Origin of the sequence: Mycobacterium sp. HUMS_12744610 (assembly GCF_041206865.1) — a bacterium.
GTDB lineage: Bacteria > Actinomycetota > Actinomycetes > Mycobacteriales > Mycobacteriaceae > Mycobacterium > Mycobacterium servetii.
On record NZ_JBGEDP010000001.1, the window covers coordinates 288,358 to 400,648 of the forward strand.

The 112,291-nt window shown below is 70.6% G+C and carries 112 protein-coding genes, 3 tRNA genes, 1 other RNA gene and 7 pseudogenes (2 of these 123 running past the window's edge); 66 read left to right on the plus strand and 57 right to left on the minus strand.

The window, feature by feature from the left end; all coding sequences use genetic code 11:
• The 5 genes in view from AB8998_RS01370 to AB8998_RS01390 are tightly spaced (at most 16 nt apart) and all read right to left on the minus strand, a layout consistent with a single transcriptional unit that may run on beyond the window.
• A protein-coding gene (locus AB8998_RS01370) for an NADPH:quinone oxidoreductase family protein (RefSeq protein WP_369736458.1) crosses the window boundary here: on the minus strand, positions 1-840 show its 5' portion. It extends 135 nt beyond the left edge of the window; the window shows 840 of its 975 coding nt (coding positions 1-840); it begins with the start codon at positions 838-840; the stop codon falls past the left edge of the window.
• Positions 840-1,496 (minus strand): TetR/AcrR family transcriptional regulator, encoded by a 657-nt coding sequence (locus AB8998_RS01375; RefSeq protein WP_369736459.1) that lies wholly within the window; start codon positions 1,494-1,496, stop codon positions 840-842. The genes AB8998_RS01370 and AB8998_RS01375 overlap by 1 nt, the downstream gene beginning before the upstream one ends.
• Positions 1,444-2,727 (minus strand): acyl-CoA dehydrogenase family protein, encoded by a 1,284-nt coding sequence (locus AB8998_RS01380; RefSeq protein WP_369736460.1) that lies wholly within the window; start codon positions 2,725-2,727, stop codon positions 1,444-1,446. Before AB8998_RS01380 ends, AB8998_RS01375 begins: the two co-directional genes overlap by 53 nt.
• Before the next feature lie 16 nt (positions 2,728-2,743).
• The gene (locus AB8998_RS01385) at positions 2,744-3,502 is read right to left on the minus strand and encodes an SDR family NAD(P)-dependent oxidoreductase (RefSeq protein ID WP_369736461.1); all 759 of its coding nucleotides are present in this window, start codon (positions 3,500-3,502) and stop codon (positions 2,744-2,746) included.
• A 1-nt stretch (position 3,503) separates the two neighbouring features.
• A complete protein-coding gene (locus AB8998_RS01390) occupies positions 3,504-4,544 on the minus strand; it encodes a phosphotransferase family protein (protein ID WP_369736462.1) in 1,041 nt (346 codons plus the stop codon).
• Between the two features lie 82 nt (positions 4,545-4,626).
• Here AB8998_RS01390 and AB8998_RS01395 point away from each other — a divergent pair, with 82 nt between their 5' ends.
• Both AB8998_RS01395 and AB8998_RS01400 read left to right on the plus strand, forming a co-directional pair.
• Positions 4,627-5,262 carry a histidine phosphatase family protein gene (locus AB8998_RS01395; RefSeq protein WP_369736463.1) on the plus strand — a complete coding sequence of 212 codons (636 nt, stop codon included), beginning with the start codon at positions 4,627-4,629 and terminating at the stop codon, positions 5,260-5,262.
• On the plus strand, positions 5,259-6,305 hold the full coding sequence (locus AB8998_RS01400; protein WP_369736464.1) for a phosphotransferase family protein: 1,047 nt from the start codon (positions 5,259-5,261) through the stop codon (positions 6,303-6,305). Before AB8998_RS01395 ends, AB8998_RS01400 begins: the two co-directional genes overlap by 4 nt.
• Here the strand turns inward: AB8998_RS01400 and AB8998_RS01405 are convergent.
• Positions 6,302-6,664: a LapA family protein gene (locus AB8998_RS01405; RefSeq protein ID WP_369736465.1), complete on the minus strand. Its 363-nt coding sequence runs from the start codon at positions 6,662-6,664 to the stop codon at positions 6,302-6,304. The two genes, AB8998_RS01400 and AB8998_RS01405, sit on opposite strands and share 4 nt — an antisense overlap.
• A gap of 29 nt (positions 6,665-6,693) precedes the next feature.
• On the opposite strand from AB8998_RS01405, the pseudogene AB8998_RS01410 reads away from it, so the two are divergent.
• The 3 genes and pseudogenes from AB8998_RS01410 to AB8998_RS01420 all read left to right on the plus strand — a co-directional run.
• A pseudogene (locus AB8998_RS01410) lies at positions 6,694-7,241 on the plus strand (ABC transporter permease); the annotation flags it as partial.
• A pseudogene (locus AB8998_RS01415) lies at positions 7,236-7,837 on the plus strand (ABC transporter permease). The pseudogenes AB8998_RS01410 and AB8998_RS01415, both read left to right, overlap by 6 nt.
• Positions 7,838-7,841: 4 nt before the next feature.
• Complete coding sequence (locus AB8998_RS01420; RefSeq protein ID WP_369736466.1) at positions 7,842-8,441, plus strand: putative glycolipid-binding domain-containing protein; 600 nt, start codon at positions 7,842-7,844, stop codon at positions 8,439-8,441.
• Here the strand turns inward: AB8998_RS01420 and AB8998_RS01425 are convergent.
• The gene (locus AB8998_RS01425; protein WP_369741380.1) at positions 8,404-9,348 is read right to left on the minus strand and encodes a prephenate dehydrogenase; all 945 of its coding nucleotides are present in this window, start codon (positions 9,346-9,348) and stop codon (positions 8,404-8,406) included. The genes AB8998_RS01420 and AB8998_RS01425 overlap by 38 nt on opposite strands.
• Positions 9,349-9,467: 119 nt before the next feature.
• Between AB8998_RS01425 and AB8998_RS01430 the strand changes: the two genes are divergently transcribed.
• The 3 genes from AB8998_RS01430 (at position 9,468) to AB8998_RS01440 (ending at position 10,575) form a co-directional block, all read left to right on the plus strand.
• Positions 9,468-9,989 carry a tRNA adenosine deaminase-associated protein gene (locus AB8998_RS01430; RefSeq protein WP_369736467.1) on the plus strand — a complete coding sequence of 174 codons (522 nt, stop codon included), beginning with the start codon at positions 9,468-9,470 and terminating at the stop codon, positions 9,987-9,989.
• Positions 9,986-10,456 (plus strand): nucleoside deaminase, encoded by a 471-nt coding sequence (locus tag AB8998_RS01435; protein ID WP_369736468.1) that lies wholly within the window; start codon positions 9,986-9,988, stop codon positions 10,454-10,456. Before AB8998_RS01430 ends, AB8998_RS01435 begins: the two co-directional genes overlap by 4 nt.
• A gap of 29 nt (positions 10,457-10,485) precedes the next feature.
• Positions 10,486-10,575, plus strand: a tRNA-Ser gene (locus AB8998_RS01440).
• A 317-nt stretch (positions 10,576-10,892) separates the two neighbouring features.
• On the opposite strand, the gene AB8998_RS01445 is transcribed toward AB8998_RS01440, so the two are convergent.
• Positions 10,893-12,152: an ISL3 family transposase gene (locus AB8998_RS01445; RefSeq protein ID WP_369736469.1), complete on the minus strand. Its 1,260-nt coding sequence runs from the start codon at positions 12,150-12,152 to the stop codon at positions 10,893-10,895.
• Between the two features lie 345 nt (positions 12,153-12,497).
• Between AB8998_RS01445 and AB8998_RS01450 the strand changes: the two genes are divergently transcribed.
• Positions 12,498-13,724 carry a PPE family protein gene (locus tag AB8998_RS01450; protein ID WP_369741381.1) on the plus strand — a complete coding sequence of 409 codons (1,227 nt, stop codon included), beginning with the start codon at positions 12,498-12,500 and terminating at the stop codon, positions 13,722-13,724.
• Between the two features lie 48 nt (positions 13,725-13,772).
• The gene (locus AB8998_RS01455) at positions 13,773-15,170 is read left to right on the plus strand and encodes a PPE family protein (RefSeq protein WP_369736470.1); all 1,398 of its coding nucleotides are present in this window, start codon (positions 13,773-13,775) and stop codon (positions 15,168-15,170) included.
• Positions 15,171-15,191: 21 nt separating this feature from the next.
• Here the strand turns inward: AB8998_RS01455 and AB8998_RS01460 are convergent, their stop codons facing one another.
• Positions 15,192-15,359, minus strand: a complete 168-nt coding sequence (locus tag AB8998_RS01460; RefSeq protein ID WP_369736471.1) for a hypothetical protein — start codon at positions 15,357-15,359, stop codon at positions 15,192-15,194.
• 226 nt (positions 15,360-15,585) lie between these two features.
• A complete protein-coding gene (locus tag AB8998_RS01465) occupies positions 15,586-15,978 on the minus strand; it encodes a hypothetical protein (RefSeq protein ID WP_369736472.1) in 393 nt (130 codons plus the stop codon).
• 85 nt (positions 15,979-16,063) lie between these two features.
• On the opposite strand from AB8998_RS01465, the gene AB8998_RS01470 reads away from it, so the two are divergent.
• Complete coding sequence (locus tag AB8998_RS01470; RefSeq protein ID WP_369736473.1) at positions 16,064-16,450, plus strand: DUF2237 family protein; 387 nt, start codon at positions 16,064-16,066, stop codon at positions 16,448-16,450.
• Here AB8998_RS01470 and AB8998_RS01475 read toward each other — a convergent pair.
• Positions 16,447-17,337 (minus strand): helix-turn-helix domain-containing protein, encoded by an 891-nt coding sequence (locus AB8998_RS01475; protein WP_369736474.1) that lies wholly within the window; start codon positions 17,335-17,337, stop codon positions 16,447-16,449. The genes AB8998_RS01470 and AB8998_RS01475 overlap by 4 nt on opposite strands.
• Positions 17,338-17,387: 50 nt before the next feature.
• On the opposite strand from AB8998_RS01475, the gene AB8998_RS01480 reads away from it, so the two are divergent.
• Genes AB8998_RS01480 through AB8998_RS01495 form a run of 4 tightly spaced genes read left to right on the plus strand, consistent with a single transcriptional unit; the run spans position 17,388 to position 21,352 of the window.
• The gene (locus tag AB8998_RS01480) at positions 17,388-18,659 is read left to right on the plus strand and encodes a sulfotransferase family protein (RefSeq protein ID WP_369736476.1); all 1,272 of its coding nucleotides are present in this window, start codon (positions 17,388-17,390) and stop codon (positions 18,657-18,659) included.
• Positions 18,652-19,896 (plus strand): MBL fold metallo-hydrolase, encoded by a 1,245-nt coding sequence (locus AB8998_RS01485; RefSeq protein ID WP_369736477.1) that lies wholly within the window; start codon positions 18,652-18,654, stop codon positions 19,894-19,896. Before AB8998_RS01480 ends, AB8998_RS01485 begins: the two co-directional genes overlap by 8 nt.
• Entirely contained in the window at positions 19,890-20,372 is a 483-nt protein-coding gene (locus AB8998_RS01490; protein WP_369741382.1) for a VOC family protein, read from the plus strand. Before AB8998_RS01485 ends, AB8998_RS01490 begins: the two co-directional genes overlap by 7 nt.
• An 8-nt stretch (positions 20,373-20,380) precedes the next feature.
• Complete coding sequence (locus AB8998_RS01495) at positions 20,381-21,352, plus strand: LLM class flavin-dependent oxidoreductase (protein WP_369736478.1); 972 nt, start codon at positions 20,381-20,383, stop codon at positions 21,350-21,352.
• 252 nt (positions 21,353-21,604) lie between these two features.
• Here AB8998_RS01495 and AB8998_RS01500 read toward each other — a convergent pair.
• The 5 genes and pseudogenes from AB8998_RS01500 to AB8998_RS01520 form a co-directional block, all read right to left on the minus strand.
• Positions 21,605-22,901 (minus strand): annotated as a pseudogene (locus tag AB8998_RS01500) (M1 family metallopeptidase).
• 11 nt (positions 22,902-22,912) lie between these two features.
• Entirely contained in the window at positions 22,913-26,836 is a 3,924-nt protein-coding gene (locus AB8998_RS01505) for a Pls/PosA family non-ribosomal peptide synthetase (protein ID WP_369736479.1), read from the minus strand.
• Between the two features lie 83 nt (positions 26,837-26,919).
• The gene (locus AB8998_RS01510; RefSeq protein WP_369736480.1) at positions 26,920-27,510 is read right to left on the minus strand and encodes a TetR/AcrR family transcriptional regulator; all 591 of its coding nucleotides are present in this window, start codon (positions 27,508-27,510) and stop codon (positions 26,920-26,922) included.
• On the minus strand, positions 27,507-28,280 hold the full coding sequence (locus AB8998_RS01515; protein WP_369736481.1) for an SDR family NAD(P)-dependent oxidoreductase: 774 nt from the start codon (positions 28,278-28,280) through the stop codon (positions 27,507-27,509). The genes AB8998_RS01510 and AB8998_RS01515 overlap by 4 nt, the downstream gene beginning before the upstream one ends.
• 108 nt (positions 28,281-28,388) lie before the next feature.
• Entirely contained in the window at positions 28,389-29,465 is a 1,077-nt protein-coding gene (locus AB8998_RS01520) for an NAD(P)H-dependent amine dehydrogenase family protein (protein ID WP_369736482.1), read from the minus strand.
• Positions 29,466-29,808: 343 nt separating this feature from the next.
• Here AB8998_RS01520 and AB8998_RS01525 point away from each other — a divergent pair, with 343 nt between their 5' ends.
• A complete protein-coding gene (locus AB8998_RS01525) occupies positions 29,809-31,611 on the plus strand; it encodes an AMP-dependent synthetase/ligase (protein WP_369736483.1) in 1,803 nt (600 codons plus the stop codon).
• Between the two features lie 4 nt (positions 31,612-31,615).
• Here AB8998_RS01525 and AB8998_RS01530 read toward each other — a convergent pair whose 3' ends face one another.
• On the minus strand, positions 31,616-32,098 hold the full coding sequence (locus AB8998_RS01530) for an adenosine-specific kinase (protein WP_369741383.1): 483 nt from the start codon (positions 32,096-32,098) through the stop codon (positions 31,616-31,618).
• Positions 32,099-32,116: 18 nt separating this feature from the next.
• On the opposite strand from AB8998_RS01530, the pseudogene AB8998_RS01535 reads away from it, so the two are divergent.
• The 5 genes and pseudogenes from AB8998_RS01535 to AB8998_RS01555 form a co-directional block, all read left to right on the plus strand.
• Positions 32,117-32,377 (plus strand): annotated as a pseudogene (locus AB8998_RS01535) (nitroreductase family protein); the annotation flags it as partial.
• A 120-nt stretch (positions 32,378-32,497) separates the two neighbouring features.
• Positions 32,498-33,853, plus strand: coding sequence for a WS/DGAT/MGAT family O-acyltransferase (locus AB8998_RS01540; protein ID WP_369741384.1), 1,356 nt, complete (start codon positions 32,498-32,500; stop codon positions 33,851-33,853).
• 6 nt (positions 33,854-33,859) lie between these two features.
• The gene (locus AB8998_RS01545) at positions 33,860-34,345 is read left to right on the plus strand and encodes an NUDIX hydrolase (protein ID WP_369736484.1); all 486 of its coding nucleotides are present in this window, start codon (positions 33,860-33,862) and stop codon (positions 34,343-34,345) included.
• Between the two features lies 1 nt (position 34,346).
• Positions 34,347-35,252: a haloalkane dehalogenase gene (locus AB8998_RS01550; protein ID WP_369736485.1), complete on the plus strand. Its 906-nt coding sequence runs from the start codon at positions 34,347-34,349 to the stop codon at positions 35,250-35,252.
• Between the two features lie 19 nt (positions 35,253-35,271).
• Positions 35,272-36,064: pseudogene (locus tag AB8998_RS01555) on the plus strand (cytochrome P450).
• A gap of 16 nt (positions 36,065-36,080) precedes the next feature.
• Here AB8998_RS01555 and AB8998_RS01560 read toward each other — a convergent pair.
• Positions 36,081-36,650 carry a DUF4352 domain-containing protein gene (locus AB8998_RS01560; protein ID WP_369736487.1) on the minus strand — a complete coding sequence of 190 codons (570 nt, stop codon included), beginning with the start codon at positions 36,648-36,650 and terminating at the stop codon, positions 36,081-36,083.
• Between the two features lie 45 nt (positions 36,651-36,695).
• The gene (locus AB8998_RS01565) at positions 36,696-37,766 is read right to left on the minus strand and encodes an ATP-dependent DNA ligase (protein WP_369736488.1); all 1,071 of its coding nucleotides are present in this window, start codon (positions 37,764-37,766) and stop codon (positions 36,696-36,698) included.
• Positions 37,767-37,777: 11 nt separating this feature from the next.
• On the opposite strand from AB8998_RS01565, the gene ligD reads away from it, so the two are divergent.
• The 12 genes from ligD (at position 37,778) to AB8998_RS01625 (ending at position 45,561) form a co-directional block, all read left to right on the plus strand.
• Positions 37,778-38,818: a non-homologous end-joining DNA ligase gene (gene ligD, locus AB8998_RS01570; RefSeq protein ID WP_369736489.1), complete on the plus strand. Its 1,041-nt coding sequence runs from the start codon at positions 37,778-37,780 to the stop codon at positions 38,816-38,818.
• A 50-nt stretch (positions 38,819-38,868) separates the two neighbouring features.
• Positions 38,869-39,771, plus strand: coding sequence for a tyrosine-type recombinase/integrase (locus AB8998_RS01575; protein ID WP_369736490.1), 903 nt, complete (start codon positions 38,869-38,871; stop codon positions 39,769-39,771).
• A complete protein-coding gene (locus tag AB8998_RS01580; RefSeq protein WP_369736491.1) occupies positions 39,768-40,274 on the plus strand; it encodes a hypothetical protein in 507 nt (168 codons plus the stop codon). Before AB8998_RS01575 ends, AB8998_RS01580 begins: the two co-directional genes overlap by 4 nt.
• Positions 40,275-40,503: 229 nt before the next feature.
• Complete coding sequence (locus tag AB8998_RS01585) at positions 40,504-40,659, plus strand: hypothetical protein (protein WP_369736492.1); 156 nt, start codon at positions 40,504-40,506, stop codon at positions 40,657-40,659.
• Positions 40,656-41,546 carry a helix-turn-helix domain-containing protein gene (locus AB8998_RS01590; protein WP_369736493.1) on the plus strand — a complete coding sequence of 297 codons (891 nt, stop codon included), beginning with the start codon at positions 40,656-40,658 and terminating at the stop codon, positions 41,544-41,546. Before AB8998_RS01585 ends, AB8998_RS01590 begins: the two co-directional genes overlap by 4 nt.
• On the plus strand, positions 41,543-41,863 hold the full coding sequence (locus tag AB8998_RS01595) for a DUF2742 domain-containing protein (RefSeq protein ID WP_369736494.1): 321 nt from the start codon (positions 41,543-41,545) through the stop codon (positions 41,861-41,863). The genes AB8998_RS01590 and AB8998_RS01595 overlap by 4 nt, the downstream gene beginning before the upstream one ends.
• Entirely contained in the window at positions 41,860-42,738 is an 879-nt protein-coding gene (locus AB8998_RS01600) for an AAA family ATPase (protein ID WP_369736496.1), read from the plus strand. Before AB8998_RS01595 ends, AB8998_RS01600 begins: the two co-directional genes overlap by 4 nt.
• Before the next feature lie 410 nt (positions 42,739-43,148).
• On the plus strand, positions 43,149-43,517 hold the full coding sequence (locus AB8998_RS01605; protein ID WP_369736497.1) for a hypothetical protein: 369 nt from the start codon (positions 43,149-43,151) through the stop codon (positions 43,515-43,517).
• On the plus strand, positions 43,514-43,882 hold the full coding sequence (locus tag AB8998_RS01610) for a transcriptional regulator (RefSeq protein ID WP_369736498.1): 369 nt from the start codon (positions 43,514-43,516) through the stop codon (positions 43,880-43,882). Before AB8998_RS01605 ends, AB8998_RS01610 begins: the two co-directional genes overlap by 4 nt.
• Before the next feature lie 75 nt (positions 43,883-43,957).
• Positions 43,958-44,401 (plus strand): helix-turn-helix domain-containing protein, encoded by a 444-nt coding sequence (locus AB8998_RS01615; protein WP_369736499.1) that lies wholly within the window; start codon positions 43,958-43,960, stop codon positions 44,399-44,401.
• 2 nt (positions 44,402-44,403) lie between these two features.
• A complete protein-coding gene (locus AB8998_RS01620; RefSeq protein ID WP_369736500.1) occupies positions 44,404-45,132 on the plus strand; it encodes a hypothetical protein in 729 nt (242 codons plus the stop codon).
• Positions 45,133-45,144: 12 nt separating this feature from the next.
• The gene (locus tag AB8998_RS01625; RefSeq protein ID WP_369736501.1) at positions 45,145-45,561 is read left to right on the plus strand and encodes a hypothetical protein; all 417 of its coding nucleotides are present in this window, start codon (positions 45,145-45,147) and stop codon (positions 45,559-45,561) included.
• An 816-nt stretch (positions 45,562-46,377) separates the two neighbouring features.
• Here AB8998_RS01625 and AB8998_RS01630 read toward each other — a convergent pair.
• The 4 genes from AB8998_RS01630 to AB8998_RS01645 all read right to left on the minus strand — a co-directional run bounded on the left by AB8998_RS01630 (position 46,378) and on the right by AB8998_RS01645 (position 48,702).
• The gene (locus AB8998_RS01630) at positions 46,378-47,178 is read right to left on the minus strand and encodes a tyrosine-type recombinase/integrase (RefSeq protein ID WP_369736502.1); all 801 of its coding nucleotides are present in this window, start codon (positions 47,176-47,178) and stop codon (positions 46,378-46,380) included.
• Positions 47,175-47,657 (minus strand): hypothetical protein, encoded by a 483-nt coding sequence (locus AB8998_RS01635; protein ID WP_369736503.1) that lies wholly within the window; start codon positions 47,655-47,657, stop codon positions 47,175-47,177. Before AB8998_RS01635 ends, AB8998_RS01630 begins: the two co-directional genes overlap by 4 nt.
• Complete coding sequence (locus tag AB8998_RS01640; protein ID WP_369736504.1) at positions 47,654-47,989, minus strand: hypothetical protein; 336 nt, start codon at positions 47,987-47,989, stop codon at positions 47,654-47,656. Before AB8998_RS01640 ends, AB8998_RS01635 begins: the two co-directional genes overlap by 4 nt.
• A gap of 323 nt (positions 47,990-48,312) precedes the next feature.
• Complete coding sequence (locus tag AB8998_RS01645; protein WP_369736506.1) at positions 48,313-48,702, minus strand: hemophore-related protein; 390 nt, start codon at positions 48,700-48,702, stop codon at positions 48,313-48,315.
• A 267-nt stretch (positions 48,703-48,969) separates the two neighbouring features.
• Between AB8998_RS01645 and AB8998_RS31655 the strand changes: the two are divergent.
• Positions 48,970-49,206: pseudogene (locus tag AB8998_RS31655) on the plus strand (peptidase); the annotation flags it as partial.
• 360 nt (positions 49,207-49,566) lie between these two features.
• Here AB8998_RS31655 and AB8998_RS01650 read toward each other — a convergent pair.
• The 3 genes from AB8998_RS01650 to AB8998_RS01660 all read right to left on the minus strand — a co-directional run bounded on the left by AB8998_RS01650 (position 49,567) and on the right by AB8998_RS01660 (position 52,879).
• Entirely contained in the window at positions 49,567-49,998 is a 432-nt protein-coding gene (locus AB8998_RS01650; protein WP_369736507.1) for a hypothetical protein, read from the minus strand.
• 61 nt (positions 49,999-50,059) lie between these two features.
• Positions 50,060-52,045 carry a putative alpha/beta hydrolase gene (locus AB8998_RS01655; RefSeq protein WP_369741385.1) on the minus strand — a complete coding sequence of 662 codons (1,986 nt, stop codon included), beginning with the start codon at positions 52,043-52,045 and terminating at the stop codon, positions 50,060-50,062.
• A 39-nt stretch (positions 52,046-52,084) separates the two neighbouring features.
• A complete protein-coding gene (locus AB8998_RS01660; RefSeq protein ID WP_369736508.1) occupies positions 52,085-52,879 on the minus strand; it encodes a rhomboid-like protein in 795 nt (264 codons plus the stop codon).
• A gap of 154 nt (positions 52,880-53,033) precedes the next feature.
• Between AB8998_RS01660 and AB8998_RS01665 the strand changes: the two genes are divergently transcribed.
• Positions 53,034-54,245 (plus strand): cytochrome P450, encoded by a 1,212-nt coding sequence (locus AB8998_RS01665; protein ID WP_369736509.1) that lies wholly within the window; start codon positions 53,034-53,036, stop codon positions 54,243-54,245.
• Here the strand turns inward: AB8998_RS01665 and AB8998_RS01670 are convergent.
• A complete protein-coding gene (locus AB8998_RS01670) occupies positions 54,242-54,802 on the minus strand; it encodes a TetR/AcrR family transcriptional regulator (RefSeq protein ID WP_369736510.1) in 561 nt (186 codons plus the stop codon). The two genes, AB8998_RS01665 and AB8998_RS01670, sit on opposite strands and share 4 nt — an antisense overlap.
• A 64-nt stretch (positions 54,803-54,866) precedes the next feature.
• Between AB8998_RS01670 and AB8998_RS01675 the strand changes: the two genes are divergently transcribed.
• A complete protein-coding gene (locus AB8998_RS01675; RefSeq protein ID WP_369736511.1) occupies positions 54,867-55,253 on the plus strand; it encodes a PPOX class F420-dependent oxidoreductase in 387 nt (128 codons plus the stop codon).
• On the opposite strand, the gene AB8998_RS01680 is transcribed toward AB8998_RS01675, so the two are convergent.
• From AB8998_RS01680 to AB8998_RS01695, 4 genes are all read right to left on the minus strand, one after another.
• A complete protein-coding gene (locus AB8998_RS01680; RefSeq protein WP_369736512.1) occupies positions 55,250-55,786 on the minus strand; it encodes a WS/DGAT domain-containing protein in 537 nt (178 codons plus the stop codon). The two genes, AB8998_RS01675 and AB8998_RS01680, sit on opposite strands and share 4 nt — an antisense overlap.
• 113 nt (positions 55,787-55,899) lie before the next feature.
• Positions 55,900-56,871: an SDR family NAD(P)-dependent oxidoreductase gene (locus AB8998_RS01685; RefSeq protein WP_369736514.1), complete on the minus strand. Its 972-nt coding sequence runs from the start codon at positions 56,869-56,871 to the stop codon at positions 55,900-55,902.
• Between the two features lie 4 nt (positions 56,872-56,875).
• Positions 56,876-57,559 (minus strand): cutinase family protein, encoded by a 684-nt coding sequence (locus AB8998_RS01690; protein ID WP_369736515.1) that lies wholly within the window; start codon positions 57,557-57,559, stop codon positions 56,876-56,878.
• On the minus strand, positions 57,543-57,716 hold the full coding sequence (locus tag AB8998_RS01695; RefSeq protein ID WP_369736516.1) for a CsbD family protein: 174 nt from the start codon (positions 57,714-57,716) through the stop codon (positions 57,543-57,545). Before AB8998_RS01695 ends, AB8998_RS01690 begins: the two co-directional genes overlap by 17 nt.
• A gap of 64 nt (positions 57,717-57,780) precedes the next feature.
• Here AB8998_RS01695 and AB8998_RS01700 point away from each other — a divergent pair, with 64 nt between their 5' ends.
• Together AB8998_RS01700 and AB8998_RS01705 are read left to right on the plus strand one after the other, a co-directional pair.
• Complete coding sequence (locus AB8998_RS01700) at positions 57,781-57,933, plus strand: hypothetical protein (protein WP_369741825.1); 153 nt, start codon at positions 57,781-57,783, stop codon at positions 57,931-57,933.
• Positions 57,930-58,348, plus strand: a pseudogene (locus AB8998_RS01705) (serine hydrolase domain-containing protein); the annotation flags it as partial. The gene AB8998_RS01700 and the pseudogene AB8998_RS01705, both read left to right, overlap by 4 nt.
• A 117-nt stretch (positions 58,349-58,465) precedes the next feature.
• Here the strand turns inward: AB8998_RS01705 and AB8998_RS01710 are convergent.
• Positions 58,466-59,530 carry an NAD(P)H-dependent amine dehydrogenase family protein gene (locus AB8998_RS01710; protein ID WP_369736517.1) on the minus strand — a complete coding sequence of 355 codons (1,065 nt, stop codon included), beginning with the start codon at positions 59,528-59,530 and terminating at the stop codon, positions 58,466-58,468.
• Positions 59,531-59,601: 71 nt separating this feature from the next.
• Here AB8998_RS01710 and AB8998_RS01715 point away from each other — a divergent pair, with 71 nt between their 5' ends.
• Complete coding sequence (locus tag AB8998_RS01715; RefSeq protein ID WP_369736518.1) at positions 59,602-59,985, plus strand: hypothetical protein; 384 nt, start codon at positions 59,602-59,604, stop codon at positions 59,983-59,985.
• Positions 59,986-60,741 (plus strand): enoyl-CoA hydratase/isomerase family protein, encoded by a 756-nt coding sequence (locus AB8998_RS01720; RefSeq protein ID WP_369736519.1) that lies wholly within the window; start codon positions 59,986-59,988, stop codon positions 60,739-60,741.
• 17 nt (positions 60,742-60,758) lie between these two features.
• Here AB8998_RS01720 and lucA read toward each other — a convergent pair whose 3' ends face one another.
• Positions 60,759-61,496, minus strand: a complete 738-nt coding sequence (gene lucA, locus AB8998_RS01725) for a lipid uptake coordinator LucA (protein WP_369736520.1) — start codon at positions 61,494-61,496, stop codon at positions 60,759-60,761.
• A 92-nt stretch (positions 61,497-61,588) separates the two neighbouring features.
• Positions 61,589-61,677, minus strand: a tRNA-Ser gene (locus AB8998_RS01730).
• Between the two features lie 79 nt (positions 61,678-61,756).
• Here AB8998_RS01730 and ffs point away from each other — a divergent pair.
• The 3 genes from ffs to AB8998_RS01745 all read left to right on the plus strand — a co-directional run bounded on the left by ffs (position 61,757) and on the right by AB8998_RS01745 (position 65,018).
• Positions 61,757-61,853: signal recognition particle sRNA small type (gene ffs / locus AB8998_RS01735), an RNA gene on the plus strand.
• A gap of 36 nt (positions 61,854-61,889) precedes the next feature.
• Entirely contained in the window at positions 61,890-63,179 is a 1,290-nt protein-coding gene (locus AB8998_RS01740) for an aspartate aminotransferase type Ic (protein WP_369736522.1), read from the plus strand.
• A gap of 63 nt (positions 63,180-63,242) precedes the next feature.
• Positions 63,243-65,018, plus strand: coding sequence for a DNA polymerase III subunits gamma/tau (locus AB8998_RS01745; RefSeq protein WP_369736523.1), 1,776 nt, complete (start codon positions 63,243-63,245; stop codon positions 65,016-65,018).
• On the opposite strand, the gene AB8998_RS01750 is transcribed toward AB8998_RS01745, so the two are convergent.
• On the minus strand, positions 65,015-66,325 hold the full coding sequence (locus tag AB8998_RS01750; RefSeq protein ID WP_369736525.1) for a class I SAM-dependent methyltransferase: 1,311 nt from the start codon (positions 66,323-66,325) through the stop codon (positions 65,015-65,017). The two genes, AB8998_RS01745 and AB8998_RS01750, sit on opposite strands and share 4 nt — an antisense overlap.
• A complete protein-coding gene (locus AB8998_RS01755) occupies positions 66,322-67,725 on the minus strand; it encodes an FAD-binding protein (protein ID WP_369736526.1) in 1,404 nt (467 codons plus the stop codon). Before AB8998_RS01755 ends, AB8998_RS01750 begins: the two co-directional genes overlap by 4 nt.
• 81 nt (positions 67,726-67,806) lie before the next feature.
• Here AB8998_RS01755 and AB8998_RS01760 point away from each other — a divergent pair, with 81 nt between their 5' ends.
• Positions 67,807-68,244, plus strand: coding sequence for an SRPBCC family protein (locus AB8998_RS01760; protein WP_369736527.1), 438 nt, complete (start codon positions 67,807-67,809; stop codon positions 68,242-68,244).
• A gap of 54 nt (positions 68,245-68,298) precedes the next feature.
• Here AB8998_RS01760 and AB8998_RS01765 read toward each other — a convergent pair whose 3' ends face one another.
• Positions 68,299-69,078 (minus strand): Rv3717 family N-acetylmuramoyl-L-alanine amidase, encoded by a 780-nt coding sequence (locus AB8998_RS01765; protein ID WP_369736528.1) that lies wholly within the window; start codon positions 69,076-69,078, stop codon positions 68,299-68,301.
• A gap of 97 nt (positions 69,079-69,175) precedes the next feature.
• On the opposite strand from AB8998_RS01765, the gene AB8998_RS01770 reads away from it, so the two are divergent.
• On the plus strand, positions 69,176-69,571 hold the full coding sequence (locus tag AB8998_RS01770) for a YbaB/EbfC family nucleoid-associated protein (protein ID WP_369736529.1): 396 nt from the start codon (positions 69,176-69,178) through the stop codon (positions 69,569-69,571).
• Between the two features lie 13 nt (positions 69,572-69,584).
• Positions 69,585-70,196, plus strand: coding sequence for a recombination mediator RecR (gene recR / locus AB8998_RS01775; protein WP_369736531.1), 612 nt, complete (start codon positions 69,585-69,587; stop codon positions 70,194-70,196).
• Positions 70,197-70,287: 91 nt separating this feature from the next.
• Here recR and AB8998_RS01780 read toward each other — a convergent pair whose 3' ends face one another.
• Positions 70,288-70,995 carry a type 1 glutamine amidotransferase gene (locus AB8998_RS01780; protein ID WP_369736532.1) on the minus strand — a complete coding sequence of 236 codons (708 nt, stop codon included), beginning with the start codon at positions 70,993-70,995 and terminating at the stop codon, positions 70,288-70,290.
• The gene (locus AB8998_RS01785) at positions 70,988-72,217 is read right to left on the minus strand and encodes a Mur ligase family protein (RefSeq protein WP_369736533.1); all 1,230 of its coding nucleotides are present in this window, start codon (positions 72,215-72,217) and stop codon (positions 70,988-70,990) included. The genes AB8998_RS01780 and AB8998_RS01785 overlap by 8 nt, the downstream gene beginning before the upstream one ends.
• Positions 72,218-72,347: 130 nt before the next feature.
• Here AB8998_RS01785 and AB8998_RS01790 point away from each other — a divergent pair, with 130 nt between their 5' ends.
• Positions 72,348-73,340 carry a DEDDh family exonuclease gene (locus AB8998_RS01790; RefSeq protein ID WP_369736535.1) on the plus strand — a complete coding sequence of 331 codons (993 nt, stop codon included), beginning with the start codon at positions 72,348-72,350 and terminating at the stop codon, positions 73,338-73,340.
• 6 nt (positions 73,341-73,346) lie between these two features.
• Here the strand turns inward: AB8998_RS01790 and AB8998_RS01795 are convergent, their stop codons facing one another.
• Positions 73,347-73,730 carry an SHOCT domain-containing protein gene (locus AB8998_RS01795; RefSeq protein ID WP_369736536.1) on the minus strand — a complete coding sequence of 128 codons (384 nt, stop codon included), beginning with the start codon at positions 73,728-73,730 and terminating at the stop codon, positions 73,347-73,349.
• A gap of 29 nt (positions 73,731-73,759) precedes the next feature.
• The gene (leuA, locus tag AB8998_RS01800; RefSeq protein WP_369736537.1) at positions 73,760-75,559 is read right to left on the minus strand and encodes a 2-isopropylmalate synthase; all 1,800 of its coding nucleotides are present in this window, start codon (positions 75,557-75,559) and stop codon (positions 73,760-73,762) included.
• Positions 75,560-75,807: 248 nt separating this feature from the next.
• On the opposite strand from leuA, the gene AB8998_RS01805 reads away from it, so the two are divergent.
• From AB8998_RS01805 to AB8998_RS01830, 6 genes are all read left to right on the plus strand, one after another.
• Positions 75,808-77,073, plus strand: a complete 1,266-nt coding sequence (locus AB8998_RS01805; protein WP_369736538.1) for an aspartate kinase — start codon at positions 75,808-75,810, stop codon at positions 77,071-77,073.
• Positions 77,074-78,123: an aspartate-semialdehyde dehydrogenase gene (locus AB8998_RS01810; RefSeq protein ID WP_369736539.1), complete on the plus strand. Its 1,050-nt coding sequence runs from the start codon at positions 77,074-77,076 to the stop codon at positions 78,121-78,123.
• A gap of 44 nt (positions 78,124-78,167) precedes the next feature.
• Positions 78,168-79,265, plus strand: coding sequence for a DUF4185 domain-containing protein (locus AB8998_RS01815; protein ID WP_369741386.1), 1,098 nt, complete (start codon positions 78,168-78,170; stop codon positions 79,263-79,265).
• Positions 79,266-79,498: 233 nt separating this feature from the next.
• Positions 79,499-79,741: a DNA-binding protein gene (locus tag AB8998_RS01820; RefSeq protein ID WP_369736540.1), complete on the plus strand. Its 243-nt coding sequence runs from the start codon at positions 79,499-79,501 to the stop codon at positions 79,739-79,741.
• Between the two features lie 422 nt (positions 79,742-80,163).
• Positions 80,164-80,388 carry a hypothetical protein gene (locus AB8998_RS01825; RefSeq protein WP_369736541.1) on the plus strand — a complete coding sequence of 75 codons (225 nt, stop codon included), beginning with the start codon at positions 80,164-80,166 and terminating at the stop codon, positions 80,386-80,388.
• A gap of 98 nt (positions 80,389-80,486) precedes the next feature.
• The gene (locus tag AB8998_RS01830; protein WP_369741387.1) at positions 80,487-80,846 is read left to right on the plus strand and encodes a hypothetical protein; all 360 of its coding nucleotides are present in this window, start codon (positions 80,487-80,489) and stop codon (positions 80,844-80,846) included.
• 48 nt (positions 80,847-80,894) lie between these two features.
• Here the strand turns inward: AB8998_RS01830 and AB8998_RS01835 are convergent, their stop codons facing one another.
• A complete protein-coding gene (locus tag AB8998_RS01835; RefSeq protein ID WP_369736542.1) occupies positions 80,895-81,224 on the minus strand; it encodes a WhiB family transcriptional regulator in 330 nt (109 codons plus the stop codon).
• Between the two features lie 275 nt (positions 81,225-81,499).
• On the opposite strand from AB8998_RS01835, the gene AB8998_RS01840 reads away from it, so the two are divergent.
• From AB8998_RS01840 to egtE, 9 genes are all read left to right on the plus strand, one after another.
• Positions 81,500-82,741 (plus strand): sensor histidine kinase, encoded by a 1,242-nt coding sequence (locus AB8998_RS01840; protein ID WP_369736543.1) that lies wholly within the window; start codon positions 81,500-81,502, stop codon positions 82,739-82,741.
• A 118-nt stretch (positions 82,742-82,859) separates the two neighbouring features.
• Entirely contained in the window at positions 82,860-83,354 is a 495-nt protein-coding gene (locus tag AB8998_RS01845; protein WP_369736544.1) for a hypothetical protein, read from the plus strand.
• A gap of 79 nt (positions 83,355-83,433) precedes the next feature.
• Positions 83,434-84,882, plus strand: coding sequence for a catalase (locus AB8998_RS01850; RefSeq protein WP_369736545.1), 1,449 nt, complete (start codon positions 83,434-83,436; stop codon positions 84,880-84,882).
• Positions 84,883-84,914: 32 nt separating this feature from the next.
• Positions 84,915-85,559, plus strand: a complete 645-nt coding sequence (locus tag AB8998_RS01855) for a sensor domain-containing protein (RefSeq protein WP_369741388.1) — start codon at positions 84,915-84,917, stop codon at positions 85,557-85,559.
• A gap of 151 nt (positions 85,560-85,710) precedes the next feature.
• Positions 85,711-87,000 carry an ergothioneine biosynthesis glutamate--cysteine ligase EgtA gene (gene egtA / locus AB8998_RS01860; protein ID WP_369736547.1) on the plus strand — a complete coding sequence of 430 codons (1,290 nt, stop codon included), beginning with the start codon at positions 85,711-85,713 and terminating at the stop codon, positions 86,998-87,000.
• Positions 86,997-88,286 carry an ergothioneine biosynthesis protein EgtB gene (egtB, locus tag AB8998_RS01865; RefSeq protein ID WP_369736548.1) on the plus strand — a complete coding sequence of 430 codons (1,290 nt, stop codon included), beginning with the start codon at positions 86,997-86,999 and terminating at the stop codon, positions 88,284-88,286. The genes egtA and egtB overlap by 4 nt, the downstream gene beginning before the upstream one ends.
• Positions 88,286-88,993 carry an ergothioneine biosynthesis protein EgtC gene (gene egtC, locus AB8998_RS01870; RefSeq protein WP_369736549.1) on the plus strand — a complete coding sequence of 236 codons (708 nt, stop codon included), beginning with the start codon at positions 88,286-88,288 and terminating at the stop codon, positions 88,991-88,993. Before egtB ends, egtC begins: the two co-directional genes overlap by 1 nt.
• Positions 88,993-89,958: an L-histidine N(alpha)-methyltransferase gene (gene egtD / locus AB8998_RS01875; protein WP_369736550.1), complete on the plus strand. Its 966-nt coding sequence runs from the start codon at positions 88,993-88,995 to the stop codon at positions 89,956-89,958. Before egtC ends, egtD begins: the two co-directional genes overlap by 1 nt.
• Entirely contained in the window at positions 89,955-91,094 is a 1,140-nt protein-coding gene (gene egtE / locus AB8998_RS01880; RefSeq protein WP_369736552.1) for an ergothioneine biosynthesis PLP-dependent enzyme EgtE, read from the plus strand. The genes egtD and egtE overlap by 4 nt, the downstream gene beginning before the upstream one ends.
• Before the next feature lies 1 nt (position 91,095).
• Here the strand turns inward: egtE and AB8998_RS01885 are convergent, their stop codons facing one another.
• Positions 91,096-91,788: a class I SAM-dependent methyltransferase gene (locus AB8998_RS01885; protein WP_369736553.1), complete on the minus strand. Its 693-nt coding sequence runs from the start codon at positions 91,786-91,788 to the stop codon at positions 91,096-91,098.
• Positions 91,789-91,801: 13 nt separating this feature from the next.
• A complete protein-coding gene (locus tag AB8998_RS01890; RefSeq protein WP_369736554.1) occupies positions 91,802-93,286 on the minus strand; it encodes a glutamate-cysteine ligase family protein in 1,485 nt (494 codons plus the stop codon).
• A gap of 97 nt (positions 93,287-93,383) precedes the next feature.
• On the opposite strand from AB8998_RS01890, the gene glpK reads away from it, so the two are divergent.
• The gene (gene glpK / locus AB8998_RS01895; protein ID WP_369736555.1) at positions 93,384-94,940 is read left to right on the plus strand and encodes a glycerol kinase GlpK; all 1,557 of its coding nucleotides are present in this window, start codon (positions 93,384-93,386) and stop codon (positions 94,938-94,940) included.
• Positions 94,941-95,021: 81 nt separating this feature from the next.
• Here glpK and AB8998_RS01900 read toward each other — a convergent pair whose 3' ends face one another.
• Positions 95,022-95,768 carry a PadR family transcriptional regulator gene (locus AB8998_RS01900; protein ID WP_369736556.1) on the minus strand — a complete coding sequence of 249 codons (747 nt, stop codon included), beginning with the start codon at positions 95,766-95,768 and terminating at the stop codon, positions 95,022-95,024.
• 157 nt (positions 95,769-95,925) lie between these two features.
• Complete coding sequence (locus AB8998_RS01905) at positions 95,926-96,753, minus strand: RDD family protein (protein WP_369736557.1); 828 nt, start codon at positions 96,751-96,753, stop codon at positions 95,926-95,928.
• Positions 96,754-96,778: 25 nt separating this feature from the next.
• Here AB8998_RS01905 and AB8998_RS01910 point away from each other — a divergent pair, with 25 nt between their 5' ends.
• On the plus strand, positions 96,779-97,771 hold the full coding sequence (locus AB8998_RS01910) for a stage II sporulation protein M (protein ID WP_369736558.1): 993 nt from the start codon (positions 96,779-96,781) through the stop codon (positions 97,769-97,771).
• Here the strand turns inward: AB8998_RS01910 and AB8998_RS01915 are convergent.
• From AB8998_RS01915 to AB8998_RS01935, 5 genes are read right to left on the minus strand one after another with little or no spacing between them, the layout of a single operon-like run.
• Entirely contained in the window at positions 97,768-99,102 is a 1,335-nt protein-coding gene (locus tag AB8998_RS01915) for a DUF58 domain-containing protein (RefSeq protein WP_369736559.1), read from the minus strand. The two genes, AB8998_RS01910 and AB8998_RS01915, sit on opposite strands and share 4 nt — an antisense overlap.
• Positions 99,102-100,079 carry an AAA family ATPase gene (locus AB8998_RS01920; RefSeq protein ID WP_369736560.1) on the minus strand — a complete coding sequence of 326 codons (978 nt, stop codon included), beginning with the start codon at positions 100,077-100,079 and terminating at the stop codon, positions 99,102-99,104. The genes AB8998_RS01915 and AB8998_RS01920 overlap by 1 nt, the downstream gene beginning before the upstream one ends.
• Positions 100,076-101,221 carry a DUF4350 domain-containing protein gene (locus tag AB8998_RS01925; protein WP_369741389.1) on the minus strand — a complete coding sequence of 382 codons (1,146 nt, stop codon included), beginning with the start codon at positions 101,219-101,221 and terminating at the stop codon, positions 100,076-100,078. Before AB8998_RS01925 ends, AB8998_RS01920 begins: the two co-directional genes overlap by 4 nt.
• Positions 101,203-101,853, minus strand: coding sequence for a DUF4129 domain-containing protein (locus AB8998_RS01930; protein ID WP_369736561.1), 651 nt, complete (start codon positions 101,851-101,853; stop codon positions 101,203-101,205). Before AB8998_RS01930 ends, AB8998_RS01925 begins: the two co-directional genes overlap by 19 nt.
• 24 nt (positions 101,854-101,877) lie before the next feature.
• Positions 101,878-103,038, minus strand: coding sequence for a DUF7847 domain-containing protein (locus AB8998_RS01935; protein WP_369736562.1), 1,161 nt, complete (start codon positions 103,036-103,038; stop codon positions 101,878-101,880).
• A 99-nt stretch (positions 103,039-103,137) separates the two neighbouring features.
• Here AB8998_RS01935 and AB8998_RS01940 point away from each other — a divergent pair, with 99 nt between their 5' ends.
• A complete protein-coding gene (locus tag AB8998_RS01940) occupies positions 103,138-103,602 on the plus strand; it encodes a GatB/YqeY domain-containing protein (protein WP_369736563.1) in 465 nt (154 codons plus the stop codon).
• On the opposite strand, the gene nrfD is transcribed toward AB8998_RS01940, so the two are convergent.
• The 6 genes from nrfD to AB8998_RS01970 all read right to left on the minus strand — a co-directional run bounded on the left by nrfD (position 103,586) and on the right by AB8998_RS01970 (position 112,098).
• On the minus strand, positions 103,586-104,599 hold the full coding sequence (gene nrfD, locus AB8998_RS01945) for an NrfD/PsrC family molybdoenzyme membrane anchor subunit (protein ID WP_369741390.1): 1,014 nt from the start codon (positions 104,597-104,599) through the stop codon (positions 103,586-103,588). The two genes, AB8998_RS01940 and nrfD, sit on opposite strands and share 17 nt — an antisense overlap.
• Before the next feature lie 92 nt (positions 104,600-104,691).
• The gene (locus AB8998_RS01950) at positions 104,692-105,711 is read right to left on the minus strand and encodes a 4Fe-4S dicluster domain-containing protein (protein WP_369736564.1); all 1,020 of its coding nucleotides are present in this window, start codon (positions 105,709-105,711) and stop codon (positions 104,692-104,694) included.
• Positions 105,708-109,004, minus strand: coding sequence for a formate dehydrogenase (fdh, locus tag AB8998_RS01955; RefSeq protein ID WP_369736565.1), 3,297 nt, complete (start codon positions 109,002-109,004; stop codon positions 105,708-105,710). Before fdh ends, AB8998_RS01950 begins: the two co-directional genes overlap by 4 nt.
• 7 nt (positions 109,005-109,011) lie before the next feature.
• The gene (locus AB8998_RS01960) at positions 109,012-110,706 is read right to left on the minus strand and encodes a SelB domain-containing protein (RefSeq protein WP_369741391.1); all 1,695 of its coding nucleotides are present in this window, start codon (positions 110,704-110,706) and stop codon (positions 109,012-109,014) included.
• Positions 110,694-111,989 carry an L-seryl-tRNA(Sec) selenium transferase gene (gene selA, locus AB8998_RS01965; RefSeq protein ID WP_369736567.1) on the minus strand — a complete coding sequence of 432 codons (1,296 nt, stop codon included), beginning with the start codon at positions 111,987-111,989 and terminating at the stop codon, positions 110,694-110,696. Before selA ends, AB8998_RS01960 begins: the two co-directional genes overlap by 13 nt.
• A 14-nt stretch (positions 111,990-112,003) precedes the next feature.
• Positions 112,004-112,098, minus strand: a tRNA-Sec gene (locus AB8998_RS01970).
• A gap of 19 nt (positions 112,099-112,117) precedes the next feature.
• Between AB8998_RS01970 and selD the strand changes: the two genes are divergently transcribed.
• Positions 112,118-112,291, plus strand: the start of a protein-coding gene (selD, locus tag AB8998_RS01975; RefSeq protein ID WP_369736568.1) for a selenide, water dikinase SelD. The gene runs 828 nt beyond the window's last position; only the first 174 of its 1,002 coding nucleotides appear in the window; the start codon lies at positions 112,118-112,120; its stop codon lies beyond the right edge, outside the window.

Sequence of the window (112,291 nt, forward strand, 5' to 3'; positions counted from 1 at the left end):
GAGCTCGGCCATGTCGCGCGCGGCGTCGTCGGGCCGGTCGGCCATGAAGGTGCGGATCTCCATGCCGCGCACCGTGATGCCTTTGAGCAGAACAAGGTTCAAGGGGATCGACGGTATGGTCCCCGCGGCGTAGCCGAGGGTGACGAACGTCCCGCCGCGGGCCAGGGCGCGCAGCGCCGGCTCGGCGTAGGGCCCGCCCACGGGATCGAGGACCACGCGGGCGCCGTCGCCGGTCAGCTCGCGGATGCGCGACTTGAGGTCCTCGGTGGCGTAGTCGACGACCGCCGCGGCGCCCCGCTGCCGGCACAGCGCGAGCTTGTCCGGGCTGGACGCGGCCGCCAGCACCCGGGCGCCCATCGCCACGGCCAGGTCGACGGCCGCCAGCCCCACGCCGCCGGCGGCGCCCAGCACCACCACCCAGTCGCCTTGGCGGACAACGGCGATCGAGCGCAGGGCGTGGTAGGCGGTGCGGTAGGTGACGCCGAACGCGGCCGCCGAGGCGAAGTCGGCGCCGTCGGGGATGGGCGTCACCGACGCCGCGTCGAGCAGGGCCTGCTCGGCGAAGGCCCCGGTGGGCGTCGTCGCCGCGACCCGCTGGCCCGGCCGGAACGGCGCGCCCGCGCCGACCGCCACGACCTCGCCGGCCAGCTCGCTGCCCGGGACGAACGGCACCGGGATCTTGACCTGATACCTGCCCGCGATCAGCAGCACGTCGGGGAAGTTGACCGCGGCGGCGTGGATCCGCACCACGACCTGGCCGGGGCCCGGGACCGGGTCGGCCAGCTCGTCGACGACCAGGTCCTCCGGTGCGCCGTAGGAACGACAGACGACCGCGCGCATCAACCGACCCCCAACCCGTGCAGGCAGAACCGCACCACGTGCGCGATGTCGTCGGGGCCGGGCCGGTCGGCCGACCCGACGTAGCGGCGCATGGTGGCGGCCGTGCAGTCGAACACGGCGTCGACGTCGCGGTCCACGTCGGTGCTGCCCAGCGCGGCAACGGGTGCCAGGAGCAGGTCCCGCAACGGGCGCATCATCTCCTGGTCGGCCGCCCGCCAGTTCGTGGCCGCCGACAGCTGCCCGGCGGCCGCGCGGCTCATGCTGATCAGGTGCGGATCGGCGACCTGCGCCAGCGTGCCCTCGATCCAGCGGGCGACCTGGTCGGCCGGTCGCGACTCCTTGGCCATCTGGTGCTCGAGATAGGAGACCACGATCGCCACGCCCCGTTCCATGACGGCCAGGATGAGGTCGTCCTTGCCGGCGAAATACCGGTAGAACGCCTTGTTCGACGAGCCGGCCTCGGTGACGATGTCGCTGACGCGCGGCGGCTCGGGCGCGACGCGTTCCATCACCCGCACCGCGGCGGCCAGGATGCGTTCGACCTCCTCGGTGGCCTCCCGCTGCCGCTCGTCGAGCGCCCGCTCGACGGCCGCGGTGACCCGGTCACCGGTCAACGAGATCCCCGTATTTGGCGCGGGCGGCCTCGCGGCGGACATCCAGCATCTCGCTGGGCCACTCGGCGTCTTCGGCCTCGTACCCCTTGAGCAGCATCTTGGCCAGGTTGACCTTGTGGGCCTCGGTGGGGCCGTCCGCCAGCCCGAGCACCACGCCGCCGAGCAGGACGTTGACCAGCGGCAGCTGGTCGGTGGTGCCCAGCGCGCCGTGCACCTGGATCGCGCGCATGCCGATCGATTTCAGCACCTGCGACGCCAGGATCTTGCAGGCGGCGATCTCCTGGCGGGCCGCGTGCTCGCCGGCGGTGTCGATGAGCCAGGCGGCGTGCAGCACGGCCAGCCGGAAGGGCATCAGCTCGGTGTAGGAGTCGGCGACGAACGCCTGCACCAGCTGCTTGTCGGCCAGCGAACTACCTTGGGTGAAACGGCTTTTCGCGCGCCGCGACATCATCTCGACGGCGCGCTGGGCCACGCCGATCGAGCGCATCGCGTGGTGCAGCCGCCCACCGGCCAGCCGCGCCTGCAGGATCATGAAGCCCTGACCGGGCTCCCCGAGCAACGCGTCGGCGGGCACCCGCACCCCGTCGTAGTGCACCAGGGAATGCCCGGCCTCGTGGGGCAGCGCACCGACCAGGTGGTGGGTGGCCTCGACCTTCAGCCCCTCGGTGCCGGCCGGGATCAGGAACGTCGAGGCCCCGCGGTGGACCGGGACGTCGGGGTCGGTGATCGCGACGACGATGAAGAACGAGGCGACAGATGCGTTGGAGGAGAAGTACTTCCGCCCGGTGATCACCCAGCCGTCCCCGTCGGGCACGGCGCGGGTGGTGAACACGCGGGGGTCGGAGCCGCCCTGCGGTTCGGTCATCGAGAAGCACGAGAAGATCTCGCCGGAGAGTAGCCCGGACAGGTATCGGTCCTTCTGCTCCCGGGTGCCGAAGCGGGCGATGATCTCGGCGTTGCCGGTGTCGGGCGCCTGCGTGCCGAACACGATCGGCGCCCACGGGCTGCGGCCCAGGATCTCGTTGATCAGCGTGAGCTTGACCGCCCCGAATCCCTGCCCGCCCAGTTCGGGGCCCAGATGCGGTGCCCACAAGCCGTTGTCGCGGACCTGCTGCTTGAGCGGATCGACGATCCGGCGGCGTTCGTCGTTCAGTGGCAGGAACTCGCAACCGGGGAACACCACCTCGAGGGGTTCGACCTCCTCGCGCACGAACTCGCGGATCCAGTCGAGTTTCTTCTCGAACTCCGGCTCGGTGGAGAAGTCCCAAGGCATCGAAGGCTCCTATCGGTTAGGGGATTCCGCCGTCGGCCCGCACGATGGAGCCGGTGGTGAAGCTGGATGCGTCGGAGGCCAGGAACAGCGCGGCGCCGACGATCTCGGGTGGGTCGCCGGCGCGTTTGAGTGCGAGGTGGCCGAAGTTGTTGTCGCCGGACAGATCCCACGCCTTGCTGACGTCGGTGAGAAACGGGCCGGCCATCAGGGTGTTCACGCGGACGGTCGGCCCGAACGCCTGCGCCAGGCCTTCGGTCATCGCGTTGAGGCCGGCCTTGGCGGCGGCATAGGGGATGATGCCGCCGTTGGGGCGCAGCGAGCCGGTGGAGCTGACGTTGATGATCGAGCCGCGCCCGGCCGCCACCATGCGCTCGCCGACCAGCGCCGACAACCGGAACGGCCCCTTGAGGTTGAGGTTGACCACCGCGTCGAACAGCTTCTCGGTGACGTCGGTCAGCTTGTCGTAGAGCGGCGACATGCCGGCGTTGTTGATCAGGGTGTCGACCTTGCCGAACCGGTCGTAGGCCGCCTCGACCAGCCCGTCGAGCTGATCCCAGCGGCCCACGTGCACCTGGTATGGCATTGCTGTGCGGCCGGTTTGGGATTCGATCTCCGCGGCGGTCGCGACGCAGTTGTCCATGTTGCGACTGGCGATCACCACGTCGGCGCCGCAGCGGGCCGCGGCGAACGCCATCTCCCGGCCCAGGCCCCGGCTGCCGCCGGTGATCAGCACCACCCGATCGGTGAGGTCGAAAAGCCCGTCGGCATAACCCATTTCAGCGTCCCTTGCTCGTGCGGGCCAGTTCGGCGGCGGTGGCGATCAGCCTGGGGATCATCGCCCCGAAGGCGTCCTGCACCTTGGGGTCCACCTTGCCGGTGCGCACCCCGGCGGCGTAGGTCTTCTCCAGCACGATGCCCAGTTTCCAGTTGGCCAGCACCAGGTAGTAGTCGATGTTCTCGGTGGACAGCCCGCTGAGCTTCTCGTAATGGTCGAGCAGCTCGCTGCGGGCCGGCATCCCCGTCATGTCCAGATAAAACCCGTCTTCGCTGGGGTTTTCGCCGTCGTAGCCCAGCAGCGCCCAGGCCAGGTCGAGCAGTGGGTCGCCGACCGTGGTCATCTCCCAGTCCACGATCGCGGCCAGCCGGGCCGGCTCCGCGTGCGCGAACATCACGTTGGCGAACTGGTAGTCGCCGTGCATGATGCCCGCCTGATACGACGCGGGGCGGTTGCGGCGCAGCCAGTCGGCGGCCACGTCCAGGCCGGGAAGCTCGCGCACCCGGTAGGCGTCGAGGAAGGCCAGCCAGCGGTCGACCTGCCGCTCGTGGAACCCGTCGGGGCGGCCGAAGCCCTCGAGGCCCTGCGCGCGCCAGTCCACCCGGCCCAGCTTGGCGGCGCCCCCGACCAACTCGAACGCCAACCCGCGGCGGGCGGCCAGGTCGACGTCGAACGGCGGCTGCCAGCCGCCGTCCATCGGGCTCCAGCCGTCGATCGCGCGCATTACGTAGAAGGGCATGCCCAGCACGGCGCCGGTGTCGTCGGCGGCGATCAGTTCCGCGTGCGGGACGTCGGTGCCCGACAGCGCCCGCACCAGGCGGATCTCGCGCAGCAATCCGGCGATGCGGGCGGCGTCGGCGCGGGCGCCGGGCATCCGCAGCACCATGCGCTCCCCGCCGCGCTCGAGAAGGTAGAGCGTGTTCTGCGAACCGCCCTTCAGCTGTTGCAGCGACGGTTGCTCGCCGCCGCCCGGGGCGCCGTTGGCGTCCAGCCAGCGGCCGAGGACGCCCGCATCGAGTCCGGTCTCACCGGCAACACTCATCGCACACCCCAATCTCCGCGCAGAGAATAGCATTCTCCACCGGCCGGGAAGGGCGCCGCCGCTGCATGCGAGGCTTGGTGGCATGCAAGTGCTTCTGGTCCGGCATGCCCTTCCGCTGCGCAGCGAACCCGGTGAGGGCTCCGATCCCGAGCTTTCGGAAGAAGGGCTGGCGCAGGTCGGGCGCCTGCCCACCGCACTGGCCAGGTTCGGCGTCGGCCGCGTGGTGAGCAGCCCCCAGCGCCGCGCCGTCCAGACCGCCGAACCGGTCGCGGCGGCCCGCGAACTGCCGATCGAGATCGACGACCGGTTCGCCGAATACGACCGCGACCTTCCCCTCTACATCCCCGTCGAACAGATCCGCGCGGAGCGGCCCGAGGAGTGGGCGCGCATGGCCTCCGGGCACCTGCCCAGCGCGGTCGACGAGGAGGCGTTTCGCGCGCGGGTGCGCGCCGGGCTCGACGACGTCGTCGCGGCGGCCGACCACGAGGACACGGTGGCGGTGTTCAGCCACGGCGGGGTGATCAATGTGTTGCTGCACGAGATCCTGGGTACGGCGCGGCTGCTGTCCTTTCCCATCGACTACGCCTCGGTCACCCGCCTGTTGTTCTCGCGGTCGGGCCAGGTGACGGTCGCCACGGTCAACGCCACCGACCACGTCTGGGACCTGCTGCCCCGAAATCAACGGCGGGTGACCGGCGGTGGTAAACAAGTCCGGTGACTTCAGCTGACCAACCCGAGGGCCTCGACCTGGCCGGGCTGGACCGGTATCTGCGTTCGCTCGGCATCGAACGCGACGGCGAGCTGCGGGCGGAGTTCATCTCCGGCGGCCGTTCCAACCTGACGTTCCGGGTCTACGACGACAAGGCCGACTGGCTGGTGCGGCGCCCGCCGCTGCACGGGCTCACCCCGTCGGCGCACGACATGGCCCGCGAGTACCGGGTGGTCGCCGCCCTGCGGGACACGCCCGTACCGGTGGCGCGCGCGATCGCGCTGTGCGAGGACGAGTCGGTGCTGGGGGCGCCGTTCCAGGTCGTGGAGTTCGTCGCCGGGCAGGTGGTGCGCCGGCGCGCCCAACTGGAGTCCCTCAGTCACACCGTGATCGACGGTTGCGTGGACTCGTTGATCCGGGTGTTGGTCGACCTGCACCGCGTCGACCCCGACGCCGTCGGTCTGGGCGACTTCGGCAAGCCCAGCGGATACCTGGAGCGCCAGGTGCGCCGCTGGGGAGCGCAGTGGGAGCTGGTGCGCCTGCCCGACGACCACCGCGACGCCGAGGTGCAGCGGCTGCACGCCGGCTTGCGCGATTGGATCCCGGACCAGAGCCGGACCTCGATCGTGCACGGGGACTACCGCATCGACAACACGATCCTGGACGCCGACGACCCGACCCGGGTGCTGGCCGTCGTGGACTGGGAGCTCTCGACGCTGGGGGACCCGCTGTCCGACGCGGCGCTGATGTGCGTGTACCGCGACCCCGCGCTGAACCTGATCGTCAACGCGCAGGCCGCCTGGACCTCACCGCTGTTGCCGACGGCCGACGAGCTGGCCGACCGGTACTCGCTGGCCTCCGGGTGGCCGCTGGCGCATTGGGAGTTCTACATGGCGTTGGCGTACTTCAAGCTGGCCATCATCGCCGCCGGCATCGACTTCCGCAGGCGGTTATCCGACCAGGCCCAGGGGAAGGCTTCCGAGGACGCGCCCGAGGTGGTGGCGCCGCTCATCTCGCGCGGGCTGGCCGAGCTCGCCAAGCTGCCCGGTTAGCGTCCCTGGCGGGCGATCGTCGCGTGCTGTTTCTTCGCCGTGCGGCGCAACTGCAGGATCCGGGCGGTGCCGACGGCGACGGTGATCAGCCCGCCGACGACCGCCGCCAGCAGGATGGCCACCCCCAGCGGCAGGTGCCAGTGCCAGCCCAGGAACGTGAACGCCGTCGTTTCTGTGTTCTGGGTGATGAAGACCAGCAACAGGATCAGGATCAGGAAACCGGCGATCAGCGACGACCACAACGCGCCGGCGCGAGTGAACGCGATGGCCGGCTCCCCGGGTTTGGCGCCGGACTTGGGCGGCGGGGCGGGCTTCTTGGTGGGCGGCTGGTCGGGGGAGGCAGGGATGTTGCTGCTCATGGTGACATCTTTGTCCCATCCGGCACGGAATGAAACCGAACGCCGGAGGCGGGCACGCTAGGCTGACCGTGGTCCATCTGCGGCCGTCGCTGGTGCCGGTGTCGATCGGTGCCGCGGTCGCGGCGTGGTGTTCACCATCTCGTCGCTGGCGCTGTTCGTGGCGCTGCCGACGGTCATCGGCACCCGGATCCTCGATGAGGCCAACGTGGTCGTCGCGCTGACGGCCTACACGGCCGCTTTGCTGGTGCGCGCGGTGTCCGAGGCGCTGCACGCGGTGCCCGCCGCGGTGCGCGACATTGCCCCCGCCGTCGGCTACCCGGGGTTGCGGCGGATGCTCGCGGTGGAGCCGGCGCTGTCACTGCCGGTAGCGGTCGTCGGGGTGCGCGTGGTGGTGGCCACCAACATCGCCATGGTCGCCGTGGGTGCGGTGGTCGGCATCGGGGGGCTGGGCGGCTGGTTCGCCCAGGGCTACCAGACCGACAAGAGCGATCAGATCGTGGCCGGCATCGTCGCGTTCCTGGCGCCGGCCCTGGCGCTCGTCGTCGACGCGCTGATCGTGGTGGCCGGCCGGCTGTCCCCGGTGGTGGGCTGCTACCTGCTGACCGCAGACAACTGGACCGGTCCGGCCGGCCTCGGGGCGCGGAGCCTCGAGTATCTGGAGTACATCGTCGTGGCGGTGGGCGCGGTCAACGGGCTGCGCTTGCTGCCGACGCTGGGTGTGTTGCAGCTCGGGGTGCTGCTGTTCGGGCTGGGCCTGGGCCCGCCGCTGTTCGCGCTGCGGGGCGGCACCTACGCCGGCGTGGCGGGCGTCGAGCCGGCGGTGGTGGACGCCGCCCGCATGATGGGTATGACCGAGGCGCAGGTGGTGCTGCGCGTCGAGGTGCCCAACGCACTTGCCGCTGATCCTGGGCGGTGTGCGCAACGCGACCCTGCAGGTGGTCACCACCGCGACGGTGGCCGCCTACGCCAGCCTCGGCGGGCTGGGCCGGTAAGTGATCGACGGCATCAAGGATGCGTGAGTTTCATCTCGCGTTGGTGGGTGCGCTGCTGGTGGCGGCAGCGGTGTGGGCGTCGGCGCCAGGCACCGGGCGGCTGAGCGGGCCGCTGCACCGGCTCCCGGCGCACGCAGTTGCCGACTCCCCCGCCGCGGACCGAGACCACGATTTACGGTAGACGGGTGAACGCAGACCCCGCAGATTCGACCCGGCGCGTGTGGCAGGCGATGCTGACCTGGCGCGCGCAGGATGTTTCCCGCATGGAATCGGTGCGAATCCAGGTGTCCGGCAAGCGGCTCCGGGCCAACGGGCGCATCGTGGCCGCGGCCACCGACACCAACCCGGCCTTCGGAGCCTATTACGACGTGCAGACCGATGAGACCGGCGCCACCAGGCGCCTCGGCATGACCGTCACGCTGGCGGAGCGGGAACGCGTGCTCTCCGTCGCCCGCGACGAGGAGAACATGTGGCTGATCACCGACCACCAGGGGGACCGGCGCGCGGCCTACGACGGCGCCCTCGACGTCGACGTGGTGTTCAGCCCGTTCTTCAACGCGTTGCCGATCCGGCGCCTCGGCCTGCACGAACGCGCGGAGTCGGCGACGTTGCCGGTGGTGTACGTCAACGTCCCGGACATGTCCGTCGCCGCGGCCAGCGTCAGCTACACCAGCACGGGGAGGCTGGACGGCATCAAGTTGCGTTCCCCGGTCGCCGACACCGTCGTGAGCGCCGACGACGAGGGTTTCATCGTGAACTATCCCGGGTTGGCAGAGCGGATCTGATCACTCCGCCCGCCCGACCGGCGGCGGCCAGTTCCTCGCGCCAGTCCTCGGCGCCGACGACGACCGCGATGATGTCGTGGCGCGGGAAGCTGTCATAGCGCGTACGCGCCGCGTGGCCGGCCTCGACGAGCTCGGCCACCGAGCCGTGGCCCGCCAGCGACTCGCGGGTGCGGCCGAGCAGCTCGATGGCGTGGTCGAGGACGGGCAGCAGCTGACCGGCGTTGCCCTCGCACATGGCCCGCACCAGGTCCGGGGCGGTGCCCGCGACCCGGGTGCCGTCGCGGAAGGAGCCGGCCGCCAGCGCGAAGGCCAGTGGGACCTCCCCGGCGGTGACGGCGAGCGCCTCGGCGAGCAGGTGCGGCAGGTGCGAGATGGCCGCCGCGGCCGCGTCGTGCTCGTCGGACCGGGCCGGCACCACCAGGGCGCCGCAGTCCAGCGCCAGGGCCGTGACCGTCGACCACACCCCGGGGTCGACGTGGTCGTCGACGCTGACCACCCACGGCGCCCTGGTGAACAACCCGGCATAGCCGGCGGCCCACCCCGAGTCCGCGGTGCCCGTCATCGGGTGGCCGCCGACGAAACGCCGGAGCAGCCCGGCGGCGGCGACCTCGTCGTGCACCGCGCCCTTGACGCTGGTGACGTCGGTCAGCGGGCAGTCCGGCGCCAGCTCGGCGACGTGGGCCAGCATGCCCGGCAGCGCCGGCATCGGGACCGCGAGCACGATCAACGCGCCGGTGTCCGCGGCGCGGGTCAGCGTCTCGGCGAGGTCGGTGCTGGCGGCGAAGCCGTCGGTGACGGCCGCGTGCGCGCCCTCCACCGACCGGTTGTAGCCGAACACTTCGCGGCCGGCCGCCGAGGCCGCCCGCATGATCGAGCCGCCGATCAGCCCCAGGCCGAGCACGCACACCGGTGGTTTCAAAACAGGGCTCGCCACAGTCCAAGGTTTGCATAGACCCGTGAGGCGGTGCCGTGGGTGGCCGGGTTCGTCTGGTCAAGAGGCCAGGTCAACGACTAGCGTAGGCGCCCATGGAAGCACAACGGGCCTCGGCCCAGGGCCCGTCCGCGGACACACCGGACGGGTTCGGGGTCGCCGTCGTGCGTGAAGAGGGCCAGTGGCGGTGTTACTCCCTGTCGGCCACGGCGCTGACGAGCCTGAAGACCGCGGAGACCGAGCTGCGCGAACTGCGCAGCGCGGGAGCGGTGTTCGGGCTCCTCGACGTCGACGACGAATTCTTCGTCATCCTTCGGCCGGGCCCGTCGGGGACCCGGCTGCTGCTGTCGGACGCCACCGCAGCGCTGGACTATGACATCGCCGCGGAGGTCCTGGACAAGCTGGACGCCGACCTGGATCCTGACGACCTCGAGGACGCCGAGCCCTTCGAGGAGGGCGACCTGGCGTTGCTGGCCGACATCGGACTGCCCGAGGCGGTGCTGGGCGTCATCCTCGACGAGTCCGACCTGTACGCCGACGAGCAACTGGGCCGCATCGCCCGGGAGATGGGCTTCGCCGACCAGCTGTCGTCGGTGATCGACCGCCTCGGTCGGTGACTTCGGAGCCAGGCGCCGACGAGGACCTGATCCGCGCCGCGCTGGCGGCTTCGGCGACCGCCGGTCCCCGCGACGTGCCGATCGGCGCGGTGGTCGTGGGCGCCGACGGCACCGAACTCGCCCGCGCGGTGAACGCCAGGGAGGCCCTGGGCGATCCGACCGCCCACGCGGAGATTCTGGCGCTGCGGGCGGCGGCCCGCGTGCTCGGCGACGGGTGGCGCCTGGAGGGCGCCACGCTGGCGGTCACCGTGGAGCCGTGCACGATGTGTGCGGGTGCGCTGGTACTGGCCCGCGTCGCGCGGCTGGTGTTCGGCGCGTGGGAACCCAAGACGGGGGCGGTCGGGTCGCTGTGGGACGTCGTTCGCGACCGCCGGCTCAACCATCGCCCGGAAGTGCGCGGCGGTGTGCTCGCCGACGAGTGCGCCGCGCCGCTCGAGGAGTTCTTCGCCCGGCAGCGATTGGGTTGAGCGGCCACCGGTTCGGTAAGCTGCTCGACGGTGGCGTGTCCGAGCGGCCTAAGGAGCACGCCTCGAAAGCGTGTGACGGCTAACACCGTCCGAGGGTTCAAATCCCTCCGCCACCGCCAAAGCATCAACGCCGGCCGTCAGTGGCAGGGCTGGTACATCTGCACGTAGGTGACGGTCCACAGTCGTAGGCGTCGTAGGGTCAGTCGACCACCCGCCCGCCGCAGCGCTCGCCGTACAGGTTGTAGTCGCCGTACAGGTTGTAGTCGAAGGTCTTCTGGTCGAACGCCACCATGGGTGGTGTCTGCTGCACTAGGAGCGTGGTTCAGTATTGGGATTTGAGGAAACCCGCAAAATCGCGAGGCCCTGAGATCGCCGCTGACGAACGAAAACAGGCCGGTCCATCAAATCTAGGCAGCGCGGATCCCGAAGTTTGGCTCTATTGACATGAATGTGGGTGGCCCCTGGTGTGGTATGGGAGTTCGAGGGTGACCGGTCCGCAAGCCAGGAGGATGAGAGCGAGGGCAGCTTGAGCGCTGTGGAAGCCGTAGGCACGGCGCACGAGGAGACGCACCTTGGTGTTGAGCCCTTCGTGGCGTCCGTTCGACAGGTTCCTCTCGATGGCGGCGTTGATGCCGGCGCGGTGTTTGCGGATGGTGCGCCCGGCCTTGACGAACTCCGGGATGCGGCTGCGTTGGGCTCGCGAGCACCAACGATCCAGCAGTTCGGCGACGGTGGCGGCGTCGAGGTCGCCGGCGAAGACCTCGCGCAACGCTTCTTTGAGTTGATAGGCGCGCCAAAGGATCCCGCCGCTGCGTTTCATTTCCCGCAGGGTTTCGGCTTGGGTGTCGGTGAGGTCGGCGGGGTTCTTCAGCAGCGCCCAGCGCGCACCCTTGAACGTGCGAGCGATGCGCTGATCGGGCAGCGTGCGGGCGGCCTGCCACACCTGGCGGCGCACCGCATCGAGCGCGTCGGTGACGAGCTTGACAACGTGGAACGGGTCGACGCAGATCACCGCCGCCGGCACCCGCTGGCGCACCGCTTTGGCGTAGGCGGGTCCCATGTCCATCGACACCGCTTCGATGGACGCACCTTCGTCGGGCAGTTCATCGAAGAAGGCGTCCAAGGTGTCGCTGTCCTTGCCGGGTTTGCCCCACACGATGGTGCCGCTGTCGTGGTCGGAGACCAGCGTCAAATACCGGTGGTGTTTGCACCAGGAGATCTCGTCGACGCCGATGTCGACCAGCCCGCACAGCCGGTTGGGGTCGAGCACGTCGGGGGCGAGGCGTTCGCAGATTGCGCCTACGGTGCGCCAGGCCACCCTGGCGAAGGTGCTGACGGTGGTTTTGTCGGTCTTGGTGACCAGCCAGGCCACCAGGTCCTCGAAGTCGCGGGTGTGGCGGGAGCCGGGGCGGGCGAACGGCACCGCTTCGGCCAGCACACCATGTGTCGGGCAGCGCAGCCGCCTGCGCCGCAACAGGATCCGGCATATCCGCCCGGCGGTGTCCAGATGCCGCCACGACGAGTCCACCTCCCGGGTGTCATAGCGATGCCGGGTCGTAAACGAGCAGTGCGGGCAGCCAAGCCGGCGCCGGCGCAAGCTAACCGTGACGCGCAGCTCACCACCGTGCACAGCGGCCGCGCCGACGCGCACGCCAAGCAGATCGAGCAGGGAATTGAGTAGGGTTGATGCGCGCACGGACGGCTCCAGGATCGATCGGGGTTAAGGCCATCGAACCTAGATCACCGTCCGTGCGCCCCGCTCACCATCCCCGCCGCCATACCACACGCTCCCTGATCCACATGAACGTCAGGAGAGCCCGAAGTTTCACCTGCAGAACTCGTGATTGGTATTACTGACCCACGCTCCTAGGTCGTCGCGCGACTGAATCGGACTTGAAACCCTGCTTCACTTGGCATGGTCATCGGGCCTCGGCAGGCAAACCTTCGAAGGTGAACCTGTAGCGCCGGGCTCGGCTACCGTCAAATTGTGAGTTAGACTATCGCAACAATTCGAATGGTCTTGGGGGGGAGGTGATTTCAAATCGATTTTGCGATATTGCCGCCAGAGGTCAATTCTGGTCTTTTGTATACGGGTCCCGGGTCAGCCCCAATGTTGGCTGCCGCTGCCGCGTGGGACGGTGTGGCCGCAGATTTGGAGATCATGGCGGCCGCCTACTCGTCGATGACTTCTGGGCTGGCTAGCAGATGGCATGGCCCGTCGTTCGCGGCGATGGCCGCCGCGGCGCGGTCGTATACGACATGGCTCGACACCAGCGCCGTCCGCGCGCGCCAAACCGCAGCCCAAGCCCGTGCCGCGGTGGCCGCCTACGAGGCTGCATTTGCCGCTACCGTGCCGCCGTCGGCCGTCGCGGCCAATCGCAGCTTATTGGCATCGCTGGTGGCAACCAATATTTTCGGGCAGAACACCCCAGCTATCGCGGCTACCGAACTCGATTACGCCGAGATGTGGGAGCAAGACGCCGCGGCCATGTACGGTTACGCCAGTTCTGCTTCGGCGGCATCCGCGGTGACTCCGTTCGACGAGCCGCCGCCGACCACCAACCCCAGCGGTCTGGTTGCGCAGGCCGCAGCAGTAACCCGCGCCGCCCAGACACCGGCACAAACATTGCCGGCTCTGTTGTCCTCGGTTCCCCAGTTACTGCACACCATGGCGGCCCCGGCGGGCGCCGCGCCGGCGGCGGCCTCCCCGCCTTCGCTCGTTGACGTGCTGGTAAATGTCACCATCGGGTCGCTATCGCCAATCGATTTGTTTTCCGGGCTTCCGGAAGGCGAGCTTGTAAGCCTGTTGCTCTACTCGGTAACCCAAACCGGAGTCAACTTTGCGAACGTAGCCAGCAAGTTCGACAAGGTCGTGCTAGGTCTCCCGCCGGGCGTGTTTGGTTCCGGAGGTGTGCTGGCCAGCTCGGCGACGCCGGCGCAAGTGTCAGTCAGTGTGGGCCGCGCGGCTTTGGTCAGTAACATGTCGGTACCGCACAGTTGGGTGCTGGCGGCCCCGGAAATCAAGCCGGCTGCCGTGCTTGTGCCGGTGTCGGACCCGGCTGCGGCCGTGGCAGCGGTCACTGCCGCCGAAGAAGGAAACCTATTCGGTGGCATGGCGCTCTCCGGCCTGGCCGGACGGGCGATCGTCGGCACCGGCACCGGCACCGGCACCGGCACCGGCACCGCCGGCAAAGTGCGCACCGCGGATGCTGTGGCGGCAGACGATGCGACCATCAACATCATCCTGATAACCGAAGACGACGAATAACCCTTGACCGCACGGTGCAACGGGACACCCTAGACCGAAGGGGTAGGGATGGATTACGGGATGTTGCCGCCGGAAATCAATTCCGGCCGAATCTACGCCGGCGCCGGGTCCGGATCAATGTCGCAGGCCGCGGCGGCGTGGGATATTCTCGCCGCCGAGCTGCGCTCTGCGGCGAATTCTTACGCGTCCACATTGTCGACACTGTCAGCGCAATGGCGCGGCCCTTCGGCGGTGCGGATGGCGGCCGCGGCCAGTCAGTATACAACGTGGCTGCGTGACACCGCTGCGCGAGCCGAGCAAGTCGCCGTCCAGGCCAGGATGGCCGCCCACGCCTACCAGACAGCCTTCGCTGCGACGGTGCCCCCGGCGGTCATCGCAGCTAACCGCAGCGAGTTGGCGGCATTGATCGCGACGAACGTTTTCGGCCAAAACGCGCAGGCGATCACGGCTGCCGAGGCGCAGTACGCGCAGATGTGGGCTCAGGACACCGCTGCGATGTACGACTATGCGGCGTCGTCCGCGGTTGCCACCCGTTTGGCGCCGTTCACTGCCGCGCCCCCCACGACAAATCCGGGCGGCGCCGCGGCTCCAGCCATCTCGGCCGCTCAGGAGATCGGCGCGTCAGCGGGTGGGGTGCAGCCGATCCTCTCACAGCTGGCCGACCTGATGTCCACGACACCGCCAGCGCTGAGCAACGCCGCGACTTCGGCGCAGACGTTCTCGCCGGCGATAACGTCGCTGCTCGATCTATTGAGTTCGTCGTCGCCGTTGTCGATCGCCGCGGATCTCCTGGATACGGGCGGGCGAGCTGTACTAGTGGGAGCCTCCGGCCTGGTCAACACCATGTTCGGCATGAACCTCGACATTTTGTGGATGCAAGGCGCGATATCCTCAGTTGGGTTGTCTACGGCGTCGGGGCCACAATTGGCTGCATCGATGACGGCGCTGAATACGGATCTGACGGCAGCCACCCCGGTGGTCTCAGCGCAGCTGGGCAGCGCTGGTCTGACGGGTGGGTTGTCAGTACCGCCAAGCTGGGCGGCGGCCACGCCCACCGTCAAGCTGGTGGCCTCCGGATTGCAGGGTACCGGTGCAGCCCCTGCGGTCGCGGCAAAGGCCATCGAAGACCTGACTGGTCAGATGATCCTGGCAAGCGCGGTCGGCGGCGCACTCGGCAAGGCAATGCCGCCCGCGGTCAACGTGACAACGGTGCACCGATCAGAGACGGCCCGCGACAAGGACGGTTCGAAACCCAGCAAATTCGAACGCGTCCTCGCCGAACTCTCCCAGAAGCCCGAGTCGGTTCAGCACTGGCACTCCGACAAGGCTCAACTTGAGAGTCTGCTGGACCAACTGTCGAAGAAACCGGGTACCCATGCGGTACACATCCACACCGGCGACAAGAAGAAAAGGGGCTCTTGTGACAACCCCGTGGGTGGGTTGTGATTTGAGGGGGGGCACGTCCAATCAGCCGACATCCCCGATCCAAGGGGGTGGATCGAGGTAGCCGCGCCAGATCGTCGCCCCCATGGGTTCCAGCCCGTGGTCGGTCGTCGGCGCCGCGGGGGTGTGCGTGTCGACGAGTGCGGCCGCCCCACAAACGGTCGACACCACGAGCTGCAGGACCGGCCACACCAGGTCAATGTGCCCGCCCCGCCGCCATCACCGCAGCCGAAAAGCGCGCCAACGCAGCATCATGCGGCCATACCGGCTGGCTGAAAGACGTTGATTACGACCATCTCGTGCCAGCCGAACTTGGCGGGGACCCGAACGATCCCCGGAATCTGGCAAAACCTTGGCTGCCAAGCTTTTTGACGCAAGCCCGGGCGTGCGGCGGGGGAGTCCCGCCGTGCGTCGTCGGTCAGGCGAAAGCGGCGGGCGGCGGGGCTCCCCAGCTACTCACTGCCAGCGGCAGCGAAATGGTTTCGCCACCGCCGGTCACCTCGACGACCCAGCGCCCGTCGAAAGGCAGCGTGACGGCGATGTCGAAGAAGGCGAATCCCGGGAATTCGCCGACCGCGGCTTCGGGGGCCTCGAACGACATGCGCAGCGGTTCGTCGAGCGTCGGCGGGACGATCTTGACCTCGACGCGGCGATCGCCGTCCTCGCCGTCGGCCCGCGTCAGCACCACGAGCACGAAACGGGCCGTGCGGTCCGGGCCGAGCGCGAACCGCGCCAGCACGCCGCCCGACACATCCAGTTTGTTGTTGACCGTCCTGGCGCCCTCGGCCAGGAAAGCTCCGGTGAGAATCACAGGTCAAAACCTATCGTGCGGTGGGTACGGTGCAGCGCCGAAATTTACCTTCGAAGTTCGTCGCCGGGAGCGCAATACTGAGGGGGTGCCTGATCGTAACGTGCTGGGCGGTCCGCTCGAACCCTGTGGTACCGAGCCGCTCACCGGCTTCTACCGCGACGGGTGTTGCGCGACCGGCCCCGAGGACCGGGGCCGGCACACGATCTGCGCGGTGATGACCACCGAGTTTCTGGAGCACCAGCGTTCCATCGGTAACGACCTGTTGACGCCGGTCCCCGAATACCGGTTCCCGGGACTGCTGCCCGGCGATCGCTGGTGCGTGACCGCGGTGAACTGGCTGCGGGCCCACCACGACGGTCATGCCGCCCCCGTGGTGCTCGCGTCCACACATGAGCGGACGCTCGAGGTGGTGCCGCTCGAGACGCTGATGGAGCACAAGGTCGACGTTCCCGACGACCTGGCTAACCTCTAGGCCCCGCCAGTGAGCGCCCGGATCCGGGCGGCGGCGGCGCGGACCTGCCCGCCCAGCCGCTCGACGCCGGCCGCGGAGAGCTCGGCGAACGGCGCGGCGCTGACCGACATCGTGACCAACCCGTCCTCGTCGGTGATCGGTGCGGACACCGTGGCGATGCTGTGCGTGCCGGCCGCGGCGAGCTCCGAGCGCAGCACGTCGATCACTGTGAGGTCGGCGAACGCCCGCGCGAGGCGCTGGGTGATGGCGTCGGGTTCGCCGTCCGCGCCGAGCGCTCGCAGCGCGGCGTACACCCGCAGGTATTCGCGGCCGAGCCGCTCCACCGCGTAGCCGCGCTCGCGAATTTCGTCGAGGACGGCGGCGATTCGTCGCGACAGGGCAGGGGAGGGTTTGCCGATGCCCTCCAGCCAGGCCCGCCGCGGGCCGGCGGCGCTCCACGCGAGGTAGTCGCGCCCGAAGGGCGCGACGAGGGGGATGCGCGTTCCGCGGTCCACGCGCATCCCGGACGCGGATTCGCCGGCGCTGTCGGCGACGACGACGGTGTTGCCGGCGCGCCGCGCCAGAAACGCTTGGGCGCCGGTGGATTCGGAGAGCTCGCGCAGGATGCCGTGGTAGACGCGGTCGCCGTCCCGGCTCAGCGCGGCGACACCTGGTCCGCAGCAGTAGGCGGCGGTGGCCGGGTCGCGCACCACCCAGTGGTGGGCGGTCAGGGTTGCCAGGATGGCGTGGCCGGTGGCGCGGCTGATGCCCAGCTCCCGGGTGATCTCGGCGAGGGAGAACGTGCGCGCGGGCTGCGCGCCGAGCAGTCGCATGATCGCCACCACCCGCTCGGTAGGCGGGGAGGCCGGTTGACGGCGACTCACGTGCGCGGCTACCGTCTGTCCCATATTTCGAATGGTACGTCGACTATTCGACGCCACGTCGAGGAGGCGGTCGCATGGGCTCTGCCGGCCCCGACGTCGCCGACATCGACTTCGACGACCTGACGGCGCCCCGGCTGACCGACGTGCAGCGCCAGATCCTGGAGTTCACCGAGGCCCGGCCCGTGGACCTCGACGTGGGCCGGATGCGCGCCGATGCGCTCGAGCAGGCGGGGGGACCCGAGGACCTGGACGAGGCCGACGGCTTCGCCGACCGGTTGGCCGCGCACGTCGCCGCCATCGAGGCCGACGACGGGCTGCGCCAGCTCACCCGCGGCTCGCTGCGGCAACGGGTGGTTCGCCTGCTGCGCAACCGGTTGTCGCTGACCGAATTGCTCCGGCGCTACCCCGAGATCGAGTCGATCCGCATCGAGAAACCGTTCGTCGTCGTCGGCATGCCGCGGTCCGGCACCACGCACCTGGTCAACCTCATCGCGGCCGACCCGCGCCGGCGCGCGCTGCCGTACTGGGAGAGCCAGGAACCCATCCCCGCCCGCGGCCAGGGGCCCGACATCTTCGGCGTCGACCCCCGCTACGCCCGGGCCAAGGCCGAACACGACGCGCTGATGGCCAGCGCCCCGGCCGTCGCGGCCATGCACGACCGCTTCCCCGAGGCGATCGAGGAGGAGGTCGAGCTGCTGGACCTCGACCTGGCCGCCTATGTGCTGGAATGGCATGCGCGCGTGCCCGATTGGCGGGACTACTACCTGCGGCTGGACCAGACGCGGCACTACGCGTACCTGAAGAAGGTGCTGCAGGCGCTGACCTTCCTGCGCGGACCGCGCACCTGGGTCCTCAAGAGCCCGCAGCACGCGGAGCAACTCGGCCCGCTGATGGCGACCTTCCCCGACGCCACGGTGGCGTTCACGCACCGCGACCCCGTCGCCGTGATCCAGTCGGCGATCACGATGATGGCCTACTCGGACCGGCTGCGCCGCACGAGCATCGACCCGGCCTGGCTGCTGGAGTACTGGAGCGACCGGGTGCACCGGCTGCTCAGCGCCTGTGTGCGCGACCGCGACCTGGTGCCGGCCGAACACAGCATTGACATCGGCTTCCATCAGCTGGGCGGAAACGAGATGGCGCTGCTCGACGAGCTCTACCGGCGCGGCGGGACAGAGCTGACCCCGCAGGCGCGCGTCGGCTTCCAGCGGTACCTCGACGGTAACCCGCGCGGCAAACACGGCCGCGTCCGTTACGACCTGCAACGCCACTTCGACGTCTCGGCCGACGAACTGCGCGGGCGTTTCGGGTTCTACTTCGACCGGTTCGACGTGCGCGATGAGTAGCTTCGAACCGGTCTACCGGAGCCGGCCCGGCGCCGAGGCAATGCGCCCGGCGGCCGCCGAGCGGGCCGAGCAGATCGCCCCGGGGCTGTGGTGCTCGCCGGGCCTGTCCAACTCCTACCTGTTGACCACCGGCGACGGCCGGGTGATCGTCAACACCGGCATGGGCTTCGAGGGCCCGGTGCACCGCGCCAACTTCGACGCCGTCGACTCCTCCCCGGTGCGCTACGTGATCATCACCCAGGGCCACGTGGACCACGTCGGCGGCCTGGACAGCGTGCGCGATCCGGACACGACCGTTGTCGCGCAGGCGAACTGGACCACCTGGCGCGACGACAACGAACGGCTCATGCCCTACCGCGCCAACCGCAGCGCGTTCGCCTTCAAAGACACGCTGGCGTCGGGCATCCGCGCGATTCAGCGGCGCCTCGGCACCACGCGGCTGCCCGGCCAGAGCGTCCCCGTAGTCGACCTCGACTTCGAGGACACCCTCACCCTGGAGGTGGGAGGCCGGCGCCTGGAGCTGCTCTCCGTGCCCGGCGGCGAAACCACCGACTCGCTGGTGGTGTGGCTACCGGAGGAACGTATCTGCTTGTGCGGCAATGCCTTCGGCGCGCTGTTCGGCCACATCCCCAACCTGGTGACGATGCGCGGCGACCGCTACCGCGACGCCCTGACCGTCATCGCCTCGGTCGAGCGGGTGCGCGAGCTGCAACCGGACCTGCTGGTGACCGGTCACTTCGCGCCGATCGCGGGCGCCGAGCGCATCCAGGACGAGCTGACCCGGCTGGCGGGCGCCGTCCGGTACGTCCACGACCGGACCGTCGCCGGCATGAACGCGGGCAAAGACGTCGCGACCCTGATGCGCGAGATCACCCTGCCCGCGGAATACGAAGTGGGACAGGGCTACGGGAAGGTGTCCTGGGACGTGCGGGCGGTGTGGGAGAACTACTCGGGCTGGTTTCACCACCGGTCGACCACCGAGCTGTACCCGGTCGGGTTCGACGCCGTCGCCGCCGACGTGGTCGAGCTGGCCGGCGCCGAGGCGCTGGTGCAGCGCGCGCGGGCCCACCTGGACGCCGACCGCCCGCTGCACGCCATTCACCTGGCCGAGCTGGTGCCCGCGGGCCACGCCGGCGCCCGCGACGTGCTTGCGCAGGCCCACGAGAGGCTGTTGGCCGGCAGCACGAACTTCTGGGAAACAGCTTGGCTGAAAGAGCAATTGGCGAGGAAATCATGACGTTTGCGCTGCGGCCGGACGACTTCTACCACACCGGCATCGTCGTGTCCGACCTCGACGACGCGATGGCGCGCCTGAGCGCGCTGGCCGGCTACACCTGGATCGCGCCGATGAGCTACACGCTGCCGTTCCGCACCGCCGCAGGCACCCGCGAACTCACCTCGACGTTCGTCTACTCGCTGCAGAGCCCGCACGTGGAGTTGATCCAAGAGGTACCCGACAGCCCGTGGACGGCACCGCGCGGCAACGCGATTCACCACCTCGGCTACTTCACCGACGACCTGACGGCGACGGCGCGCGCGCTGGAGGACAACGGCTTCGTGTTCGAAGCGACCGCCGACGTCTCGCCACCGGGGCTCGCCCTGTTCGCCTACTACGTCGACTCGTCGGGCACCCGCATCGAGATCGTCGACCGGTCGCTGTTCCCCGACTTCGCCGCGTTCCTGCGGTCCGCGGCAGCGCCGGAGCAGGGCTGAGGCCGGACATGCTGCTCACGGTGTTACGCTTCAACTTCGGCTCGCCGCAGGGAACCCCACGGACGCAAGGCGAACTGGTCCGCATCGCGCTGGAGATGGCGCAGTGGGCCGAGTCGCACGGCATCACCTCGGTGAGTGTCGACGAACACCACGCGACCGGGCACGGGTGGAGCTGCAACCCGATCATGGCCGCGGCGATGTTCCTGGCGCGCACGACGACGCTGATCGCCAGCGTGGACTGCGCGCTCGGACCGCTGTGGCACCCGGTCCGGCTCGCCGAGGACATCGCCCTGGTGGACAACATGAGCCGGGGGCGGCTGCACACCACCGTCGGCCTGGGTTACCGCACGATCGAATACGACGCGCTGGGAGTCGATTTCGGCCGGCGCGGCGAGCTGATGGACACCCTGATCGCCCGGCTGCTGGCGGTGTGGGCCGGCACCGACCCCGGTGGGCCCATCTGCACCGGGACGTGGAGCCGCCCGCACCCACCGCTGTACGTCGGCGGTGGCGTGCGCGCCACGGCGAGGCGCGCGGCGCGCTTCGGCCTGCCGCTGAGCCTGGCCGACCACCTGCCCGACGTCGCCGCGCACTACCGGCGGCTGTGTTCGGACTCCGGCGTCAAGCCCCTGGTGATCATGCCCGGCCGGGTCAATCGCGGAATGATCTTCCTGCACGAGGATCCGGAGCGGGCCTGGGCGCAGCTCGGCGAGCACATCCTCTGGGAGGCGGTCACTTACGGCGGCTGGTCCACCGAGGAGCGTTCCCTGATGCACCTGCCGGGGGTGCGGACCCTCGAGGAGGTCAGGGCGTCCGGGCGATACCGGTTCCTGACGCCCCAGGAACTCATCGCCGAGATCAGGGATTCCGACGACTACGGACCGCTGGTGATGCACCCGCTCGTCGGCGGCATGCCGGCCGACGAGGCGTGGAGATCGGTCCAACTGCTGGCCGACAAAGTTTTGCCCGCGTTCACCTGACAGGTATCCAAGCCGTGATTGGGCAACCACGGCACCGGGTACGGCTTTGATACGGCAGGTTTCAACAGAATTGGGGGAATTGATGAGCTTCGAGATACGTAGGGCAGTCGGACTGTTGGGCGGCGCCGCGGCGTTGACCACGGCGGTTGGCGTCGGTGTGCCGGCGCCCGACGCGACCGCGGCACCGCCCGCTCCGGCCGCACCGCAGGCGCCCGCCCCGAACCCGGCGCCGCCACCGCCGCCCGCCAACGGTCACGGCACCGCCGTGGAATACAGCCACGCTTCCCACAGCGGCCGCAGCTCGTCGGAGTAGCCCGCGGCCAGGCCGGTGAAGTCGTCGGTGACGACGGTGCCGTGACGGTGCCGGTCCGTCCAGTCCCGACAGGGCAAAGAATTTCGCATCGCCGAGCCGGCCGCGCAGCGCGTGCAGGGTCAGCGCGCCGCGCTTGTACACGCGGTCGTCGAACATGTGCCGCGGCCCCGGGTCGGCCAACACCAGGTCCTGCGGCTTGGCGCGCAGCTGGTCGTGATGCAGCCGGGCCAGTTCGTCGGCGCCGGGTCCGCCGCTGCGCTCCGACCACAACCACTCGGCGTAGCAGGCGAAGCCCTCGTGCAGCCAGATGTCGCGCCAGCGCCGCGCGGTCACCGAGTTGCCGAACCACTGGTGGGCCAGCTCGTGGGCGATCAACCGCTCGGCGGCCCGTGACCCGTCGCAGTGGTTGGCGCCGAATATTGAAATCCCTTGGGCCTCAAGGGGGATGTCCAGGGCGTCGTCGGTGACCACGACCGTGTACCCACTGCTCAGCGGATAGGGGCCGAACAGGTCCACGAACAGCGACATCATCTCGGGCTGGCGCGCGAAGTCGTGCCCGAACGCGCCCCGCAGCCGCGCGGGCAGCGCCGACTGAATCGGCACCGGTGCCCGCGCCAGCCGCACCAGCTCGTAGGCGCCGATCTGCAGCGTGATCAGGTAGGTCGACGTCGGCTCGGGTTGTTCGTAGGTCCACACGGTCTGCGACGCCCGGGTGCGGGTGCCGACCAGTTTCCCGTTGGCGACGACGCGGTAGCGGCCTTCCGTGCTGACCTGGATGCGGAAGGCTGCCTTGTCGCCGGGGTGGTCGTTGCAGGGAAACCACGACGGGGCGCCGTTGGGCTGACCGGCGACCAGCACCCCGTCGGTCAGCTCCTCGAAACCGACGTCGCCCCATAGGGTTCGGATGGGCTTCGGCGCACCGCTGTAGCGCACCACGATGGCCATCGCCGCACCGCATGCCAGCCTCGACGCCAGGCGGACGCGCAACTTGCCGCCGCGGCAGGAGAACTGCTGCACGCGTTTGCCGTTCACCGTCACCTTGGCGACCGACAGCGATCCGGACAGGTCGAGGCTGAACTGCTGCAGCTCTACGAGCGTCACCGCGGTGATCGTCGCCGTGCCGGACAGCCGGTTGATCGCGACCCGGTATTCGAGGTCGAGTTCGTAGCGCGACACCCGGTAGCCGGGATTGCCGTTTTTCGGCAGGTAGTCGTCGATGACCGGCGCGGACTTCATAGCCGGAACTTTCACGCCGCGGCGCCCCGCTTCGCCGAGTTCTTGGCCCGGCCCTTCTTGCGGCCCGCCCCCCACGGTTTGATCGGATTGCCTTGCCAGCGAGTCGATCCCGGCACCTTGTCGCCGCGCACCACCAGCGACGCCGGGCCCACGGTCGCCCCGGCCCCGATCCGGGTGGCCGGCAGCGCCACGCAGTGCGGCCCGAGCGTGGCGCCGGGTTCGAGCACGACGCTGTCCATGCGCATGATCCGGTCGTGGAACAGATGCGTCTGCACCACACAGCCCCGGTTGACCGTGCTGCCGGAGCCGAGCGTGACGAGATCCGCCTCGGGCAGCCAATAGGTTTCGCACCACGTGCCCCGCCCGACGCGGGCGCCCAGCGCGCGCAGCCACAGGGTCAGCAGCGGCGTGCCGACGGCCGCGCGGGCGAACCACGGCGCGGCGACAGTCTCGACGAAGGTGTCGCAGACCTCGTTGCGCCAGACGAACGACGACCACAGCGGGTACTCGCTGGCCCGGATCCGCCCCACGGTCAGCCATTTGGCGGCGACCGTGACGGCCCCCGCGACGGTGCCCGCCGCCAGCAGCACCAGCCCGCCGCACAACGCGGCCGCCCAGACGCCGAAGATCCGCGCCAGCGCCTGCAGCGCACCCAGCACCGCCAGCCCGATCCCGACCGTCACCACCACGGGCAGCAGCCGGCAGGTCTCCACCACCGCGCGCCGAACCTTGAGCCGCGCCGGCGGGTCGTAGGTGGTGGCCGCGTCGGCCTCGGTGGGGCGCCGGCGCAGCCGCATCGGGGGGCTGCCCAGCCATGACGAGCCGCGTTTGGCCTTGGGCGGTGCGGCCGAGAGCACCGCGACCAGCCCGTCGTCGGGCACCCGGCGGCCCGGCTGGGTGATGCCGGAGTTGCCGAGGAACGCGCGCCGGCCCACGGTGGTCGTGGCCGCGTGGATATAGCCGCCGCCGAGCTCGTAGGAGGCCACCCTGGTGTCGTCGGCCAGGAACGCCCCGTCCTCGATCACCGTGAACTTCGGGATCGGCAACACCGTGGAGATCTCGGTGCCGCGGCCGACCCGCGCGCCCAGCAACCGCAGCCACGCCGGTGTCAGCAGTCCGGCATACAGAGGAAAGAGGTAGTTGCGCGCGGCGTCCATGAGCCGCTCGGTCGCCCACAGCTGCCAGCCGGCCCGGCTGCGCACCGGGTGGTAGCCCTCGGTCAGCCCGATCGAGAGCGCCCGCACCGCCGCCACGGTCAGCAGCGCGTACACCGTCGCCGCGGCCAGCGCCGCGACCGGCGTCCACAGCAGCGCCGGCGGCACCGCGTCCGAGAGCCGGCGGGTGTGGCGCACCGCCGCCGCGATTACCGTGACGCCGCTCGCGGCGGCGATCATCGGCAACGCGGCGAGCCCCAGCGACGTCAGCCCGTACATCGCGACCCACCGGGATCGGCGGGGCGGCCGCTCGTCGGGCCACGGGTGTTTGACCCGGCCAGACTTCACCGCGGGCGAGCCCTTCCAGTACTGCCCGTTCTTGATCTTGTCGACCACCCCGGAGCCGGGGGCCACGTCGGCGTTCTTACCGACGACCGCGCCGGGCATCAGCGTGGTCCGGGCGCCGACCGTCGCGTCGTCGCCGACGGTGATCGTGCCGATGTGGAACTCGTCGCCGTCGACCCAGTGCCCGCACAGGTCCACCTCGGGTTCCACCGCGCTGCGGTGCCCGAGGGTCAGCAACCCGGTGACGGGGGGCAGCGAGTGCAGGTCCACGCCTTTGCCGACGTTGGCGCCCAGCGCGCGGGCGTAGTACACCAGCCACGGCGCGCCCGACAGGTTGTGCGCCCCGCAGGCCTCGGCCACCCGCTCGGCCAGCCACACCCGCAGGTGCACCGACCCGCCGCGGCGGTAGGTGCCCGGCCGCACCGCCGACAGCAGCATGCGCGCGCACAGCACCGCGATGCCCATCCGGCCGACCGGCGTGACGAACGCGAGGAACGCCACCGCGACGAGCCACCAGTTGACCGCGACGGTCCACGGCACCACGTGCAGCGCGCGGGCCACACCGTTCCCGAGCGCGAGCCACGTCACCCACGGCAGCGCCGCCAGCGTCGCCAACGGCACCGACAGCACGGTCTGGGCGGCCTGGGTCAGCCGCGGGGTCGGGCGGACCGCCCGCTCGGTGACCGGGGGCGGCGGCTCCAGCTCGTCGAGGAACGAGGCCAGCGAGCCCAGCCGGGGATGGTCGTACAGGTCGGCGACGGTGACCTGCGGATACCGTCGCCGCAACCCGGCGACGAGCTGCGCGGCGGCCAGCGACCCGCCGCCGAGGGCGAAGAAGTCCACCTCCGGGCCGTGCACCGCCGATCCGAGCAGGTCGCGCCACAGCCCGGCCAGCCAGCCCGTCGTGCCGCCCAGATCGGCGCTCGCGTCGGGGTCCCCGCCGGGCGGCGGCCAGGGCAGCGCGTCGCGGTCGACCTTGCCCGACGTCCGGGTGGGCAGCTCCTCGATCCGCACCAGCCGGGGCACCAGCGCGGCGGGCAGCCGTTCGGCCAGCCGCAGGCGCGCCTCGTGCAGGTCGAACGCCGGATCGGCGCTGACGAGGTAGCCGACCAGCACCGGCGTTCCCGTCGCGGTGTGGCGGACCGCCGCCGCCGCGCCGCCGACCCCCGGCAGGCCGACCAGCGCGGCGTCGACCTCGCCCAGCTCGATGCGGCGGCCCCCGACCTTGACCTGGTCGTCGCCGCGCCCGCAGAAATACAGCCCGTCGGGTTCCAGCCGCACCAGGTCACCGCTGCGGTAGGCGCGCCCCCAGCCCAGCGTGGGCAGGGGGGCGTACTTCTCGGCGTCTTTGTCCTCGTCGAGGTAGCGGGCCAGGCCCACCCCGCCGATCACCAGCTCGCCGACCTCGCCGTAGCCGACCGGGCAGCCGTCGGCGTCGACGACGGCCAGGTCCCATCCGGGCAACGGCAGCCCGATGCTGATCGGCCCGCCCCCGTCGAGCCTGGCCGCGCAGGCGACCACCGTCGCCTCGGTGGGGCCGTAGGTGTTCCACACCTCCCGTCCGTCGACGGCGAGGCGCTCGGCCAGCTCCGCGGGACAGGCCTCGCCGCCGAAGATCAGCAGCCGCACCGCCTCCAGCGCCTCGGCGGGCCACAGCGCGGCCAGCGCCGGCACCGTGGAGACCACGGTCACGTCGCGGGTGACCAGCCACGGACCCAGGTCCATCCCGCTGCGCACCAGCGAGCGCGGCGCGGGGACCAGGCAGGCGCCGTGCCGCCAGGCCAGCCACATCTCCTCGCACGACGCGTCGAAGGCCACCGACAGCCCGCCCAGCACCCGGTCGCCGGGCCCGATCGGGCTGTCCTGCAGGAACAGCTGCGCCTCGGCGTCGACGAACGCGGCGGCGCTGCGGTGCGTGACTGCCACGCCCTTCGGGGTGCCGGTCGATCCGGAGGTGAAGATGATCCACGCGTCGTCGCGGGTCATGGGCGCCGTCGCGCGCCAGCCGCGCGACGCCCCGGGGCCCCGCAGCAGGCCCGCCTCGGTGATCACCGCGACCACGTCGGCCGCACCGAACACCAGCTCCGCCCGCTCGTCGGGGTCGTCGGCGTCGACCGGCACGTACGCCGCCCCGGTGGCCAGCGTCGCCAGGATCGCCACGTACAGCGCGTAGCTGCCCGAGGGCATGCGGATGCCGATCCGGTCGCCGCGGCCGATGCCCCGAGCGGCCAGCCACTCGACGCTGGCCTCCATGTCGCCGATCAGCTCGCCGTAGGTGAGCTGCACGGTGCCGTCGTCGATGGCGGGCGCGTCCGGGAAACGCGCGGCGGTCGCATAGACGATGTCGATGAGCGTGCGCGGGCTCGGCGCGGCGGACGACAGCAGGTACTGAGCCGGAACGTCCGCCGGGGCTCGTGCCGGTGCCGGTCCTGTCACCACCCTACGAAAATACTCAAGCCCGGCCGCCGCGGCGGCGACCGCGTGCGGCGTGTGATGGGACGGTTACGCCGCCGAGACCGCTATCCGGCCCGTCTCCAGTGCGGCCCCGTGACCGCGTCGAGCGCCTCGGTGACGTAGCGGTCCAGCGGCTTGCCCGCGTGGCGGACCCAGGTCTGGAAGGCGAAATCGGCGGCCGCGAAGGCGAGGTGGACCAACAGGCCCGGGCGGATGTCGGTGTCGGGGTCGACGCCCATCCGCTCGGCGGTCAGCCTGACCGCGCGCTCCTTGTCGGCCGGCTGGTGGATGCTGACCTTGCCGAGCAGGCCGGGGGCCACCAGCAGCGCCGCTCGCCACTCCGCGCAGTCGTCGCGGTCGAACGAGCGCGTGCGGGTGATGATCGCGTTGCTCAGCGCGACGTCGGGTGGTTCGGCCGCGGGCCGCTGCTCGAGCAGGTTGAGGATCGCGGCGCCGCCGTGCCGGACCGGCGCCAGCAGCAGATCCTCCTTGGCGGACACGTGCCGGAACAGCGTGCGCACCGAAACGCCCGCCGCCGTGGCGATTTCCTCGGTCGTCACCGCGTCGTAGCCGCGTTCGACGAACAACCGGAACGCCGCCCGCCGGATGTCGGCCCGGATCTGGGCGCGCTGCCGGTCGCGCAGCGACTCCGTCACCGGAAGCAGCCGATCCCGCCGTCGACGTGGATGGTCTGCGCGGTGATGAACGACGCGTCGGTGCCGAGCAGGAAGGCGACCAGCGCGCCGACGTCGGTGCGCACGTCGCCGATGCGCCGCATCGGGACGCGCCGCAGCGCCTTCGCATAGTCGTCGGGGGCGAACTCCTTCCACAGCTTGACCCCGTCGGACTCGGCGAACGGGCAGATGACGTTGACCCGGATGTTGTCGCGCCCCCACTCCAGGGCCGCGACCTTCGACATACCGCGGATGGCCTCCTTGGCGGCGGCGTAACCACCCCACTTGACGTCGCCGCCGGTGCCCGTGCCGGAGCCGAGGTTCACGATCGACCCGCCGCCCGCCTCGACCATCACCGGGTGCACCGCCTGCATGAGCAGAAAGCTCGCCCGCGGGCCCACGTCGTGACCGAGCGCCAGATCCTCGAGGGTGATGTCCACGAACCGCTTGGGCTCGTTGGTGGCGATGGCGTTGTTGACCAGGCCGTGCACCGTTCCGAACGCCTCGACCGCGGCTGCCACGATCCGCGGCGCGCTGTCGGGGTCGCGCAGATCGGCGACCAGCTGCTCGACCCGGCCGGCCCGGGCGAGTTCGGCGGTGGTGGCCGCCAGCCGCGCGGCCTGGACGTCGACCAGGAACACCGCAGCGCCGCGTTCCAGCAGCGCCGCGGCGATGCCCTTGCCCACGCCCTGGGCGGCGCCGGTGACGATCGCGACGTGGCCGCGCATCGAGTCGGGGTGGGAGTAGGTCATCGCTCGGGTCCCAGCCGCAGCCGCACGCCGCGGTAGAACGCCAGCGCGCGGTCCATGTCCGTCACCCCGACGAGGTGACAGAACGAGACGTCGTCGAGTCGCACCGGGTCACCGCGCCAGGTGTGGGGCCGGGCGCCCGGCGAGCAGCGGCAGGTCCAGGTAGGTCTTGATGCCGGGGCCGGCCGCGCACACGTCGGGGATGGCGTTGACGCAGTGGTTGGCCGTGGCCACCACGCCCGGATTCTTCTGCAGCCCTTCGGCGATGGTTTCCGGCTGCAGCCCCTTGAACGTCAGGCTCACCGTGGGGTCGCCGGTGATCTCGACCTCGAAGCGTTCGCCGCGGCCGCCGAAGTTCCAGTTCGGTTCCAGGTTCTCTTCGCCCATCAGCCAGTTGACCGCCGCCGTGATGACCGGCTCCCCGTCGACCAGCGCCTCCCAGCGGAACCGGCGCGCGGCGACGGACCCCGGGGTGATCGGGAAGGGGTCGTAGTCGATGTCGGCGGTGGCCACGGCGATCTCCTGGATGGTCCTGATGTCCGGATCGATCCGAAAGCCCATGTGGTCGGCCACCATTCGCACCGACATCTTGAAGCCCGCTTCGAGCAGCCCGGCCATCGGTCCCTGCACCGCCTCCTCGGGGGTACCGCCGAAGCCCATGATGTGGCGCACCACGTCGGGGGCGTTGTAGGTGCGGATGTCGGAGAACTCCTCGGCGCGCACGTGCGTGACGGCCGACGACAGCGAGGACACCATGAGCGGGAAGCGCTCGGTGATGCCGCCGGGGTGGATGCCGGACCCGTGCAGGGTCACCCCGGCCTCGAGCGCGGCGTCGGCGATGGCCTTGACGCGGGGGTTCGTTGCGTCGGGGTACACCCAGCCGACGGGGGTGACGACGTTCTTGCCCGACCGCAGGATCGCGATGACCTCTTCGTCGGCGGGGATCAGCGGGCTGTACATCACGCAGTCGGCGTCGGTGGCCAGCACCTCCTCGACGCTGGTGGTGGCGGTGACGCCGAGCGGGCCGGTGCCCAGGATCTCGCCGACGTCGCGGCCGTTCTTGTCCGCGGAGTGCACCCAGCATCCCGCAAGTTCGAGTTGCGGGTGGTTGAGCACGCAGGCGATGGCGGCCTTCCCGACCCCCCCTGTCGCCCACTGGATCACGCGAAGCTTGGACGGCTCACCCATCTAACGACCTCCCGAATCGAACGCCCGGACACGCCGTCACCGGCCTTTACAGGCCCGAGCATGAACTGGCACAGTATGACCAGCTGGCAGTGACTGTCAACGATGATCCGCCCGGCCGCGGGTGAGAGTGGTCGAGTACCCCACGCCGCAGGTCTTCATCGACATGGTGACCACCCCGGAGTACGCCAAGGTGCACGCACATCGGGCCGCCGGCCCGGAGCACGGCGACCTGATCGCCATATCGCGTGGCCGATGTCGGACTGAAAGGCGCGCGCCGATCGACCCTGTACGCCGGGACTTTCGGCCACTAGGAAGGCGTCACCCGGCGCGGCTAGCGTGGTGCATGCGCGAATTCAGCCTCCCGGCGAGCTTCGCCGTCGGCGAGAACGACAACGTCGTCGCCAGCGTGTACTCCCACGAGCGCGACGATCCCGATCATGTGATCTTCCAGCGCCTCGTCGACGGCGCCTGGACGGACGTCACCTGCGCCCAGGCCGCCCGGCAGATCCGTGAGACCGCGCTCGGCCTGATCGCCGCCGGGGTCAATGCCGGTGACCGGGTGGCGATTTTGTCGGCGACCCGCTACGAGTGGGTGATCCTGGACTACGCGATTCTGTCGGTCGGCGCGGTCACCGTCCCGATCTACGACACCTCTTCGCCCGAGCAGGTGCGCTGGGTGCTGGAGGACTCCGGGGCGGTCATGGTGATCGCCGAGACGGCCGCGCACGGGCAGCTGGTCGAGGAACTGAGCGATGAGTTGCCGAGCCTGCGCACGATCCTGCGCCTCGAATGCCAAGGCCCCCGGGCGCTCGACGACCTGGCCGAGGCCGGGAAGTCGGTGGACGCCGGGCAACTCGACGAGCGGTTGGCGGGGCTGCGGGCCGCCGACGCGGCGACGCTCATCTACACCTCGGGCACGACGGGCCGTCCGAAGGGCTGCCGGCTGACACACTCGAACCTGCTGTACGAGATACGCGGCGCCGGAGAGTGTTTCCCGACACTGCTGCGCAAGGGGGAGCGGCTGCTGGTCTTCCTGCCGCTGGCCCACGTGCTGGCGCGGTCGCTGTCGATGTCGGCATTCGCCAACAAGGTCACCATCGGCTACACCGGCGACATCAAGAACCTGGTGGCCACCCTCGCCGTCTTCAAGCCCACGGTCGTGGTGTCGGTGCCGCGGGTTTTCGAAAAGGTCTACAACACCGCCGAATTGAATGCCCAGGACGCCGGAAGGGCCAGGATCTTCGCGCTCGCGGCCCGCACGGCCATCGAGTGGAGCGCCGCCCAGGACACCGGCGGACCGGGTCTGCTGCTACAGGCCGCGCACGCGCTGTTCGACCGGCTGGTCTACGGCAAGCTGCGCGCCGCCCTGGGCGGGAACTGCCACGCCGCGTTCTCCGGCGGTGCCCCGCTGGGCACGCGGCTGTGCCACTTCTACCGCGGCGTCGGGCTGACGGTCTACGAGGGCTACGGCCTGACCGAGACCAGCGCTGCGATCACCATCAATCGGATCGGCGAGGAGCGGGTCGGCACGGTGGGGAAGCTGTTGCCGGGCAACAGCATGGCGATCGCCAACGACGGCGAGGTGCTGGTGTGCGGCGGCGTGGTGTTCGGCGGTTACTGGCACAACGAGAAGGCGACCGGCGAGGCCATCGTCAACGGCTGGTTCCACACCGGCGACCTCGGCTCGGTGGACGACGACGGCTTCCTGTCGATCGTCGGCCGCAAGAAGGAGATCATCGTGACCGCGGGCGGCAAGAACGTCGCACCGGCGGTGCTCGAGGATCAGTTGCGGGCTCACCCGCTGGTCAGCCAGGCGATGGTGGTGGGCGACGACAGGCCCTACGTGGCCGCGCTCATCGCGGTCGACCCCGAGGGATTCGAGGTGTGGAAGCAGCACCACGGCAGGTCGGCCACCGCCTCGGTGGCCGACCTGATCGACGACCCCGCGCTGGTGGCCGAGATCGACCAGGCGGTCGCCGCGGCCAACCAGAGTGTCTCCCATGCGGAATCGATCCGGAAGTTCCGCATCCTGCCGGTCGACTTCACCGTGCTCACCGGCGAGCTGACCCCGACGCTGAAGGTGAAGCGCAACGTCGTCGCCGCCCGGTTCGCGGCCGAGATCGACGCGCTGTACGGCAAGCACTGAAAGCTCAGAGTTTGTAACCGATGGCGCGCAGCAAGGCGTGCCGCTCGGCCACGTCACCCTCTGTCTCCACCCCGACGGGGGTCTGCCCGTCGACCACCCCGGCGATGCCGCGGCCGCGGGGCGTGACCGCGACGATCACGTCGACCGCATTGGCTGTGGCGCAGTAGATTCCGCACACCTCCGGCACCGCCTTCACCGGGTTGAGGACGTTGACCGGAAAGCCGTCCCGCAAGAAGATCACGAAGCTGTGCCCGGCCCCGACGGCCAGCGCGGTGCGGCCCGCGAGTTCGACCAATTCGGCGTCGTTGCCGCTGCGCCGCACCAGCCGGGACCCGGAGGCCTCGCAGAACGCCAGCCCGAACCGCAACGAGGAGCTCACCCCGGCCAGGGCCTCGTGCAGATCCTCGACCGTCTTGATGAAGTGCGCCTGGCCGATCACGACGTTGACGTCGCCGGGCTTGTCGATGCACACCACATCCCAGGACAGCGGAGTCGTCACAAGCACATGGTGCCACCGCGACGCCTCAGGGGAAACGGGTTGTCCGGTGGGGGCAGGGCCGGGGTGCTGTTCGTGCTGTACGACGCCACCATGCGCGCGCCCGGCTCCGAGGGCGACGCCATCGGGATGATGAGTCTGGGGTGCGTCCTGCAGAACATGTGGCTGATGGCGAATTCGTGCGGGCTTGGTTTTCAAGCACTTTCGGCCTCAGGCGTGCCTGCCGTCGAGCAGGAGGCGAAGAAGCTCCTCGCTGTGCCGGACCGGATGAAGGTCGCCCACGCGGTGCGCCTCGCCCATACCGGCCCGTCGGTGCCGTATGTGAGGGGTTCGCCGCGAAGTCGCGGAGTTCGCGCATCGGAACGGCTTCGGTTGGCGTCTAATTGGATGATGGAACTGATGATGCCCACCGACGCGATCTTCCTGCTGGGCGAATCGCGCGAGCACCCCATGCATGTCGGTGGGCTGCAGCTCTACGAGCCGCCGGAGGGGGCCGGTCGCGGCTACGTGCGCGGGTTCTACGACAGCCTGGTCGCCCAGCGGGATGTCCAGCCCACCTTCCTCAAGCGCCCGGCCACGTTCTGGGGTGGTGTGGCGAGCCTGGCCTGGGCGTACGACAACGATCTCGACCTCGACTACCACGTCCGCCGCTCGGCGCTGCCGTCCCCCGGGCGGGTCCGTGAGCTGCTCGAGCTGACCTCGCGTTGGCACAGCAGCCTGCTCGACCGGCACCGCCCGCTGTGGGAGGTGCACGTCATCGAGGGGCTCAAAGACGGCCGATTCGCGGTCTACACGAAGATGCATCATGCGTTGATCGACGGTGTCTCGGCGCTGAAGCTGATGCAGCGCGCGTTGTCGGACAACCCCGGCGACCGCGAGATCCGGGCGCCGTGGACCCTGCCCAAACCCAAGCGGGGGTCGAGCCCGGCGTCGCCCGTGCGTTCGCTGATGCGTGCCGCGGGATCCGTTGCCGCCCTTGCCCCCTCGACGGTGACGCTGGCCCGCGCGGCGCTGCTCGAGCAGCAGCTGACGTTGCCGTTCGGCGCGCCGCGCACGATGCTGAACGTCAAGATCGGCGGTGCCCGCCGGTGCGCCGCGCAGTCGTGGTCGCTGGACCGCATCAAAGCCGTCAAGAAGGCCGCCGGGGTGACCGTCAACGACGTCGTGCTGGCGATGTGCTCGGGCGCGCTGCGCTACTACCTGCTCGAGCACGACGCGCTGCCGGACACCTCGCTGCTGGCGATGGTGCCGGTGAGCCTGCGCCGCGAGGACGAGGCCGACGCCGGCGGCAACCTCGTCGGGGCCATCCTCTGTAACCTCGCCACCGACACCGACGACCCGGCCCGGCGGCTGCAGACCGTCACCGAGTCGATGCGCGACAACAAGAAGGTGTTCTCCCAGCTGCCGCGCCTGCAGGCGCTGGCGCTGTCGGCCGCGAACATGGCGGCGCTGAGCCTGGCCGCGGTCCCGGGCTGGGTGTCCTCGACGGCGCCGCCGTTCAACATCGTCGTCTCGAACGTGCCCGGGCCCACCCAGCCGATGTATTACGGAGGCGCCCGGCTCGACGGAAACTACCCGATGTCCATCGTGCTGGACGGGCAGGCGCTCAACATCACCCTGGTGAACAACGCCGACACGATGGACTTCGGTCTGGTGGGATGCCGGCGCAGCGTGCCGCACCTGCAGCGGCTGCTCGCGCACCTGGAAACCTCGCTCAAAGACCTCGAACGCGCGGTCGGGGCCTGAGGGGTCGTGCCCAGGCTCAGTGCCGGTGTGCTCCTGTACCGCGTGCGCGACGGCGTCGTCGAGGTCCTGATAGCCCACCCCGGCGGCCCGTTCTGGGCGCGCAAGGACGCCGGGGTCTGGTCGGTCCCGAAAGGCGAGCACTCCGAGGGGGAGGACCCGTGGGCGGCGGCCCGGCGCGAGTTCTCCGAGGAGCTCGGGCTGCAGGTGCCGGACGGGCCGCGCGCCGACCTGGGCCGGATCCGGCAACCCGGCGGCAAGGTGGTCAGCGTCTTCGCCGTGCAAGGCGACCTCGACGTCACCGACGCGCGCAGCAACACCTTCGAGCTGGAGTGGCCGAAGGGGTCGGGCACGCTGCTGGACGTCCCCGAGGTCGACCGGGTCGGCTGGTTTACCGTGGCGGAGGCGCGCACCAAGCTGTTGAAGGGGCAGCGCGAGTTTCTCGACCGGTTGATGGCGCATCCGGCGTTGGCGGGGCTACAGGAAGGAACGTGACATGCAGACTCTGCGCACACCCGACGAACGGTTCGACAACGTACCCGACTTCCCGTACGCGCCAAGCTATGGCGAGGTGCCCGACGGCGAGGGCGGCAGCCTGCGGGTGGCCTGGGTCGAGGACGGTCCGCAGGACGCCGACCCGGTGCTGATGCTGCACGGCGAGCCGACCTGGTCCTACCTGTACCGCAAGATGATCCCGATCCTGGCCGAGGCGGGGCACCGCGTCATCTGCCCCGACCTGGTCGGGTTCGGTCGCTCCGACAAGCCGACCCGCATCGAGGACCACACCTACGCGCGCCACGTGGAGTGGATGCGCGCGCTGGTCTTCGACGTCCTCGACCTGCGCGAGGTGACCCTGGTCGGCCAGGACTGGGGCGGGCTGATCGGGCTGCGGCTGGCCGCCGAGCACCCCGAGCGGTTCGCCCGGCTGGTCGTGGCCAACACCGGGCTGCCCAACGGCGAGCAGCCGATGGCCAAGGTGTGGTGGCAGTTCCGCGAGGCGATCCAGACGATGCCGAACCTGAAGGTCAGCCTGTTCGTGCAGGGCGCCTCGGCGCAGCAGGTGAGCGAGGAGGTGCTGGCGGGCTACGACGCGCCGTTCCCCGGCGACGAGCACTGCGCCGGGCCGCGCGCCATGCCCGGCCTGGTGCCGGTCTCGCCGGACGACCCCGCGGCGGCGGCCAACAAGGCGGCGTGGTCGAAGCTGACGGTGAGCCCGACGCCCATGCTGGTCGCGTTCAGCGATGCCGATCCGATCACCGGGCCGATGGGCGAGGTGTTCCGGCGCGAGATGCGCGGCGCGCAGGGCATCGAGCACCCGGTCATCCGCGGCGCCGGGCACTTCCTGCAGGAGGACGCCGGCGAGGAGCTGGCGCGTCACATCGTGGAGTTCCTGCGCCGTTGAGCGCCCCGAGTCCCGGGACCTGCTGCTGCAGCTGCTGGACCAGGCCAACCGTGCCGACCCGTACCGGGTGTGCGCGGTTCCTCGAGCACGGACCCGTGCGGCTGCCACCCCCGGTCCCTCCGGGAGTTCCTGTTCCTCGATTCCCCCGACCACACCAGGCTGCGCAAACTGGTCAGTAAGGCGTTCGCGCCCAAAGGTGGGCAGGCGCTGCAACCCGACACGGCGCGCTGGTGGACGATCTGCTCGACCGGATCGCCGAGCGGGGCCGGTTCGACGTCGTCGAGGACTTCGCCTATCCGCTGCCAGTGTCCGTCAGCTGTCGGCTGCTCGGGGTGCCGGTCACGAGACGACGGTGAACTTGATCGGCAACGTGATCCTGGAGATGCTGCGCGAACCGCGGCAGTGGGCGGCGCTGGCCGCCGACGCCGCCCGCGCTCCGCGGTGATCGGGGAAACCCTGCGCTATGACCCGCCCGTGTAGATGATCGGACGAATCGCCTTGGCGGACATGGACATCGGTGGCATAGAGGTGCCCGCGGGCGACGTTCTGATGCTGCTGGTGGCCGCGGCCCACCGCGATCCCGCCGAGTTCGACTGCCCCGACGTGTTCGACCCGGACCGAGGGGCGCTGCGCGACCTGGGTTCGGTCGCGGGGTGCATTACTGCCTGGGGGCGCCGCTGGCGCGGCTGGAAGCCGGTGTGGCCCTCTCGGTGTTGACGGCGCGGTTCCCGCGGTGGCGCCCGGACGACGAGCCGCGGTACAAGAGCAACGTCACCGTGCGCGGGTTGTCGCACCTGGCGGTCGCGGTCTGACTCGCCGCGAGCGCGTTCAGGGGATGAGCCATTCCCCGAAGCTGTTGGCGAAGCCCGAGGACGGTGTGTACTGGAACTTGGCCGGCGTCACGCCCGGGGGCATGACGAACACGACGCACCCGCTGACCGACTCTCCCGCCCGGAGTTCGTACTCGCCCTCGTCGAAGTTCGTACATTCGGTTACGCTGCCCAGGGCCGTCGAGTAGTCCTGGTTGTTCGACCCGACGAGCACCGCGTCGTTGTTCGCGTCGTCCTTGCGCGCCGAGGTGCTGGTGTTGTGGACGGTCAGCATCGCGGCGACGTAGGTGCCTCTCGGGTTGCCCTTGTCGTCGGTCGGCGGTCCGGACGTCCCCGTCGCCGGGTTGATGATCTTGGTGAGGGTGACGGCCAACGGCCCTCTGTCTCCGGTCAGATTGAGGGTGGCGCCGACGTGGGCGACCGGATCGACAGGCGCCGTGGAAGTCGGGCTGGTGCTGAACACCGGGGGGCTCGAGGTGGCCGACCGGTTGGCCGTGCCGGTCTTTCCCGAGCATGCCGCCACCGCGATCGCCACGCCCGACAGCGTGATGGCTATGGAACGTCTCATGAGTGGCCTCCTTCGGTCGTGTGAACGTCGACGATATTGCAGAAGCTAGTGGTTGTCGCCGAGGCCGGGCACAATGTCGCCGAGCTGAAAGGCGAGCGGCTGTTCGAGTTGCCCGTAGGTGCACGAACGCGGGTCGCGGTCGGGGCGCCACCGGTTGAACTGGGCGGTGTGGCGGAACCGCCGTCCCTCCAGGTGGTCGTAGCGGACCTCGACCACCCGCTCGGGCCGCAGCGGGACGAACGACAGGTCCTTGCCGGCGTTCCAGCGGGAGTGCTCGTTCTTGCGGGGGGTGCGTTCGCCGGCCTCGTGGGCGGCCCAGTTCCACGGGTGGTCGTCGAAGCCGGTGACCAGCGGCTGCAGCTCGACGAACAGCTGCCGCCGCTTCGCCATCGGGAAAGCGCCGATGACGCCGACCGACGCGAGCCGCCCGCCCTCGTCATAGAGCCCGAGAAGCAGCGACCCGACCGCGTCATCGCCGGACTTGTGCACCCGATAGCCGGCGACCACGCAGTCGGCGGTCCGCTCGTGCTTGATCTTGAACATGACCCGCTTGCCCGGCTGATAGGTCAGCGTCAGCGGTTTGGCGATGACGCCGTCGAGGCCGGCGCCCTCGAACTCGTCGAACCAGCGCCGCGCGGTGTCGATGTCCGTCGTCGCCGGGGTGACGTGAAACGACGGGCCGGAGCCCAGCGCGCCGGCCAGGGCGGCGCGCCGCTCGCTGAACGGGCGCCGCGTGTAGTCGTCGTCGCCGAGGGCGAGCAGGTCGAACGCGATGAAGGACGCCGGCGTCTTGGCGGCCAGCATCCGCACCCGCGAATCGGCCGGGTGGATGCGCTGTTGCAGGGCCTCGAAATCCAGGCCGTGGTCGGTGGCGACGACGATCTCCCCGTCGATCACGCAGCGCCGCGGCAGTTCCGCGGCGACCGCCGCGACCAGCTCGGGGAAGTAGCGGGTCATCGGCCGCTCGTTGCGGCTGCCCAGCTCCACCTGGTCGCCGTCGCGGAAGCAGATCGACCTGAACCCGTCCCACTTGGGCTCGTAGGACGCATCCGGGGGGATCGTTTGGACCGGCTTGGCCAGCATCGGCGAAACCGGCGGCAGCACGGGTAGGCCCATAGCCTGAGGATATGGCTGCTGCAGCGGAGGAGCTCGACGTCGACGGCATCGCCGTGCGGCTGACGAGCCCGGACAAGGTGTATTTTCCCGAGCTGGGGTCCCAGGGGACCAAACGCCGGGTCGTCGAGTACTACCGCGCCATGGCCGGCGGCCCGATGCTCGACGCGCTGCGCGACCGGCCCACGCACCTGCAGCGGTTCCCCGACGGCATCGACGGCGAGGAGATCTACCAGAAGCGGGTGCCCGCCCACCACCCCGACTACCTGCAGACCTGCCGGGTGACGTTCCCCTCGGGCCGCACGGCGGACGCGCTGCGGGTCACCCATCCCGCGGCGATCGTGTGGGCTGCGCAGATGGGAACGATCACGCTGCACCCCTGGCAGGTGCGCTGTCCCGACACCGACCACCCCGACGAACTGCGCGTCGACCTGGATCCGCAGCCCGGCGTCGGCTTCGCGCAGGCCCGCGTGGTCGCCGTCGACGTGCTGCGGCCCCTGCTGGCCGAGCTCGGGCTCCTCGGCTACCCGAAGACGTCCGGCGGGCGGGGCATCCACGTGTTCGTGCGCATCGCCACCGACTGGGACTTCGTCGAGGTGCGACGGGCGGGCATCGCGCTGGCCCGCGAAGTCGAGCGCCGTGCGCCCGACGCGGTCACCACCGCCTGGTGGAAGGAGCAGCGCGGTGAGCGCGTCTTCGTCGACTTCAACCAGAACGCCCGCGATCGCACCATGGCGTCGGCCTACTCGCTGCGGCCCACGCCGATCGCCACCGTTTCGATGCCGCTGACCTGGGACGAGCTCGCCCGCGCCGAACCCGACGACTACACCATTGCGACCGTGCCCGGCCTGGTGCTCAGCCGCGCGGACCCGTGGGCGGGCATGGACGACGTGGCCCAGTCGCTCGCCCCGCTACTCGAACTGGCCGCGGCCGACGACGAGCGCGGCCTGGGCGACCTGCCGTATCCGCCGAACTACCCGAAAATGCCGGGCGAGCCGAAACGGGTGCAGCCATCCCGAAACACTGATCTGACTAGGAAAAACTGGCGAAAGTGATGTCGTGCGTTGACTAGCATAACGCTATCTCGCCCGATAACCTAGATACCGTGTCGGAGTCCCTCGAATCGCTGCGCGGCAGCTTCAACCGTTCGTTGCGCGTCGAGGGCAAGTCCGACCGCACGCTGGTCCTGTACGGGCAGAGCATCACCTACTTCAGCCAATGGCTCGCCCAGCGCGGCCAGGCCGCCGACGTGTCCGCGCTGGATCGCGAAACCGTTCTGCGGTGGCTGGACTTCCTGCGGGGTCGCGGCCTCGCGGCCGGGACCATCCGCACCCGGTGGCGCGGGTTACGCCGCTTCGCCAACTGGCTGCTGGCCGAGGGCATCATCGACGCGGACCCGCTGGCCGGCATCGTCATCGACAAGCCCGAGCCCCCGCCCGTCCCGGTCCTCACCGACGACGAGCTGGCCGCGCTCATAAGGGCATGCAAAGGTACGAGGTTCGTCGACCGCCGCGACGAGGCCGTGATCCGGCTGCTGATCGACTGCGGACTACGGGTGTCAGAGGTGACCGGGATAGACCTCGATCATCTGGACCTCGATGGCGAATCGGTGACGGTCACCGGGAAGGGGTCACGGGTGCGGCCGGCCTACTTCGGAGCCCGCACCGGACAAGCCCTCGACCGCTATATCCGCGCGCGCCGCGGCCACCGACACGCCTCGAGTTCCGCGCTGTTCCTCGGCGAACGCGGCCGCTTCACACCCGACGGCGTACGCGAGCGGCTGAAGATCCGAGCCGACATGGCCGGCCTCGATCCCGCCAAGATCCATCCGCATCGGTTCCGGCACACCAACGCTCACGACTTCCTACTCGCCGGCGGTCAGGAACGCGACCTCAAGCGGCTTATGGGCTGGCGCTCTGACACCATGCTTGAGCGGTACGGCGCCAGCGCGGCCGATCATCGTGCGCGAGAAGCGGCGCGACGGCTGCGGCGAGGAGACCGAGTGTGAACCAACAGCCCCGCACGAGAGCCGATCAGATCCGCCGGGCGATGGGGACGGCGGCCAGCCGCGATTATCGGATCACCGTTACCGGAACGGCAACGCGCACCGGCAGGCCGGTCCGCCTGAGGACATTCCTCTGGGAATCCACTTCTGGGCGGTGGACGCTCGACACGGCGTACCTCAACGAGCGCTTCGACAGCGGAGATCCGACATACGCGAACAAGGTGATCGGAGCCACCCTGTCGCGGGATCATGGGCGGCTCGCCCTGAACCGGGAGGCGTGGCACCTGGCCGAGGGCGTCGACGTGCCGATCTTTCTCCTGGCGGTCATTTTAGACGCCGCACGGGAGGCCAAGCGCCGTTCCATCCGCGTGGATGACCTTAAAGTTGTTGTATCCCAGCTGGGTTCGCGGATAATCAAGTGGACCCAGCTGAATCGGGAAGCGCAGCAACACGCCAGGGCGGCACTGTACAAAGAGATCGTGAGACGTTGTGCTAGGCTCGAATAGCCGGCTTCCTAGCCAGCCTGTCCGGGCAGTAATTTGACCCGGGGCACTTCACCAAAACGGTGGTGGCCTTGTCTGGGCACTCCTTACGGAGCGCCCGCCTCCTCATGTCCAGAGGTAGACAATGCCGCTCACCCCCGCGGAGCGCTCGCTGCGTTCCCAAATCGCTGCCCATGAATCCTGGGCTCGCACGCCTGACAGATCCGCCCGAACGGCTAACGCCCGCAAGGCAATGCTCGAAAAGTTCGCGCATCAGGTCGACCCCGACGGCACGCTGCCGCCGGCCGAGCGCGCGAAGCGCGCCGAATCACTGCGCCGCGCTCACTTCAAGCGGTTGGCACTCAAGAGCGCCCAGGCGCGGCGCCGCCGGGCGGGTGGTGGATCGTGACCGGCCCACCAAAAGAAGTCGAGGCCGGCGCCCCGCACCACCAGGACCGGCCCTCGACCAAGCTCAGCACCCACGACAGCGCCGATAACCTGAATGCTACCGGAAATGCCACCTCAACAGCGCTCAGCGCGAATGCTGCCCGCGTACTCACGGATCGGATCAAGGTCGGCGTCGAAGCCGTCTGGGAACTCGTCAAGCAGGCGTACGAGCAGCGCGCCTGGAACGCCCTGGGCTACACGTCGTGGGACGACTATTGCACCCGCGAATTCGGGGCCACACGGTTGCGGTTACCGCGCGAGGAGCGCGCCGAGGTTGTTGCATCGCTGCGCGAATCAGGGCTCAGTATCCGGGCGATCGCATCCGCGACCGGAGACCACTACAGCACCATTAGCCGCGAGCTGGGACGTGTTGCAAATGCAACACCTGGACCCGAGCCCGAATGTGACGGCAAGTGCGCCACCGACGAGTGCGTCGGCCCGGAAGAGTCCCCGTCCGCTGACCTCGATGACTTCGCCAAGGCTAACGAGGCGTACCCACAACCGAGGCAAATCACCGGCATCGACGGGAAGCGATACGAACCGAAACCGTCACAGCCACAGGCGCAGAAGCCGCGGAGGAAGCCGATCACCGACCAGTTCCGGAGGGCGGTCTACGACTTAAAGAAGGCGGCAGAGCGCATCCACAGACTGACGGCTGATGATCGGTTCGACCGCAACCGTCAGGAACTGGTGACGCAAAATCTTAATGATCTGCTGCAGGTCGTCAACGACCTCGACGACGACCTCTGGCATCTGAGCCACCATGACCGAGCTGCCAGCGAGCCCGATGAGCCGTCCCTTGACGATCCTGAGATTGTCAGGCGGCTGGTGCGGGGCGATGTCGGATGACTGGCTCCCAGCAGGTCTCTTGGTACGAGACCCACGAATTCATGCAGGCCTTGCTCGCCCAGGCGAATTGCGGGCCTCTTCCCTGGCCTGGCACCCCGAGCTGGTGTGAGCTAGCTGACGGAGATCCGCGAAAATTATTGTCCTTGGCGGCTTTTGGTGTCCACCACGCCTTGCGTGTCGAAACGGCGCAGGCCGCCCTCGCCGAGGCGAGTCGGGCTGTCAGCGCGGCGGCCGACTGGCGGCAGGTCGCCGGAGAAGTCCAGCGCCGCGACGAATTCCGCGCGGCGAACCCGTGGGCAAAGCGGGTGAGAGCATGACGGGCCTCGAAACCGGCCTCGACTGGGCGGACGTTCCACCGTGGGAGCCGCCAGACGAACCGCCGCAGCGCAACGGCCACCGCCAGGCGCCCCGGCCGGCGCCCACCCTCCGGGCGCAGCTGCTCTCGCTAGCCGACCTCGGAGGATTGCCAGCGGTAAGGCCGCTCGTCGACGGGTTGTTGTACGAGGGCACGTTGGCGCAGCTATCCGGGGCGCCCGGCAGCTTCAAAAGCTTTGTCTCTGTGGGTATTTCCTGCGCGCTGGCGGCTGGCTGCAACAGTTGGGAAGGCCACCGCATCCCGGCCCGACAAAAGGTCGTGTACGTCGCCGCGGAAGGTGCCTCCGGTCTCCGCGTCCGCATCTACGCCTGGTGTGAATATCACGGCGTCGACCCGCAACGGCTGGAAGGCTGGTTGTACATCCTGCCGGTCCCGTTGCAGTTGGGCAACATCGTCCACGTCGGGCAGGCCGTCGAAATGGCCCGTGATGTCGGCGCCGGGCTGCTCGTGCTGGACACCCGCGCCCGCTGCACGTTGGGGCTCGAAGAGAACAGCGCGACCGAGCAGGGGGCAGCTGTGGATGCGGCTGATCGCATCCGCGCCGCAGCCGACTGCACGGTTTGGGGCATCCACCACTCGGTGCGCAACGGTTCAAGCCCCCGCGGATCGACGGCCTGGGACGGCGCTCTGTGGAGCGATCTGCGCCTGACCGCCGAGGGGTTGAAGGTGTCGGTCAGAGTCGAAAAGCACAAGGACGCGCCGAGCGATAAGACGTTCGAGTACCGCATGGTGCCGCATGTCGTGTCCGAAAAGTTGATGCCTGGCGTGGACGAGGCCGGCCGAAAGTCCCTGGTCGTTTTCTCACTCGATCGGTGAGAAAAGCACCGGTTTTCTCACGGGTGCGCGAGAAAAAGTTGCGAAACTCGCTGAGAATTCTTGCGGCGTCGAGGGGCTGACCCGTAAGCAACTCGTGGACCTGGCTGTCTCCGACGGCACGAGCGCACCGAGCGCGTATCGGTCGGTAAACGAGCTGGTCAAGGCCGGTTGGCTGCAGAACGTCGGCACTGAGGCACGGCCACGGTACGCGTATGTCGGCCCGACCTCGGATGGCGCCGACCTGACCTTGGACGGGGGCCACGATGCCAACGTTTGAGAAATTCTCACCCGATTCTCGCCCGGATTCTCACTTTGCTCAAAATTCTCACCCCCTCCCCCCTCTTTAGAGGGGGGGAGGTGAGAAATGAGAAGAAAACCAGCCGCGAAAACCAGCCCGGAAAGGACGCTCGATGACCAGATCACGCCGCAGCGCCAGGCAAGCCGGAACGCGCTTCGAGACCGCCATCGCCGCCGCACTCGCCCGGGCCCTCGACGACGACCGCATCGAGCGCCGCAGCCGAAGCGGTGCCAAGGACCGCGGCGACATCAGCGGAGTCCGGCTCCGTGGGCAGCGGGTTGTCCTTGAATGTAAAGACACCAGCGCCATGCGGCTGCCCGAGTGGGTCGCCGAGGCCCAGATTGAAGCCGGCAACGATGACGCGCTCGTCGGCCTGGTGGTCCACAAGCGGCGCGGGGTCGCCGACCCCTATCAGCAATGGGTTTCGTGCACCCTGGGCGATCTGGTGGCCATCCTGACTGGGCAGCGGTTTGAGCGATGATCAACGACGACGGTCGCGGCCTGGACCCAGAAGGCGTCGTCAGGCTGCTGACCGCCGTGCTGGCCGGCGCTCCGAAGCTATCCGACGCCGGCTGCCGGGGTCGCCACGCCCTTTTTGACGACCGCCGCAGCGACGAAGACGTTGACGACGCTGAGATCCGGCATGCGGCTGCCGCTGCCGTGTGCTGCCGCTGCCCGGCCTTGGACGCGTGTGCCGCATGGACCGCACGGCTGCGCGGCCGGCACCGACCCGGCGGCGTCATCGCCGCGCAAATGCCCACACCGACCAGGCCCCGAAGGAAACAACCGCATGAGCCTTCCAGCACGCTGCCCGATCTGCGGCAGCGCCACCGACCCCGCCCGTGATGTCTGTGAGTGCGGCCTCGCGCATTGCTTCGCGTGCGGCGAGCAGCTCGCTGACCCCGCAGGCGAGGCGCAGTCGTGAGCGGCCGCCGGACCGCGGACGAGCGCACCCGGATCGCCGCTTCCGTTCAACGAATCGATAGCGTCGCGATCAGCCCCGACGCGGCGCGGCTCGTCGTGCACTGGCTCGGCCAACTCGCCGAGATCACCCGCCAGCGCAACGGCTGCCCGCCTGAAGGTCTCGTCGAGTTCCAGCACGCAATCGCCGAGGAACTCGTGGCCGACTCGCGCCGACGCGAGCAGGGCGGCTTGAGACCGCACGAGCTTGTAGGTTTCGAGCATGAGCAGCGATACATGGAACCTCCCGAAGCGGCAGCAGCGCTTGGCGTTTCGGCCGATACGGTCCGCTGGCACTGCCGAAAAGGCAACCTCGATGGCCGCAAGTTCGGGCGCCAGGTGCTGGTCACCGCGGCGTCGGTCGAGGCGCTAAAAGCGCGGCTCAGCGAGCAGAGAGGAGCCTAGAAGTGGCAGAGAAAGTGGTGGTCCCGCGCGCTGAAGTCGTTCGCCTGCTTGGCCTTCCGGCCGATGTGGATGAGGAGACGCTGCAGCGTGAACTTGCTGACCAGCTCGCCGAAATCGAGGCTGCGAAAGAGGCTCGGCGGGTGTCGGCGGCCGAGCAGGCGGCCCGCGCCGAGGACCGGCGGATCGTGCTGGCCGCGGTGAACGCCGGCAAGTTCCCCCGCTCGCGCATCGAGTTCTGGACGGACGCGCTTCAGCGGGATCGCGAGAACAACCGTGCCGTCATCGCGTCGTTGGCGCCGGGACTACGGCCAGCCGAGCAGCTCGTCGTCGACGCCGAGGTTGAAGCGACACATCGGCGTGTGCTCGGGCGCCTCGGTTTCACCTCCCCGAAAACGGTGACAGCCAGCGACGGGACAACGACGTACCAGCAGGCCGTGCGCAACGCAGACGGGTTCGGGCGCAGCTCAGGCGAGCATGTGCCCGATCCGTTCGTGATTCCGCCCATCCCGGCGCCCGTGCGCGTCTCGCGCGGCAAGCCGGCGTCCGAACTGACCGAGCGGGAGCGGGCGGACGCGATGCAGCGTCGCCTTGGACCCAGGTTCTACGCGGGCACGCAGCCGCCTCCGCAGGGCGACAAGTGGTTTCAGCCATCCCCCAACCAGCCCTACGTGTTCGACGAGGACTCGCAGCAGTGGCGCGAAAATCGAAACTATCGACCCACCGGGAACTGAGGAGAGAGATAAATGCTCGGAACGATGGCCAGCTCCTTAGCCATGGGCGTGAGCGGAGAATGGCGCCCGGCGTACCGCGTGGTGGCTCCGCTGGTCATCGTCAAGGATCAGACCGGCAAGCTGCACCACGCCTACAAGGGCAGCCAGTTGGCGTGGCTCAACGACGAGCAGCGGGACCACTTCCTGCGCAAGGGATTGGTGGAAGAGCTCGACAGCGGCGACGCGCCGCTCCTGCCGTCCAGCGACCAAATCGGCAACTGCGTCGCCCAGCTTTCAAGCCTTGGCGTGGACCCCAGGGCCGGGCGACCGACGGCTCGCAAGGCGCTCGAAGCCGCCGGCCATCGGTGGTCGAACGAAGTGATCGCCGAAGCGGTCAAGATCCGCCAGTTCAGCGCACCTGATGAGGACGAGGACTTCCCCGTCGCGTGAGGTAGAGCAGGTTTCCCGCGCGGCTTTCCGTGGCGGCTTCCCGCGCGGGTAGGTGCCGGCCGGCGCCGCAGCCAGGGTTTATGGGTAGGCCCCCGGCGCGGACCGGCCGGTACCCCTCCCCCCCGAAAAAATTCGACCCCACCCCCCCCTCGCGACCCGCGCGCAGTCAAACTTTTTTTTACACGGGATCCAAAAAACCTGGTCGTGCCTGCTCATGCCGCGTGGGAAATCCCTCGTGCCTGCTCATGCCGCGTGGGGGAATTCCCCCTGGTGAGAGCCCCTTTTTGAACGATGCCTACTCATGCCGCGCGCGGGGGATTTCCCCCCGCGCCCGCTCATGCCGCGTGAGGCGATTTCCCTACGGTGGCGCGCCGCAAGGTTCGTCCCCACGGGGACGAACCTTGCCCAGACGCGCACCGACAGCTTGCTGTCCGAGCTGTCCCGGACAGGTCATTTCGCCTGGGTGCGAATGCGAGTTGGGGGGCCTGAAGCTGCCGATCCCGCAGCGCCGGGAGGTGGTGTCGGAGCTGGCCGGCGCGGGGATGTCGAACCGGGCCATCGCAGACGCCATCGGCAGCAGTGAGCCGACCGTACGCCGCGACGTTTCCGCAACTGCGCCAAATGACGCAGTTGACGACGAGCGCAAGACCCTCGGTCAGGACGGCCGCGAACGCAGCAGATGGCCGTCGTCTCCGAGCCCGGCATGTCGTCGGTCTCGCGGCGGGTCGTCGGCTTCCCCTCCACGGGGGATGAAGCCGCTATTGGTGACCTCCGCACCGCGGCGGCCGCCTTCCTGTTGCCGCTCCCTGGCCTTCCTCACCACGCGCACGCCGCCGCGGCGCGAACCTCGTGGTCGTCGACCGCGGTGTATCGCTCCGTGGTCAGCACCGAGGCGTGGCCGAGAAGCTGCTGCACCGCCCGAAGATTGCGGCTGCCGCGGTACGCGCGCGTCGCGAAGCGGTGCCGCAACGTGTGCATCGTCCATCCTGACGGCAGCGCCTCGGTGACCAGATGCCCCACCTCCCGGGCCTTCAGATGCCCGTCGCCTTTGCGGGACGGGAACACCCAGCCCTCGGCAGCGCGGATCGCGGCCGCCAGGTCGGCGCTGATCGGCACCACGCGGTCTTTGCCGCCTTTGCCGTGCACCAGCAGGGAAGGCCCGTCGAGCAGATCATCGGAGTGCACCGCGGCGACCTCGGCGCGACGCAACCCGGCCTCCCCGGCCAGCCGGATCATCAGCCGTTCCCGTAACCCGGCGCCGGCCAGGGCGCTGCTCCACACCGCATCCGGGGCCGGTCTGGGCTGCGGTTTGGGGAGCCGGACCCGGGGCAGCTCGGCGCCGATATCGACGGGCACACGCCCCGTTTTCGCCGCCCATCTGAAGAACCCGACCATGGCTTCTCGGTGCGACTTGAGGGTGGGCGGCGCCCATGAGCGGCTTCCGAACCACGCGAGCAGCCGCTCGGCGGTGACCTGCTCTGGCGCGCTCTGCAGCCCGCGGGCGATGAGTTCGAGTTGCTCGCGGCGAAGCCTGAGGGTGGCCGGGCGCTGTCCGGCGCCGGCCAGGGCGCGCAGGTAATCCTCGATGAGGGGCTGCCACGTAGCTGGGGCGCTCACGACAGCCGGTCCAGCTCGTCGGCCGCCCCGACCAGCAGCGCGGCCACCGCGCGGGCCTGATCGGCGGTCAACCCGGCGCCCTCGTCCACGCCCCACAAGCTGATGCCGCGGGTGAAGCTGCCATCACACTGCTGGCGCCCGTCGATGTCGACGCTGATCCCAGAGCCGGCCAGCCGCAGATCCGCCATCCCGCCTTCGTAGCTTCGCCACACCAGCGAGCGTGAGTAGCCGTCGCGCTGAAGATTTTTCCCCCAGCCCGCCGAATCGGTACGGGCACCGGCGGGCAATGGGACGTCGGCATACATGACGTCGACCAACCGATCAGCGATGCAGTCCCTGGCCGATTTCAGCAGGAAAGCGGCGCCCTTTTCGCCCTCGGGAAGGCGACGCTCCATGTCTCGAAACTCGTCGACCTCATGGTCGGTGAGCTGGTCGGCCAGGTCGCGCCAGGTGGTCGCGGTGTTGTCGGGTGTGGTCATGGGCGGGCCTCGATCTCGTAAGCCGCCGCGGTCAAGGCCGCGGCCAGCTGCCGCACGGCTTCGGGCTGCAACGGCACGCCGAATCGGGCCGGGGCTTCGACGGTCACCCAACGCTTGCAGGTGCCGTTGGAGCGCTGCAGGCCACCAACCCGGACCGTGAAACCCACGGCCTCGCGGACAGTGCCGTCGAAGGCCCGGGTCGGCAGGCCCGCGCCGCGCTGCAACCAGTCATGGATCTCGGTGGCGTCCGGCGGCGCGGTTACGCCAGGTCCAGCGGTGTCCCGTTCGCTATCAGGTGGTGTGGCAGTCGCATTGTCGTTGACGGTGGGCATTTGTGTCGCGCTCCTCTCAGAAGGGATCGGGCGAGAATTCGCCCGATAACACCGCGCACAACGCCACGAATCGGCCTTGGTTTCTCCTGGTCAGAACAACGCTTAGCGGTACGGCACCCCGAAAATGCCGGGCGAGCCGAAACGGGTGCAGCCGAGCAAGGACAGGGACCGTCTCTAGGTGCACCCGCTCACCGAAATGCGCCTGCCGACGCTCGCGCAGACGTCGGCACGGGCCACGCCGGAGGGCTGCATGGCGGCACACGCCTCGGGCATCGCGGTCAGAGCAAACACGGCGATCCCCGCCGCGGCCCAATACCGCGGCGTCATTGCGCACCCTCCGCACCGAGCAGCGGCGTCCAGTTGCAGCGCTGCCTGATGTCGACCATCGGCTGCCAGATGTTCTCGAGGTCGGTCTGCTCCTCCGGGTTGGCGCCGAAGTAGTTGTGCACGTCGTCGCGGATCTGGCCTTTCGGCTGATCCTGAAGGCCGGTGTAGAACTCGTTCACGTCGGGGTGGGTGAACAGGTAGGTCGATAGCGCCGCCGCGACGCCGGCCGCGACCCCGGCAACGTCGGCGGCCGTGCAGTTCGGCGGCCGGGGCGTCGCATCGGCCGCAGCGGTCCCCGCGGTGGCACCGAGCAGCGTGCCGCAAACCGCGCCGGCGGTCAGCGCGCCGACCACGGCGCGGCGCCGGATGAGTGCTGAGGGGAACATGACTGGCTCCTTCACGGGGTGATCGACGGTGTTATCCCCCCGGGCCCAGCTAAGCAGATCGGGGCGGCTGCGTGGGTGCGATGCGCGATGCCGGGCGGCGCCGGCGTTTTCTCACTCATCCTCAACGTCGGGAGAACATCGGCCGGCGTGGCGGGTAGTCCCCACAACGACATGAACATGAGGCCGCCGATCGACTGGGTGACCCGGTTGCCCGGCTCCGTTTTCGACGTCAACGGTGTTGCGCCTGCGCGCCGCGCCGTCTGGCCGGTCGTAGTCGACGGCATGCCGGAGGGTGTGCCGGATGCGGCCCGCCGGCCCGAACCAGCGCTGCCCGCACCGCAGGGCTGGCCGTTCGGCGAGCACTTCCCGCGTACCTGCGGCACCGGACGGATGGTCGCGGGCGCGGTGTTCTGGACCGATTTCCTCTACGACGACCACGGGGCGGGCGGCGCCCGGATCACCATGCCGCCCGGACGCATCGTGCCGCCCAACCCGAGCGTGTTCGCACAGACCGTCGGGCTCGCCGGGCCCCCGACGTGCGGCGTCCGGCTGCCGCCCGGAATGGACATCGCGGCCGATCCCGAACACCGACTCGCACTGCGCGCGGGAGGGCGAAACCCGGCCGCTGCTGCGCAACGCCCGATGGTTGCCCCTCGTCATAGCCCACGGCGTGCTGGACGAGTTCGTGCCGATCCCCTCGGTCCTGCAGCAGGTATTCCGGCTCGACCGGCTCGGCTACCGTTACCGCTTCACCGTCTACCCGGTCACGATCACGTTGGACCGGTTGCCGCCCGGCACCGAGGTAGCGGATCGGCGACACCGCCACGGGTGCGGCCGTGGCCGTTCCGGCGGGCCGGCATCGGATCACCCTTGCCGCAGTCGGTCTTTGATGCTGAAGCCGTTGCTGTCGGCGCGGTGGTCGGTCATGTTGCGGCACTCGCCGAAGAGCTGAACCGCCCCGTCGGCGCCGGTGAAGGGGCTCACGCCGATCCGGGCCAGCACACCGTCCCGGTGGATGGCGGTTCCCGTGGCGGGCGCCCAGCCGTCGGCCACCATGGTCGCGGCGATTCGCGCGAAGTAGGTGTCGTGGTCGACGCCGGGCGGCACGGCGAACGTCATGTCGACGCGGCCGCGGTACGGCGGCTCGCCCTGGTCGTTGCAGGACTCCCAGCTGAAACCGCCCGAAGGATCCTGCAGGCCGGCCACTTTCGCGATCTGCCTCGCCGCGTCGACGACCTGGGCAATGGCCTGCCGGTCGGACAGCGGGGAGTCGGGTTTCTGCCCGGACGAAGACATCGGCGCACATCCTCCCAGCGCGACGGTCACGGCGGTCAGCGCCGCGAGCCGGCCCGATCGACTACCTGAACTCATGGTCGCGGGTGACGGAGCCGGAGCCGCGGTCCCATTCCGGATCGCCGGTGAGGGGCGCGCGGATCTCGATGTGCGGCAGCGGGATCGTTCCGAAGGGCGTGCGCACCTCGCGGGGCGTGGCGATCCGTTCTTCGTCGCGCGCGGCGGCCAGCATCCCTTCGCGGCCCAGGGCATCGCCGTGACCGGTGCTGATCTCGGTCATGTTGTGCAGCGCTTCGCCGCCCACGTCGTAGTAGTGCGAATGATCGTCGAACCACGGCACGGCGCTGTGGGAGCCGGCGACCTCGGCCCGGAAACGCACCGACCCGAAGCCGTCGTGCGCGGGATCGGGGCCCAGGCCGGCACAGGGCCCGAACGGCTCGCCGAGCAGGGCGTTGAGCGCGTTGGGGGCGACGCTGCCCGATTCCCCGATCCAGCTGATCGCGTCGGTCGAGGCGGCGCCGACATAGAGCCGGCCGCCGCGCAGCCGCAAATCCGCTGCGCTATGCGCCAGATCCGTTCCGGGACAACCGATCAGCACGGCGTCGTCGGCGTGCATGCCGCTGTTGGCGAACGCGTCGGCCACCGTCGTCGCCCCGTAGGAATGGCCGATGACGGTCACGTGCGCCGGGACGGGGCCGTCATGGGTGACCGCCAGGGCGTTGACGTCGGCGGCCAGCAGCCCGCCGCCCTGGCGCGCCAGCCACGGCGTGCCGACCTCCCGCAGCGTCGCCGGGTCCAGGTCCGGAGCGTCGTAACCCATCCACGCGAGCACGGCGGTGGACCGGGTGCGGTCGGCTTTCAGTGCCTGGTCGTAGAGGTTGACGGCGTCGTTGTGCCCGTCGTAGAGCCAGCCGTTCTGGACGCTGCTGTCGGTGCCGGGCACCACGACGGCGATGTTGTGGGCGGTGTCCGGGTTGCCGATCGCGATCGCCGCCCTGCCCTTGCCGTTGAATGCTGCCGGGTCGTAGGTCCACAGCAGGACGGGCCGCGGATGGTCCGGGTCGGGCCCCTCGTCGTGCGCGACGCCCCGGTCGGTCTTCACCGCGTTGCGGTAGCGGGTGACGTCGGCGGCCGAAAGCCCGTACCTGCCGGGGCAGGCGAGTAGATCGTCGTCGCGGTCGTGCAGCACGGCCTCTCGCAGGCGTCGGGGTGAGATGCCGCGCGCGCGGCCCGCATCCTCCACCCTGTTCAGGTCGTCGTGCAACACCGCCCGGTTCACCGCGTCGCGCAGCCGGGCCGGCATGCCGTCGAGGTTGCCCAGCCCGGGCGGGTGGGCCGCGATCAGGCGGGCCTGGTCCGGCGTGCCGAGCGAATCCCACCACCTGCGCACGTCTTCGGGTGTGGTGCACGGCGGTGGCTCGGGGCCGGCGAGGGCCTGCAGCGGCGACGCGTCGTAGCCGTCGCCGCGCACCGTGGCCAGCGCGGTGCGCAGGGATCCGGCGTAGTCGTCGCGCAGGGACCGCAGCGCGCCCAGGGCGGCCCGGGTGTCGTCGATCGCGTCGTCTTCGCAGGCGGTGATCAGGGCCTCGAGATCGGTTCGGGCGGAAGGCGTCAGGCCGGGATCCCGTTCGAGTTCGACGGCCTGCCCGATGAGGAGGTCGAGCTGTGGCAACCGGGATTCGAGGGCCGCGATCTGCCCGGCCGCGCCGCGTTGCGCCTCGGCCAGCGCGGCGGCGATGTTCTCCAGGTCGACGCCGATGGCAGGCAGTCGCAGCGACTGCGCGCCCAGTACCGCGGCCGTCCGCGCGACCTCGGCCGAGGCGTTGATCGGGTGATCGCCGCCGCGGTGGTCCCAGGCCGCGTCGAAGCGGCCGAGGGCTTGCGCGAACGCCGCGTCGGCCTCGGCGGTGCAGCGGCCGGCGGCGTGGAACGCCTCGGCGAGGCGCGAGATCTGCGCCGGGCTGCCGGCCCGCAGGCCGCGGTCGATCGCCCACGGGTCACCGCCCGCTTCGGCGATCAGCGCGGCCAGGCTTATGCAGCGGAGCCGCATCGCTGTCATGGCCACCCCTTTTGAGCTGGCCCAACCGTACTACCGTGCGGCACCGGCCCGGGTGCGCGAGCGCCACCGGCTGTGGGTAACGGCCTTTCCGGCCAGGCCGGCGCACACCGCCCCCGCCAGTGCGGCGACCGGTGCCGCCACCGACGGCCCCGCGACCACGCAGAAGCCGAACACCGCACCCACGGCCAGCAGTGCCACGCGCGGTGCCGTCCAGCGGGTCATTGCCGGCAGGCGCGCCGACAGGCAAATGCCCAGCAGCAACGCGACGATGTGCCCGACGCCGGTGAAACCCGCGGCCGGGGCCGCCGCCACCGCGGCGCCGATCCACCAACCGGCCCAGGCCGCCCGCCGGTGTGACGGTATCGCCGCCGTCAGCGCGCCGAGCACGCCCACGGCGCCGTAGCTGATCCCCACGTCGCTGGCGTGCGCGACCGAGCCCGGCAGCCATCGCGTCTCGACCGCGGCGACCAGTCCCGCCGCGACGATCAGGGTGGCACCGACGTGGCCGACCACGAACGCGAGCAGCACACCCCTGCCGCGCCAGGCGAGTTCGCCCAGAGCCAGCAGACACACCAATCCCGGCAGCCACACCACAACAGCGCCGCCGCTGTCGAGGAACGCGCTGCCGACCAGGGTGGCGACCCGGCCGTGCGCCAGGTTGTGCAGGTTGGTGCTCATGCGGCTCACGGCGACCTCGCGCGCGTGCCGGCCGAGCGCGGTCAGTGTGAGCGACACCCCGGCCAGCGCGACGGCGTAGGTCAGCGTGACGCGCACCGCCCCGGCGCCGGACACCAGGCGGGCGGTCACAGCCGTCGGCGAGCCCATGCTCCCACCATGGCGGCGCGCCGCCCGGTTGGCGAGGCTCTTAACGCATGTTTCACGCCCGGGTCGCGATTGTTTACGCCCCGGCCGTGCTTGACGCCGGCGCGGCGCGCGCGCAAGACTGGGCGATCGCCCAAAAGTCGGAAGCGAGGTTGCCATGGCGGGCCCGACCGTCACCGACGACACGGCCGTGTACTACGACCCCTACGACGTCGGCATCATCGCCGACCCCTACCCGGTCTACGCGCGGTTGCGCGAGGAAGCGCCGATCTACCACAACCAGCGCTACGACTTCTGGGCGCTGTCAAGGCATTCCGACGTCGAGCAGGCGCTGGCCAACTGGGAGGTCTTCTCCAGCCGCCGCAGCGACATCCTCGAGTTGGTCCAGTCGGAGTACGAGATGCCCGGCGGGGTCATGATGTTCCAGGACCCGCCCGAGCACACCAGGCTGCGCGGGCTGATGTCGCGGGTGTTCACCCCGCGCCGGATGGCCGCCCTCGAGGACCAGATCCGCCGGTACTGCGTCCGGTGCCTGGACCCGCTGGTGGGGTCGGCGGGCTTCGACATCATCGCCGAACTCGCGTCCATGATGCCGATGCGGGTGATCGGCATGCTGCTGGGAATACCGGAATCCGAACAGGTTTCGGTGCGCGACGCCAACGACGCCAACCTGCGCACCAAACCGGGCGCACCGCTGCGGGTCGCCGACGCCGAGTCCATCGCCGACGGCCGGATCTACGCCGACTACGTCGAATGGCGTTCCAGGAACCCGTCCGACGACCTGATGACGACGCTGCTCAACGTCGAGTTCGACGACGAGCGCGGCGTGCGGCGCAAGCTGACCCGCAAAGAGGTGCTGCACTACACCCAGGTGGTCGCCGGTGCGGGCAACGAGACGACCGGCCGGCTGATCGGCTGGCTGGCCAAAGTGCTCGCCGAGCACCCCGACCAGCGCCGGCGGATCCACCGGGACCGCTCGCTGCTCAACCGCGCCGTCGACGAGACCCTGCGGTTCGAACCCACCGGGCCCCACGTCGCCCGCTGGCTGGCGCGTGACTTCGAGTGTCACGGCACCACGGTGCCCTCGGGCAGCGCCGTGCTGCTGCTGTTCGGCGCCGCCAACCGTGACCCGCGCCGCTACGCCGCTCCCGACAGGTTCGACATCGGCCGCGACAACATCTCCCACATCACGTTCGGCAAGGGCGTGCATTACTGCCTCGGCGCGAACCTGGCCCGCCTGGAGGGCCGCGTGGCGCTCGACGAACTGCTCAACCGCTGGCCCGAGTGGGACATCGACTACGCCACAGCCCAACTCGCATCCACCTCCACCGTCCGCGGCTGGGAGCGGCTGCGCGTCGTGTTGCCCTAGCGCGGTGCCGGCATCTCGAAGCGGTCGAGAAATCGGTTGACCAGGGCGACGGCCTCCCGGTGGCCGGTGCTGCTGCCGAGGCCCTGCTCGAGGACCAGGGTGCGGCCGACCGCGGCGATGACGACCGCGAGGCCCGCCGGCGGGAACTCTCCGGGGTCGAGACCGTACTCCTGGACGACGGCGCCCAGCGCGGCGGTCTGCGTCTGGCGCCACCGCTCCGACCAGGTGGCGATCTCGGCGCAAATATCCTTGCGGTGGTTGGCAAGTCCCATGAACTCCAGCAGCAGGCGGGTGTCCTTGGGTTCGGTGAGCGTGTCCCAGACGGCGTGCAGCGGCCGGTCGGCCGCCAGCGCCCGCTGCTGGCGCTCGAGGTAAGCCGCGGCGCCGCGGCGGAATACGGCCAGGAACAACTCGTCCATGCTGGGGAAGTGGTAGTGCACCAGGGCGGGTCTGACGCCTGCCCGGGCCGCGACCCGTCGCGACGTGGCCGCGGCGTAACCCTCCTCGACCATGATCTGACTCGTGGCCTCGATCAGCAGGTCCCGCGTGGTTGCCATCGACAAAGACTGCCACAGCGGCGCCCGGGGATTAGAAACGCGTGCGATCGGGAACCGTCCCGGCGTGACCACCACTTTCCAGGACGTCATCAAGTCCAAGTACCTGCTTTTGACGACGTTCACCAAGGACGGCCGGCCCAAACCGACCGCGATCTGGGGGGTTCCCGACGGGAACAAGCTGCTGGTCATCACCGACGACGGGTCGTGGAAGGTCAAGCGCATCCGCAACACCCCGCGGGTGACGATCGCCAGGAGCGGATCGCTGGGCAAGCCCAAAGGCGATGCCGTCGAAGGGGTGGCCCGGGTGCTGCCCAAGTCCGAGACGCGGCGCGTCTACAACGCCGTGCTCAGGCGGTACTGGTACCACGCCTGGTGGTTCTATGTGCACTCGCTCGTGCGCGGGGGCATCGACAAGGTCCACGTCGGCCTCGAGATCAAATCGGCCGCTTAGGTTTTCGCGACCGACACGGTGCTCGCGGCCCGCTTCAGCTCCGCGTAGGCCTGCGTCGTGTGCCAGGTGAGTCGCGTCAGGTCGCCGAGTGCTGGGGCGTTGGTGACGAACCCGAAATCCATGCTGTCGTGGTAGGACGCCAGCGTGGCGTTGCGCCCGGTCGAGGCGGCCAGCGCGGACACCGGGTAGATGCCGAGCAGCCGTGCACCGTTGAGGTAGCGGGGTTCCTTGGCGCCGGCGACGTCGGAGATGACGAGGTTGCATGCGGGGTGCGCGATGCGGTCGAGGTGCGTGGATGCGCCCAGTCCCGCGAGCGCGACGAGCCCGACTGCGTAGGTCCTCGCCGCCTCGGTCGACACGCCGGCCAACTCCTTCTTCGCCGCGCGGGTATGCCCGCAACTCCTCGACGATGTCCCGCACGATCGGCGCGCGGGCGGCTTCTGGAACAGCATCATCGCCCCGACGTGGGTCGTGCCGGTGGGCGACTCGATCAGCAACCATGAAAGATCTAGCGGTGGAATAGGTTTGGTCATCGCAGAACTCCTACCGCCCGTCGGGGATCGCAAATGGCATCGCGATGTTCCCCCCGACGGCCATGCCCGACGAGGGCACTAGGGCCCCGTTGCGGAAGTTTTAAGTCCTGCGGTCACAGCGCCGCGATCGTGTCCGCCAGGGTTTCGCGCGGATCACGCCAGACGATGCCGAGGTCGCGCTCGCTGGGCGAGTCGTCCGACGCCGGCATCTGGGTGTAGTACTGCATCCCCGCCGCGGTGAACGGCGTCTCGAAGGGCAGCAGCCGGCCCGCCCGGTCCAGCACCGCGCCGGCGACCCGCAGCGCGACGTCGGGAACCGGAACGGCGACCATCGGAGTCCGACCGGTCTGGCCGAGCATCGTCGCGAGCTCGGCCGCCGGGACCCGGTGACCCCCCGCCATGTAGCGGCGCGGCCCGCGCCCGGGTTCCAGCAGCGCCGCGTGCAATGCCGCCACATCGCGGACGTCGACCACCAGCCACGCCGCGCCCCGGCCGGGGATCGCGTGCATGCGCAGCGCGGCCTTGACGCCCTCGCCGGCCTCGCCGAACTGGTCGCCCACCGGCGGGCCGAGCACCATGCCGGGATAGGTGATGTTCACCGGCGCGCCGGCGTCCTGCAGCCCGCGGGCATAGATCTCGACCTGGGCCTTGGAGGTGCCGTACCCGTCGGACCCGCCGACCACCGGCAGGTCCGCAGACAGGGTCTCCAGGCCGGGGTGGAACAGGGCCGAGAAGCTCGACACGTGCACGATCGGGTCCAGGCCCAACTCGACGGACTGGCCGAGCACGTTCTGCGCGCCCTGCATGTTGGTGGCCAGCATCGCCGCGGTCCGCCGCGGATCGGTGGCCACCAGGGCGGCGCTGTGCACGACGGCGTCACAGCCGCTCAGCGCCTCGCGCACCGACACCCGGTCGGTGATGTCGCCGACGGCGAAGTCCGACACGTCGACGCCCAGCCGGGCGACGGTCGTCTGCAGCTTTTCGGGGGTGCGGACCAGGAACCGAATGGAGTGCCCGGCGTCGGCGACGGCCTTGGCGGTCCATCCGCCGACGAAACCCGTTCCGCCCGTGACCAGTACGTGCATGGGACTACAGGTGGCCCGCGGCGAAGTGGGCGGCCTGCTCCACCATGCCGTTCACCGTGTAGGACATGTGGGCCGCGGGATTGCTGCCGTCGCCGCAGACCGAATCGCCCTGCGCGCACAGCTCGATGGTTTTCGGCCGGTACAGCGGCCCGATCACGATCACCGGCGCCCCGTACTGCTCCATGAACTGATCCGAGGGCGTCCCGAACATGGTGACCGCCCCGACGTGGTTGGCGACCTGCGGCGGCATCGGCTTGGGTACCTCGGCGGTCGGGACGCCGGGCGGCACCGACGCCGAGGTGACGAACCCGGCCACCGCCGCACCCTGGGAGTATCCGCCCAGCACTTCCTTGGTGTTGGGGCAGTTGGCCGCCGTGGCCTCGACGTGGGTGCTCGCGTCGCGGACCCCCTCGATGAACTTGTCCGGGAAGTCGGGGTTGGAGAAGTCGGTACTTGCCGGGTAGTTGACCGCGTAGACGCCCACCGTCCGCGTGCCGAGCTGCGGGCGCAGCGCGTCGACGAACGACCGTCCGACCCCGCCCAGCCCGGGCGGCTCCCCGGAGCCCCGGGCGAAGACCACCTCGACGTCGGGGCACGCTCCGGCGGCCGCCGGGGGTGCGGGGAAGCACAGCGGGGCGGCCGTGATCGCGACGGCCACCGCCAGCCCGACGCTATTTCTTGAAGGCATCCTTCACTTTCTCACCCGCGTCTTTCAGGCTCGACTTGGCCTGGTCGGCCCTGCCCTCGTTACGGGTGTCCTCGTTCCCGGTCACCTTGCCGATGGCCTCCTTGGCCCGGCCGCCCAGATCCTCGATCTTGTTCTTGATTTTGTCTTCGGCGCTCATGGTCGGGCATTTACCCCGCCGCGGGCCATGTTGAAACCCGGTCCGGCCTGTCACCATGGACTTCGTGAGCACCGCAATCGTCGTGGCGATCCTCGCCGGCGTGATACTGCTCGCCCTCGGCATGGTGGCCAACCAGCTGCTCCGGCTGCGGAAGTGGTTGAAGGACTCGCCCGCGGCCCCGCCGGCGACCGATGAGCCGCCGGACGAACGCCGATGACCGCACCGGAGCTGCTGGCGAGCGCCGACGGCCTGCCCCGCGGTGTATCCGGTGCCGCAGACCCGCATTTCGGCAACGTCGTCAAACTGTTCGCCCAACTCTTCTTCGGTTCTCGGCCACCAAGGGTGTCGCCTCTACGGTGATGCACCGGCTGGCCGACCGCGGGCTGCTGTCCTACGACGAACCCGTCGCCGCGTACTGGCCCGAGTTCGGCGCGAACGGCAAGGGCGACATCACCGTTCGCGACGTCCTGCGGCACCGGTCCGGGTTGTCGCACCTGCGTGGCGTCACCAAGACCGAGCTGATGGACCACCTGCTGATGGAGGAGCGCCTGGCCGCCGCACCCGTAGACCGCCTGCGCGGTGTGCAGGCCTACCACGCGCTGACCTACGGCTGGTTGCTGTCCGGGCCGGCTGCTGACGCCGTTGCTGTTCGACATGGGGTCCTTCGCGGGGCTGGCCGGCCCGTTGCGCAACGCCGTCGAGGCGGCCCGGCATCGCGGGCCGCTGCAGGTGCCCGGGCTGGGCGCCGGTTACACCGACGCCTTGGGCACGTTGCCGCGGGGCAGCGTGAGCGGGAGATCGGTGTAGGTCGCGATCCCCGGCGCCGCGGCGACGACGGCCGGGATCGCGTTGATGGCGGGCATCGCGGTCATGATGTGGCCGAGGTCCATGAACTCCTCGATCGTGGTCGCCTGGAAGTACGGCGGCGGCAGGAAGCCGACCTTGGTGGTCACCGTCGGCTGCCCGTCGATCTGGATCACCCAGCCGTCCTGCTCGATCTTCCAGTCCGGCTCGAGCGTCTGGCCCTTGCGCCAGCGCACGTTCAGGTCGATCACGGCGTTGTCGCCCACGATCCCCTGCCAGCTGATGTAGACCCCCGCGACACAGCCCGCGGGGATGGTCCAGGACGCCATCTCCAAATCGGCGGTGGTCTGTGCGAACTCGGCCACGCAGCGCACCTCGTCGAGTTCGACGCCCAGGGCGTCGCCGACCAGCCGGACGGCCTCGCCGAAGATGGCCGTCCCCTTCGCGGCCATCGCCGGCAGGTCCGGGTGGTCGATCGGCTGGCCGAAGCCGACCGGCTTCTCGGTCTCGGGGGAGTCGTAGAACGTGGTGTCGGCGGCCTCGTTGACGGTGACCTTGTCGACCCGGTTGCACACCATCGCCGACACGATGGCCAGCAGCTCGGCGAAACCGGGGCTGACGCCGGACCCGAAGATCGTCGCGCCGCCCGTCCGGCAGGCCGCCAGGATCCGGTCGCGACCTTCGCCGAGGTTGCCGCCGGTGATGAACGACGCCGTCGTCACCACGTTGACGCCCGCGGACAGGATGCGTACCAGTTCGTCGACGTCGATCCACATGGGGTTGTAGACGACGCAGTCGGGTTTCAGTGCGAGCAGCGCGTCCACGTCGTTGGTGGCGGCCACGCCCAGCGGCTCGATGCCGACCAGCTCGCCGGCGTCGCGGCCGACCTTCTCGGGGGACCACGCATAGCAGCCGACCAGGTCCAGCAGGGGATTGGTCACGATCGACTTCAGCGAGCTCTTGCCGACGTTTCCGGTGTTCCATTGAACGATGCGATAGGTGTTTGGCACTCGCTCAGCATAGGGAATCGCCTGCTCGCGGGCGATAGTGAATCCGGCGACCGTACGAAGGAGGACATCCGATGCCCGGTGTGAAATGGCTGGAAAGGCCCGAGGCCCACGACTTTCCGGCCGCGGCCGACTACCTCGCGCTGCTCGTGGACCCGCAGACCGTCACGCAGCTGACGGAGCGGCTCAAGGCCGGCAACGTGGTGCGCAAGAAGGCCAAGGACATCCTGCGGGCGGCGCGGCTGCGCCTGCTGCCCGTCGACAACCCCCACGTCGCGGCGGACCTGGCCAAGATCAAGAAGGGCCAGCCCCTCTCGCCGATCCTCCTGGTGCGCGGCGACCTGTCCAGCGGTGTCGCGTTGCAGATCGCCGATGGCTACCACCGCGTGTGCGCCAGCTACCACACCGACGAGAACACCGACATTCCGGTCGTGCTCGCCGATCCGCCCCGTGCTTGAGTGGACGACGTGATCGAGATTCATGCCGTGGAATCGGTGCGGGTGCTGACCCTGTCGTCGGGAAGCGTCAATGCCCTCGACGTCGACCTGTTGGAAGAGGTGGCCCTCGCGGTCAACGACCTGGCGCGGTCGGACGACGCCGGTGCGCTCGTCGTCACCGGTGCGGGCCGGGCCTTCAGCGCCGGAGTCGACCTCAAGCGCGTGGTGGCGGAAGGCGCCGGCTACACCGATCGGCTGGTCCCCGCCCTGTCGGAGGCGTTCGAGGCGCTTTTCACCTATCCGGGGCCGACGGTGGCCGCGGTCAACGGTGCGGCCATCGCGGGCGGGTGCGTGCTGGCCTGCGCGTGCGACCGGCGCCTGATCATCCCGGAGGCACAGATCGGGGTGACCGAGGTGCACGTCGGGGTGCCGTTCCCGGTCGCCGCGCTCGAGGTCATGCGCTACGCGTGCGGTGACCACGCGGACGTGGTGCTGCTCGGCGGTCGCACCTACCGCGGGGCCGAGACGATCGCCGCCGGGCTCGCCCACCGGGTCGTCGATGGCGATCTCATGGCGATGGCGGTGGGGGAGGCGACGGAACTCGGCGGCATCCCGGCGGACGCCTATCGCCACACCAAGGGCCGGCTGCACGCCCCGACCATGGCGCGCATTCGCGAGTCCGCCGGCGTCGACGACGAGGTGCGCCGGATGTGGGGTTCGGCCGCGACTCAGCAGCGCCTCGCCGAGTACGTGGAGCGCATGCGGCACCGCGGCTGAGGCCGCCCGCTATTCGTCTATTCGTCGTCGACCGCGACGCCGCCGCGGCTGCCCCTGCGCCGCATCCGGTGCGAGCCCTTCCCGGTCGGCCGGCGGTTGCGCAACCCGCCCGGGGCGTCGTCGGGCTGCTCGGCCGCTTCGGCGGTCGGGGCCTGCTGCGTCTCGGCGGCCTCGACCTCCTCGGTTCCCGCGGTCTCCTCCGCGGCTTCTTCCTCTTCGGTCTCTTCGGTCTCTTCGGTGTCCGGGGCCTCGGCTCCTTGCTCGTCGCCCTTCGCGCGCCGGAGGCGGCGCTTCTTGGGCTTGCGTGCCTTGATCGGTTTCGGCGGAGGCGGCGGCAGCTCGGCCACGAAAGCCAGGTAGAACGCGAAGACGCCGAGCAGCGCGATCGCGGCGGCGGCGCCGTAGATCCCGAACAGATACCGCCCGGCCGTATCCAGGCTGAGCCAGATCTCGCTGATGGCGGTCCCGACGATCAGCACCCCGGCCAGGACGTGCGCCACGATCGACCACATCCTGATGCGCAGGGCGAGCTGCGGGGTGCCCAGCTCCGGCCTGCGGGAGCGCAACAGGACGAACACCACCGGGAGCGCGGCCAGGCCGATCAGCGCGCCCGACGCGATTCGGCCGGCCATCCCCAGCGCCCGCGGCATCTCACCCATCAGCTCGTACCAGCGCGGCAAGACGCAGTAGAAATAGAGGACACCGGCGGCAATCGCGGACAACGCGTGCCACAGCACGAACCACTTCCGGCCCATACGCCTCCTCAGGCTGGTGAGTTCACGCCAGTCCAGGGGCGACCAGAACCCACGTCGTGTTCGTCCGCGCCTTGCTCAAGGTGCGCTCCGAATGGCGGAGGATGCGGGATTTGAACCCGCGAGGGCTGTTAACCCAACCCGCGTTCCAGGCGAGCGCCATAGGCCACTAGGCGAATCCTCCGTGGGCCATGGTAACTGCTGAGTCCAGCGGTGGGACCTGCGGCTTGTGCGTGGCGCCCCGACGCGGGTACTACACTCGCCGAAGGACCCCGCGCGGCGTCTATCCTGTGAACTCCCCCAGGGCCGGAAGGCAGCAAGGGTCAATGGGCTCTGTCGGGTGCGCGGGGTCCCCCATGTTCGGGGCGCCGCACCAGATCGACGAAAGGCTCATCGGTGTCGTTCGACTTACTCAGCCCTGACGAGCTGACCGCGCTGCACGCACGCCACCAGCAGGAGTATGCGCAGCTGCAGTCCAAGAAGCTGTCGTTGGACCTGACCCGCGGCAAGCCCGCGCCGGAGCAGCTCGACCTGTCCAACCGGCTGCTGAGCCTGCCCGGGGACGAATTCCGCGACCCCGAGGGCACCGACACCCGCAACTACGGCGGCCTGCACGGCCTGCCCGGGCTGCGGGCCATCTTCGCCGAGCTGCTGGGCATCGGAGTGCCCAATCTGATCGCGGGGAACAACTCCAGCCTGGAGCTGATGCACGACATCGTCGCCTTCTCGATGCTGTACGGCGGCGTGGACTCCCAGCGGCCCTGGAAGGACGAGCCGGCCGTCAAGTTCCTCTGCCCCGTCCCCGGCTACGACCGGCACTTCGCCATCACCGAGACGATGGGCGTCGAGATGATCCCGGTCCCGATGCTGGAGGACGGCCCGGACGTCGACCTGATCGAAGAGCTGGTGGCCGTCGACCCGGCCATCAAGGGGATGTGGTCGGTGCCGGTGTTCGCCAACCCCACCGGCATCACCTACTCCTGGGACACGGTCCGCCGGCTCGTCCAGATGCGCACGGCGGCGCCCGACTTCCGGCTGTTCTGGGACAACGCCTACGCGGTGCACACCCTGACGCACGACTTCGTCAGCCAGATCGACGTCCTCGGGCTGGCCGCCACGGCCGACAACCCCAACCGGCCGTACGTGTTCGCGTCCACCTCGAAGATCACCTTCGCCGGCGCCGGCGTCAGCTTCCTGGGTGGATCGCTGGGCAACATCGCCTGGTACCTGCAGTACGCGGGCAAGAAGTCGATCGGCCCGGACAAGGTCAACCAGCTGCGGCACCTGCGTTTCTTCGGCGACGCCGACGGGGTGCGCCTGCACATGCTGCGCCACCAGCAGATCCTCGCGCCGAAGTTCGCGCTCGCGCTCGAGATCCTCGAGCAGCGGCTCGGCGATTCCAAGATCGCCTCGTGGACCGATCCCAAGGGCGGCTACTTCATCAGCCTCGACGTGCTGCCCGGCACCGCCAAGCGGACGGTCGCGCTGGCCAAGGGCGCCGGCATCGCGCTGACCGAGGCCGGCGCGTCGTTCCCGTATCGCAACGACCCCGACGACAAGAACATCCGGATCGCTCCCACCTTCCCGTCGCTGCCGGACCTGCGCGACGCGGTCGACGGGTTGGCGACGTGTGCGCTGCTGGCCGCGTCGGAATCCGTGCTGTCCGCGACGTCCGGTGCGAGCTGAGGGCGGGCGCACACTCGACGGCCAGGCCCACGGTCGTCAGCGTTCGTCGGTAGCCTGCTGACCGTGGCTCTCTACCGTAAGTACCGGCCGGCAACCTTCGCCGAGGTGGTGGGGCAGGAGCACGTCACCGAGCCGCTGTCCATCGCCCTGGAAGCCGGCCGGATCAACCACGCCTACCTGTTCTCCGGGCCGCGCGGGTGCGGGAAGACGTCGTCGGCGCGCATCCTGGCGCGCTCGCTGAACTGCGTGCAGGGCCCGACGGCCAGCCCGTGCGGGGTGTGCGATTCGTGCACCGCGCTGGCGCCCAACGCGCCCGGCAGCATCGATGTGGTCGAACTCGACGCCGCCAGCCACGGCGGCGTGGACGACACCCGCGAGCTGCGGGACCGAGCGTTCTACGCGCCGGCCCAGTCGCGCTACCGGGTGTTCATCGTCGACGAGGCGCACATGGTGACCACCGCCGGGTTCAACGCGCTGCTCAAGATCGTCGAGGAACCGCCCGAACACCTCATCTTCATCTTCGCCACCACCGAACCGGAGAAGGTGCTCCCGACGATCCGGTCGCGCACCCATCACTACCCGTTCCGGCTGCTGCCGCCGAAGACCATGCGGACGTTGATCGAGCGGATCTGCGCGCAGGAGGATGTCGTCGTCGACGACGCGGTCTACCCGCTGGTGATCCGCGCCGGCGGCGGGTCGCCGCGCGACAGCCTCTCGGTGCTGGACCAACTGGTGGCCGGGGCCGAGAACTCCCACGTCACCTACCAGCGGGCGCTCGGGCTGCTGGGCGCCACCGACGTGGCGCTGATCGACGACGCCGTCGACGCCCTGGCCGCCGGCGACGCCGCCGCGCTGTTCGGCGCCGTCGAGTCGGTGATCGACGCGGGCCACGACCCGCGCCGGTTCGCCACCGACCTGCTGGAGCGCTTCCGCGACCTGATCGTCATGCAGGCCGTCCCCGACGCGGTGAGCCGCGGCGTCGTGGACGCGCCGGAGGACGTGCTGGACCGGATGCGCGAGCAGGCCACCCGCATCGGCCCGGCGACCCTGACCCGCTACGCCGAGGTGGTGCAGGCCGGGCTGGGGGAGATGCGGGGGGCGACGGCGCCGCGGCTGCTGCTCGAGGTGGTCTGCGCCCGGCTGCTGCTGCCGTCGGCCAGCGACGCCGAGTCCGCGCTGCTGCAGCGCGTCGAGCGCATCGAGACCCGGCTGGAGATGTCGATCCCGGCACCGGCCGTCGCGGCCCCGCCGCGGGCCCCCAGACCCGAACCCAGGCCCGTACCCGAGCCGGAACCCAAGCCCAAGCCCGAGCCGAGGCGCGAACAGGTGGCCCAACCGGCCCCGGCGCCCGAGCCCGAACCGGCTCCCGTGGCGGCTCCGGTCGCCGGTGAGCCCACTGCGGCCGCGGTGCGGACCATGTGGCCGACCGTGCGGGACAAGGTGCGCCAACGCAGCCGCACCACCGAAGTGATGCTGGCGGGCGCGACGGTGCGCGCCGTGGAAGGCAACACGCTGGTACTGACCCACGAGTCGGCGCCGCTGGCCCGGCGGCTGTCCGAGCAGCGCAACGCCGACGTCATCGCCGAAGCGCTCAAGGACGCCCTGGGCGTGAACTGGCGGGTGCGCTGCGAGACCGGCGCGGCGGCATCGCCGGCAGCCGCGACCCCCGAGCCGCAAGCGCCCGCCCCCGACCCGGTGCCCGACCTGCGGGTCGAAGAGGAGGAGCACATGCTCGCCGAGGCCGGCAGTGAGCCCTCAGGGCCGCGTCGTGATCCCGAAGAGGCCGCCCTCGAACTTCTGCAGAACGAGTTGGGCGCCCGCCGCATCGACGGCGGCTAGGGCTGCCACCAGGGCCGCAGCGGCAGGCCGTCGTCGCCCGACGGGCCGACCTTGGTCGCCAGCACGTGGTGCAGCTGCAAATTGTTCTGCTCGAAGGCCACCCGCGAAGCCGCCATGTACAGGCCCCATACCTTGGCGGTCGGCAGTCCGACCTCGGCGACCGCGTCGTCCCAGCGCCCGACCAGGTTGCGGCACCAGTCCCGCAGCGTCATCGCGTAGTGGTGCCGGAAGTTCTCGGTGTGCAGCACCTCGAAGCCGGCGTCCTGGATTTCGGTGGTGATGCGTCCGGAACCGGTCAGCTCCCCGTCCGGGAACACGTAGCGGTCGGTGAATCCCCCCGCGAACGAGGTCGACCGGTTGTCGCGGCGGGTGATGCAGTGATTGAGCAGCAGGCCGCCGGTGCGCAGCTTGGAGCGCAGGAAGCCGAAGTAGGCGGGGTAGTTCCGCACGCCGATGTGTTCGGTCAGCCCGATCGAGGAGACGGCGTCGAACCCGGCCTCGCCCACGTCGCGGTAGTCGGCATGGCGCACCTCGGCCAGATCGGCTAGCCCCTGCTCCGCGATCGCCCGCTGGGCCCATTTCGCCTGCTGGGCAGACAGGGTGGCGCCGATGGCGCGCACGCCCTGGCGCGCCGCGTAGCGGACCATGCCGCCCCACCCGCAACCGACGTCGAGCAGCCGGTCGCCCGGCCGCAGCCGCAGCTTGTCGAAGATCAGCCGGTACTTGTTCTCCTGGGCCTCTTCCAGCGTCGCGTCGGCGTGCGGATACGCCGCGCAGGTGTAGGTCATCGACGGGCCGAGCACCCACTCGTAGAAGGCGTTGGAGACGTCGTAGTGGTGGTGGATGGCCTCGGCGTCGCGGGTCTTGCTGTGCATCAGACCGTCGGCGACCCGGCGCCACCGCGGCGGCGTCTCCTGCGGCGGCGGCGCGATCGGCCTGAGGTGCTCGACGCCCAGCGAGCGCACGACGTTGGCCATCACCCGCGCCGACGGGCGCTTGAACTGGACCCGGTCGGTCATCGTCTTGAGCAGCTCGTAGGGGTCGCCGGGGTGCACCCCGTAGAGCTGCAGGTCGCCCGACACGTAGGCGCGGGCCAGGCCCAGCTCGCCGGGGGCCGTGGCCAGGTAGGTGGCGCCGCGGGGGCTGCGCAGGTCCAGGCCGAGCACCGCGTCCGGGTCGCCGGCGGTGCTGCCGTCGTAGGCGGTGAACCTCAGCGGCTGCCGTCCAGTCGCGGCGAAGATCGCCAGGATCTCGGCCATGCTGAGTTTCCTCGCGGTGGTGCGGTGGGGTTCTCGGATTGTGGTCATCGCCGTTGCACCGCCTTCGCGTAGAGGTCGAGGAGACGGGAGTCGGGGTCGTAGGTCTTCTTGACCGCCTTGTAGGCCTCGCCGCCGTAGCGGGCGTCGAACTCCTCGCGGGTGTAGAAGGAGTCCGAGTACAGCGACTTGTGGCCGTCGAGTTCGCTCACTTTCGCCTCGATCATCCGGTTCGTTGCGCCTGCTGGGCGTGCTTCGTTTGCGGCGGCCCCGGCTGGCACCGAGGACCAGAACCCGATGTTGACATACGTGTGGTCCGCCCGCATCGGATACAGCGGCCAGCCGTCCTGATCGCGCAGCCGCAACGGGCAGAACCAGATCGGGGCGATGGGCACGGTGTGCAGGAACCATTCCAGGAACTCGGCGGCGCGCTCGATCGGCACCTCGACGTCCTGCACCACCCGCTCCCGCGCCGGCCGGCCGTGACGTTTGTCGAGCCGGTCCGATATGCCGAAGCGCCGGTCCATGGTCACCAGCTTCGAGTAGACGCTGCTGCGCCGGTAGCGGCGCGGCCACCACCGCCGCAGCCGCGGATCCTGCACACCGAACGCCCGGGAGCACCAGAACCAGTCGGTGTCCCAACGCCAGAAGTAGTCGTGGATGGTCAGCCGGTCGTCCTTGGTGCCGCCCGGGGCGTCGTGCTGGATCGACCGGTAGTAGATGTCCTTGCCGGTGTAGTCGCTGACCGGCCCGGGCGTCGACGTCCGCCTGCCGATGCTCAGGTAGCTCTCGTCCGGGCCGAACACCACGCCGTCGAGGTAGTCGACGGGAGCGCCGCCGTGCCCGCCGGTGTCGACGATGCGTTCGGCCGCCGCCACCATCTCCGTCAGCGAGCGGAATCGGATGTGCCGCAGCGCCACGAAGGGCGATACCGGCTCCAGCTCGATTCGCAGCCGTGTCGAATAGCCAAGCGTGCCATAGGAATTGGGAAATGCACGGAACAGGTCGGGATGGCGGGTGCGCGACGCGGTGAGCAATTCCCCGGCGCCGGTGAGGATGTCCATCTCCAGCACCGACTCGTGGGGCAGGCCGTTGCGGAACGACGCCGACTCGATCCCCAGCCCGCTGACCGCACCGCCGAGGGTGATCGTCTTCAATTGCGGGACCACCAGTGGCGAAAGGCCGTAGCGCAGCGTCGCCGCCACCAGGTCCTCGTAGGTGCACATGCCGGCGACGTCGGCGGTGCGGGTGTCGGGGTCGACGCCGAGGACGCCGGTCAGCCCCGAGGTGTCCAGACCGGGCGCGTCGTGTTTGGCGCGGGCGCGGAACAGGTTTGAGGTGGGTTTGGCGAGCCGGACGGCGGAGGTCGGCGGGATGGATCGATAACTCGCCATCAACCGGTCGACGCCCGCGGTGTGGGCCGAGAGTGCGGATCCAGGGATTGGCACCACATATACCCTAGTCTTCGGCAACCGCCCGTGCACCCGTGCGCGGGCGGCGACACGCAGAAACGATCACGAGGGGAAGTTGCCTTGGCACAGGTAAGCGCAGCCAGCACGATCTTGGTCAATGCCGAGCCCGCGGCCACCCTTGCCGCGGTCGCGGACTACCAGAAGGTGCGCCCGAAAATCCTTTCCCCGCAGTACAGCCAGTACCAGGTGCTGCAGGGTGGGCAGGGCGCGGGCACGGTCGCCAAGTGGAAACTGCAGGCGACCAAGTCGCGCGTGCGCGACGTGCAGGTCGACGTCGACGTCGCCGGCCACACCGTCATCGAGAAGGACGCGAACTCGTCCATGGTGACTAACTGGACGGTGGCGCCCGCCGGGCCCGGGTCCAGCGTCACCGTCAAGACCACCTGGACCGGGGCGGGCGGCGTCAAGGGATTCTTCGAGAAGACCTTCGCGCCCTTGGGGCTGAAGAGGATTCAGGGCGAGGTGCTGGCCAACCTGAAGAAGGAGCTGGAGGGCTAGCCCGACGACGATGCGGGCCGCGTAGCGGCCCGAGGAGGAGTCGGGCAATCAGACTCAGCGCGCCTGGCTCTGGGTGGCCAGGTAGCCCGCGACACCGCGCACCATCGCGTCGGCGTATTTCTGCCGGCCCTCGGCGGACTGCATCAGCGCCGAGTCGGCGGGGTTCTTCATGTTGCCGCACTCGACGAGGATCGCGGGGTACTGCGCCAGGTTCAGGCCGGTCAGGTCCGAGCGGCCGTACAGCCCGTTCTGGCCGATGTAGTTGGCGGGCGGGATGCCCGATGCCTGCAACTGGTCGCGCATGACCCGGGCGTACTGGACCGACGGCCCGGCCTGCACCGGGTTGAGCGGCGGTGCCGAGTAGTTGACGTGGAATCCCCGGCCGGACGGGGGTCCGCCATCGGCGTGGATGCTCAGGATCGCGTTGGGGTGCAATGAATTGGCCACGTTGACGCGCTCGTCGATGCAAGGCCCCAACGCGTTGTCGTTGCCGCGTGACAGGGCGGTCCGAACACCCAGCGCGTTCAGCTCGGCGCGGACCCGCAGCGCGGTGTCCCAGGTGAACGTGTGCTCCGGGTAGCCGGCGTTGGTAGACGTGCCGCTGGCCTGGCAGTCCTTGGTGCCGCCGCGGCCCGTCGGCACCTGGCGGCTGATGGAGGCGTCGTTGGCGCCGTTGTGGCCGGGGTCGATGAAGACGATCATGCCGGCAATGTTGGATGGGGCCGCGGTCGCAACCGGGGCCGCGGCCGGGCCGGCAAGGATCGCCGCCGACGCGGCCACCAGCGCCGCGACCACCGTCTTGAGCCCGACACGCCTGCTCACTCGTAGGTCCACCACGCCACGGTAACCGGAGGCGGTCTACGCTGGGGGTTTCGAACCGCCCGACACCGTAGGCGAAACCAACTCGATACCGAGATGCGAGGGGATTGTCATGCAACCCGGAGGTCAACCCGGAGGTCCCGGAGGCGACATGTCCGCCCTGCTCGCCCAGGCGCAGCAGATGCAGCAGAAGCTTTTGGAAGCGCAGCAACAGCTCGCCAACGCCGAGGTGCAGGGTCAGGCCGGCGGCGGTCTGGTCAAGGTCGTGGTCAAGGGCAGCGGGCAGGTGGTGGCGGTGCAGCTCGACCCCAAGGTTGTCGACCCTTCCGACATCGAGACCCTGCAGGACTTGATCGTCGGCGCCATGGCCGACGCGTCCCAGCAGGTCACCACGATGGCGCAGGAACGGCTCGGGGCGCTGGCCGGCGGCATGGGCGGCCCCCCGCCCGGTGCTCCGGGTGCCCCGCCCGCACCGCCGGCTCCGCCGACCCGGATGCCGGAGCTTTAGACCTCGTACCGACATGTTCGAGGGACCCGTCCAGGATCTGATCGACGAGCTGGGCAAGCTGCCGGGGATCGGCCCGAAGAGCGCTCAGCGGATCGCCTTTCACCTGTTGTCGGTGGAACCGCCCGATATCGACCGGTTGACCGCGGTGCTGTCGCGGGTGCGCGACGGCGTCCGATTCTGCGCGGTGTGCGGCAACGTCTCCGACGACGAGCGGTGCAGAATTTGCTCCGACAGCCGTCGAGACGCATCCGTGGTTTGCGTCGTCGAGGAACCCAAGGACATCCAGGCCGTCGAGCGCACCCGCGAGTTCCGCGGCCGCTACCACGTCCTGGGCGGCGCGCTGGATCCGCTGTCCGGGGTGGGCCCCGAGCAGCTGCGCATCCGCGAGCTGCTGAGCCGCATCGGTGAGCGCGTCGACGACGTCGACATCACCGAGGTGATCATCGCGACCGACCCCAACACCGAGGGGGAGGCGACGGCCACCTACCTGGTGCGGATGCTGCGTGACATTCCCGGCCTGACCGTCACCCGGATCGCGTCCGGGTTGCCGATGGGCGGCGACCTGGAGTTCGCCGACGAGCTCACGCTGGGCCGCGCGCTCGCCGGTCGCCGGGCGATGGTCTGATGCGGGCTGATTCCCGCGCCGAGATCGAGGTTTCGCAGGTCCCCTCGCGCACTTTGTCTGCAAAAGGTGGATTTCGGTGCGGCGCCTGGCCCTAGCGCGCCGCCAGTCGCTCGCGGCGCAGCAGCTCCACCTCGGGCAGCTCCAGCGGCGCCAGCTCGCCGGCCACCCGGCTCAGCAGCTGGTCGGCGAGTTCGGGGTTGCGGGCCAGGCACGGCCCGTGCATGTAGGTCGCGACGACACCGCCCTGCACCGCGCCGTCGAAGCCGTCGCCGGCCCGGTTGCCGGCGCCCCTGACCACCGCGCCCAGCGGTGACGCCGCCGGACCCAGCACGGTGCCGCCGCGGTGGTTCTCGAACCCGGTCAGCGGCTGGGTCAGCCCGGCCGGCAGCGGCGTGCTCACCAGCTCGCCGATGGTGCGCTCCGCCTGCGGCGACGTCGTCGCATCCAGCAGCCCCACCCCGTCGACCCGTTCGCCGGCCGACGTCTCATACCACTGCCCGAGCACCTGCACGGCCGCGCAGATGGCGAGCACGGGCGCGCCCCGCTCCGCCGCACGTTGCAGCCCCGGGTAGCGCAGCAGGTGCCGGGTGGCCAGTCGCTGGGCGTAGTCCTCCGCGCCGCCGACGGTGTAGAGGTCCAGCGACTCGGGCACCGGGTCGGCCAGCGTGATCTCGACGATCTCGGCGGCGATGCCCCGCAGCCGCAGGCGTTGCCGCAGCACCACCGCGTTGCCGCCGTCGCCGTAGGTGCCCATGACGTCGGGCAGCACCAGCCCGATGCGCACGGTCGAGTCAGCCATGGCGCGCCAATGCCCGCTGCAGCTGCAGGAACGCGGTGTAGTTGGCGACGACCTCCACGCGCCCGGGCGGGCAGGATGCGACGGCGGCCATGGTGTCGTGCACCAGCGTGTGCTCGACGCCGGCATACCCGAGGCGCACGGCCAGGTCGGTGCCGCGCTCACCGGCGGCGACCACAGCGGTGTTCTCGAAGTGCTCGAACCGGACGTCCCACAGCCACGACAGGTCCTCCCCGTCGGGCACCTGCCCGTTGACCGCGATGACGACCCCGGCCGCGTGCTTGTCCACCATCGACAGCGCCTCGGACCAGCCGGCCGGGTTCTTGGCCAGCAAAAGTCGCGCCTCGTGCGGGCCGACCCGCACGGTCCGGTAGCGCCCGGCGACCTCGTCGACTCCCGAGACCGCCGCGACGGCTGAAGCCGGGTCGGCGCCCAGCGCGACGGCGGCCGCCACGGCCTGGGCGGCGTTGCCCCGGTTCACCGCCCCCGGCAGCGCCAACCGCATCGGCAGGGCCAGGCCGTCGGGCCCGTACAGGGTTTTGTCGTCGAACCACCACTGCGGGCTGGGCCGCTTGAAATCCGCGCCGGTGGAATACCAGTGGCCCTTCTCGCGGACGATCACCTCGCCGCTGCGCGGGCAGCTGACCGAGTCGTTCGCCCACGCACCGCCGGCGGCCACCCACACGACGTTCGGGTTGTCGTAGGCGGCCGAGGTCATCAGCACGTCGTCGCAGTTGGCGACGACCACCGCCGCGGGGTGCCGCGCCAGGCCGGCCCGCAGCGCGCGTTCGATGACGTTGATCTCCCCGACGCGGTCGAGCTGGTCGCGCGACAGGTTGAGCAGGACGACGACCGCGGCCACCACCGCATCCAGGACGTGCGGCACGTGCATCTCGTCGACTTCCAGTGCGGCCATTTCGGCGTCGCGGTCGGCGGCCAGCGCGGCCACCAGGCCGGCGTCCATGTTGGCGCCCTCGGCGTTGGTCGCCACCGGCCCGACGGTGCCCAGCGCCGCCGCCGTCATCCGGGTCGTGGTCGACTTGCCGTTCGTCCCGGTGACGACGACTGTGCGCCGGCCCGCGCCCAGCTGGCGCAGCACCGAACGGTCCAGCGTCATCGCGACCAGGCCGCCGATCATCGCCCCCGCGCCGCGGCCGCTCACCCGCGACGCCCAGCGGGCGCACGCTCCCGCGGCCAGGGCCAGGCGGGCGCGGGTGGTGATCACCCGGGAAGTTTAAGGGCGATCGCAAGCGCGGCGCGGAGCGCCGGGTGCCGCGGGTCGTCCTCATCGGGTCGAGGGCGACACGGCGGTGAGCGACCGGGCGATGTCGGCCCGACGTGCGATCCTGTCGTTCATGAACCCGGTGTTTTGGGGGCGGCCGGCCGGCGAGCCGGACGGCGGTTGGGCGGTCGTCGACGTCGAGACCTCGGGGTTCCGGCCGGGCCAGGCGCGCATCATCAGCCTCGCCGCGCTGGGCCTGGACGCCGACGGGCGGGTGGAGCAGTCGGTGGTGAGCCTGCTCAACCCGGGGGTGGACCCGGGCCCCACCCACGTGCACGGGCTGACGGCCGCGATGCTCGAGGATCAGCCGCAGTTCGCCGACATCGCCGGCGAAGTGGCCGAGGTGCTGCGCGGCCGCACGCTGGTCGCGCACAACGTCGCGTTCGACTACGCGTTCCTGGCCGCGGAGGCCGAGCTCGCCGGGACCGAGCTACCCGTCGACACCGTCATGTGCACCCTCGAGCTGGCCCGCCGGCTGGACCTCGGCATCGGCAACATGCGGCTCGAGACGCTGGCGGCACACTGGGGAGTGACCCAGCAGCGCCCGCACGACGCCTTCGACGACGCCGTGGTGCTGACCGGGGTGCTGGCGTCGGCGCTGCGGCGGGCCCGCGAACGCGACGTGTGGCTGCCGGTGCGTCCGGTCACCCGGCGGCGGTGGCCCAACGGCCGCGTCACCCACGACGAGCTGCGGCCGTTGAAGGCGCTGGCGTCCCGGATGCCGTGCCCCTACCTCAACCCGGGACCTTTCGTGCCGGGCCGGCCGTTGGTGCAGGGCATGCGGGTGGCGCTGGCCGCCGAGGTCAGGCGCACCCACGAGGAGCTCGTCGAGCGGATCCTGCACGCCGGGCTGGCCTACAGCGACGCCGTCGACCGGGAAACGTCCCTGGTCGTCTGCAACGACGCGGCCCCCGAGCAGGGCAAGGGCTATCTGGCCCGGCAGCTGGGGGTGCCCGTGGTGACCGATGCGCACTTCATGGACTGCGTCGGTGCCGTCGTCGGCGGCACCAGCATGGAGCAGTTCACCGACGCGTCCGCGCTGGACGCGCAGCTCGCCCTGTTCTGACGCCCGTCAGTCCAGCGCCTTGCCCTTCAACGTGTCGAACTCGTCCGGGGTGATGGTGCCCTCGTCCAGCAGCTCCTTGGCGTGGGCGATCTCCTGGGCCGGCGATCGGCCGGTGACGTCGCGGAAATAGGCCTGGCTGCCCCGCTTGACCACCGCGGCGGCTTCCCGCGCGCGCATGGTCATGTCCTCGCCGCGGACGATCAGGTACACCAGCGCCGCCACGTACGGAAACAGCACCAGGAAGAACACCCACACGGCCTTGACCCAGCCGGTCGTGCTGTGGTCCCGCCAGAACAGGTCGGCCATGATGCTGAACAGGATCAGCAGGTAGGCGATGAACGCGAACGCGACGATGGCCGACCAGAGGAAGCCCCACGAGGTGTGCCACACGGTGATTGCTCCTTACGTCGTCGGCGCCTCTAGTTGCGCGAGGCGCGGTTGACTGCCGAGACGACCGCGCGCAGCGACGCGGTGGTGATCGACGGTGCGATGCCCACCCCCCACACGGTCCGGCCCGATACCGAGGCCTCGACGTAAGCCGCGGCCTGCGCGTCGCCGCCGGAGCTCATCGCGTGCTCGGAGTAGTCCAGGACGGCCACCTCGAACCCGACGCCCCCGAGGGCGTCGACGAACGCGGCCAGGGGACCGTTGCCGGTGCCGCTGATCTCGGTCTCCACCCCGTCGACCTTGACGGTCGCGGTGATGCTGGTGACACCGCCGTCGTCGTCGGCGGCGTTGACGTGCTGCTTGATCCGCTCGAGCGGCCGCTTCGGGGCGAGGTACTCCTCGGAGAAGGCCTCCCACATCGCCTTGGGCGAGACCTCTCCGCCCTCCCCGTCGGTGATCTTCTGGATGACCTGGGAGAACTCGATCTGCAGCCGCCGCGGCAGCGCCAGGCCGTGGTCGGTCTTCATGATGTAGGCCACCCCGCCCTTGCCGGACTGCGAGTTGACCCGGATCACCGCCTCGTAGGTGCGGCCGACGTCCTTGGGGTCGATCGGCAGGTACGGGACCTGCCAGAGCATGTCCTCGACGTCGGAGTCCGCCTCGTCGGCGTCGACCTTCATCTGGTCCAGGCCCTTGTTGATGGCGTCCTGGTGGCTGCCGGAGAACGCGGTGTAGACCAGGTCGCCGCCGTAGGGATGACGCTCGGGCACGCCCAGCTGGTTGCAGTACTCGACGGTGCGGCGCACCTCGTCGATGTTGGAGAAGTCGATCTGGGGGTCCACGCCGCGGGAGAACAGGTTGAGACCCAGCGTCACCAGGCACACGTTGCCGGTGCGCTCGCCGTTGCCGAACAGGCAGCCCTCGATCCGGTCGGCGCCGGCTTGATACCCCAGCTCCGCCGCGGCGACGGCCGTTCCGCGGTCGTTGTGCGGGTGCAGGCTCAAGATGACCGAGTCGCGGCGCGCCAGGTTGCGGCTCATCCACTCGATGGAGTCGGCGTAGACGTTGGGCGTGGCCATCTCCACGGTGGCGGGCAGGTTGAAGATGATCGGGTTGTCGGGGGTGGGTGCGATGATCTCGCCGACGGCGTCGCAGACATCCCTGGCGTACTCCAGCTCGGTGCCGGTGTAGGACTCCGGCGAATACTCGAACCGCCAGCGGGTGCCGGGATGTTTGGCGGCCTCCTCGACGCACTTGCGGGCGCCGTCGGTCGCGATCGCCTGCACCGCGGCCCGGTCGGCGCGGAAGACCACGCGGCGCTGCAGGATCGACGTGGAGTTGTAGAAGTGCACGATCACCTGCCGCGCTCCCTGGCAGGCGAGGAAGGTGCGCTCGATCAGCTCCGGCCGGCACTGGGTGAGCACCTGGATGGTGACGTCGTCGGGGATTGCGCCGTCGGTGATGATCGCGCGGACGAAGTCGAAGTCGGTCTGGCTGGCCGAGGGGAAGCCGACCTCGATCTCCTTGTAGCCCATCCCGACCAGCAGGTCGAACATGCGGCGCTTGCGGGCCGGGCTCATCGGGTCGATCAGCGCCTGGTTGCCGTCGCGCAGGTCCACCGCGCACCACAGCGGGGCGCGTTCGATGACACGGTCGGGCCAGGTGCGGTCGGCCAGGCGTATCGGCTCGACCTCCTCGGTGAACGGGCGATACCGGTGGACCGGCATCGACGAGCCGCGCTGGGGATTCCACGGGGCCTGGCCGGGTGCGGGCGGGCCCGCAGGGGTGACGATGGTGCGGGAAGACGTATGGGCGTCGGAATTGGAATTCACGGTAGTTGCTCCGGGGGTGTCAGAAGGAACCTAGACCGGCGCATCGCGAACGCCCGCGACGGGAGGCCGGTCTGGATCAGACCCCGTCGCGGCGTCCGAGGAGGAGCACCCGCTGCACGAGCGCAACTCTACCGCGCTCATCCCGTGTGCCAAAACCGCCAAAAATTCCGGATGCGCGTGCACGTATTCTGTTGTGGACTCGAACCCGAGCGGGGAATTCGCTGGGCCGGAAGGGCAGGCAAAACGCAGTGGCACTCGTCGTGCAGAAATACGGCGGATCGTCGGTGGCCGACGCCGACCGGATTCGTCGGGTCGCCGAGCGCATCGTGGAGACCAAGAAGCAGGGCAACGACGTCGTCGTGGTGGTCTCGGCGATGGGCGACACCACCGACGACCTGCTGGACCTGGCCCAGCAGGTGTGCCCCGTCCCGCCGCCCCGCGAGCTCGACATGCTGCTGACGGCCGGCGAGCGCATCTCCAACGCGCTGGTGGCCATGGCGATCGAATCGCTGGGCGCCAACGCCCGCTCGTTCACCGGCTCGCAGGCCGGGGTCATCACCACCAGCACCCACGGCAACGCGAAGATCATCGACGTCACACCCAGCCGGGTGCAGTCCGCGCTCGACGAGGGCCGCATCGTGCTGGTCGCCGGGTTCCAGGGCGTCAGCCAGGACACCCGGGACGTCACCACGCTGGGCCGCGGCGGGTCGGACACCACGGCCGTCGCCCTGGCCGCCGCGCTGCACGCCGACGTCTGCGAGATCTACACCGACGTGGACGGCATCTTCAGCGCGGACCCCAGGATCGTGCACGACGCCCGCAAGCTCGACACGGTGACGTTCGAGGAGATGCTCGAGATGGCGGCGTGCGGGGCCAAGGTCCTGATGCTGCGCTGCGTGGAGTATGCGCGCCGCTACAACCTGCCGGTGCACGTCCGCTCGTCGTACTCGGACAGGCCGGGCACCGTCGTCGTCGGATCGATCAAGGACAAGCCAATGGAAGACCCCATCCTGACCGGAGTCGCGCACGACCGCAGCGAGGCCAAGGTGACCGTCGTCGGCATCCCCGACATTCCGGGTTACGCGGCCAAGGTGTTCCGCGCCGTCGCCGACGCCGAGGTCAACATCGACATGGTGCTGCAGAACGTCTCCAAGGTCGAGGACGGCAAGACCGACATCACCTTCACCTGCTCGCGCGACAGCGGGCCCACCGCGGTGGCCAAGCTGAACGCGCTCAAGGAGGAGATCGGGTTCCTCCAGTTGCTCTACGACGACCACATCGGCAAGGTGTCGCTGATCGGCGCGGGCATGCGCAGCCATCCCGGCGTGACGGCGACCTTCTGTGAGGCCCTGGCCGAGGTGGGCGTCAACATCGAGCTGATCTCCACCTCCGAGATCCGGATCTCGGTGCTGTGCCGCGACACCGAGCTGGACAAGGCCGTCGTCGCGCTGCACGAGGCGTTCGGGCTCGGCGGCGAGGAGACCGCGACGGTGTACGCCGGGACGGGCCGCTAGATGGGCCTGTCCCTCGGCGTGGTGGGGGCCACCGGCCAGGTGGGTCAGGTGATGCGCACGCTGCTCGCCGAGCGCGACTTCCCGGCCACCACAGTCAGGTTCTTCGCCTCGGCCCGCTCGCAGGGGCGCAGGCTGGAATTCCGCGGCCAAGAGATCGAGGTCGAGGACGCCGAGACCGCCGACCCGGCCGGCCTGGACATCGCGTTGTTCTCCGCCGGCAAGACGATGTCGCTGGTGCAGGCGCCGCGGTTCGCCGCGGCCGGGGTGACGGTGATCGACAACTCCTCGGCGTGGCGCAAGGACCCCGACGTGCCGCTGGTGGTGTCCGAGGTGAACTTCGAACGGGACGTCGCCGGCGGCGCCCGGTCTCTCAAGAAGGGCATCATCGCCAACCCGAACTGCACCACGATGGCCGCGATGCCGGTGCTCAGCGTGCTGCACGACGAGGCCGGGCTGACCCGGTTGGTGGTGTCGAGCTACCAAGCGGTCTCCGGCAGCGGCCTGGCCGGCGTGGAGGAGCTGGCCGGCCAGGCGCGCGCGGTCATCGACGACGCCGAGCGGCTGGTGCACGACGGCGGGGCGGTGGAGTTCCCGGCGCCGAAAACCTACGTCGCCCCGATCGCGTTCAACGTGGTGCCGCTGGCCGGATCGCTGGTCGACGACGGGTCGGGGGAGACCGACGAGGACCAGAAGCTGCGCCACGAGAGCCGCAGGATCCTCGGCATCCCCGACCTGGCCGTCAGCGGCACCTGCGTGCGGGTCCCGGTGTTCACCGGCCACTCGCTGTCGATCAACGCCGAGTTCGCCCGGCCGCTGTCGCCGGAGCGGGCCCGGCAGCTGCTGGACGGCGCGCCCGGCGTCAAGGTGGTCGATGTGCCGACCCCGCTGGCCGCCGCCGGGGTCGACGAGTCGCTGGTCGGCCGCATCCGGTGCGACCCGGGGGTGCCCGACGGGCGCGGCCTGGCGCTGTTCGTCTCGGGCGACAACCTGCGCAAGGGCGCGGCCCTGAACACGATCCAGATCGCCGAGCTGCTGGCCGCCGAACTATAGTCCGACCGGTGCGCTTCGCCCGCTCGCTGTGCGCCGCGCTGGCAATGTGTTTCCTTGCGCCCCAATGTGTTTGGAGTGCCCACGCGGATCCGCCGGCGCCGGCGCCGGAGCCGATACTGCCGCCGCTGGCCCCGGGACAGGTGCTGCGGATCGGCCCGACGGCCGGCACCGGGACCCCGACCGGCGAGTACGGGATCGGCGCCACCGACCTGTGCGAGTTCGTCGAGTTCCCCAGCGAGACGCTGCAGGTCTGCGGCGACAGCTTCGCCGGTCAGGGCGTCGGGTTCGGCGGCTGGTACTCCCCGGTCGCGCTGCACGTGGACACCGCGTCCGTCGACGACCCCGGCGGGGTGCGCTACACGGGCGTCCTCGGAATCGGCAGGCCGCTGCTGGCCGAGGCGACCCCGGCGGGGGACTCCCAGCTGCCCGCTGGGGTGGTGCGGATCAACCGGCGCAACTACCTGATGGTGACGACGGCCAAAGCCCTGGAGCCGGTCAGCTCCCGGCTGGTGGTGGCCGAGCCGTCGCGCCCCGGCTGGCGCACGGTGCCGGGATCCCGGCGGGCCGCGTCCTACCAGGGCGGCTCGCAAACGCAGATCAGCGGCTACTACGACCCGATCCCCACCCCGGACTCGCCCCGCGGGTGGGTGTACATCGTGGCCGACAGCTTCACCAGGCGGGACCCGGTGCTGCTCTACCGGGCCACTCCGCAGACGTTCACCGACCGGTCCCGGTGGCAGGGCTGGGCCTCCGGGCCGGGCGGCGGCTGGAACAAGCCGCCGACGCCACTGTGGCCCGACCAGGTCGGCGAGATCTCCATCCGCCAGATCGACGGCAAGACGGTGTTGTCGTATTTCAACGCGGGCACCGAGAACATGGAGGTGCGGGTGGCCGACGACCCGACCTCGCTGGGCGACGCGCCGGTGACGACGGTGGTGCGGCACGACGACTGGCCCGAGCCCGCCGAGACCCTGCCGCCGCCGTTCGACAACCGGCTCGCCCAGCCCTACGGCGGCTACATCTCGCCGGGCTCCACTCTCGACGAGCTGCGCATCTTCGTCAGCCAGTGGGACACCCGGGCCCGGGAGAGGGCGCCCTACCGGGTTATCCAATTCGCTGTCAACCCGTTCAAGCCGGATTAGCGACCAGCGGTCGCGTTGTAGATCCGGGCGCCGGTGTCCGACTGCGAGGGCTGAGCCGGTACTCGGTAGCGACCTTCTCGCGGACCTTGTGCAACCACCGTCCCACCTTGGTCCTATGCGCTGGTGGATGACGCGCAACCGGCGGCGCCGGTGCCTGGCCCGAGCTGCTGACTTCGGCAATAGCACACGTCACGAGGGTAGACCCCAAAGTGCCACCATGCCATCATGGTGGCATGGACACCACCGCCGCGCACGCATCGCAGGGAACCATCGCCCTCACACTGCGCCTGCCGGCCGAGCTGGCCGAAGCGGTCAAGAACTACGCGTTTCTCACGAACACCTCGGGCAACGAGGTGATCAAGCGGGCTGTCATCGAGTACATGAAGGCGCATGCGCAAACCGACATGGTTCGCGCGGCCTTCGAGAAGGCGCTGGAACAGCACAAGGTTGCGTTCGACAAGTTGGCCGACCTTTGATGTTCACCTTGTATCTGACCTGCGACAACGTGGGGATGCTCAACGCGCGGTTCGTTGGCCCCGACATGCTCCGAAACTTTGGGTTGCTCGATGCGGCGGTGATGCGGCCGCAGGCGAGTGTCGGCAACGCCTGTCTTCTACCAAATCAACGGTTATGAGCTGTCGGTTGACGACACGCCGTTGTTGCCCTCGTGGTGGATGTTGCCGAGGGTCAGCTTGATGTACCCAACATCGCGGCCACTCTCAAAGCCTGGGTGCGACCGCTCCCAGTGGCCGACGATTGGATGGGCACGCCCGACTGATAGCGCGCATGCGCCTGATGGGCTCGCGATCACGACCAGCTCAACCCGTTCAAGCCAACAACCTGCGCGTGACGAGCGGGGGATGTCATCGGGTCCGAGCCGAGAACGAAAGATTTGATGATGCCTGAAGCTGGAAAGCGGTTTGCGCTGGTTACCGGCGCCGCGGTGGTCGCGCTGGCGGCCCTGTGCGTCGGCGGCGGCGCCGGAGCGGCGACCACCACGGCGGCCCCGCCGACGCCGACGACGTCCGAGCGGCCCGGCTCCGAGTCCCCTCCCGCGGAGCCCACCAGGATCGAAGAGGAGCCGCACGACCTCGGCGGCGGCGCCGGCGGCGGCATGGGATGAGCATTCGCTCATAGCCATTACATAAGTGGTGCATAGCCGCGGGCATCGTTCGCGGATGCATCATTTGTCTCATGAGTGAAACACCCGAAAACACGACAGTGCGGTCCTCGACCGCAACGGACCCGGCGCCCGTTCCCGCGACCGGGGCGCCCCACAAGACTCCGCGGGTTTTCCAGGTCGCGGCGTGGGTCGCCATCGTCGCCGGCACGGTCTTCATCGTGGCGGTGATCTTCTTCACCGGCTTCGTGCTGGGCCGGCACGCCGGGTTCCCCGGACACCATGGCGGCTTCCACCACCACAAGCACCACGCGATGATGATGCATCCGCACGGTCCGGGCGGGCCCGGCGGCGCGGGCCCCGCGGCGATGCCCGGCGGCGGGCCCGGGACGACGCGGCCCGGTAGCGGCCCTGGACAGGTGCCGTCCTCGGTCTCCCCGTCGGTGACGCCTTCGCCGTAGCGAACCGCGCGGTGGCCCGGCGCTCGACGGAGCGCCGGGCCGTCGGTGTCACGCCGATCGGCCGGTGCCGCGGGTCTTGCGCCGGGTGACGAACAGGTCGCGCCAGGACGCCACCTCCGGATGCTGCTTCAGCAACGCCCGCCGCTCCCGTTCGGTCATGCCACCCCAAACACCGAACTCCACCTGGTTGTCGAGCGCCTCGGCGAGGCACTCGGCGATGACGGGACAATGCCGGCAGATGGCGGCCGCGTTGCGCTGCGCCTTCCCGCGAACGAATAGTTCATCGGGATCGCTGGAAAGGCACCGCGCTTGCGACACCCAGTCGGTGGTGGTTTCGGCTGCGGCGAGGGTGCGGACGTAGGCGGGTTTTGTTCTCACTCTCGATGCTCCTGTGCGCGGTTCGTGTTCGCCCGCCCCGGGCGACCACTATTCCCGCGCGGCTCAGCAGTGTCTGTCCGCCGAACGGCGGGTGCACGGGATGAATCAGAGTGTCCCCCGATTGGGGGAACGGCAGCCCGCCGCTGTGGGAGACTGACCGCCATGATCGGCGCGCCGGCGACCGACAAGGTGCGTGTGGTCGTGGGCGAAGACCACCCGCCGTTCCGCAGTGGCCGCATGCGCGCGCCGGCATCGAGCGGCGAGGTCGACGCCCGGTGATCGCCGCGGGGCTGTCGCTGCGGCGCTGTGGCGCGGACTGCTCGAGGAGCGTGGGCCGCCCGCTGGCTCGATTCGTCGACTTCGTCTCCGCCGAACCCGTCCGACTGTCGGCGTTCCTGCGCTTGCCGCTGATCGGTCTGATCGTCTTGCTGGTCTCGGTGTGGGAGGTCGAGCACTGGTTGCCGCTGGCCTATGCGCTGATACTCAGCGCTTACAGCGTCGCCGCGCTGGTGTGGGCGGTGGTGGTGCTGCGCGGCCCGGTGCCGCCGTGGGCCGGCTGGGTCTCGACGGGCATCGACGTCCTGGCCGTGGTGGCGCTGTGCGTGGTGTCGGGAGGGGCCACCGTGGCGTTGCTACCGGTGTTCTTCCTGCTGCCGATCTCGGTGGCGTTCCAGGACCGCCCGGCGCTGGCCGCAGCCGTCGGCGTCTGCACCGCCTTCGGTTACCTCGGTGTGTGGATCGTCTATTCCAAGCGTGACGACACGGTCGAGCTGCCGACCGTGGTCTACACGCATTTCGGGTTGCTGCTGTGGTTGGCGGCCGCGATGACCGCGCTGTGTTACTTCCTGACCCGCGCCGCGGCGCGCGTGGCGGCTCTGCTCGACATGCGCCGCACTCTTGTCGCGGAATCGATGCGCGCCGACGAGCGGCACTCCCGCGCACTGGCCGAGGAACTGCACGACGGACCGCTACAGGACCTGCTGGCGGTGCGACTCGACCTCGACGAAGTCCGGGAGCGCTGTACCGACCCGCGGCTGGATGCCGCCTACCGGGCGGTGCAGAACACGGTGACCCGCCTGCGCGGCACCGTCACCGCGCTACATCCCCAGGTGCTCACCGAATTGGGTCTCACCGCCGCGCTGCGGGAGCTGATCAGCGACTACGAGCAGCGCGGGAACTTCGTGATCGAAGCCGACCTCGAAGACGTCGATCGGCCGCGGTCGCAATCCCTGCTGTATCGCGCCGCCCGCGAACTGCTCGCCAACGTGTACAAGCACGCCGGGGCGCGCACAGTCCAGGTCGGCCTCACCCGGGAGGTCGACACCATCACGCTGAGCGTCGTCGACGACGGCAGGGGATTCGATCCTGCCATCGTGCGTCGGCGTGTGCCCCAAGGGCATATCGGGCTGGCGTCGCTGATGGTCCGCATCGACGCAATGGGCGGATCGATGAACCTGACATCGACGCCGGGCGGGGGCACACGGGTATCGGTGACCACCGCCGCCGGCGCCGACTGAACGCGCCCGCGCCGGACGGGCCCGGGCACCCGCGCGGGATGGGCACCGGATCTCAATTCACAACAATTTTGGCCCGGGGACTGTTACCGCGGCCGCCATGCGGGGCAGTATTCACGTCATGACCGAAACACCCGATCCGGCCGCGCAGCCGACGCCCGTTCCCCCCGCACCGCCGCCGCCACCGCCGGCGCCGCCGCAGCGGCCCAAGCCGCCGAGGCTCTACACGGCCGCGGCGTGGGTGGTGATCGTCGCGGGCATCGTGTTCATCCTGTCGGTCATCTTCTTCTCGGGGGCGATGGTGTTCGGCTACGGCCACTGCCACCACCGCCATCACCCCGGCACGATGTTCGGTCCCGGCGGCCCCGGCGGCCCCGGTCCGGGAATGGGCCCGTGGGGCCCCGGCCCCGGCCCGGGAGGCTTCGGTCCCGGCGGCCCCGGCCCGTGGCCGTTCGGCGGGTCCGGCGGCCCGGGGATGATCGTCCCCATGCCTCCCGGTGGGCCCGGGGGACCGGGCGGCCCGGGTGGGCCCGGCGGCGGTCAGGCCGGCCCTGGCGGCGGCCCCGGTCAGTCGTCCAGCGGCCCCGCACCCAGCCCCCCGGGCCCACGCCCGTAGCCCGGATTGGGAATCGGGCGGTGCGGGTAATCGTCTGCGCGGTAAGGCCCGCGCGAACGGCCGAAGAGGAGAGGGCGAGATGACCCAGCGCTACACCACCACGGATGCCGGGATCCCCGCACCCAGCGACGACCAGTCGCTCACCATCGGGCCCGACGGCCCGATCCTGCTGCAGGATCACTACCTGATCGAGCAGATGGCGATGTTCAACCGGGAACGCATCCCGGAACGGCAGCCCCACGCCAAGGGCGGCGGCGCGTTCGGCCACTTCGAGGTGACCAACGACGTCAGCCAATACACCCGGGCGGCGGTGTTCCAGCCCGGCACCAAGACCGAGATGCTGGCCCGGTTCTCCACCGTCGCCGGCGAGCGCGGCAGCCCGGACACCTGGCGGGACCCGCGCGGCTTCGCGCTGAAGTTCTACACCAGCGAGGGCAACTTCGACATGGTGGGCAATAACACGCCGGTCTTCTTCATGCGCGACCCGCTGAAGTTCCAGCACTTCATCCGCTCCCAGAAGCGCACCCAGGCACGCAACGTGCGCGACCACAACATGCAGTGGGACTTCTGGAGCCTGTCCCCGGAATCGGCGCACCAGGTGACCTGGCTGATGGGCGATCGCGGCATCCCGAAGACCTGGCGCCACATGAACGGCTACAGCAGCCACACCTACAGCTGGATCAACGCCGCCGGCGAGATCTTTTGGGTGAAGTACCACTTCATCACCGACCAGGGCATCGAGTTCCTGACCCAGGAGGAGGCCGACCACCTGGCCGGCGCGGACGGCGACTACCACACGCGCGACCTGTACGACGCGATCGAGCGTGGCGAGCACCCGAGCTGGACGCTGAAGATGCAGATCATGCCCTACGAGGAGGCCCGGACCTACCGGTTCAACCCGTTCGACCTGACCAAGGTGTGGCCGCACAGCGACTACCCGCTGATCGACGTCGGCAAGATGACGCTGACCCGCAACGTCACCGACTACCACGCCGAGATCGAGCAGGCCGCCTTCGAGCCGAACAATACCGTGCCCGGCACCGGCCTGAGCCCGGACAAGATGCTGCAGGCCCGCGGCTTCTCCTACTCCGACGCGCACCGCGCCCGGCTGGGGACCAACTACCGGCAGATTCCGGTCAACGAGCCCAAGGTCGAGGTGCACAGCTATTCCAAGGACGGGGCGATGCGGATCAAGAACGCCTCCGACCCGGTGTATGCGCCGAACTCCTACGGCGGGCCGCAGGCCGACCCGGCGCGCGCCGCCGAGGTGCGCTGGCACGCCGACGGGGACATGGTGCGCTCGGCCTACACCCTGCACGCCGAGGACGACGACTGGGGCCAGGCCGGCGCCATGGTCCGCGAAGTTCTGGACGACGAGGCGCGGGATCGCTTGGCGCACAACATCATCGGCCACGTGTCCAAGGGCGTCAAAGAGCCGGTGCTCTCGCGGGTGTTCGAGTACTGGCGCAACGTCGACCCCGACCTCGGGAAGAAGGTCGAGGAGGGGGTTCGCGCCAACCAGGGCTGATCCCGGTGCCTGGCATGATCGGCTGCATGACCATGCGGGCTGCCGCGGTGGCTCTGGCCATCGGGACCGTCGGCCTGGCTGTCGGGCGCCCCGTCGCGGCCGCCGCGCCCTCCGAGCCGGGCGTGGTGTCCTACGCGGTGCTGGGCAAGGGGTCGGTCGGCAACATCGTCGGCGCGCCGATGGGCTGGGAGTCGGTGTTCACCGAGCCGTTCCAGGGGTTCTGGGTCGATCTGCCGGCCTGCAACAACTGGGCCGACATCGGGCTGCCCGAGGTCTACGACGATCCCGACCTGGCGTCGTTCAACGGGGCGACCACCCAGACGTCGGCCACCGACCAAACCCACTACGCCAAGCAGGCGGTCGGGGTGTTCGCCACGAACGACGCCGCCACCAGGGCCTTCCACCGGGTGGTGGACCGGACCGTGGGCTGCTCGGGACAGACCACGGCGCTGCACCTGGACGACGGGTCCACCCAGGTCTGGTCGTTTGCCGGGGGACCGGCGACGGCCACCGACGCGGGCTGGACGAAGCAGGAGGCCGGTACCGATCGGCGTTGTTTCGATCAAACCAGGCTGCGTGAAAACGTGTTGCTGCAGGCCAAGGTCTGCCAATCCGGCAACGCGGGGCCCGCGGTCAACGTGCTCGCCGGAGCGATGCAGAACGCGCTGGGTCAATAAATGCGAATAGTTGGGTATCCGGGTAGGCCGTGCGGCGAAAAGGCGCGGAAACGGGAATATGTCGGCACGGTCTGCGAGATGAGTTGGTCGTGGTTATCGTCGGGATAGCTGCCCGAGCGAGCGGTCCGCAGGGGCCCGGAGGGATCGTGATATGACGTTCGCCGGCACCACCGGCGCGGCCTCGCAGCTGGCCACGACCCTCCCGGTCGAGGCCGAGATGGCCGATTCCTCGGTCGCCGCCTCGTATATCGCCGACAGCTGCCTGGCCGACGGCTCGCTGGGGCGGGTCGGACTCGAGGTGGAGGCGCACTGCCACGACCCGACCGATCCGCACCGCAGGCCGGGCTGGGACGAGATCCTCGAGGTGCTGGAGTTCCTGCCGGCGCTGCCCGGGGCCAGTGCGGTCACCGTCGAACCCGGCGGGGCCGTGGAGCTGTCCGGGCCGCCTGCCGACGGCGTCGTGCCGGCCATCAACGCCATGCACAGCGATCAGGCGGTGCTGCGACAAGCTTTCGCCGACGCCGGGCTCGGCCTGGTTTTTTTGGGGGCGGACCCGCTGCGGCCGCCCCAGCGCATCAACCCGGGCGCGCGCTACCGCGCCATGGAGCAGTTCTTCGCCGCCGACGGCTTCCGGGATGTCGGCGCGGCCATGATGACCTCGACCGCCTCGGTCCAGGTCAACCTCGACGCGGGGCCGCAGGAGGGCTGGGCGCAGCGGGTTCGGCTGGCCCACGCGCTGGGGCCGACGATGATCGCGATCGCGGCCAATTCCCCGATGCTGAGCGGCGAATTGTCGGGCTGGTCATCCACCCGGCAGCGGGTCTGGGGGCGGATGGACTCGGCGCGATGCGGGCCCGTGCTGGGCATCAGCGGTGACGACCCCGGCACCGAATGGGCGCACTACGCGCTCAACGCGCCGGTGATGCTGGTGAACAATCCCGAGGCCGTCGCCGTCACCCACTATGTGCCCTTCACCGACTGGGTGGACGGCCGGGTGCTGCTCGGCGACCGCCGCCCGACCATCGCCGACCTCGAATACCACCTGACCACGCTGTTCCCGCCGGTGCGCCCGCGCCAATGGCTGGAGATCCGCTACCTGGACAGCCTGCCGCAGACGTTCTGGCCGGCCGTGGTGTACACACTCGTGGCCCTGCTCGACGACCCGGCCGCTGCCGCCGTCGCCGCCGAAGCCGTCGAACCGGTGGCCACCGCGTGGGACACCGCGGCGCGCGTAGGGCTGCGGGATCGCCGGCTCTACACCGCGGCCAACCGGTGCGTGGCGCTGGCCGCGGAACGGGCCCCGGCGGAGCTGACCGAGGGGATGCAGCGCCTGGTCCGGGCCGTCGAGCAGGGCCGCTGTCCCGCCGACGACTTCTGCGACCAGGTCGGCGAGCACGGTGCCGCGGTCGCGGTCGCGCGGCTGGCGCGAGCGGGCCTGTGAGTTCCCGGGAGCGGATCGCCGACGACCTGGCGCGCGCGCGGGCGCGGACGTTGCGGCTGGTCGACTTCGACGACGACGAGCTGTGCCGGCAGTACGACCCCCTGATGAGCCCGCTGGTGTGGGACCTGGCGCACATCGGGCAGCAGGAGGAGCTGTGGCTGCTGCGCGGCGGCGACGCCGCCCGGCCCGGGATGTTGCCGCCGGCCGTCGAGGGTCTCTACGACGCCTTCGTGCATTCCCGCGCCAGCCGCGCCGGCCTGCCGCTGCTGTCCCCGGCGCAGGCGCACTCCTATTGCCGCACGGTGCGCTCGGCGGCGCTGGACGCCCTCGACGCATTGGGCGAGGACGAGGACGGCTTCGTCTACGGCATGGTGGTCAGCCACGAGAACCAGCACGGCGAGACCATGCTGCAGGCGCTGAACCTACGCACCGGCGCCCCGCTGCTGGCCGACGCGGCGGCGGTGCCGGCCGGCCGCCCGGGGCTGGCCGGCACCTCGGTGCTGGTGCCCGCCGGCCCGTTCGTGCTCGGGGTCGACGCCGCCTTCGAACCGTTCTCCCTGGACAACGAGCGACCCGCCCATGTCGTCGACCTGCCGGCGTTCCGCATCGGCACCGTGCCCGTCACCAACGGCGAATGGCGGCGGTTCCTCGACGACGGTGGCTACCGCGAGCCGCGGTGGTGGTCGGAGCGCGGCTGGGAGCATCGCCGCAGCGCGGGGCTGACCGCCCCGCAGTTCTGGAGCGCCGACGGGACGACCCGCACCCGGTTCGGCCACGTGGAGGACATCCCGGCCGACGAGCCCGTCCAGCACGTCACCTACTTCGAGGCCGAGGCCTACGCGGCGTGGGCCGGGGCGCGGCTGCCCACCGAGGCGGAGTGGGAGAAGGCCTGCGCGTGGGATCCGGCGACCGGGACGCGCCGGCGCTACCCCTGGGGCGAACAGGCGCCCTGTGCCGCCCTGGCCAACCTGGGCGGGTCGGCGATGCGCCCCGCGCCCGTCGGCGCCTACCCGGGCGGCGCCTCGGCCTACGGGGTCGAGCAGCTGCTCGGCGATGTCTGGGAGTGGACGTCCTCGCCGCTGCGGGGATGGCCCGGTTTCGTCCCGATGGTCTACGAGCGGTACTCCCGTCCGTTCTTCGACGGCGACTACCGGGTGCTGCGCGGGGGATCGTGGGCGGTGGAGCCGGGCATCGTGCGGCCCAGCTTCCGCAATTGGGACCACCCCTACCGCCGCCAGATCTTCTCCGGCGTCCGGCTGGCCTGGGACGTAGAGGACCGGAACTGATGTGCCGCCACCTCGGCTGGTTGGGGGCCGACGTCACGGTTTCTTCGCTGGTACTCGAGCCGCGCTACGGCCTGCGGGTGCAGTCCTACGCCCCGCGCCGGCAGAAGAACGGCCTGATGAACGCCGACGGCTGGGGCGTCGGCTTTTTCGATGGCGCGCCGGATCCGGCGGTGCCCCGGCGCTGGCGCAGCGCCGCGCCGCTGTGGGGTGACGTGTCGTTCGAGTCGGTCGCGCCGGCCCTGCGCAGCCACTGCGTGGTCGCCGCGGTCCGCTCGGCGACCGTCGGCATGCCCATCGAGGCCAGCGCGACCGCGCCGTTCACCGACGGGCGGTGGCTGTTGTCGCACAACGGCGTCGTCGACCGCGCCGTGCTGCCACCGACGCCCGCCGAATCAGCTTGCGACAGCGCACTTTTGGCGGCCACCATCTTTGCGCGCGGACTCGACGCCCTGGGTGAGACGATCGCCGAGATCGGCGCCGCCGACCCCGCCGCCCGGCTCAACGTGCTGGCCGCCGACGGGTCGCGCCTGCTGGCGACGACATGGAACGAGACGCTGTCCATCCTGCGCCGCGACGACGGTGTGGTGCTGGCCAGCGAACCCTACGACGACGACGGGGCATGGGAGGACGTGCCGGACCACCACCTCGTCGAAGTCACCTCCGAGCGGGTGACATTCACCGCGCTGGACAACCCGAAAGGATCGTGATGACGCTGTCGCTGTCCAACCACCTGGCGGCCGACTCGGCGTACCGCGCGTTGCGCCGCGACGTGTCGGAAGGCCTGCAGAGCACGCCGAAGACATTGCCGCCCAAGTGGTTCTACGATCCGCTGGGCAGCGAGCTGTTCGACCAGATCACCCGCCTGCCCGAGTACTACCCCACGCGCGCGGAGGCCGAGATCCTGCGGGACCGGGCGGGCGAGATCGCGTCGGCCAGCGGGGCGGACACCCTGGTCGAGCTGGGCAGCGGAACCTCGGAGAAGACGCGGACGCTGCTCAGCGCCCTGCACGGCCGCGGTTCGCTGCGCAAATTCGTGCCGTTCGACGTCGACGCCAGCATGCTCTCGACGGCCGCGGAGGCGATCCAGCGCGAATATCCGGGCGTCGAGATCCGGGCGGTGTGCGGAGATTTCGAGGAGCACCTCAACGAGATCCCCGACGGCGGCCGGCGCCTGTTCGTGTTCCTGGGGTCGACGATCGGCAACCTCACCCCCGGACCGCGTCGGGAGTTCCTGACCAACCTGGCCGCGGTGATGCGGCCGGGCGACAGCCTGCTGCTGGGTACCGACCTGGTCAAGGACACCGGCCGGCTGGTGCGCGCCTACGACGACTCCGCCGGAGTGACGGCGCGGTTCAACCGCAACGTGCTGGCGGTGGTCAACCGCGAACTCGACGCCGACTTCGACGTCGACGCCTTCGCGCACGTCGCCCGCTGGAACGCGCCCGAGGAGCGCATCGAGATGTGGTTGCGGGCCGATCGCGCCCAGCGGGTGCGGGTCGGCGCCCTGGAGCTGACCGTCGACTTCGCCACCGGCGAGGAGATGCTCACCGAGGTGTCGTGCAAGTTCCGGCCCGACGGCGTGCGCGCCGAACTGGTCCGCGCCGGGCTGCACCGAACCGGTTGGTGGACGGACGCCGCGGGGGACTTCGGGCTGTCGCTGGCCGTGATGTGACCCACTGCGACTCGCTGGCCGACCGGTGGCGGTCGGCCCGGCCACCGGTGGCCGGGCTGCACCTGGACAGTGCGGCCTGTTCGCGCCAGAGCCTCGCGGTGATCGACGCCGCCGCCCGGCACGCCCGCCACGAGGCCGAGGTTGGCGGCTATGTGGCCGCGGAGGCCGCCGCGCCGGTGCTCGAGGCCGGACGGGCCGCCGCCGCCGCGCTGAGCGGCATGCCCGACGCGGAGGTCGTCTACACCACCGGCGCGCTGCACGCCCTGGACCTGCTGCTGGGCGGCTGGCCCGCCGACCGGCGCGTGGTGGCGTGCCTGCCCGGCGAATACGGCCCCAACCTGGCCGTGTTGGCCGCCCACGGGTTCGAGCGCCGGCTGCTGCCGACCAGGGACGGGCGGCTGGCGCTCGACGACGCGGCCTTCGTCCTGGAGGAGGATCCTCCCGACCTGGTCCACCTGACCCCGTTGGGCAGCCACAGCGGTGTGGTGCAACCGGTTTCGATGGTCGCGCGGCTGTGCGCGGAGCTGGGCCTGCCGCTGGTCGTGGATGCCGCCCAGGCACTGGGCCAGATCGACTGCGCGGTGGGCGCCGACGTGACGTATTCGACGTCGCGCAAGTGGATCGCCGGGCCGCGGGGGGTGGGTTTCCTGGCGGTGCGCCGCGACCTGATGGAGCGGCTGCACCCGAGGCTGGAGCCGCCGGAGTGGACCTCCCCCCTGAGCGTGGCCCGTCAGCTGGAGTTCGGCGAGGCCAATGTCGCTGCGCGGGTCGGATTTTCGTGCGCGCTCGGCGAGTATTTGGCGTGCGGGCCCGACGCCGTGCGGGCGCGGCTGGCCGAGCTGGCCGCGGCCGGGCGCACCGTGCTTGCGGACGTGCCAGGCTGGGCCGTCGTCGAGGAGGCCGAGGAGCCGAGCGCGATCACCACCCTGGCCCCGACCGACGGCGCCGACCCGCAGGCGGTGCGGGACTGGCTGCTGTCCCGGCGGCGCATCCTGACCACCTACGCCGGGGTGCAGCGGGCGCCGCTGGAGCTCTCGGGGCCGCGGCTGCGTATCTCGCCGCACGTGGACACCACGGCCGGGGACCTGGAAACGTTCGCCGAGGCGCTGATCGCGGCGACGGCCGCCACCGGGTAGGTCAGCCCGCCTTGTGCGCGGTGAGCAGGTAGGCGGGCAGCTTCATCCGTCCCTGCTCGTCGCGTTCGTGTGCGGGCATCTCGAACGGTGCGTCGGCGGCCGGCGGGATGTTCGCGTGGATGAAGGCGGGCCGGATCTCGTCGACCTCCCAGTATCTGCTCACCGCGGCGCGCAACTCGTCCTCGTCGACCTCGTTGGGCTTGGCCTCCATCCCGGCGGGGAAGGCGCCCTTGGCGAAGACCAGCACGAAGTAGCCGGCCCCCGGCGCGGCGGCGCGGTGCACGGCGCTCAGGTAGCCGTCGCGGCCCTCGACCGGGAGCGAGTGGAACAGCGTGGAGTCCACGACCGTGTTGAACCGGCCGGCCGAGCCCGGCGGGTAGCCGGCGAAGTCGGTGATGTCGGCCTGCACGAAACTGGCGGTGGTCAGGCCTCGTTCGGCGGCGGCCCGGGTGGCCGCCGCGACCGCGGTGGGGGTCAGGTCGATGCCGACCACGGTGTAGCCCTCGGCGGCCAGCGCCAGCGACAACTCCGCGAACCCGCACCCGGCGTCGAGCACGTCGCTGCGGAACCTGCCGGCCGCCAGCAGCGCGGCGAGTTCGGGTTGCGGCGCACCGATGTTCCACGGCGGCGGACCCTCGAACTCCCCCTCCCCGCGGTAGGCGCTGTCCCAGTCCATCACGTCATCGGAAGTCATGGCTTCAACCGTACTAGCGTTCCCAGGTGTGCACCGGCTCGTTGGCATGCATGTGTGCGCAGTAGCGCCGCAGCATCTCGGCCAGGGCGGCGGGCCTGGTCATCCCGCCGTCCTGCAGCGCCCGCACGGTCGACACCTGCCAGGTCGCCCCGTTGCGGCCGGTCGCGGCGCGGCCCTCGATGACGCCGAGGAAACGGTCCCGCACCCCGGCGTCGACACCCCAGCGCCGCAGCCCGTCGTGGGCCAGGGGCAACAGCGTGTCCAGCACCAGCCGCTGCGTCGTCACCTCGCCCAGCCCGGGCCAGTGCAGCCGGGCCGCCATGCCGTGCCGCGCCGCCTCGAGAAAGTTCGATTCTGCCGCAACGAAACTCATGTCGTTGCACAGTGGGTGCTCCGCCTCAGACAGGCTGCGCAGCGTGCCGTAGTAGAACGCCGAATTCGCCAGCATGTCGATGACCGTCGGGCCGGCCGGCAGCACCCGGTTCTCCAGCCGCAGATGCGGGCGACCGACCCCGTCGCTTTCCGAGACGTCGTACACCGGACGGTTCCACCGGTACACAGTGCCGTTGTGCAGCCGCAATTCGGACAGGTGCGGCGTGCGCCCGGCGGCCAGCTCGGCGGCCGGGTCTTCCTCGGACACCTCGGGCAGCAACGAGGGGAAGTAGCGGATGTTCTCCCTGTAGAGGTCCAGCACCGAGGTGATCCAACGTTCGCCGAACCACACCCGCGGTCGCACGCCCTGGGCCTTGAGCTCCTCGGGACGGGTGTCGGTGGACTGCGCGAAAACCTCGATGCGGGTCTCCGCCCACAGCTGATGGCCGAAGAAGTAGGGCGAGTTGGCGGCCAGCGCCAGCTGCGGCCCGGCCAGCATCTGTGCCGCGTTCCAGTTGGCCGCGAACTGCTCCGGAGCCAGTTGCAGATGTAATTGCATGCTGGTGCATGCGGATTCGGGTGCGATCGTGGCGGCGCTCCAGCTCAGCGGCTCGGGCCCGGAGATGTTGATCGGAATGTCCTCGCCGCGGGCGTCGAAAATCGAGTCGTTGAGCGCCGCATAGCGCCGCGACTCGCTCATCCAGTTGCCCCGCAGGTGCTCGGGCATCAGGGTGGGCAGGATGCCGATCATCACGATGTGGGCGCCGCCCGAGTTCGCCTTGTTCTCGGCCTCGTTGAGGCTGTCCCGCACCTCGGCCTCCAGGTCGGAGGCGGTGTGCCCGGCCAGAGCGCGGGGCGGCACGTTGAATTCGATGTTGTAGGCGCCCAATTCGGACTGGTAGGCGGGGTCGGCGATGGCGTCCAGCACGTAGCGGTTCGACATGGCCGGCTGGTAGTCGGAGTCGACGAGGTTGCACTCGATCTCCATGCCGGTGAGCGGCCGGTCCGAGTCGAAGTGCGATTGAGCGAGCATCGTCTCGAGAACGTCCAGACACAGCCGCACCTTGCGCCGGTATTCCCGCCTGTGTGCGCGGTTATACGTGGTGCGCTTGACCTCTTCGCCCACATCGCCGATGGAACAGGTTTACCGGCGCGGGCGCAAGGGCGCGGGGTCAACCGGCATGTTCGCTGCGCTGCCGACCAGCGGGTGGACCATCATGGAGATGCCACGAAGTGTCGCAGTTCACGCCGGAGGAGCGCCGTTGCCCGAGTTCATCGCCGCCATCGACCAGGGCACCACCAGCACCCGGTGCATGATTTTCGACCACGACGGCGCCGACGTGGCCTGCCATCAGCTCGAGCACGAGCAGATCCTGCCCCGTGCCGGCTGGGTGGAACACAACCCGGTCGAGATCTGGGAGCGCACCGCCTCGGTGCTGATGACGGCCCTCAACGTCGCCAGGCTGGCACCGAAAGACATTGCTGCGCTGGGCATCACGAATCAGCGGGAGACGACGCTGGTGTGGGACCGGCACACCGGTCGGCCGTACTACAACGCGATCGTGTGGCAGGATACGCGCACCGACCGCATCGCGTCGGCGCTGGACCGCGACGGCCGCGGCGAGGTGATCCGCCGCAAGGCGGGCCTGCCGCCGGCGACGTACTTCTCCGGCGGGAAGCTGCAGTGGATCCTGGACAACGTCGACGGGGTGCGCGAGGCCGCCGAGCGCGGTGACGCCCTGTTCGGCACCGCCGACACCTGGGTGTTGTGGAACCTGACCGGCGGTCCGCGGGGCGGGGTGCACGTCACCGACGTGACCAACGCCAGCCGGACCATGCTGATGGACCTGCAGACGCTGGACTGGGACGACGAGCTGTTGTCGTTCTTCTCGGTGCCGCGGGCGATGCTGCCGGCGATCGCGCCGTCGTCACCGCGGCAGCCCTACGGGGTCACGACGGAGTTCGGGCCGCTCGGTGGCGAGGTGCCGATCACCGGGGTCCTCGGCGACCAGCACGCGGCGATGGTCGGCCAGGTGTGCCTGAAGCCGGGCGAGGCGAAGAACACCTACGGGACCGGCAATTTCCTGCTACTCAACACCGGCGAGACGATCGTGCGCTCCGGCCACGGCCTGCTGACGACGGTCTGTTACCAGTTCGGGGACGCCAAACCCGTTTACGCCCTTGAGGGTTCGATCGCGGTCACCGGTTCGGCCGTGCAGTGGCTGCGCGACCAGCTGGGCATCATCGGCGGCGCCGCGCAGAGCGAACTGCTGGCCCGCCAGGTCCCCGACAACGGCGGGGTGTACTTCGTGCCGGCGTTCTCCGGGTTGTTCGCCCCGTACTGGCGCTCCGACGCCCGCGGCGCGATCGTGGGCCTGTCCCGGTTCAACACCGCCGCACACCTGACCCGTGCGACGCTCGAGGCGATCTGTTATCAGAGCCGCGACGTGGTGGATGCCATGCAGGCCGACTCCGGTGTGCCCCTCGAGGTGCTCAAGGTCGACGGCGGCATCACGGCGAACGACCTGTGCATGCAGATCCAGGCCGACGTGCTGGGCGTGGACGTGGTGCGGCCGGTGGTCGCCGAGACCACCGCGCTGGGCGCGGCGTACGCGGCCGGCCTGTCGGCAGGCTTCTGGACGGGCCCCGACGAGCTGCGGGCCAACTGGCGCGAGGGCAGGCGCTGGACGCCGTCCTGGGACGACGACCGGCGCGCCGCCGCCTACGCGGGCTGGCGAAAGGCGGTGCAGCGCAGCCTGGATTGGGTGGAGATTCCCTAACCGCGAGCGTGCGTGTCTGTACGGCGACACGCCGGTACGGACGTACATCTGCGCACGCTCGCGGTCAAGGGGGCTGGGAACTCAGTCCTCGCCGAGGATTCCGTAGATCTCCCGGCGCGCATTGTTGACGATCTCCACGATGCGCTGCTGCTGTTCGGCGGTGGCGGTGTGCGCGGATTGCGCCACCGCGCCGAACAACTGGCCCACGGCGGCCCGCAGGTTGACGTGGCCGGGGTCGGCGCCTTCGGCGATCTCGTCCCACGGTGGGGTCTCGATCTTCTCGGCGGCCGCGCGACCCTCGTCGGTCAACTCGAAAAGCTTCTTGCTGCCGTCGGTTTCGCTCGCGGCGATCAGGCCTTCGTCGTCCAGCAATTGCAGAGTCGGGTACACCGACCCGGGGCTGGGCTTCCAGATCCCGCTGCTGCGCTCGGCGATCTGCTGGATCATCTCGTAGCCGTGCATGGGCCGTTCGGCCAGCAGTGCCAGGATGGCCGCCCGCACGTCGCCGCGACGTCCGCGGCCGGGGCCGCCGCGCCGCCCGCCGCCGCGCCGCCCGCCCGGTCCGAAACCGAAGCCCGGGCCGAAGCCCGGACCGAAGCCGGGGCCGAAGCCCGGACCGAAGCCGGGGCCGAAGCCCATCGGCCCGCCATGGTCGCCGGCGTGGTCGCGAAGGTGCTCGCGGAACTCGTGCCGGGCGTGCCGCCTGGCACCGCGCAGGGCCCGCCATTGTGCGGGCCCGACACCGGGAACCGGGCCGGGGCCGAATCCGAAGCCCGGTCCGGGCCGGTCGCCGAACGGGCCGCTGCCCGGGGTGAAGGGGTGGTTCATTGTGTGTCCTTACGTCTGGTGAGTGAAGCGACGGTCATGCGCTCCGATATATAACGATATATCGCGACCTAACGCGATGCAACGTCGGAGGCGTGCGGGGGCCACGTCCGCCCGGCAGAGCGGCAATAGTGGAGCGGCGGTGGTGGACGACGCGCGATCAGCGCGGCGGAGCGAACCCGCCCGGCGGCGGCCCCTGCGGCGGCCACGGGGCGCCCGGCGGCCCGTAGCCCCACGGCGGTGGGTCGGGCGGTCGCAGGCGCGCCAGTTCGCGACGGTGCCGTTCGGCCAGGACCGCGGCGAGCACGAGTTCCGGCGGCGCGCCGGGCGGGGGTGGCGGGGCGATGCGTGACACGACGTCGCCGGCGATCCGGTACGCCATCTGCTGGCGCAGACTCGGATCGAGTTGCGTTGCCCTGCCGAGAAATTGGCGAGCCACATCCGCTTGGCCGGCGTCCAGGCCCGAGAGCTGCAGCGACGAAGCCCACCACGCCAGCGCCGGCGGCATCGCGGGCGGCGGCGCCATCCGGGGTCCCCGTTCGCTGACGACCACCGTGCCGGCGAAGACGTCACCGATGCGTTTGGCCCGCGGCGAGAGGATGCTGCAGATGACGGCGGGGCTGCCGGCCAGCATCCAGATCTCCACGACCGATGCCAGCGCGCGAAACAGGGCCTGCCGGAATCGTTCCGGGCCACCGTCGTCGGACACCACCCGCAGGCCCATGACGATCTTGCCGACCGACCTTCCCCGCGTGGTGGTTTCGAAAATCAGTGGGTACCCGACGATCACCAGCACCGTGAAGACGATCAGGATGGCGGCGGTCAGCGCGCTGTCGAACTGGGTGAGGGTGGCGGCCCACAGCAGCAGTCCCAACACGTAGCAGACGAAGATCACCGCGATGTCGATCAGTGCGCTCACGGCCCGCACGGGCAACTGGGCGATCTGCACGTCGAGCACCACGGCGTCCCCGGTCACCACCTCCGACATAACACCGAACGGTACCCTGCCCAGGGTGGACGTCGACGCATTCGTGCTGACCCATCGCGCTACCTGGGACCGGCTGGACCGGTTGGTCAAGGGGCGCCGGTCGCTGACCGGCGCGGAGGTCGACGAGCTCGTCGAGCTCTATCAGCGGGTGTCCACCCACCTGTCGATCCTGCGGTCGGTGTCGTCGGATTCGCTGCTGACCGGCAGGCTCTCGAGCCTGGTGGCACGCGCGCGCTCGGTGGTGACCGGCGCGCACGCGCCGCTGAGCAGGACGTTCGTCCGGTTCTGGACCGTCTCCTTCCCGGTGGTCGCCTATCGCACCTGGCGGTGGTGGCTGGGCACGGCGGTGGTGTTCCTCGCGGTCGTGGCGGCCATCGCATTCTGGGTGTCGGCGAATCCCGAGGTGCAATCGGCGGTCGGAACACCAAGCGAAATCGACGAATTGGTCAACCACGACGTCGCCTCGTACTACAGCGCGCACCCCGCGGCGGCGTTCGCGCTGCAGGTGTGGGTGAACAACTCCTGGGTTTCCGCGCAGTGCATCGCGTTGTCGGTGCTGCTGGGGCTGCCGATCCCGATCGTGCTGTTCAAGAACGCCGCCAACGTGGGCCTGATCGCCGGCCTGATGTTCAACGCGGGCAAGGGCGGTGTCCTGCTCGGCCTGCTGGCCCCGCACGGGCTGCTGGAGCTCACCGCGGTGTTTCTGGCGGGCGCGACGGGAATGCGGCTGGGCTGGTCGGTGATCTCGCCGGGGGACCGGCCACGCGGTCAGGTGCTCGCCGAGCAGGGCCGGGCCGTCGTGTCGGTCGCCGTGGGACTGGTCGCGGTGTTGCTGGTGTCCGGGCTCATCGAGGCGTTGGTGACGCCGTCGCCGCTACCGACGGCCGTCCGGGTCGGCATCGGTGTCCTGGCCGAGGTGGCGTTCCTGTCCTACGTGGTCTACTTCGGCCGCCGCGCGGCCAAAGCCGGGGAGTCCGGCGACATCGAGGACGCCCCGGACGTGGTCCCGACGGGCTAGAGCCGCCCGCTGGCCTTCATCGCCAGATAACGGTCGGCGAGGGCGGGCGCCAGGTCGGCGGGCACGGCGTCGACGACCTCCACCCCGCTGCCGCGCAGCCGGGCGGCGATCACGCGGCGCTCGTTGCGGGAACGCTCGGCGGCCGCGGCGTCGTACACCGCGGCCGCGTCGGCGCGCCCGGCGGCCATCTCGTCGACGCGCGGATCGGCGACCGCCGCGACCATCAGGTGATGGCGGGCCGACAACGTCCCCAGCACCGGCAGCAGCCCCTCCTCGAGCGCGGTCGCGTTGAGATCGGTCAGCAGCACCACCAGGGATTGCTGCCGGGTACGCCGAACCAGCGCCGACGCCAGTGCACGCCAGTCGGTTTCGACGAGCGTCGGCTGCAGCGGTGCCATCGCCTCGACCAGCTGGGTGAGCAGTTCGGTGCGGGAGGCCCCGACCACCGCGGCGCGGCTCACCCGGTCGTGGGCCAGGAAGTCCACGTGGTCGCCGGCCCGCATCGCGAGCGCCGCGAGCAGCAGGGCGGCATCCATCGCCCAGTCCAGTCGCGGCCAGCCCGCCGGTCCGGTGCCGGGATCGGACAAAGTCGGGTCGACGCCGACGCGGCCGGCGGCCGTGCGCCCGGTGTCGAGCACGAGCACCACCCGGCGGTCGCGTTCGGGCCGCCAGGTGCGGACCACCACGTCGGCGCGGCGCGCGGTGGCGCGCCAGTCGATCGAGCGCACGTCGTCGCCGACGACGTATTCGCGCAGCGAATCGAATTCGGTTCCCTGGCCGCGGATCAGCGTGGGCAGCGGCCCGTCCATCTCGCGCAGCTTCGCGAGCCGCGACGGCAGGTGCTTGCGGGACAGGAACGGCGGCAGCACCCGCACCCGGCCGGGCACCGTCCGCGAGGTTTGCCGCCCGGCCAGCCCCAGCGGGCCGATCGAGCGGGCCGTGACCGCCGCCGCACGCTGGTCGCCGCGCCGCACCGGCCGAAGGCGGGTCCGGATCAGCAGGTGCTGCCCGGCCCCGATGGTGACGGGATGGACGCGCGGCTGCGCGCGGGCGCTGGGTGGCCAGGCGTCGCGGATCTGGCCGCGGAACCGGCGGCGGCCGTCGTTGTGGACCGTCAGGACCGCGTCCACCTCCTGGCCGAGCCGCACCGAGCCGTCCGGGGGGCGGGTGTACCGCAGCCCCCCGGTGCCGGCCGCCATCCCGACGTCGACGGCGACCGCGGCGACCAGAGCCGCCAGCAGGGCGACGAAAGCCCTTGCCGGCCAGTCAGATACGGCGATCGGCAGGGCGCATAGCAGTGCTACCAGGCCGGTGCGTCCGGTCAGGACCACTAGCGGGGCACCGGAACCGAGGCCAGGATCCCGTCGAGCACGCCGTCGGCGGTGGCCCCCTCCAGCTCGGCTTCCGGCCGCAGCATCAGGCGGTGCCGCAGCGTCGAGGAGGCCATGGCCTTGACGTCGTCGGGGGTGACGTAGTCGCGGCCGGACAGCCACGACCAGGACCGGGCGGTGGCCAGCAGCGCAGTCGCCCCCCGCGGCGACACGCCCAGTTGCAGGGCGGGGGAGATGCGGGTGGCCCCCACGACGTCGACGATGTAGCCGAGTACCTCGTCGGCGACCCGCACCCGTTGCACCGCGGCGCGGCCGGCCGCCAGTTCGGCGGGCCCGGCCACCGGCTTGATCGCGGACAGGTCGCGGGGGTCGAAGCCGTGCGCGTGCCTGCCCAGGATGACGATCTCGGCGTCGCGCGGCGGCAGCGTGACGTTCAGCTTGAGCAGGAAGCGGTCCAGCTGGGCTTCGGGCAGCTGGTAGGTGCCCTCGTATTCGACCGGGTTCTGGGTGGCGGCGACGATGAACGGATCGGGCAGCGGTTTGGGTTCGCCCTCCACGCTGACCTGACGCTCCTCCATCGCCTCCAGCAGCGCCGCCTGCGTCTTCGGTGGGGTGCGGTTGATCTCGTCGGCCAGCAGCAGGTTGGTGAACACCGGGCCCGGCCGGAACACGAACGCGGCGGTGCGTGCGTCGTACACCAGCGAACCGGTGACGTCGCCGGGCATCAGGTCGGGGGTGAACTGCACCCGCTTGAAATCGAGTCGCAGCGCCGCGGCCAGCGCCCGCACCAGCAGCGTCTTCGCCACTCCCGGAACGCCTTCCAGCAGGACGTGGCCACGGCACAGCAGCGCGATCACCAGGCCGCTGACGACCCCTTCCTGTCCCACGACGGCCTTGGCCAGCTCGGCGCGCAGCGCCAGCAGCGCCTCGCGGGCCGGGTCAGCGGCGGGGGTCTGGGCGGGGGAGGGGGGTGTCACGATGCGGTGACCTGCCTTTCGATGTCGTCGAGCGCACGGGCAAGTTGTAGCAGTTCGTCGTCGGTGGCCGGGGGTGGGCCGTAGAGCCGGTGGGCGACGAGTCCGGCGTCGGCACGGCCGCGCTGCGCGACGGCCGCCACCACCGCCGGGGGCGGCGCGCCCGCGCCCAGCCCGAGCCGGGGCAGCAGCCGCTGCACCGTGGCCAGGCGCAGCGCCGCGGCGGCCCGGTCGCGGGCCCGGCGCGACCGGTACAGCCGGGCGCGGCCCTCGACGGTCTCCGACGCGCGCACCACCACGGGCAACTCCTCGGTCACCAGCGGGCCCGGCCGGCGGCCCTTCCAGAACGCCACCAGCGCCACCACCAGGCACAGCTGCCAGAGCAACCAGGTCACGTTGCCGGGGATCAGGCCGAAAAGCGAAGTGGTGGAGGAGTTCTCACCCTCGAAGTGCTGGGGCGCATACCAGATGAGGCGGGGCCGGTCGCCGGCGAGGTTCATCGCCAGCGCGGCGTTGCCCGCCCGCAGCAGGCCCCCGTTGGTCATGAACTCGGCGCTGCCCACCACGGTGACGGCCCGGCCGTGGGCCCGGAACCGGATCAGCACCCCGCCGTAGCAACTCGTCACGGCCCTGCCGGCGTCGGCCCGGTAGCTGTCGCTGGGCCCGAAGCGCGCCGCTCCGGCCCGGTCGGCTTCGCGCAGCGTGCAGTCCGGGCTGCTGTCGAAGCCTTTCGGCGCCGGCTGCTTGCGTACGCCGGGCAGCAGCGCCTCGCGGGTCCGTGCCGTCGGCTCGACCAGCAGCAGATCGCCTGGGGCGCCGGCCAGTTCGTCCAGCACCGGGTCGGTCAGGTATTGGCTCTGCGCCACCAGGATCAGGGTGGCGGGGCGCGCGGCCCGCTCGACGTCGGCGATGCCGGTGGCGACGACGACCTCGACACCGTTGTCGCGTAGCAGCGTCACCAGGGCGTGGGCGCCGTCGGGTGCGGTCGACGCCGGATCCATCGGAGCTCCGGACCGTGGTGCGGTCAGGTAGGCGCCGACGCCGGCGACGGCCGCGATGACCAGCAGCGACAGCGCCGCCCAGCGCCAGGTGCGTCGGCGCTGCGCTGCGGTCCCGGGTGCCGCCGTCACCGGACCCGCGCCCAGGACTCGACGGTGCCGGCCGCCGGCGCCGCGGGGGCACCGGCCGGCGAGCGTGACCTCAGGTGCTCGTCGAGGTCGGCGATCATCCGGTACTCGGGCTCGGTGCCGGGTCGCTCGCCGTAGGTGACATCGTTGAAAGCGGTTGCCGCCCGGGATAATTCACCGGCCAGGTGGGGAAGTGTGGCGCCGGCGTCGCGGGCCAGCTCGTTGGCGGTCCGCCCGGGAGTCGCGCCGAGCACCCCGGTCTCCTCGAGCTGGCGGGCGACCGCGCGGAGCCGGTGCCGGATCGCCGCGGCCCAATCGCCTTCGGCGGCAAAGCCTTCGGCGGTCGCGCGGTGCTGCGCGGCGGTGAGCTGCGTGGCCGCGAACAGCGCGACCCCACTGCGGCGGGTGCGCAGCGTGCGCCGCGCGACCCGGACTGCGATGACCACCGCGACCGCCAGCAGGACGAACAGCACCGCGGCGGTGAACCATCCGCCCGGCAGCGACGCGGTCTTCTCCAGCAGCCGGTACAGCTGTTCGTTGATCCAGTCGGACAGCTGCTGCCAGGCCGAGCCCCGGGAATAGACCGGCTTGTCCAGCTCGGCCTGCGCGGCCCGGTGGGCGGCATCGCGGTCGATGTCGATGGAAGGCACGGTGTGATGGTCCTCGCTCGGCCTCTACGCGGGCCGGGTCAGCCAGAGGTTGTCGGTGGATGCATAGGGCCCGCCGGCGGCCCCGGTCTGCAGCACCAGGTCGAACGCCTCGGCGCGCATGCGGCGGTCGGTGTAGAGCAGCACGACGACCCCGGCGTTGAACGGGGCCGTGACGATCTGGCCGATCGTAGACCCGACGGTGGCGATCGCGGTACCGAGCACCAGCACGGCGGTGGACGCGCCCTGGGCCAGCACCAGCTGGCCCGCGATGCTGAACGGCGCGGCGATCGCGTTCGCGACGACGGTGGCCACGACGAACGTCAGCGTCCGGATGCCCAGCACCCGCCAGAAGCCGTTGCGGACCAGCGCGAAGGACCGGGTGATCGCGTCGATGACGGGCAGCCGCTCCAGCACGATCAGCACCGGCGCGAACAGCACCACCGTGTACAGGTAGACCAGCAGCGCCAGCATCCCCAACAGCAGCGGGAACCCGAACACGATCGCCGCCGCCCCGCTGCCGACCGCCGCCAGCACCGCGGCCGCGACCGCCGCCAGGCCGCCGAGGGTGGCCACTGCGGCGGCCTCCAGCATCGCCAGTCCGAGCAGGGGAAGCAGCCGCCCGCGAATCCTGGCCCAGGTCTCGCCGATGGTGATCGTCGACCCGAAGACCGCGCGCCCGACGATGACGGTGAGCATGCCCGACAGCAGCATGCCGCCCAGCCACGTGACCAGCAGGCCGGCGGCAATCGACGCCAGGAGTGCGCCCACGACCGCGGAACTCGGCTCGTCCGGCTGCCCGGCGGTGGCGCCGCCGAAAGCCGTCAGGGGCCCGAGCGTGGCGACGAGCGTGATGATCTGCATGACCACGACCACCGAGGCGGTCAGTCCGAGCGTGGCCCGCGGGTTGGCGCGGATGTAGCCGACCGCCCCGTTGAAGATCTCGCTCAGGGTCAACGGCCGCAGCGGGATGATCCCGGGTTTGACGATCGCCGGCGGCCGGTACGGGGAACCGTATTGCGGCGGGCCATAGCCGTACGGGGAGCCGTATTGCGGGCCATAGCCGTATGGGGAGCCGTATGGGGAGCCGTAGCCGTACGGGGAGCCGTAGCCGTACCGGGGGCCGGGCGGGGGCGCGTTCACCAAGCCCGGTGGCCTTCGGAGCCGAAGTAGCCCAAGCGGCCGCACCCATCGTTCGTCATGGCCTCCATCCTGTCGGCGGCCGGTTCATTTCTCAATCTCGGTGTCGCAATCTCCCGGTTGGCCGTGGCGCGTACCGTTCCAGACATGGCGGAACTCAAGGCCCGGATCCGGGCGGACCTGACCCAGGCGATGAAGGCGCAGGACAAGTTGCGCACCGCGACGCTGCGCATGCTGCTGGCCGCGATCCAGACCGAGGAAGTCTCCGGCAAGCAGGCCAAGGAACTCACCGACGAAGACGTCCTCAAGGTGCTGACCAGGGAGTCCCGCAAGCGTGGCGAGGCCGCCGAGATCTACACCCAGAACGGCCGGGGCGACCTGGCCGCCAACGAGCACGCCGAGGCCCGGGTCATCGACGAGTACCTGCCCACCCAGCTGACCGAGGCCGAGGTGGCCGACGTCGCCGACACCGCGATCGCCCAGGTCGCCGAGGAGATCGGCGAGCGGCCCGGCATGAAGCAGATGGGCATGGTGATGAAGGCGGCCACCGCGATCGCGGCCGGCAAGGCCGACGGCGCCCGCCTGTCCGCGGCGGTCAAAGAGCGCCTATGACGCGCGCCGCGGCGCCGCGCGCGGCCCGCGCCGCCGCAACGACCCGCGGGAACTGCGGTCCCCGGTCGTCGCCGCGGGCCGGCCGGCCGGCGTCGAGCCGTTCCCGCTGCGGCACCACGACGTACTTCGGGTCGCGGGTGGATTCGACCCCGGCCTCGAACACCCCGAACCGCTGCAGCACGCTGCCGGACAGCAGCGCCAGCCCGGACAGGGCCGCGACACCGCGGTTGCGTCCGCCCGCCACCGCGCCCAGCGCCCCGGCGACCGTCAGGTACTCGGCCGGCTTGCGCAGCCGGTGTGCTTTGCCGCTGGTGTAGGCCTGCGCGGCCAGACCGATGCGCCGCTCCATGAGCCGCGACGCCGCGACCTCGAGGCCGGCGCCCAGGACGGCCAGCCGGCGGGCCGGGCCGGCCTCGGCGACCGGCGCCAGCAGCATCCCCAGCCCGCCGCCGCTGGCCGCGGCCGACCCGGTGAACACGAACGGCAGGTACGGGTGTGCGGCGTTCCAGGCCGGGACGGCGGTCTGCGACAGCAGCACCGCGGTGTAGGACGCGACCCCCGGCGCGAAAGCGGCTGCCGATAGCCCCGCCGGGCGCGCCGAGGCGGCCAGCAGCCGGCCGGGCGCGGACCCTCGCAGCGCCGACGGCATCAGCTCGGCGGCCCCGGCCAGCCCGGCGCCGGGACCGTAGGCGGACAGGATCCAGGTGCCCACGCTCATCGGCGAACTCGGCTTGGCCACCCGCAGCATGTGGTGGAACCGCTCGGGGCGGCCCAGATCGGCGATGAGTAAGTACATGCTGGCGACCAGGCTGGCCAGCGCCCCGACCCGCCCCACGCGGCGCAACTCGCGCCGGCCGGTCAGGTCGGCCCCGGCGGCCAGCAGCGCCGAGCCCCCCGACAGGCCCCCGGCGAACAGGTAGGCGGCGATCTTCCACTCCCATACCGGCGTCTTGAGCACCGCACGCCCGTAGTACGACCGGAACTCGGCGCGCGGCACGGCGAGCTGCTCACGGCCCCCGCCGCTACCCCGACCGCGCGAGAAAGTCTGGGCGTGGACGTCCTGCGCGCCCGCCTCGCTGCGCTGTTCCCTCACCGCCGGCCCCGCCCCAGGAACGACGACACCGCGGCGGCCACCAGCGCCGAGGCCGCGATCCCGGCGTAGCGCCACATGGCCGGCGCGTCGCGGGTGGGCACCACCGGGTCCGGGGGCAGGCCGTACACCTCGGGCTCGTCGAGCAGCAGGAAGAACGCGCCGTCGCCGCCCACCCCGTCGTTCGGGTCGTGGCCGTAGAGTCGCGCCTCACCGACCCCGAGCCCGTGCAACTGGTCGAGGCGGCGGGCGGCGCGCTCACGCAGCTCGTCGAGGACACCGAACTGGATGGAGTCGGTGGGGCACGCCTTGGCGCACGCCGGTTCCAGGCCGTCCCGCAGCCGGTCGTAGCACAGCGTGCACTTCCATGCGCGGCCGTCGCCCTCGCGCCGGTCGATCACCCCGTACGGGCAGCCGGACACGCAGTAGCCGCAGCCGTTGCAGATGTCCTGCTGCACAACGACGGTGCCGAACTCGGTGCGGAACAACGCGCCCGTCGGGCACACGTCCAGGCAGCCCGCGTGGGTGCAGTGCTTGCACACGTCGGAGCTCATCAGCCAGCGGAAGTCGGTGCGCGATTCCGCGCCGGTCGCGTCGCCGGGGCGCGCGAACTTCGGGAAGTCCAGGTCCACCGGGGCGTTGCCGAGTTTCCCACCGCCGCGCGGCATGGATTCGATTGCTGCCGTCGCGATCTCGGCCGACTTGCCGGTACCCGAAGGGCCGGTCTCCGATCCCGCGACGTCTGGGTCCTGTTGTCCCAGCGGACGCTCCTGCTCGATGAAGGCGACGTGGCGCCACGTGCTGGCGCCGAGCATGCCGGTGTTGTCGAACGACATCCCCAGCAGGTTGAAGCCGTCGTCAGGCACGGAGTTCCACTCTTTGCACGCCACCTCGCAGGCCTTACAGCCGATGCACACCGAGGTGTCGGTGAAGAAGCCCATCCGCGGCGGATGATCCGCGGCGTACCCGGCGTTGCCGGCGGGGTCGGGCAGTTCGCCGTAGAAGCTGTTGTCGCTCAAGGCGTTTCCCCCGGCTCGACATGGGCCACCGGGTCGGGCCGGGTGGTGTCCACATGAGTACCCGTTTCGGTGGTGATGCCCGCGCGGTTGCGGTAGTCGGCGATGTAGGCCAGCAGTTCGGGTCCGCGGGGCCGCCGCCCGGGCCGCACGTCGCAGGTGGCGACCTTGCTCTCCTGGATGAACACGTTCGGGTCCAGCACCACCCCGAGCAGGTCGTTGACCACGTCACCCTCGACCGGGCCGGCGTAGCCCCAGTGATACGGCATCCAAACCTGATGGATGACATGGTCTTCGATGCGCAGCGGCTTCATCCGGTCGGTCACGAACACCTTCGCGTCCACCGCCGTGCGGCTGGTGATGACGTGCGCCCAGTCCATGTGCGTCAGCCCGCGCAGGCGCGCGAGCTCGGGGGACACCTCGACGAACAGCTCAGGCTGCAGCTCGGCGAGATAGGGCAGCTGGCGGCTCATCCCGCCGGCAGTGTGATGCTCGGTGAGCCGGGCGGTGGTGAACACGAACGGGAACACCTCGCCGTGCGCCTCCGGCGGCGACGGGTTCGACGGATTGTCGCTGCGGCCGTAGACGATTCGCGCCGGGTTGCCCTGCTGGGTGTACAGCGCGTTGCGCACCGGCGACTCGTGCGGCTCGTAATGAGTGGGCAGCGGGCCGTCCGCCAGCCCGTTGGGCGCGAACAGCCAGCCTTTGCCGTCGGCCTGCATGACGAACGCGTCGTCGCCGCGCAGCGCCTCCACCCCCACCGCGCCCTCGGGCGGGCGGTAGTCCGGCGGCTTGTGCAGCTCGAAGTCGGGGATGTCGTGGCCGGTCCACTCGCCCCGCTCGGGGTCCCACCACACCAGCTTCTTGCGCTCGCTCCACGGGCGCCCCGCCGGGTCAGCAGAGGCCCGGTTGTAGAGCACCCGGCGGTTCGCCGGCCACGTCCAGCCCCACTCGTTGTCGTAGGGGCCCTGCTGCTCCTTCGGCTTGCGCCGCGCGGCCTGGTTGACCTCGTCGGCGTACACCCCGCTGTAGATCCAGCAGCCGCACGCGGTGCTGCCGTCGGCCTTCAGCTCGGTGTAGCCGTTCACCGCCTTGCCGGTGGTCAGGTCGATGCCGTTCATGCGACGCAGCACGTCCTCGCCCGAGGGCTCATCGGCCTTCGGACCTTCGGCCTCCTCGGTCTTGTAGTCCCACGCCAGGTCCAGCAGCGGGCGGTCGCGCTCGTCGGTCGAGCCGGCCAGCTTCTCGCGCAGCCGCCGGCCCAGGTGATAGAAGAACCACAGCTCCGAGCGGGCGTCACCGGGCGGGTCGACCGCCTTCTCCCGCCACTGCAGCATGCGCTGGGTCTGGGTGAACGTGCCGGCCTTCTCGACGTGGGAGGCGGCCGGGAAGAAGAACACCTCCGTGCGGCACGTCTGCGGCGAGATCTCGCCCGTCTCGATCTCCGGGGCGTCCTTCCAGAAGGTGGCGCTCTCGATCATGACGAGGTCGCGCACCACCAGCCAGTCCAGGTTGGCCATGCCCAGGCGCTGCAGCCGCCCGTGGGCGGACCCGACGGCCGGGTTCTGGCCGAGCAGGAAGTAGCCGAACACCGTGCCGTCGATCATGTCCAGCACCGTGCGGTAGGTGCCGTGGTCGCCGTTGATCCTGGGCAGGTAGTCGAAGCAGAAGTCGTTGTCGGGTGTCGCGTGCTCACCCCAGTACTCCTTGAGCAGCGACACCATGTAGGTGTCGGCCTTGTGCCAGAAGCCCTTCTGGTTGCTGCTGGTGATCTTCTCGAGGTAGTCCGCCAGGGTCTCCTGGCCGGCCTGCGGCATCGTGAGGTAGCCGGGCAGCAGGTTGAACAGCGTCGGCACGTCGGTGGAGCCCTGGATGCTGGCGTGCCCGCGCAGCGCGAAGATCCCGCCGCCGGGGCGGCCGATGTTGCCCAGCAGCAGCTGGATGATGGACCCCGCACGGATGTACTGGGCGCCCATCGAATGCTGGGTCCAGCCCACGCTGTAGACGAGCGCGGCGGTGCGCTCCCGGCCCGAGTTCTGCGTCCACGCCCGCGCGATCTGGAGGAAGGTCTCGGCCGGCACGCCGCACACCCGCTGCACCATCTCCGGGGTGTAGCGGGCGTAGTGCCGCTTGAGGACCTGGTAGACGCAGCGCGGGTGCTGCAGCGTCGGGTCGTTGGGAATCTCGCCCGCGGCGCCCTCGATCGCGGCCCCGCCGGAGCCCAGCTGCGTCGGTGCCCCCTGCTGCTTGTCGGACGCCCCGCCCCGGCCGCCGTGGTGCGTGGACTCGTAGTGCCAGCTCGCCGGGTCGTAGGACGCGGTGTCGTGGTCGTAGCCGCTGAACAGCCCGTCGAGGTCCTCGGTGTCGCGGTAGCCCTCGTCGAGGATGAACGACGCGTTGGTGTAGGCGGTCACGTAGTCCCGGAAGTCCAGTTCATTGGACAGGATGTAGTTGATCACCCCGCCGAGGAAGGCGATGTCGGTGCCCGCGCGCAGCGGCACGTGCCGGTCGGCGACCGCGCTGGTGCGGGTGAACCGCGGGTCGATGTGGACGACCCCGGCCCCTCGGGCCTTGGCCTCCATCACCCACTGGAAGCCGACCGGATGCGCCTCGGCCATGTTCGAGCCCATGATGACGATGAAGTCTGAGTTCGCGAGGTCCTGCTGATAGTCCGTCGCGCCACCGCGACCGAAGGAGGCTCCCAGACCGGGAACCGTGGCGCTGTGTCAAATACGGGCCTGGTTCTCGATCTGCAGCGCGCCCAGCGCGGTGAACAGCTTCTTGATCAGATAGTTCTCTTCGTTGTCCAGCGTCGCCCCGCCCAGGCTGGCGATGCCCATGGTGCGGCGCAGGGTGTTGCGGTCTTTGTCGAAGTCCTGCCAGCCCTTGCGGCGGGCGTCGAGCACCCGGTCGGCGACCATGTCCATCGCGGTGTCCAGGTCGAGGTCGGTCCACTCGGTGGCGTAGGGGGCGCGGTAACGCACCCTGGTCTCGCGCTGCGACCCGGTGACCAGTTGCTTGCTCGCGGATCCCTTGGGGCACAACCGGCCCCGGGAGATCGGGCTGTCCGGGTTGCCCTCGATCTGGACGACCTCGCCGTCGGTGACGTACACCTTCTGCGCGCAGCCGACCGCGCAGTAGGGGCACACCGAATGCGCGACGCTGTCGGCGGTGGCGGTGCGGGGCTGCAGCCCCGCGGAGCGCTCGGACTGTGCGGCCTTGCCGCGGCCCAGCGCGTCGGCGCCGGTGAGCTGGCGGTAGACCGGCCACGACTGCAGCAGCTTGCCGAAATCCATCCTTCGATCAAACCACTTCGCGGGTGCCGTCGCCGCCGCGGCGGGTCAGCCGCCGCGCGTCGAGCCGCTCCAACAAAGGCACGGCGACCCGGCGCGTAGTGCCCAGAGCGCGCCGGGCCTCGCTCACGGTGAACGGCTGCGGCAGCGTCGCCAGGATCCCGGCCGCGCGGTCGAGCGCGTCCGGACCCAGCACCACCCCGTCGGCGATGCGGGTCAGCCGCCCGGCGCGCACCGCCGCGGCCAGCTCGCGGGCGCCCAGCTTGAGTGCGGCCAGGTCGTCGGCCTCCGGGGCGCGGAACGGTTCGGCGGCCAGCCGGTCCTCGACGGCGCGCACGGCCTCCTCGACGCGGGCCGGCAGGCCGGCGCCGGGCGGTGCGACCAGGCCGTCGGACACCGTCAGGCCGGTGCCCTCGAGCAGCCCGGACACCAGCTCGGCGGCGGGCAGCCCGAGCTGGCGGCGCAGCGCGTCCAGCGGCATGCCGGCCGTGACGTCGCGCTCGGCGGCCCAGCGCCGCACCGCCGCCACCGCGTCCGCGCGCCGCTGCGCCCACCACCGCGGGTCCACCACCCAGTCGCCGATCCGCTCGCCGCGCGCGGGCAGACCCATCGCGCGCAGCTCGTCCGCCCGGGCGCAGTCGGGCGGGTGGACGCTACCGGTCGCCAGCTCGTCGGCGCGGGCGCGCGCCGCGCCGCGGCGGCGCAGCGCCGGCGGGCGCACGTCGAGCACCTCGATCCCCGCGGCGATCCGGTGCTCCCCGGAGTCGCGCAGCAGCCCGACGTCGGAGACCCGCAACGGCAGCGGCCGGCGCAGCCTCAGCCGCGCCGCGCCGGCGCCGAGCGGGCGGACGTGCACCGGCACCGCCGCCGACCCGACGTGCAGGACCAGCTCGCGGTGCAGCGTCTGCGCCGTTCGCAGCGCGACGTCGACCTCGGCGGTGTCCAGCCACGCCCCGGGGGTGCGCACGGTGTCGCCGCGGCCGATGTGCCGGCGGTCCACACCGCGCAGGTTCAGCGCGACCCGGGCCACTGCGCCGGCCTCGGGGCGGTCCTCGCCCAGGCACTGCAGCCCGCGCACGGTGACGCGCCGCCCGGCGTGTTCGAGTTCGTCGCCGACCCGTACGGTGCCGGCCGCGAGCGTCCCCGTCACCACCGTGCCCGCGCCGCGGACGCTGAAGGTGCGGTCCACCCACAGACGCACGTCGGCGGCGGGATCCGGTACGGGCAGCCGGTCGGTGAGCGCGACCAGCTCGGCGCGCACCCGGTCCAGGTCGGTGCCGAGCACCACCGGCGGGTCGGCCAGCGACGTGGCCGCGAACCGCTCCCGGGCCGCCTCGACGGCCGGTGTGGGGTCGGCCAGATCCGCCTTGCTGATCACCAGCAGGCCGTGGCGGACGCCGAGGGCGTGCAGCGCCGCGAGGTGTTCATCCGACTGCGGCATCCAGCCCTCGGTGGCCGCGACCACGAACATCACCGCGGGCACCGATCCGACGCCGGCGAGCATCGTGGCGACGAACCGCTCGTGGCCCGGCACGTCGACGAACGCGATCCGCCGCCCACCGATGTCGGTCCAGGCGAAGCCAAGGTCGATGGTCAGGCCGCGGCGCCGCTCCTCGGCCAGGCGGTCCGGCCACATGCCGGTGAGCCGGTGCACCAGCGTCGACTTGCCGTGGTCGACGTGCCCGGCGGTGGCTACGACGAACATGCCCGCGGCGCGCACGCCCGCACCGCGGCCGCCAGCAGCTCGTCGTCGTCGGGGGCCACGGTGCGCAGATCCAGCAGGCACCGGCCGGCCTCAACGCGGCCGACCACCGGCGGGTCGCCGGCGCGCAGCGCCGCCGCGTAGGGCTCCGGGAGGCTCAGCCCGGCGCTGGGCAGCCGCATGTCGGGGGCGCCGCCGCCGCCGACGGCCGCCACGCAGTCGACCACCTCGGCGCCCGGCAGCCGCGCGGCGAGCCGCTGCGCACGCGCGCGCAGCGCGGCGACGTCGGCGGTCAGGGCCCGCGCCACCGGCGGCGGCGGGCCCACCAGGGTGGCCTCCAGCGCGGCGAGGGTGAGCTTGTCCACCCGCAGGGCGCGCGCCGCCGGATGGCGGCGCAGCCGCTCGACCAGCGCGGCGTCGCCGAACAGCAGCCCGGCCTGCGGCCCGCCGAGCAGCTTGTCGCCGCTGGCGGTGACCAGGTCGGCCCCGTCGCGCAGCGCCGACGTGGCGTCGGGCTCGTCGGGCAGCACCGGATGCGGCGCCAGGAGCCCGGAGCCGATGTCGACCACCAGCGGCACGCCCAGCCCGGCCAGCTCGCGCACCGCGACCGCCGAGGTGAACCCGCTGACGTGGAAGTTCGACGGGTGCACCTTGAGCACGAATCCGGTGTCGGTCCCGATCGCGCCGGTGTAGTCGGCCAGGGCGGTGCGGTTGGTGGTGCCGACCTCGCGGAGCCGCGCACCGGCCGAGGCCAGCAGGTCCGGGATACGGAATCCGTCGCCGATCTCGACCATCTCGCCGCGGCTGATCACGATCTCCCGGCCGGGGGCCAGCGCGAGCGCGGTGAGCAGCAGCGCGGCCGCGTTGTTGTTGACGACGTGCACGCCGCCGGCGGCGGGGACCGCCCGGGCCAGCGCGGCCAGCGCCGAGCGGCCACGGCGGGCGCGCCGGCCGGTCGCCAGGTCGAACTCGACGTCGGTGGCACCGCCGGCCGCGACGACGGCGTCCAGCGCGGCCGGCGACAGCGGCGCCCGGCCCAGGTTGGTGTGCACGACGACGCCGGTGGCGTTGAGCACGGGACGCAGGCCCGACGCGGTGCCCGGCAGCGCGGCCACGGCGTGCTCGGCGACGCGGTCGGGGTCGATCTCGCCTTCGCGCGCGGCCTGCTGAGCCGCGGCGATCACCGACTTCACCAGCGGGCGGCCCAGCGTCCGCTCGGCTTCGGCGAGGCGGGGATCGGCGAGCAGCGCGTCGGTGCGGGGCACCCGCCGGCGCGGGTCGGTCATGTCAGGGCCCGGGGTGGCGGAGGCGGACGGGAATCGAACCCGCCAACGACAGCGTCTGCCGCTCGACGGTTTTGAAGACCGCGCCGGTCACCAGACCGGACACACCTCCCTGGACCATGAGGACAATTATGGACGCCGTGTCCTACCGGTTGACTCAGTACGCCCACGGCGGCGGCTGCGCGTGCAAGATCCCGCCCGGCGAACTTGAGGAGGTGGTCCGGGGGCTGGGGGTCTCGGCGCCGCGCGACCCGGTCGGTGAACTGCTGGTCGGGCTCGACAGCGGCGACGACGCGGCGGTGGTG

Bases quoted from the DNA above. Each gene is read 5' to 3' on its own strand.
- AB8998_RS01595 (WP_369736494.1), top strand. From the start codon at position 41,543: ATGACTGGCTCCCAGCAGGTCTCTTGGTACGAGACCCACGAATTCATG.
- AB8998_RS01480 (WP_369736476.1), top strand. From the start codon at position 17,388: ATGGGCTCTGCCGGCCCCGACGTCGCCGACATCGACTTCGACGACCTG.
- AB8998_RS01940 (WP_369736563.1), top strand. From the start codon at position 103,138: ATGGCGGAACTCAAGGCCCGGATCCGGGCGGACCTGACCCAGGCGATG.
- AB8998_RS01540 (WP_369741384.1), top strand. From the start codon at position 32,498: ATGGAACTGATGATGCCCACCGACGCGATCTTCCTGCTGGGCGAATCG.
- AB8998_RS01750 (WP_369736525.1), bottom strand. From the start codon at position 66,325: ATGACCACAATCCGAGAACCCCACCGCACCACCGCGAGGAAACTCAGC.
- AB8998_RS01525 (WP_369736483.1), top strand. From the start codon at position 29,809: ATGCGCGAATTCAGCCTCCCGGCGAGCTTCGCCGTCGGCGAGAACGAC.
- AB8998_RS01685 (WP_369736514.1), bottom strand. From the start codon at position 56,871: ATGCACGTACTGGTCACGGGCGGAACGGGTTTCGTCGGCGGATGGACC.
- AB8998_RS01960 (WP_369741391.1), bottom strand. From the start codon at position 110,706: ATGTTCGTCGTAGCCACCGCCGGGCACGTCGACCACGGCAAGTCGACG.
- AB8998_RS01565 (WP_369736488.1), bottom strand. From the start codon at position 37,766: ATGGGCCTACCCGTGCTGCCGCCGGTTTCGCCGATGCTGGCCAAGCCG.
- AB8998_RS01670 (WP_369736510.1), bottom strand. From the start codon at position 54,802: ATGGCAACCACGCGGGACCTGCTGATCGAGGCCACGAGTCAGATCATG.
- AB8998_RS01695 (WP_369736516.1), bottom strand. From the start codon at position 57,716: ATGAGCGCCGAAGACAAAATCAAGAACAAGATCGAGGATCTGGGCGGC.
- AB8998_RS01625 (WP_369736501.1), top strand. From the start codon at position 45,145: ATGCTCGGAACGATGGCCAGCTCCTTAGCCATGGGCGTGAGCGGAGAA.
- AB8998_RS01385 (WP_369736461.1), bottom strand. From the start codon at position 3,502: ATGGGTTATGCCGACGGGCTTTTCGACCTCACCGATCGGGTGGTGCTG.
- AB8998_RS01550 (WP_369736485.1), top strand. From the start codon at position 34,347: ATGCAGACTCTGCGCACACCCGACGAACGGTTCGACAACGTACCCGAC.
- AB8998_RS01690 (WP_369736515.1), bottom strand. From the start codon at position 57,559: ATGCCTTCAAGAAATAGCGTCGGGCTGGCGGTGGCCGTCGCGATCACG.
- AB8998_RS01655 (WP_369741385.1), bottom strand. From the start codon at position 52,045: ATGCGGCTCCGCTGCATAAGCCTGGCCGCGCTGATCGCCGAAGCGGGC.
- AB8998_RS01610 (WP_369736498.1), top strand. From the start codon at position 43,514: ATGATCAACGACGACGGTCGCGGCCTGGACCCAGAAGGCGTCGTCAGG.
- AB8998_RS01715 (WP_369736518.1), top strand. From the start codon at position 59,602: ATGCCCGGTGTGAAATGGCTGGAAAGGCCCGAGGCCCACGACTTTCCG.
- AB8998_RS01855 (WP_369741388.1), top strand. From the start codon at position 84,915: ATGCGGGCTGCCGCGGTGGCTCTGGCCATCGGGACCGTCGGCCTGGCT.
- AB8998_RS01600 (WP_369736496.1), top strand. From the start codon at position 41,860: ATGACGGGCCTCGAAACCGGCCTCGACTGGGCGGACGTTCCACCGTGG.
- AB8998_RS01905 (WP_369736557.1), bottom strand. From the start codon at position 96,753: ATGTCGGAGGTGGTGACCGGGGACGCCGTGGTGCTCGACGTGCAGATC.
- recR (WP_369736531.1), top strand. From the start codon at position 69,585: ATGTTCGAGGGACCCGTCCAGGATCTGATCGACGAGCTGGGCAAGCTG.
- ligD (WP_369736489.1), top strand. From the start codon at position 37,778: ATGGCTGCTGCAGCGGAGGAGCTCGACGTCGACGGCATCGCCGTGCGG.
- AB8998_RS01820 (WP_369736540.1), top strand. From the start codon at position 79,499: ATGGACACCACCGCCGCGCACGCATCGCAGGGAACCATCGCCCTCACA.
- AB8998_RS01475 (WP_369736474.1), bottom strand. From the start codon at position 17,337: ATGGGACAGACGGTAGCCGCGCACGTGAGTCGCCGTCAACCGGCCTCC.
- AB8998_RS01640 (WP_369736504.1), bottom strand. From the start codon at position 47,989: ATGCCCACCGTCAACGACAATGCGACTGCCACACCACCTGATAGCGAA.
- AB8998_RS01515 (WP_369736481.1), bottom strand. From the start codon at position 28,280: ATGACCTACTCCCACCCCGACTCGATGCGCGGCCACGTCGCGATCGTC.
- AB8998_RS01455 (WP_369736470.1), top strand. From the start codon at position 13,773: ATGGATTACGGGATGTTGCCGCCGGAAATCAATTCCGGCCGAATCTAC.
- egtA (WP_369736547.1), top strand. From the start codon at position 85,711: ATGACGTTCGCCGGCACCACCGGCGCGGCCTCGCAGCTGGCCACGACC.
- AB8998_RS01520 (WP_369736482.1), bottom strand. From the start codon at position 29,465: ATGGGTGAGCCGTCCAAGCTTCGCGTGATCCAGTGGGCGACAGGGGGG.
- AB8998_RS01645 (WP_369736506.1), bottom strand. From the start codon at position 48,702: ATGTTCCCCTCAGCACTCATCCGGCGCCGCGCCGTGGTCGGCGCGCTG.
- AB8998_RS01885 (WP_369736553.1), bottom strand. From the start codon at position 91,788: ATGACTTCCGATGACGTGATGGACTGGGACAGCGCCTACCGCGGGGAG.
- AB8998_RS01495 (WP_369736478.1), top strand. From the start codon at position 20,381: ATGCTGCTCACGGTGTTACGCTTCAACTTCGGCTCGCCGCAGGGAACC.
- AB8998_RS01390 (WP_369736462.1), bottom strand. From the start codon at position 4,544: ATGAGTGTTGCCGGTGAGACCGGACTCGATGCGGGCGTCCTCGGCCGC.
- AB8998_RS01680 (WP_369736512.1), bottom strand. From the start codon at position 55,786: ATGACCAAACCTATTCCACCGCTAGATCTTTCATGGTTGCTGATCGAG.
- AB8998_RS01660 (WP_369736508.1), bottom strand. From the start codon at position 52,879: ATGGGCTCGCCGACGGCTGTGACCGCCCGCCTGGTGTCCGGCGCCGGG.
- AB8998_RS01850 (WP_369736545.1), top strand. From the start codon at position 83,434: ATGACCCAGCGCTACACCACCACGGATGCCGGGATCCCCGCACCCAGC.
- AB8998_RS01770 (WP_369736529.1), top strand. From the start codon at position 69,176: ATGCAACCCGGAGGTCAACCCGGAGGTCCCGGAGGCGACATGTCCGCC.
- AB8998_RS01375 (WP_369736459.1), bottom strand. From the start codon at position 1,496: ATGTCCGCCGCGAGGCCGCCCGCGCCAAATACGGGGATCTCGTTGACC.
- AB8998_RS01635 (WP_369736503.1), bottom strand. From the start codon at position 47,657: ATGACCACACCCGACAACACCGCGACCACCTGGCGCGACCTGGCCGAC.
- AB8998_RS01650 (WP_369736507.1), bottom strand. From the start codon at position 49,998: ATGTCTTCGTCCGGGCAGAAACCCGACTCCCCGCTGTCCGACCGGCAG.
- selA (WP_369736567.1), bottom strand. From the start codon at position 111,989: ATGACCGACCCGCGCCGGCGGGTGCCCCGCACCGACGCGCTGCTCGCC.
- AB8998_RS01845 (WP_369736544.1), top strand. From the start codon at position 82,860: ATGACCGAAACACCCGATCCGGCCGCGCAGCCGACGCCCGTTCCCCCC.
- glpK (WP_369736555.1), top strand. From the start codon at position 93,384: ATGCCACGAAGTGTCGCAGTTCACGCCGGAGGAGCGCCGTTGCCCGAG.
- lucA (WP_369736520.1), bottom strand. From the start codon at position 61,496: ATGGGCCGGAAGTGGTTCGTGCTGTGGCACGCGTTGTCCGCGATTGCC.
- egtC (WP_369736549.1), top strand. From the start codon at position 88,286: ATGTGCCGCCACCTCGGCTGGTTGGGGGCCGACGTCACGGTTTCTTCG.
- AB8998_RS01405 (WP_369736465.1), bottom strand. From the start codon at position 6,664: ATGAGCAGCAACATCCCTGCCTCCCCCGACCAGCCGCCCACCAAGAAG.
- AB8998_RS01380 (WP_369736460.1), bottom strand. From the start codon at position 2,727: ATGCCTTGGGACTTCTCCACCGAGCCGGAGTTCGAGAAGAAACTCGAC.
- AB8998_RS01810 (WP_369736539.1), top strand. From the start codon at position 77,074: ATGGGCCTGTCCCTCGGCGTGGTGGGGGCCACCGGCCAGGTGGGTCAG.
- AB8998_RS01900 (WP_369736556.1), bottom strand. From the start codon at position 95,768: ATGAACCACCCCTTCACCCCGGGCAGCGGCCCGTTCGGCGACCGGCCC.
- AB8998_RS01790 (WP_369736535.1), top strand. From the start codon at position 72,348: ATGAACCCGGTGTTTTGGGGGCGGCCGGCCGGCGAGCCGGACGGCGGT.
- AB8998_RS01585 (WP_369736492.1), top strand. From the start codon at position 40,504: ATGCTCGAAAAGTTCGCGCATCAGGTCGACCCCGACGGCACGCTGCCG.
- AB8998_RS01485 (WP_369736477.1), top strand. From the start codon at position 18,652: ATGAGTAGCTTCGAACCGGTCTACCGGAGCCGGCCCGGCGCCGAGGCA.
- AB8998_RS01825 (WP_369736541.1), top strand. From the start codon at position 80,164: ATGCCTGAAGCTGGAAAGCGGTTTGCGCTGGTTACCGGCGCCGCGGTG.
- AB8998_RS01395 (WP_369736463.1), top strand. From the start codon at position 4,627: ATGCAAGTGCTTCTGGTCCGGCATGCCCTTCCGCTGCGCAGCGAACCC.
- AB8998_RS01605 (WP_369736497.1), top strand. From the start codon at position 43,149: ATGACCAGATCACGCCGCAGCGCCAGGCAAGCCGGAACGCGCTTCGAG.
- AB8998_RS01430 (WP_369736467.1), top strand. From the start codon at position 9,468: ATGGAAGCACAACGGGCCTCGGCCCAGGGCCCGTCCGCGGACACACCG.
- AB8998_RS01560 (WP_369736487.1), bottom strand. From the start codon at position 36,650: ATGAGACGTTCCATAGCCATCACGCTGTCGGGCGTGGCGATCGCGGTG.
- AB8998_RS01780 (WP_369736532.1), bottom strand. From the start codon at position 70,995: ATGGCTGACTCGACCGTGCGCATCGGGCTGGTGCTGCCCGACGTCATG.
- AB8998_RS01815 (WP_369741386.1), top strand. From the start codon at position 78,168: ATGTGTTTCCTTGCGCCCCAATGTGTTTGGAGTGCCCACGCGGATCCG.
- AB8998_RS01665 (WP_369736509.1), top strand. From the start codon at position 53,034: ATGGCGGGCCCGACCGTCACCGACGACACGGCCGTGTACTACGACCCC.
- egtD (WP_369736550.1), top strand. From the start codon at position 88,993: ATGACGCTGTCGCTGTCCAACCACCTGGCGGCCGACTCGGCGTACCGC.